The sequence below is a fragment of the Marinobacter sp. F3R08 genome, from assembly GCF_018860425.1.
GTDB lineage: Bacteria > Pseudomonadota > Gammaproteobacteria > Pseudomonadales > Oleiphilaceae > Marinobacter.
This window is the reverse complement of sequence record NZ_JAHKPI010000025.1, coordinates 625059-740401: the sequence shown is the minus strand read 5'-3', so window position 1 is coordinate 740401 and position 115343 is coordinate 625059. Positions and strand designations below refer to the sequence as shown.

At 52.3% G+C, this 115343-nt stretch carries 98 protein-coding genes, 1 tRNA gene and 1 pseudogene (2 of these 100 cut by a window edge); 51 read left to right on the top strand and 49 right to left on the bottom strand.

Translation table 11 applies throughout. The features are described from left to right. Nucleotides 1–611 carry the 3' portion of a hypothetical protein gene (locus tag KO499_RS18750; RefSeq protein ID WP_215985264.1) on the top strand. It extends 73 nt beyond the left edge of the window, so the window shows 611 of its 684 coding nt (coding positions 74–684); the start codon falls outside the window, past its left edge; its stop codon occupies nt 609–611. 72 nt (nt 612–683) lie between these two features. Then, on the top strand, nt 684–1244 hold the full coding sequence (locus KO499_RS18745; RefSeq protein WP_215985263.1) for a hypothetical protein: 561 nt from the start codon (nt 684–686) through the stop codon (nt 1242–1244). Nucleotides 1245–1571: 327 nt separating this feature from the next. On the opposite strand, the gene KO499_RS18740 is transcribed toward KO499_RS18745, so the two are convergent. Next, nucleotides 1572–2459, bottom strand: a complete 888-nt coding sequence (locus tag KO499_RS18740) for a LysR family transcriptional regulator (RefSeq protein WP_215985262.1) — start codon at nt 2457–2459, stop codon at nt 1572–1574. A gap of 140 nt (nt 2460–2599) precedes the next feature. Between KO499_RS18740 and KO499_RS18735 the strand changes: the two genes are divergently transcribed. The 4 genes from KO499_RS18735 to KO499_RS18720 all read left to right on the top strand — a co-directional run bounded on the left by KO499_RS18735 (nt 2600) and on the right by KO499_RS18720 (nt 5009). Further along, nucleotides 2600–3121, top strand: a complete 522-nt coding sequence (locus tag KO499_RS18735) for a cytochrome b (protein ID WP_215985261.1) — start codon at nt 2600–2602, stop codon at nt 3119–3121. 24 nt (nt 3122–3145) lie between these two features. Further along, the gene (locus KO499_RS18730) at nt 3146–3898 is read left to right on the top strand and encodes a siderophore-interacting protein (protein WP_215985260.1); all 753 of its coding nucleotides are present in this window, start codon (nt 3146–3148) and stop codon (nt 3896–3898) included. A 110-nt stretch (nt 3899–4008) separates the two neighbouring features. Further along, entirely contained in the window at nt 4009–4755 is a 747-nt protein-coding gene (locus KO499_RS18725) for a DODA-type extradiol aromatic ring-opening family dioxygenase (protein WP_215985259.1), read from the top strand. Nucleotides 4756–4802: 47 nt separating this feature from the next. Further along, nucleotides 4803–5009: an SDR family NAD(P)-dependent oxidoreductase gene (locus KO499_RS18720; RefSeq protein WP_266100650.1), complete on the top strand. Its 207-nt coding sequence runs from the start codon at nt 4803–4805 to the stop codon at nt 5007–5009. 283 nt (nt 5010–5292) lie between these two features. On the opposite strand, the gene KO499_RS18715 is transcribed toward KO499_RS18720, so the two are convergent. From KO499_RS18715 to KO499_RS18685, 7 genes are all read right to left on the bottom strand, one after another. Continuing rightward, nucleotides 5293–6453, bottom strand: a complete 1161-nt coding sequence (locus KO499_RS18715; protein ID WP_215985258.1) for an alpha-hydroxy acid oxidase — start codon at nt 6451–6453, stop codon at nt 5293–5295. A gap of 104 nt (nt 6454–6557) precedes the next feature. Further along, on the bottom strand, nt 6558–7808 hold the full coding sequence (locus KO499_RS18710; protein ID WP_215985257.1) for a flavin-containing monooxygenase: 1251 nt from the start codon (nt 7806–7808) through the stop codon (nt 6558–6560). 277 nt (nt 7809–8085) lie between these two features. Next, entirely contained in the window at nt 8086–9237 is a 1152-nt protein-coding gene (gene argE, locus KO499_RS18705) for an acetylornithine deacetylase (protein WP_215985256.1), read from the bottom strand. Beyond that, nucleotides 9238–9912 carry a DUF1028 domain-containing protein gene (locus tag KO499_RS18700; RefSeq protein ID WP_215985255.1) on the bottom strand — a complete coding sequence of 225 codons (675 nt, stop codon included), beginning with the start codon at nt 9910–9912 and terminating at the stop codon, nt 9238–9240. Nucleotides 9913–10010: 98 nt separating this feature from the next. Beyond that, entirely contained in the window at nt 10011–10829 is an 819-nt protein-coding gene (locus KO499_RS18695) for an ABC transporter permease (RefSeq protein WP_215985254.1), read from the bottom strand. A 1-nt stretch (nt 10830) separates the two neighbouring features. Continuing rightward, nucleotides 10831–11685 (bottom strand): ABC transporter permease, encoded by an 855-nt coding sequence (locus KO499_RS18690; RefSeq protein ID WP_215985253.1) that lies wholly within the window; start codon nt 11683–11685, stop codon nt 10831–10833. A gap of 98 nt (nt 11686–11783) precedes the next feature. Further along, entirely contained in the window at nt 11784–12809 is a 1026-nt protein-coding gene (locus KO499_RS18685; protein ID WP_215985252.1) for an ABC transporter substrate-binding protein, read from the bottom strand. Nucleotides 12810–13178: 369 nt separating this feature from the next. On the opposite strand from KO499_RS18685, the gene KO499_RS18680 reads away from it, so the two are divergent. Next, nucleotides 13179–14153, top strand: coding sequence for a LysR substrate-binding domain-containing protein (locus KO499_RS18680; protein ID WP_215985251.1), 975 nt, complete (start codon nt 13179–13181; stop codon nt 14151–14153). 5 nt (nt 14154–14158) lie between these two features. On the opposite strand, the gene KO499_RS18675 is transcribed toward KO499_RS18680, so the two are convergent. The 6 genes from KO499_RS18675 to KO499_RS18650 are packed head-to-tail and all read right to left on the bottom strand — an operon-like array spanning nt 14159 to nt 18811. After that, entirely contained in the window at nt 14159–15091 is a 933-nt protein-coding gene (locus KO499_RS18675) for a 2-hydroxyacid dehydrogenase (RefSeq protein WP_215985250.1), read from the bottom strand. Continuing rightward, entirely contained in the window at nt 15088–15537 is a 450-nt protein-coding gene (locus tag KO499_RS18670) for a type II 3-dehydroquinate dehydratase (protein WP_215985249.1), read from the bottom strand. The genes KO499_RS18675 and KO499_RS18670 overlap by 4 nt, the downstream gene beginning before the upstream one ends. A 14-nt stretch (nt 15538–15551) precedes the next feature. After that, nucleotides 15552–16166 carry a glutathione S-transferase gene (locus tag KO499_RS18665; RefSeq protein WP_215985248.1) on the bottom strand — a complete coding sequence of 205 codons (615 nt, stop codon included), beginning with the start codon at nt 16164–16166 and terminating at the stop codon, nt 15552–15554. A gap of 34 nt (nt 16167–16200) precedes the next feature. Continuing rightward, nucleotides 16201–17205, bottom strand: a complete 1005-nt coding sequence (locus KO499_RS18660; protein ID WP_215985247.1) for an NAD(P)H-quinone oxidoreductase — start codon at nt 17203–17205, stop codon at nt 16201–16203. Nucleotides 17206–17223: 18 nt separating this feature from the next. Beyond that, on the bottom strand, nt 17224–18369 hold the full coding sequence (locus KO499_RS18655) for an ABC transporter ATP-binding protein (RefSeq protein ID WP_215985246.1): 1146 nt from the start codon (nt 18367–18369) through the stop codon (nt 17224–17226). Between the two features lie 16 nt (nt 18370–18385). Beyond that, nucleotides 18386–18811 (bottom strand): RidA family protein, encoded by a 426-nt coding sequence (locus KO499_RS18650; protein WP_215985245.1) that lies wholly within the window; start codon nt 18809–18811, stop codon nt 18386–18388. Nucleotides 18812–19721: 910 nt separating this feature from the next. On the opposite strand from KO499_RS18650, the gene KO499_RS18645 reads away from it, so the two are divergent. The 3 genes from KO499_RS18645 to KO499_RS18635 are packed head-to-tail and all read left to right on the top strand — an operon-like array spanning nt 19722 to nt 23115. Next, nucleotides 19722–20120: a hypothetical protein gene (locus KO499_RS18645; RefSeq protein ID WP_215985244.1), complete on the top strand. Its 399-nt coding sequence runs from the start codon at nt 19722–19724 to the stop codon at nt 20118–20120. 45 nt (nt 20121–20165) lie between these two features. Beyond that, a complete protein-coding gene (locus KO499_RS18640; protein WP_215985243.1) occupies nt 20166–22664 on the top strand; it encodes a hypothetical protein in 2499 nt (832 codons plus the stop codon). 25 nt (nt 22665–22689) lie between these two features. Beyond that, on the top strand, nt 22690–23115 hold the full coding sequence (locus KO499_RS18635; protein ID WP_215985242.1) for a MobA/MobL family protein: 426 nt from the start codon (nt 22690–22692) through the stop codon (nt 23113–23115). Nucleotides 23116–23370: 255 nt separating this feature from the next. On the opposite strand, the gene KO499_RS19990 is transcribed toward KO499_RS18635, so the two are convergent. From KO499_RS19990 to KO499_RS18605, 6 genes are all read right to left on the bottom strand, one after another. Further along, nucleotides 23371–24717 carry a phospholipase D-like domain-containing protein gene (locus KO499_RS19990; RefSeq protein ID WP_215985241.1) on the bottom strand — a complete coding sequence of 449 codons (1347 nt, stop codon included), beginning with the start codon at nt 24715–24717 and terminating at the stop codon, nt 23371–23373. A 129-nt stretch (nt 24718–24846) separates the two neighbouring features. Next, nucleotides 24847–26703, bottom strand: a complete 1857-nt coding sequence (locus KO499_RS18625; protein ID WP_215985240.1) for an ATP-binding protein — start codon at nt 26701–26703, stop codon at nt 24847–24849. Further along, on the bottom strand, nt 26700–27878 hold the full coding sequence (locus tag KO499_RS18620; protein WP_215985239.1) for an SIR2 family protein: 1179 nt from the start codon (nt 27876–27878) through the stop codon (nt 26700–26702). Before KO499_RS18620 ends, KO499_RS18625 begins: the two co-directional genes overlap by 4 nt. Before the next feature lie 136 nt (nt 27879–28014). Continuing rightward, nucleotides 28015–30597 carry a DEAD/DEAH box helicase family protein gene (locus KO499_RS18615; RefSeq protein WP_215985238.1) on the bottom strand — a complete coding sequence of 861 codons (2583 nt, stop codon included), beginning with the start codon at nt 30595–30597 and terminating at the stop codon, nt 28015–28017. A 2-nt stretch (nt 30598–30599) separates the two neighbouring features. Beyond that, entirely contained in the window at nt 30600–32735 is a 2136-nt protein-coding gene (locus KO499_RS18610) for a site-specific DNA-methyltransferase (RefSeq protein ID WP_215985237.1), read from the bottom strand. A gap of 75 nt (nt 32736–32810) precedes the next feature. Next, complete coding sequence (locus KO499_RS18605; RefSeq protein ID WP_215985236.1) at nt 32811–32990, bottom strand: hypothetical protein; 180 nt, start codon at nt 32988–32990, stop codon at nt 32811–32813. A gap of 247 nt (nt 32991–33237) precedes the next feature. On the opposite strand from KO499_RS18605, the gene KO499_RS18600 reads away from it, so the two are divergent. The 10 genes from KO499_RS18600 to KO499_RS18555 all read left to right on the top strand — a co-directional run bounded on the left by KO499_RS18600 (nt 33238) and on the right by KO499_RS18555 (nt 45879). Continuing rightward, nucleotides 33238–34509 carry a hypothetical protein gene (locus KO499_RS18600; RefSeq protein WP_215985235.1) on the top strand — a complete coding sequence of 424 codons (1272 nt, stop codon included), beginning with the start codon at nt 33238–33240 and terminating at the stop codon, nt 34507–34509. A gap of 171 nt (nt 34510–34680) precedes the next feature. After that, nucleotides 34681–35256: a hypothetical protein gene (locus KO499_RS18595; RefSeq protein WP_215985234.1), complete on the top strand. Its 576-nt coding sequence runs from the start codon at nt 34681–34683 to the stop codon at nt 35254–35256. A 9-nt stretch (nt 35257–35265) separates the two neighbouring features. After that, nucleotides 35266–35640 carry a hypothetical protein gene (locus tag KO499_RS18590; protein ID WP_215985233.1) on the top strand — a complete coding sequence of 125 codons (375 nt, stop codon included), beginning with the start codon at nt 35266–35268 and terminating at the stop codon, nt 35638–35640. Then, entirely contained in the window at nt 35630–36301 is a 672-nt protein-coding gene (locus tag KO499_RS18585) for a hypothetical protein (protein ID WP_215985232.1), read from the top strand. Before KO499_RS18590 ends, KO499_RS18585 begins: the two co-directional genes overlap by 11 nt. A 102-nt stretch (nt 36302–36403) precedes the next feature. Then, nucleotides 36404–38041, top strand: coding sequence for an MBL fold metallo-hydrolase (locus KO499_RS18580; RefSeq protein ID WP_215985231.1), 1638 nt, complete (start codon nt 36404–36406; stop codon nt 38039–38041). Between the two features lie 109 nt (nt 38042–38150). Further along, nucleotides 38151–39683, top strand: coding sequence for a Wadjet anti-phage system protein JetA family protein (locus KO499_RS18575; protein ID WP_215985230.1), 1533 nt, complete (start codon nt 38151–38153; stop codon nt 39681–39683). Continuing rightward, nucleotides 39676–40368 (top strand): DUF4194 domain-containing protein, encoded by a 693-nt coding sequence (locus tag KO499_RS18570; RefSeq protein ID WP_215985229.1) that lies wholly within the window; start codon nt 39676–39678, stop codon nt 40366–40368. The genes KO499_RS18575 and KO499_RS18570 overlap by 8 nt, the downstream gene beginning before the upstream one ends. Next, nucleotides 40365–44024, top strand: coding sequence for an SbcC/MukB-like Walker B domain-containing protein (locus tag KO499_RS18565; protein ID WP_215985228.1), 3660 nt, complete (start codon nt 40365–40367; stop codon nt 44022–44024). Before KO499_RS18570 ends, KO499_RS18565 begins: the two co-directional genes overlap by 4 nt. Continuing rightward, nucleotides 44021–45178 carry a DUF2220 domain-containing protein gene (locus KO499_RS18560; protein WP_215985227.1) on the top strand — a complete coding sequence of 386 codons (1158 nt, stop codon included), beginning with the start codon at nt 44021–44023 and terminating at the stop codon, nt 45176–45178. The genes KO499_RS18565 and KO499_RS18560 overlap by 4 nt, the downstream gene beginning before the upstream one ends. 77 nt (nt 45179–45255) lie before the next feature. After that, nucleotides 45256–45879, top strand: a complete 624-nt coding sequence (locus tag KO499_RS18555) for a DUF6988 family protein (RefSeq protein WP_215985226.1) — start codon at nt 45256–45258, stop codon at nt 45877–45879. A 558-nt stretch (nt 45880–46437) separates the two neighbouring features. On the opposite strand, the gene KO499_RS18550 is transcribed toward KO499_RS18555, so the two are convergent. After that, a complete protein-coding gene (locus tag KO499_RS18550) occupies nt 46438–47082 on the bottom strand; it encodes a metallophosphoesterase family protein (protein WP_215985225.1) in 645 nt (214 codons plus the stop codon). 15 nt (nt 47083–47097) lie between these two features. Continuing rightward, nucleotides 47098–47436, bottom strand: a complete 339-nt coding sequence (locus KO499_RS18545; protein WP_215985224.1) for a DUF6957 family protein — start codon at nt 47434–47436, stop codon at nt 47098–47100. A 251-nt stretch (nt 47437–47687) separates the two neighbouring features. Between KO499_RS18545 and KO499_RS18540 the strand changes: the two genes are divergently transcribed. The 6 genes and pseudogenes from KO499_RS18540 (at nt 47688) to KO499_RS18520 (ending at nt 53140) form a co-directional block, all read left to right on the top strand. After that, nucleotides 47688–48311, top strand: coding sequence for a hypothetical protein (locus KO499_RS18540; protein ID WP_215985223.1), 624 nt, complete (start codon nt 47688–47690; stop codon nt 48309–48311). After that, the gene (locus tag KO499_RS18535) at nt 48304–50268 is read left to right on the top strand and encodes a DDE-type integrase/transposase/recombinase (protein ID WP_215985222.1); all 1965 of its coding nucleotides are present in this window, start codon (nt 48304–48306) and stop codon (nt 50266–50268) included. The genes KO499_RS18540 and KO499_RS18535 overlap by 8 nt, the downstream gene beginning before the upstream one ends. Further along, entirely contained in the window at nt 50268–51179 is a 912-nt protein-coding gene (locus tag KO499_RS18530) for a TniB family NTP-binding protein (protein WP_215985221.1), read from the top strand. The genes KO499_RS18535 and KO499_RS18530 overlap by 1 nt, the downstream gene beginning before the upstream one ends. Continuing rightward, nucleotides 51179–51553, top strand: a pseudogene (locus tag KO499_RS19985) (TniQ family protein); the annotation flags it as partial. The gene KO499_RS18530 and the pseudogene KO499_RS19985, both read left to right, overlap by 1 nt. A 51-nt stretch (nt 51554–51604) precedes the next feature. After that, nucleotides 51605–52804 (top strand): hypothetical protein, encoded by a 1200-nt coding sequence (locus tag KO499_RS18525; RefSeq protein ID WP_228340044.1) that lies wholly within the window; start codon nt 51605–51607, stop codon nt 52802–52804. After that, on the top strand, nt 52805–53140 hold the full coding sequence (locus KO499_RS18520; RefSeq protein WP_215985219.1) for a hypothetical protein: 336 nt from the start codon (nt 52805–52807) through the stop codon (nt 53138–53140). Between the two features lie 389 nt (nt 53141–53529). Here KO499_RS18520 and KO499_RS18515 read toward each other — a convergent pair whose 3' ends face one another. Together KO499_RS18515 and KO499_RS18510 are read right to left on the bottom strand one after the other, a co-directional pair. Beyond that, a complete protein-coding gene (locus KO499_RS18515; protein ID WP_215985218.1) occupies nt 53530–55497 on the bottom strand; it encodes a putative bifunctional diguanylate cyclase/phosphodiesterase in 1968 nt (655 codons plus the stop codon). A gap of 183 nt (nt 55498–55680) precedes the next feature. Beyond that, nucleotides 55681–57267, bottom strand: coding sequence for a methyl-accepting chemotaxis protein (locus KO499_RS18510; RefSeq protein ID WP_215985217.1), 1587 nt, complete (start codon nt 57265–57267; stop codon nt 55681–55683). Nucleotides 57268–58026: 759 nt separating this feature from the next. Between KO499_RS18510 and KO499_RS18505 the strand changes: the two genes are divergently transcribed. Beyond that, a complete protein-coding gene (locus KO499_RS18505; RefSeq protein ID WP_323133369.1) occupies nt 58027–60153 on the top strand; it encodes a TonB-dependent receptor in 2127 nt (708 codons plus the stop codon). 13 nt (nt 60154–60166) lie between these two features. Here the strand turns inward: KO499_RS18505 and KO499_RS18500 are convergent, their stop codons facing one another. From KO499_RS18500 to KO499_RS18455, 10 genes are all read right to left on the bottom strand, one after another. After that, on the bottom strand, nt 60167–60964 hold the full coding sequence (locus KO499_RS18500; RefSeq protein ID WP_215985216.1) for a citrate/2-methylcitrate synthase: 798 nt from the start codon (nt 60962–60964) through the stop codon (nt 60167–60169). Continuing rightward, nucleotides 60961–61791 carry a citryl-CoA lyase gene (locus KO499_RS18495; protein ID WP_215985215.1) on the bottom strand — a complete coding sequence of 277 codons (831 nt, stop codon included), beginning with the start codon at nt 61789–61791 and terminating at the stop codon, nt 60961–60963. Before KO499_RS18495 ends, KO499_RS18500 begins: the two co-directional genes overlap by 4 nt. Before the next feature lie 14 nt (nt 61792–61805). Then, a complete protein-coding gene (locus tag KO499_RS18490) occupies nt 61806–63542 on the bottom strand; it encodes a thiamine pyrophosphate-binding protein (protein ID WP_215985214.1) in 1737 nt (578 codons plus the stop codon). A gap of 60 nt (nt 63543–63602) precedes the next feature. Then, nucleotides 63603–65291, bottom strand: coding sequence for a GGDEF domain-containing response regulator (locus KO499_RS18485; RefSeq protein ID WP_228340043.1), 1689 nt, complete (start codon nt 65289–65291; stop codon nt 63603–63605). 16 nt (nt 65292–65307) lie between these two features. Then, nucleotides 65308–65760, bottom strand: coding sequence for a response regulator (locus KO499_RS18480; RefSeq protein WP_215985213.1), 453 nt, complete (start codon nt 65758–65760; stop codon nt 65308–65310). Between the two features lie 54 nt (nt 65761–65814). Then, nucleotides 65815–67269, bottom strand: a complete 1455-nt coding sequence (locus tag KO499_RS18475) for an ATP-binding protein (RefSeq protein WP_215985212.1) — start codon at nt 67267–67269, stop codon at nt 65815–65817. Further along, nucleotides 67266–67703, bottom strand: a complete 438-nt coding sequence (locus tag KO499_RS18470) for a YfiR family protein (RefSeq protein ID WP_215985211.1) — start codon at nt 67701–67703, stop codon at nt 67266–67268. The genes KO499_RS18475 and KO499_RS18470 overlap by 4 nt, the downstream gene beginning before the upstream one ends. 253 nt (nt 67704–67956) lie before the next feature. Further along, on the bottom strand, nt 67957–68580 hold the full coding sequence (locus KO499_RS18465; RefSeq protein ID WP_215985210.1) for an ATP-dependent zinc protease: 624 nt from the start codon (nt 68578–68580) through the stop codon (nt 67957–67959). Further along, the gene (locus tag KO499_RS18460) at nt 68577–69152 is read right to left on the bottom strand and encodes an ACP phosphodiesterase (protein ID WP_215985209.1); all 576 of its coding nucleotides are present in this window, start codon (nt 69150–69152) and stop codon (nt 68577–68579) included. The genes KO499_RS18465 and KO499_RS18460 overlap by 4 nt, the downstream gene beginning before the upstream one ends. A 24-nt stretch (nt 69153–69176) precedes the next feature. After that, nucleotides 69177–69719, bottom strand: coding sequence for an outer membrane beta-barrel protein (locus tag KO499_RS18455; protein WP_215985208.1), 543 nt, complete (start codon nt 69717–69719; stop codon nt 69177–69179). 248 nt (nt 69720–69967) lie between these two features. On the opposite strand from KO499_RS18455, the gene KO499_RS18450 reads away from it, so the two are divergent. Beyond that, a complete protein-coding gene (locus tag KO499_RS18450) occupies nt 69968–71380 on the top strand; it encodes a TrkH family potassium uptake protein (RefSeq protein WP_215985459.1) in 1413 nt (470 codons plus the stop codon). A gap of 3 nt (nt 71381–71383) precedes the next feature. On the opposite strand, the gene glgP (KO499_RS18445) is transcribed toward KO499_RS18450, so the two are convergent. From glgP (KO499_RS18445) to glgC, 5 genes are all read right to left on the bottom strand, one after another. Beyond that, nucleotides 71384–73918 carry an alpha-glucan family phosphorylase gene (gene glgP, locus KO499_RS18445; RefSeq protein WP_215985207.1) on the bottom strand — a complete coding sequence of 845 codons (2535 nt, stop codon included), beginning with the start codon at nt 73916–73918 and terminating at the stop codon, nt 71384–71386. A 36-nt stretch (nt 73919–73954) separates the two neighbouring features. Then, nucleotides 73955–74311, bottom strand: a complete 357-nt coding sequence (locus tag KO499_RS18440) for a PilZ domain-containing protein (RefSeq protein ID WP_215985206.1) — start codon at nt 74309–74311, stop codon at nt 73955–73957. A 100-nt stretch (nt 74312–74411) separates the two neighbouring features. Continuing rightward, nucleotides 74412–75905: a 4-alpha-glucanotransferase gene (gene malQ, locus KO499_RS18435; RefSeq protein ID WP_215985205.1), complete on the bottom strand. Its 1494-nt coding sequence runs from the start codon at nt 75903–75905 to the stop codon at nt 74412–74414. Further along, complete coding sequence (locus tag KO499_RS18430) at nt 75902–77629, bottom strand: glycoside hydrolase family 57 protein (RefSeq protein WP_215985204.1); 1728 nt, start codon at nt 77627–77629, stop codon at nt 75902–75904. Before KO499_RS18430 ends, malQ begins: the two co-directional genes overlap by 4 nt. Further along, nucleotides 77619–78947, bottom strand: a complete 1329-nt coding sequence (gene glgC, locus KO499_RS18425; protein ID WP_228340042.1) for a glucose-1-phosphate adenylyltransferase — start codon at nt 78945–78947, stop codon at nt 77619–77621. Before glgC ends, KO499_RS18430 begins: the two co-directional genes overlap by 11 nt. A gap of 140 nt (nt 78948–79087) precedes the next feature. Here glgC and glgB point away from each other — a divergent pair, with 140 nt between their 5' ends. From glgB to glgP (KO499_RS18410), 3 genes are read left to right on the top strand one after another with little or no spacing between them, the layout of a single operon-like run. Next, complete coding sequence (gene glgB, locus KO499_RS18420; protein ID WP_215985203.1) at nt 79088–80974, top strand: 1,4-alpha-glucan branching protein GlgB; 1887 nt, start codon at nt 79088–79090, stop codon at nt 80972–80974. Continuing rightward, a complete protein-coding gene (gene glgA / locus KO499_RS18415; protein WP_215985202.1) occupies nt 80971–82434 on the top strand; it encodes a glycogen synthase GlgA in 1464 nt (487 codons plus the stop codon). Before glgB ends, glgA begins: the two co-directional genes overlap by 4 nt. Nucleotides 82435–82466: 32 nt before the next feature. After that, nucleotides 82467–85019, top strand: a complete 2553-nt coding sequence (gene glgP / locus KO499_RS18410) for an alpha-glucan family phosphorylase (protein ID WP_215985201.1) — start codon at nt 82467–82469, stop codon at nt 85017–85019. A gap of 23 nt (nt 85020–85042) precedes the next feature. On the opposite strand, the gene KO499_RS18405 is transcribed toward glgP (KO499_RS18410), so the two are convergent. Together KO499_RS18405 and KO499_RS18400 are read right to left on the bottom strand one after the other, a co-directional pair. Next, the gene (locus KO499_RS18405) at nt 85043–85702 is read right to left on the bottom strand and encodes an alpha/beta hydrolase (RefSeq protein ID WP_215985200.1); all 660 of its coding nucleotides are present in this window, start codon (nt 85700–85702) and stop codon (nt 85043–85045) included. Between the two features lie 37 nt (nt 85703–85739). Beyond that, the gene (locus KO499_RS18400) at nt 85740–86936 is read right to left on the bottom strand and encodes a lysophospholipid acyltransferase family protein (protein WP_215985199.1); all 1197 of its coding nucleotides are present in this window, start codon (nt 86934–86936) and stop codon (nt 85740–85742) included. A 218-nt stretch (nt 86937–87154) separates the two neighbouring features. Here KO499_RS18400 and recQ point away from each other — a divergent pair, with 218 nt between their 5' ends. Beyond that, entirely contained in the window at nt 87155–89011 is a 1857-nt protein-coding gene (gene recQ, locus KO499_RS18395) for a DNA helicase RecQ (RefSeq protein ID WP_215985198.1), read from the top strand. Nucleotides 89012–89014: 3 nt separating this feature from the next. Here the strand turns inward: recQ and KO499_RS18390 are convergent, their stop codons facing one another. Next, the gene (locus KO499_RS18390; protein WP_215985197.1) at nt 89015–89569 is read right to left on the bottom strand and encodes a PaaI family thioesterase; all 555 of its coding nucleotides are present in this window, start codon (nt 89567–89569) and stop codon (nt 89015–89017) included. Between the two features lie 199 nt (nt 89570–89768). On the opposite strand from KO499_RS18390, the gene KO499_RS18385 reads away from it, so the two are divergent. Then, complete coding sequence (locus KO499_RS18385) at nt 89769–90710, top strand: hypothetical protein (RefSeq protein ID WP_228340041.1); 942 nt, start codon at nt 89769–89771, stop codon at nt 90708–90710. Nucleotides 90711–90718: 8 nt separating this feature from the next. On the opposite strand, the gene KO499_RS18380 is transcribed toward KO499_RS18385, so the two are convergent. Next, complete coding sequence (locus tag KO499_RS18380; RefSeq protein WP_215985196.1) at nt 90719–92605, bottom strand: methyl-accepting chemotaxis protein; 1887 nt, start codon at nt 92603–92605, stop codon at nt 90719–90721. Nucleotides 92606–92752: 147 nt separating this feature from the next. Here KO499_RS18380 and KO499_RS18375 point away from each other — a divergent pair, with 147 nt between their 5' ends. From KO499_RS18375 to selD, 4 genes are all read left to right on the top strand, one after another. After that, nucleotides 92753–94273: a bifunctional GNAT family N-acetyltransferase/carbon-nitrogen hydrolase family protein gene (locus tag KO499_RS18375; protein WP_215985195.1), complete on the top strand. Its 1521-nt coding sequence runs from the start codon at nt 92753–92755 to the stop codon at nt 94271–94273. A 170-nt stretch (nt 94274–94443) separates the two neighbouring features. After that, the gene (locus KO499_RS18370; RefSeq protein WP_215985194.1) at nt 94444–94839 is read left to right on the top strand and encodes a hypothetical protein; all 396 of its coding nucleotides are present in this window, start codon (nt 94444–94446) and stop codon (nt 94837–94839) included. Nucleotides 94840–94881: 42 nt separating this feature from the next. After that, a complete protein-coding gene (locus tag KO499_RS18365) occupies nt 94882–95547 on the top strand; it encodes a helix-hairpin-helix domain-containing protein (protein ID WP_215985193.1) in 666 nt (221 codons plus the stop codon). Beyond that, nucleotides 95547–97823: a selenide, water dikinase SelD gene (gene selD, locus KO499_RS18360; protein ID WP_215985192.1), complete on the top strand. Its 2277-nt coding sequence runs from the start codon at nt 95547–95549 to the stop codon at nt 97821–97823. Before KO499_RS18365 ends, selD begins: the two co-directional genes overlap by 1 nt. On the opposite strand, the gene senB is transcribed toward selD, so the two are convergent. Further along, complete coding sequence (senB, locus tag KO499_RS18355) at nt 97820–98806, bottom strand: selenoneine biosynthesis selenosugar synthase SenB (protein ID WP_215985191.1); 987 nt, start codon at nt 98804–98806, stop codon at nt 97820–97822. The two genes, selD and senB, sit on opposite strands and share 4 nt — an antisense overlap. A gap of 177 nt (nt 98807–98983) precedes the next feature. On the opposite strand from senB, the gene KO499_RS18350 reads away from it, so the two are divergent. From KO499_RS18350 to KO499_RS18335, 4 genes are all read left to right on the top strand, one after another. Next, on the top strand, nt 98984–99859 hold the full coding sequence (locus KO499_RS18350; protein WP_215985190.1) for a putative selenate ABC transporter substrate-binding protein: 876 nt from the start codon (nt 98984–98986) through the stop codon (nt 99857–99859). Further along, nucleotides 99859–100509 (top strand): phosphonate ABC transporter ATP-binding protein, encoded by a 651-nt coding sequence (locus KO499_RS18345; RefSeq protein WP_215985189.1) that lies wholly within the window; start codon nt 99859–99861, stop codon nt 100507–100509. Before KO499_RS18350 ends, KO499_RS18345 begins: the two co-directional genes overlap by 1 nt. Before the next feature lie 16 nt (nt 100510–100525). Further along, complete coding sequence (locus KO499_RS18340; protein ID WP_215985188.1) at nt 100526–101992, top strand: PhnE/PtxC family ABC transporter permease; 1467 nt, start codon at nt 100526–100528, stop codon at nt 101990–101992. A 137-nt stretch (nt 101993–102129) separates the two neighbouring features. After that, nucleotides 102130–102744 carry a hypothetical protein gene (locus KO499_RS18335; RefSeq protein WP_215985187.1) on the top strand — a complete coding sequence of 205 codons (615 nt, stop codon included), beginning with the start codon at nt 102130–102132 and terminating at the stop codon, nt 102742–102744. On the opposite strand, the gene KO499_RS18330 is transcribed toward KO499_RS18335, so the two are convergent. Next, nucleotides 102737–103048, bottom strand: a complete 312-nt coding sequence (locus tag KO499_RS18330) for a hypothetical protein (RefSeq protein ID WP_215985186.1) — start codon at nt 103046–103048, stop codon at nt 102737–102739. The two genes, KO499_RS18335 and KO499_RS18330, sit on opposite strands and share 8 nt — an antisense overlap. Before the next feature lie 95 nt (nt 103049–103143). Then, nucleotides 103144–103617 (bottom strand): hypothetical protein, encoded by a 474-nt coding sequence (locus KO499_RS18325; RefSeq protein WP_228340040.1) that lies wholly within the window; start codon nt 103615–103617, stop codon nt 103144–103146. 132 nt (nt 103618–103749) lie between these two features. On the opposite strand from KO499_RS18325, the gene KO499_RS18320 reads away from it, so the two are divergent. From KO499_RS18320 to KO499_RS18310, 3 genes are read left to right on the top strand one after another with little or no spacing between them, the layout of a single operon-like run. Further along, complete coding sequence (locus KO499_RS18320; RefSeq protein WP_215985184.1) at nt 103750–104670, top strand: ABC transporter ATP-binding protein; 921 nt, start codon at nt 103750–103752, stop codon at nt 104668–104670. Nucleotides 104671–104696: 26 nt separating this feature from the next. After that, on the top strand, nt 104697–105458 hold the full coding sequence (locus KO499_RS18315; protein ID WP_215985183.1) for an ABC transporter permease: 762 nt from the start codon (nt 104697–104699) through the stop codon (nt 105456–105458). Continuing rightward, nucleotides 105455–105973, top strand: coding sequence for a DUF192 domain-containing protein (locus KO499_RS18310; RefSeq protein WP_323133368.1), 519 nt, complete (start codon nt 105455–105457; stop codon nt 105971–105973). The genes KO499_RS18315 and KO499_RS18310 overlap by 4 nt, the downstream gene beginning before the upstream one ends. 25 nt (nt 105974–105998) lie before the next feature. Here KO499_RS18310 and KO499_RS18305 read toward each other — a convergent pair whose 3' ends face one another. After that, nucleotides 105999–106790, bottom strand: coding sequence for an enoyl-CoA hydratase (locus KO499_RS18305; protein WP_215985182.1), 792 nt, complete (start codon nt 106788–106790; stop codon nt 105999–106001). A gap of 188 nt (nt 106791–106978) precedes the next feature. Between KO499_RS18305 and KO499_RS18300 the strand changes: the two genes are divergently transcribed. Genes KO499_RS18300 through KO499_RS18290 form a run of 3 tightly spaced genes read left to right on the top strand, consistent with a single transcriptional unit; the run spans nt 106979 to nt 108885 of the window. Further along, nucleotides 106979–107122, top strand: coding sequence for a hypothetical protein (locus KO499_RS18300; protein WP_167352695.1), 144 nt, complete (start codon nt 106979–106981; stop codon nt 107120–107122). A 27-nt stretch (nt 107123–107149) separates the two neighbouring features. Further along, nucleotides 107150–108028, top strand: coding sequence for a DMT family transporter (locus tag KO499_RS18295; RefSeq protein ID WP_215985181.1), 879 nt, complete (start codon nt 107150–107152; stop codon nt 108026–108028). A 53-nt stretch (nt 108029–108081) separates the two neighbouring features. Then, nucleotides 108082–108885 carry an enoyl-CoA hydratase-related protein gene (locus tag KO499_RS18290; protein WP_215985180.1) on the top strand — a complete coding sequence of 268 codons (804 nt, stop codon included), beginning with the start codon at nt 108082–108084 and terminating at the stop codon, nt 108883–108885. Here the strand turns inward: KO499_RS18290 and KO499_RS18285 are convergent. Together KO499_RS18285 and KO499_RS18280 are read right to left on the bottom strand one after the other, a co-directional pair. Further along, nucleotides 108886–108972, bottom strand: a tRNA-Leu gene (locus tag KO499_RS18285). 83 nt (nt 108973–109055) lie between these two features. Further along, nucleotides 109056–109691 carry a class I SAM-dependent methyltransferase gene (locus KO499_RS18280; RefSeq protein ID WP_215985179.1) on the bottom strand — a complete coding sequence of 212 codons (636 nt, stop codon included), beginning with the start codon at nt 109689–109691 and terminating at the stop codon, nt 109056–109058. 183 nt (nt 109692–109874) lie between these two features. Here KO499_RS18280 and KO499_RS18275 point away from each other — a divergent pair, with 183 nt between their 5' ends. The 4 genes in view from KO499_RS18275 to cydC are tightly spaced (at most 18 nt apart) and all read left to right on the top strand, a layout consistent with a single transcriptional unit that may run on beyond the window. Further along, on the top strand, nt 109875–111305 hold the full coding sequence (locus tag KO499_RS18275; protein ID WP_215985178.1) for a cytochrome ubiquinol oxidase subunit I: 1431 nt from the start codon (nt 109875–109877) through the stop codon (nt 111303–111305). A gap of 2 nt (nt 111306–111307) precedes the next feature. Then, nucleotides 111308–112309, top strand: coding sequence for a cytochrome d ubiquinol oxidase subunit II (cydB, locus tag KO499_RS18270; protein ID WP_215985177.1), 1002 nt, complete (start codon nt 111308–111310; stop codon nt 112307–112309). Nucleotides 112310–112327: 18 nt separating this feature from the next. After that, nucleotides 112328–114022 (top strand): thiol reductant ABC exporter subunit CydD, encoded by a 1695-nt coding sequence (cydD, locus tag KO499_RS18265; RefSeq protein WP_215985456.1) that lies wholly within the window; start codon nt 112328–112330, stop codon nt 114020–114022. Then, nucleotides 114015–115343, top strand: the 5' portion of a protein-coding gene (gene cydC / locus KO499_RS18260; RefSeq protein ID WP_215985176.1) for a thiol reductant ABC exporter subunit CydC. 288 nt of this gene lie beyond the right edge of the window; the window shows 1329 of its 1617 coding nt (coding positions 1–1329); its start codon is at nt 114015–114017; the stop codon falls past the right edge of the window. The genes cydD and cydC overlap by 8 nt, the downstream gene beginning before the upstream one ends.

Below are 115343 nucleotides of genomic sequence, written 5' to 3'. Positions count from 1 at the left end.
TTGATGATGTTTCGAGAGAGACTAGCCTCGATCAATATGACTACGAATGGTATGAAGAAAACGAGAATAAGAAACACTATCAATTGTTAATTGAGCAGCTTGATAGTGTTGATCTTATTCTAGAGTTAGAGCCTCCGGAAAAGGCAAAGTTTAGCTTCTTGGTCATGGTTCATGCCCATGTGGTTTCTACAATAGAAGCTTATTTGGCGGGTGTGTTTATTCATCAGGTTTGTAACTCTGAAGTGCTCACTAGAAAGCTAGTCGAAACAGATCCTGAATTCTCTAAACGAAAATTCACGTTGCGTGAAATATATCAAGAAAAAGATGCATTAAAAGTAACTGTGGCAAGCTACCTTAAAGGTTTGATATTTCATGATATTAAGAAAATAAAGCCTATGTATGAATCTGTTTTAGGTCATAAATTTTCAGATCTATCATGGTTGTTCAAAGCGGTGGAAACTCGCCACCATTGTGTGCATCGTGCAGGCTATGATAAAGACGGGAATAAAGTAGATATTTCTGCGGAATCCATCGTAAATTTACTAGAACATGTGACTAATCTAGCCAATGAAATCGATTCAACAATTGAAACGGTTGATTCTGGCTTATAACAATCGCGTCAATCAGGACGCTCGCAAGCTCCCGCCTATTACGCGGGCGTTATGCCTTGAGAGATCTGTCCAATGTTCAATGAATACGCAGATGATGAACACCAGAAGCAAGCCGAAGAATTCATAACGGAGCTTGGGCGGTTTGTACTGACTTTCGAACGCGTCTGTGACGCTATGCGCTACATCATTATGTTCATGCTGAGAGACCAAGGGCTATCAAACCAACGAATGGAGCAGGTGTTGGTTGGAGATAAGGCAGCGGCAGAACTCCAAATACTCTTGGGTGCGCTATTTTGTGAGCTCCCAAATCAAGACGCGAATGATAAAAAGGCTGTAAAGGTGCTCCTCAGTGATATCAAGAGCATGACGGAAATAAGGAATGTCCTATTGCATTGCTCCTGGAGCCTTGGCACCTCAGCCGCTGCTGACGACAAAGAGCTTCACGCAGCAACAGTGCGCTACAGAGCCAAGCAGAATTCTGGTGCAGGTACAGAAGTGCGTGGTTACACCGCTTCGTACGTGAGAGAACAATCGAAAGAATTGACTCGAATTCAGGTTTTGCTTGGCCGCCTGCAATACTGTGTCGATCAGTCCGGCTTCAAAGTTGCGACAGAATTCGGGAAATCACTTTGACTGGGCATAACCAGTGCAGGCACGGCGACGCCCACTACATTGCGCCTATGGCTCCATTCCGTGGGCGCGCATGCTGCAAGCGTTATCCCCGATTCTGAATGTTCGCTTTGCGACCAGGCCGGGCTCCTCGAACTCCTAAACAAAAGCGGACGTTCGAGTCAGGGCTTTGCTCCGAAGCCTTCAAGCCTGAGGCGGACCCAATCCGTTGGACAATAAGTTGGTTGAGGGTCGAGGAATCCTCGGATATATCGCCTCAAATTGAATGCTTATCTGTCCACGCTGGTAACTCCTTAATCGAAGTCGCAAACGCAGCGAGACTGTCTTAGTTCATTTTCTTTGAATTTCTGCAGAAAAAACCTCCACCAAATAATCAATCATTGCCCGGACTTTAAGGGGTAACCGCCGATCTGGTGAGAACAGCACGTATAGCCCGCCGGGCTCCAGAGGTGGGTGGTCCAGGCTCAGGGATATCAGTTCGCCGTTGGCCAAGGCATCTGCCACGATGAACTCGGGTTGATAAATAATGCCCTGGCCCCGAATGGCGGCCGCCATCAAGGCATCGCCATTGTCGGCTCTGAGGTTGCCCTTTACTGGAACCTCTATTTCGCCATGGTGACCAAACGCCCAGAAACCCTTGCTCTGGAACGGAGACAGGGTATAACTCAGGCAGTTGTGGCTGGATAAATCAGACACGCGTTGAGGTGCGCCGTGCTTGGCGAGGTAAGTTGGAGAGGCACAGACTTTCATGGGAGTATCTCCTAGGCGCCGCGCCCTGAGATCGCTGTCCGCCAGATAGCCCACGCGGAAAATCAGGTCCCAGCTACCATCAAGTAGATTCTGCCGCGAATCACTCAGTCCCAGCTCAACGTCCACCATCGGGTAGCGCTCGGTAAACCCGGGGATCAGTGGAGCAATGAACCGAAGCCCGAAGGAGAGCGGAACATTAACCCGCAAACGCCCCTTTGCTTCTTGCCGCTGGGCGGAGATGTCAGATTCCACTTCGTCCAGATCCTGAAGGATACGCTGGCATCCTTCCAGATATTCTCTCCCAGGATCGGTAAGGGACAGCCCTCTGGTTGTCCGATGGAGCAGCTTGACTCCAAATCTCGCTTCAAGGGCATCGACATGTTTGGTCGCCATAGCCGGAGATATTCCTAGCGTCCGTCCCGCAGCCGACAAACTGCCGCGAGAGGCCGCCTGGACAAAAACGCGCATACTGGTATACCGGTCCAATGTTTACTTCCTACTCTCAGTTAAAGCTCTGCTGTGATTATAGCCGGTTCTGAGACATTTAGGTGGGAGCTATAATTTTGCACCTTAAACGACTTACCACTTTTCCGGGACGAAAAAGATTGATGATTAAAGACAGCAAAACTCGATATGGAACCATTAGCAGATTTCTGCACTGGTCTATGGCGTTACTCGTGGTCTGGCAAGTTCTAAAGTTCGGGGATCGCTTTTCTGATGGCGAGCACTGGATCGGGCAAACGCTGGTTCCGTGGCACATATCGATCGGAACTTTGCTACTGGTGCTCATTGTCGTGCGCCTGTTCTGGGCGATTCGTCAGAGCGCTCGGAGACCTGAACCAAGCGCATCTATGGCAAGGCTGGTCAAGGCGGGCCATGGATTGTTGTATCTGGCCCTTTTGTTGATGCCTGTTACCGGCATGTTGGTGATGCTCGGTGGGGGCTATGGGGTGACAGCCTTTGGCATCGAAGTTTTTTCCAGAGGTGATGGACTGGACTGGGCAAAAGCCCTTGGCCGGTTGCACTCTCCATTGGCCTGGCTTCTTTCAGCGCTGATTGTAGGCCACGTTGTCATGGCACTGGGTCATCACTTTTTGAAGGGCGACGATACCCTGAAGCGCATGATGTGACCTGATCAATGAGGAGATAACGGTTTGGCTAAACCCCAGGCGAGAGAGCTTCAAGTAAAAAAGCGTTCGTGGGTGACGAAAAACATGCTCCGAATCACCCTCGGCGGCGATGGGCTGGAGGATTTTCCACAGGGGCAAGAGAGTGCCTATATCAAACTGCTGTTTCCTCAAGGCGGTGACGCTCGCCCCTTGATGCGTACCTACACTATCCGCTCTCAGCGTTCCGAGGAAATCGACGTCGATTTTGTTATGCATGAAGAGCATGGTCCGGCTTCGGCCTGGGCCAGTGAAGCTGAGCCCGGGGACAGGATTCTGGTGGCAGGCCCCGGCGCGCGGAAGCTGATCAGTCAGGACGGCGACTGGCTCCTATTGGCAGCTGACATGACGGCACTTCCGGCCCTCACCGTCAATCTGGAACAACTTCCCGACGATGCTCGTGGTTACGCGGTGATCGAAGTTCGAGAGAAGGCCGACATTCAGACTCTGAAGCATCCGCCTGGACTGGAAGTTCACTGGGTCATTAATCCAAAACCATGCCTTGAGGGCCGTCCTCTGTTGGAGAAAGTGCAGTCTTTGGCTGTTATGCCGGGCACACCTTCGGTATGGGCAGCCTGCGAATTCGGCTCTATGCGTGCCTTAAGGCAGTATTTTCGCCGGGTTTTTGATGTGCCGAAAGCCCAATTCTATGTGTCCAGCTATTGGAAGATCGGCCAGACGGAAGATGGTCATAAGAAAGCAAAACAAAGTGATAGCCAAGAATCTGCAGCTTCACGTTAATCCAATGCGTTATCAAGATTCAAAGAGGATAACCCGTGTCGGGATGTAAAAGTACCAAGAGCGTTCAACCCGTATTTTTTATCCCCCATGGAGCGGGCCCTTGCTTCTTTATGGACTGGAATCCCCTCGGCACTTGGCATGGCATGGAAAGTTTTCTTCGCAGCATAGAGACTTCTCTCCCGCAGCGGCCGACAGCGATTGTCCTGATTTCGGCTCACTGGCAGGCACCGAAGTTCAGCGTAACGGCAGCGGAGCAACCGGGCTTGATCTATGACTATTACGGGTTTCCGGAGCATACCTACCAGTTGAAATACGTTGCTAAAGGCTCGTCTGCATTGGCTCAGCGTGTAAGTGATCTACTGCATGATGCCGGCCTGGAGGCTCATCAGACGGCAGAGCGAGGATTTGACCACGGCATGTTTATTCCACTGAAGCTGATGTTTCCTAAGGGAGATATTCCTGTTATACAGCTTTCACTCAGGCATGGGCTGTCTCCGGCTGCGCACTTGGAGGCCGGCAAGGCGTTGTCCCCGCTCCGCGAAGAAAATGTGTTGATCATTGGTAGCGGAATGAGCTTCCACAACATGTCCGGGTACGGCGATGAACGGTCTACCGCAGCCTCTGAGCGGTTCGATGCCTGGTTGAAGGAAACGGTCAAGTTAGAAGCGGATAAGAAATTCCAGCGCTTGCAAGACTGGACGCTTGCTCCTCATGCATTGGAGTGTCATCCCAGCGGAGAGGAAGAGCATCTGATTCCGTTAATGGTTGTTGCTGGTGCCGCTAATGAAGCCCCTGGGATCCAAGTTTACTCAGAACGAGTTATGAAAACACAGCTCTCAGCCTTTCGGTTTGGGTGAAGCGAACTGTCATCGAGGCTCTACTTAACGTCACGAGGAATTGGATAATGCAAATTGAACTTTCAGGCAAGCGGGTGTTGGTCACGGGTTCCACGACTGGCATTGGTCTGGCAATTGCCTCTGGGCTAGCTGCATCCGGTGCTACGATTACAATTGTCGGACGTGATCAGGCCAAAATTGATAAGGCACTTGCTACGGTCGCCGAATCCAGCGGTCATGTGGAGGCCGCAGACGCTACCGGCTCGGGTCGATGATCACCCTCGACCCTCGGGGTTCGATCAGGCTCCTCCAGTCGTAAACAAAAGCAAACATAAGTAATCCCCTTTTAAAAATCTACGCTTCCATCGGAACGCGGACCTTTTTACGGCCCCACGAGAGGAACTCCACAGCCGTTTTATAATCGTCCTTGGATATGGGGCATAACCCCTTGATCTAATAGCGAATATTGAGCTTCACAGCTCCCCGAGCATCAATATGCTGCGACCGGGCACCAGTAACAAAGTTGCTCCAAAAATATAACAATCCGCACTGATACGCTTAAAAAGCCGATATCCGGTTGTCCTTGAAGAGAATGTTTCGATCAACTTCCCGGATGTCTGTTTTGCCGCAAAACGCCATCGACAAGTCGAGTTCGTTGTAGATGATATCCAGAGCCCTTGCGACACCCTTTTCGCCTTGTGCGCCCAGCCCATAAAGCATGGCCCGGCCAATAAAGGTGCCTTTGGCACCCAGTGCGGTTGCCTTGAGAACATCCTGGCCGGAGCGGATACCTCCGTCCAGGTGAACTTCCACTTGTCCGCCAACCGCATCAACAATAGCGGGTAATGCGGTGATAGAGGACGGTGCACCGTCCAGTTGTCGGCCTCCATGGTTGGAAACTACGATAGCATCGGCACCGGCTTCAACTGCCCGCCGGGCATCTTCGGGGTCGAGAATGCCCTTGACGATCAGCTTGCCGCCCCAGCGTTTTTTGATCCACTCCACATCCTGCCAGGACAGGGTGGGATCAAACTGCTCTTTGGTCCAGTCCACCAGTGAGGAGATACTGTCGACGCCTTTAGCATGCCCGAGGATATTACCAAACTGACGATTTTTTGTGCCCAGCATGCCGATACACCAGCGCGATTTAGTGGCGATGTTCAGGATGTTGCCCAGTGTGGGTTTTGGTGGCACGGAGAGTCCGTTCCTGATGTCCTTGTGCCGTTGCCCGAACACTTGTAAATCCATGGTAACCATCAGCGCAGAGCAGTGGGAACGGCGGGCACGCTCAATCAGGTCGGCGGTAAAGCTGCGATCCCGGGTGACGTATACCTGAAACCAGTAGGGGTGTAATCCCGTTGCTGCAGAGACTGCTTCGATGGAGCAGATGCTCATGGTCGAGAGGGTGAAGGGGATGCCAAAGGTCTTTGCTGCCCGTGCAGCCAGCATTTCGCCATCGGCATGCTGCATTCCGGTCAGGCCGGTTGGTGCAATGGCAACGGGCATGGCTACCGGTTGGCCAAGCATAGTGGTTTCGGTCGTGCGCCGGGTGATGTCGCAAGCCACGCGTTGCCTAAACCTGATGTGTTGAAAATCCGTCTCGTTGGCACGGTAAGTGGATTCGGTCCAGGAACCACCATCGACATAGTCGTAGAACATGCGTGGCACGCGCTTTTTCGCCAGCACTCGCAGGTCTTCTATACAGGTGATCTCAGCCATAGATTGGCGCTGCCTTTTGAAGCGTGGATAAGGACAAGCCGCTAAACCATGAGGATACAGCGGCTTGTGTTTGACGGGCTGGTGCAATCGTCTTTAGTGGGAGCTCAAGGTTTCTTGTAATTCATGTAACCGTTTTGAATGACGATGTGGTCAGCGATGTATTTTGCGTCATGCCAGACGCCGTAAATAAATGAGGAGGCGCGGTTGACCAAGTTCGGCAGGCCGAGAAAGTAGATGCCACTTTCGGCGCTGATACCACGTTTGTGGAATGGCTGACCGTTTTCATCGAACGCATTCACCTGCAGCCAGCTGTAATCAAACTCGAAGCCTGTTGCCCACAAAACGGTGGTGATACCAGCTTCTTCGGCGTCCAGACTAAGGATCGGCTGTTTGAGACAGTCCGGGTCTGGCAGCAGTTCCCAGGCTTCAGGTTCGGTGGGGAAGGACAGCCCGTTCTGTTCGATGTAGGCGTCGGCCTCACGCAGAACATCAAAATAAGCCTCGTCACCGTCGGCGATATTTTTAGTCAGACCCTCTCGGAATTCGAGCACGCCCTCGTTCCAGGATTTGGTGATTCCCACAAGATTGACACCCATATGAGCCAGTCGGCGGAAGTCCACGGTACGGCCACCCTCGTAGCCACTGACTGCAAACGCCACATGCTGTTTTTTCGGTGTGATCTTGACTTCATCCCACAGGCCCAGGGCTCCGAGCCACCAGACATAGTCACGGCCGCGGTAAGAGCGGGGCGGGCGGTAATGCTCACCGACCGAGAGGTAGACTTTCTTGCCTGATTGCCGCAACTCTTCAGCGATCTGAGTACCGGAGGCGCCGGCTCCCACGACCAATACAGCACCTTCGGGCAGTTGTCCCGGGTTTTTGTAGCTGGATGAGTGCAGCTGATGGATGCCGCTGCTCTCGGGAATGATGTCCGGATATCTGGGGCGCTGGAACGGGCCAGTGGCGGCCACCACATTGTCGGCTTCGAAGATGCCTTCTGAGGTGGTTACGGTGAAGCCGGGGCGGCCCTCATTGTGGACAACCTTTGTGACATTTACGCCGGTGCGAACAGGAGCGTTCAGCATTTTCGCATAGTCTTCAAAGTAATCCGCTACACGCTCTTTCGGGGGAAATGCCTCCGGATCCACTCCTTCAAATTTCAGGCCGGGAAAACGGTCATGCCAGGCGGGGCCATTAGCTACCAGTGAATCCCAACGCTCTGAGCGCCAGCGTTCCGCGATCCGGCTGCGCTCAAGTACCACGTGGGGAACGTCCATCTGGGACAGGTGTTCGCTCATAGCAATTCCCGCTTGTCCTGCACCGATCACTAAGGTGTTAACTTTTTCCACTGACATGTGAATATCCTAAAGGTGGTTGCTCCTGACCATTTGGCTGATGTGCTCTGTATCGCCAGCCGCTCGGAAAGGACTGGACAGTCAGAGTACATCTCGCATCGACAGGTAAAGTTTGAGCAAAGCCGCCGCCGTTGAACATCATGCAATTCGAAGCCAGAGCTTAGGAAAAAACAAACCGTGTTTTTCCAGTTTCCATGGCAGTCCGAAAGGTCGACAGCCTTAATGGCGCCGTTCATTTTGTCCGTTCAGCGGAGCGTGAATATTTGATTGGGACAGATCAGGCGCGCAGCAGTTTGGTCAGGCGTGCCAGCATCGCGTCACAGGCTTCAAGTTGTTCAATGGTGATGAATTCGTCTGGCTTATGCCCTTGATCCATACTTCCCGGGCCGCAGATTACCGTGGGGATGCCGATCGCATCATAGAGTCCACCCTCGGTACCGAAGGCAACGGTCGAGAACTCCTCGGATTCACAGACTTCGGCAATCAGGCTGGCCGCATCGCTTTCGGTACTGGTGACCAGTCCTGGATAGGATGACAGTTCCGAAAACTGAATATCGGTGCTGGCATTCACTGCATGCATTTTCGGCAACACCTGCTCACGGGCGTATTGCTCCAACTTTTGCGCAACCTCTTTGGGGTTTTGCGCAGGCAGAGCGCGTATCTCGAAGTCGAAACGACAACTGTCGGGGACGATGTTCAGTGCTTTACCTCCGTTGATGACTCCGGTTTGTACTGTAGTGAATGGCGGATCAAAGCGGGAATCGCACAGCTCTGGATTACGAAGTTCAGTGCCAATGCGTTTTAGCTCGCCGATGAGGTCGGCAGCATTCTCAATAGCATTGACGCCTTCGGGTGCGTAGGCCGAATGACAGGCCACACCATGGACGTCACAACGCATTGCCAGCTTGCCCTTGTGGCCGAGTACCGGTTTTAGTTCGGTGGGTTCGCCGATAATGCACAGTTTCGGTCGATGGGTGCGCTGCTCGAGTGTCGCCAGCATACTTCGGACCCCCAGACATCCCACCTCTTCGTCGTAGGATAAAGCGATATGTACGGGCACCTTGAGAGGACCTTCATCGAGCATCCTGGGGACGGTGGCAAGCACGCATGCAATATAGCTTTTCATGTCGGCTGTTCCACGACCGTAAAGCTTGCCCTCGTGTTCTCTGAGCCTGAAGGGTTCGAAAGACCAGTTTTGTCCATCTACCGGTACCACATCGGTGTGACCGGACAGCACGATTCCCGGTCGGTCGTCCGGCCCCAGCGTCGCAAACAGGTTTGCCTTGGTGCGCTCTTCGTTGAAGATCAGCTCGGAGGATACGCCGAGCTGATCAAGGTAGGCCTGGACAAACTCGATCAGTTTCAGATTGGACTCGCGGCTGGTTGTATCGAATGCGATAAGCTTCGACAAAATATCTTTGCTGTTCATTTATACCGCTCCTGGAACACCGTAGCCGGGAGCCTCGGTAGGATCCAGGGCACGAGTGATATAGTCTTGCATCTGCGGTTTGTAGTTTTCCCAGAGCTGGGCCAGCACATCAATCGGGTTTTTGTCTGCCCAATCCACACGCAGATTGACCACCGGCCATTCGACCTCGTCCACGATCATAATTGCGGCGGAGTGCACGGGACCGGCTTCGCCCCCGGCTGAAGCCGCCGCCTGCATGGCCGCGATCAAGCGGTCGGCCAGGTCACCTTCGCTGTTCTCAAAGGTTTCTACGAGCGTAGGGATGACGTTTTCGTTGGCCAGTATGTTGCCGGCACCAACGCATTGTGTTCCTTCAACGGCGGCGTGGCATCCCAGTGTTTCGCTGCCGCTGAAGTGAGCGGTATTACCTTGATGATCAAGTACCGTCACCTGTCGGTAAGCGCTGTAAGCATCTCCGGAAATAGCCTTGCTTAGAGCCTGTTCGGGGGACAGACCCTTTTGCAGTAATTGGAGCACATCCGTACCCAGCGACGGCAGAGTGATATTCTGTGTGGAAACGGCACCGACCCCGGTGCTGAGCCAGGGACACCGAGCACCCACGGCAATGCTGGATGAGCTGATAGCAATGCCGATTTGACCTGTCTGTGCGCATCGCCCGACGATTGAGAAAGTCATACCTGTCTATCCTTTTCTATTTCGTTTGAGCGCCACTGGTATGGCTATGGCGCCGGGTGGATTAAAACAATTGACCGAAGTGCAGCTGCTCCTCTGCCTCAGCGTGATGCCTCCACATTCAGCACTCGTCCCAGGCCCAAAAAGCGATTGGCCAGGATTAGCAGGGTGGCAGTAACGGCAATGTAGATAACTGAAATCGCGGCCAGGGTCGGGTCGGCAAATTCGCGCACGTAGTTGTACATGGCTACAGGCAGGGTCTGTGTTGCCTGTGTAGTTACGAACATCGACGCGGTGAATTCGTTGAATGACAGGATTGCAGCAAAGAGCCAGCCACCGAATAGTCCGGGAATCATCAGAGGTAGGGTCACCGTCCATACCACTCGCAACGGCGATGCGCCCAGGCTGGCTGCGGCATGCTCAAGGCGCAGCTCCAGATTGTGTAGCGACACAAACAGGCTACGCAGTACGAACGGCAGTACCAGCACGATATGACAAAAGATCACTAGTGGGTATCCGCGCCCCAGATCGAGCTGAGCGACCAGCATCAGTAGTCCGAGACCAATAGTGAAATGAGGTATGAACAGCGGTGACAGCAGTACTGCTTCGAGCGTGCGCTTGAAGCGGAATTCGTATCGGGTAATGGCAATAGCCATGGTGGTGCCTATCACCACAGCAAGAGTCGATGCCCAGGCGGTGACGATCAGTCCCGCGTAAAACCCCTGTTTGAAGTCGTTGTAACTCACTGCCCGCTCAAACCAGCGCAGAGACCAGCCCTTGGGTGGGAAGAAGAGGACGGACGTGCTGCTGAACGAGGAGAGTGTTACGACCACCGTTGGAAGTAACACGAACACCAGAATCAGTGCCACGAGCAGGCGGCCAGAAATTCCCAGCCATTTTTCGTATTGTGAACCGGTCATATCATTGGGCTCCTACACGTTGCAGTGAGTGGGTCATCCATTTGAATACGGCCAGCAACAGAATCGTTAGTATCAGGCCGACGATGCTCAGGGCAGCGGCAAACGGGAAGTTCAGAGATGAAAAGCCGAGCTGATACACCAGTGTGGCAACGGTGCTGACTTTGCCGCCACCGATCAGCTGTGGTGTGGCAAAGGCGCTGAAGGTCCAGGCGAAGGCAGTGGTAAGACTGGCGACAATGCCGGGAAGTGACAGCGGCAGGGTGATGGTCAGAAAGGCGCGAACGGGGCCGGCTCCCAGACTGGTGGCAGCCCGCCGGTAGGCTGGATCTATGTGGGAAAGTCCGGTTGCCAGCATCAGCACCATTATGGGCATGGTGACGTGAACCAGAGCCAATACTACACCGGTCTGGGTGAACATAAGCTGTAGAGGCTTATCGATCAGGCCAATGGCAAGCAGGGCGCTATTGATGAATCCGCTGTTGCCCAGCACGATGATCCAGGAGTAGGTGCGTACCACCTCACCCAGAAATAGCGGGGTGATGGCGATGATCAGGATAGTGGATTTCATCCAGCCGGAGCGTGTTTGTACCAGGGCATAGGCCAGTGGGTAACTGAGCAGAAGCCCGAAAAATGCGGTTTTGATACTGAGCCATGCCGTAGTGACAAAGGCGTTGATATAGATGCTTTTGTGCAGGTCCTGAAAGTTGTCGAGGGTATAGCCACCAACGTCGAGTGAACCGGGGATATGTGCGCGTATGCTGAACTGAAACACGGTTAGCATCGCGACCATCAGGCCGAGTGCTGTCAGGACCGAAGGTAGCACGAACCAGGGGACAAAAGCGGGTCTTTGAGTCATGGGGCTTCCGTAAGAACAAAGGCCATCAGGTATGGCAGCTGGTGTATGGGGTTACTGTGGAAAGGGCGCGAGGGCAGGCCCCGCGCCGAGTCCGGTGCTTAGTTCGACATAATGTTTTCCGAAAACCACTTGCGCCATTCGGCGGTTTTTTCGGCTCGCAGTCTGGCATCGGTGTCCAGGGTGGCTGCCCACTGGTCTGGGGTTGTCAGCATGCCCGGTAGTTTGGCGATCTCGGGATCCACTTGTGCATTGTCAACAACCGGGCTGCCGCGGTTGATTCTGGCAATGTTGGCCTGAACTTCGGGGGACAGTGCGATGTTCATGAACTGATAGGCGAGGTCGGCCTGTTCGGTGCCCTTGTTGATACCCATGGCATCGACACCAAGTACCGCGCCTTCCTTGGGTATTGCCAGCTTGATGTCCACACCTTCGTCCATCATGTGGTAGGCGTTCATCGACAGCAGCAGCTGTACAGACGTTTCGCCGGTGGCGATCAGTTGTTGGCTGTTGGCATCATTGGTGTAGAAAGCTTTGATATTGGGAACCAGTGCCTTGAGCTTGTCTTGCCCCTGTTCCCAATGCTCGGCATCTGTACCTGACAGCTTGGCGGATACGGCAATGATGTGGCTTGGATCCCAGTCCGGAAAGGCGATCATACCTTCCAGTTCCGGGCTCCACAGGTCGTTCCAGCTGTCGAAGGTGATGCCTTCAGGCATCATGTCCGGGCGGTAGCCGATGGTGTAGACATAACCCCAGACACCGAGGTGGCTCGGGCTGAGCTTAGCCTGATCCACCAGGTGGCTGGCGTTGGGGATCTTGCTCATATCGAGTTCTTCAAACAGGCCGTCGGTGGCGTAGAGCCAGCCCACATGGGAGGTGGTGAATGTAACATCGCTCTCGGCTGTGCCTGCCAGCTTAGCCTTGTTCAATCGGTCGATGGTGCCACCGGTCACATATTCGACTTCAACACCGGTCTGCTTTGTGAACTCCTGACCAATGGCTTTGTCGATTAGATCCTTGAAGCTTCCTCCCCATGTGCTGACGATGAGCTTGTCGGCGGCATTGGCGTTTGTTGCAATCAGGCTGGCGCTCAACAGCGACAGTGCAATGGTTTTACGTAGCATGTTGTTACTCCTAATGGGTGGTACAACGTTTAGCGTTTAGGTCTGCTGCAAAGAGAAGACTGTCCGACTGAGCAGTTCATGCTCTCTACTGATGTTCGTCGCCCTGTTATGGGGCATGGCTCAAAGTGTCTTGATGCGGATCAATAATGTAATGGCGGAGGCGATGGGTAAAACAGGCTTTGCCGTTCTTCTGCGTCGGAATTCCTGATGTAGCCATTTACTGCTGTTTGGCGGGGTTTCTGTTAATCCTTATAGGCAACGAGCGGGTGGTGGCCGGAGGGCAGAATTGATGGCGCGATCCTTGCTCATGACTTTTGAAAATATATGCCCACGTGTATGTATTGCGTCGCCTATTTCTGGAGTGCCGTTATGCTCAGTCGAATAACTCAAAGACAGCTCGAATACTTTGTCGCTTCAGGTGAAGCGGGAAGTATTCAGGGTGCGTCGGAACGCATCCATGTTTCTTCGCCGTCTATCTCGGCGGCCATCACCCATATTGAATCAGAGCTGGGTGTGCAGCTATTCGTCCGTCACCATGCTCAAGGTATTTCACTGACGCCGATCGGACGGGAGATCGTGAAAGAAGCCAAGACGATTCTTGATCAGATGACCAGTCTCTACACCATTGCGTCGGAGTCGCTGAACACGGTACGTGGTCCGCTGCGAGTGGGCTGCATGGCATCACTGGCACCCATGCTGACGCCGGAGTTGGTAGTCGGTTTCGGGCGTGCGTTCCCTGGCGTTCGTATTAGCCAGGCCGAAGGTGATCACGAGGAGCTGTTATCAAAATTGCGTAATGGGGAGGTGGACATCGTTCTGACCTATGACCTTGTCTCCAGTGACGATACTGAATTCCATCCATTGGCCCGACTACCGGCGTATGTCATGGTCGGAGAGAATCATGCACTGGCAAACCTGTCGGCGGTGACGATAAACGATCTTGAGACGCATCCGATGGTACTGCTGGATATTCCCAGCAGCCGAGACTATTTCCTCAGTCTGTTTCGCCCGGCTGGCGTGACGCCGAATATCGTCATGAAATCGAGCAACCTGGAGGTAATTCGCGCGATGGTAGCCAACGGTGTGGGCTACAGCATTGCCAATGTTCGTCCCAAGGCGAACCTCTCCCTGGATGGCAAACGGCTGATCCGCCTGCGTCTGGCTGGTGATCATCAGTCACTGCGATTGGGCTATGTAACATTGAAAAATGTTCAGCACTCACGGGTGGTGAATGCCTTTGCGGAACGCTGCTGTATGTTTGTTTCCGACCAGTACATTCCCGGAATGGCCGCGCCCAGTTTCTTTGATCCTCACACGGTTCGATCGCTGAAGGGCGTGGCCTGATTCGTTTAATAACCGCGGGCTGGATCGACCTGGTGCAACACGGGTTCATCACGATCCAGCCGCTGAATATTGTCAGCGATCTGCTGTGCCGCTGAAGCCGGAATGGCAACGGATGCTAGGTGCGGCGTAATAAGTACATTCTCCATGGCCCAGAGCGGATCCTCCGGCGGTAGGGGCTCGCGGTCGAACACGTCCAGAGTGGCTTCACCGATCTGACCGCTGGCGAGTGCCGAGGTCAGTGCCTGCTGATCGACAAGTGCGCCGCGGGCGACGTTAACAAAACTGCAACCCCTGGGCAGGCGTGCCAGCCGGTCAGCATTCAGCAGACCTCTGGTTTGTTCCGTTAGCGGTAGCATCACCACCAGAATGTCGCTGTTGGCGAGAAATTCGTTCAGACGCTCCATTCCGTTTACGCAGGTGACATTCTCCAGGTGTTTGGGTGAGCGTGACCACCCCCGTACATCAAACCCCTGGCGAGACAATTCTTTCGCCGCGAAGGTCCCCAGCTCTCCAAGCCCCAGTACGCCAACACGCACACTTTCCGGCAGGCGCGGGTGCAGGTAGTGCCAGCGGCGTTCGCGCTGGGCGCGCTCGAAGGCAGGTATGTCGCGTGCATGGCGTAGCACGGCAAACAGCACATAGCTGGCCATCATCCGGCTCATGTCGGGGTCGGATATGCGTGTGATAGGTACTGCAGGCAGGTCGTCGCGATTGACCAGCGAGTCAACACCGGCGCCGAGGTTAACCAGCAGTTTCAGATTCGGGTACTGCACAAAGAAGCCCTGAGGCGGCTTCCACGCCAATACATAATGCACGCTGTCGGGATCTTCTACTTCCTCCGGGCGACAGATACGCAGCTCCGGCAACCGCGGTGCCAGCAGGGCTTTCCAGTCATCGAAACTATCGACCTGACTATAGAATACCAGCGTCGGGATCATGATGAAGCCTCGTCCAGCAGTTCGGCTACGGCGCTCAGAGCCATGCGGTAACCTTGTGCTCCGAGACCGGCGATCACGCCGGTGGCCGCTTTGGATATATAGGAGTGGTGGCGGAAGCTCTCGCGTTTCCAGATATTGCTCATGTGGGTCTCGATAATGGGGCCTTCAAACGCAAGCAGGGCATCCAGTATGGGAACCGAGCTGTAAGTCAGACCGGCCGCATTTATGATGATGGCATCTGCCGACTGGCGTGCTTCCTGAATCCAGTCCACCAGCACGCCCTCGTGATTGCTCTGGCGAAACTTCAGCTCCAGACCAAGGTTCTCAGCATGTTGCTGGCACCCGCTTTCGATGCTGGCGAAGCTTTCGCTGCCATAGGTGCCATTTTTGTCTAATCCATAGAGGTTGGCATTGGGGCCATTGAGAAAGAATACGGTAGGGCTCATTGCGACTCCATCAATCAGGCAAATGGACGGGTTTCGAGCATGGCAGGATGCTCATCAAATTCTGCAAACCAGTCAGCGGCTTGCGGATAGAGGGCGCGCCAGTCCATCCCGGGAAAGCGGAAGTCCAGATAGCCCAAAGCGCAGCCGAGTGTGATCAGTCCGAGATCATCGGGTGTACGGCTTAGTTGCGGCGCCTGGGTGTTGATCTCGGCCAGCGCCGCATCGATCCTGGACAGCTGAGCCTGGCGCCATACCTCCCACTGTTTTTCCTCCGGGCGCAGGGTCAGCTCATAGCGGGCCAGAAGCGCCGCATCCAGAAGGCCATCGCCCAGCGCTTGCCGGGTAAGACAACTCCAGCGCGCACTCCCATCGACCGGTATCAGTGTGTGTTCACTCTGAGCATCGAGATATTCACATATCACGCGGCTGTCGTAGAGCAGGGTGCCATCATCCGTGCACATGGCTGGGACCTTGGCGAGCGGATTGAACCGGGCGATACGGTCATCACGTTTGACCGGGTTTGCCGCAGATTCGAGCTTTTCGATCTGAACGATAAGTCCCAGGCAATGGGCAGCGGCCATCACCTTGCGAACATAGGGAGAGGTCGATGCGTAATACAATTGAAACATGAAAGCTCCATGACGGGCCGTCTGTGGGGATGAGCTAGTGAGGCGACATCGTCAGCAGCACTTTGCCGATATTGGCGTTGTCTTCGAGTATCCGGTGGGCCTCAGCGACCTGATTCAGTGGCAGTTGAGCATGGATCAGAGGGCGTACCTCGCCCGATGTCAGCCAGGGCAGAAGACGCTCGCGAATGGCGGCGGCCAGCCGGGCTTTTTCCTGATCGCTTTTGGGGCGCAAGGTTGAGGATGTGAGGGTCAGCCCCTTCTGCATCACCTGAAGCAGGTCCACCTCGACATTGGCACCCAGCAGAAATGACAGGCTGACGTGGCGACCGCCTGGTGCCATTGAGGTGAGGTTGCGAGCTACGTAGCTGCCGCCAACGTTATCCAGCACCACATCGACACCGCGGCCTTCGGTACATTCAGCCACCACTGAGACGAAGTCTTCCTGATAACGGTCGACAGTTCGCCAAACGCCCAGCTCCTGAAGCGCGGTGATCTTCTGATCACCTCCAGCGCTGGCAATCACCCTGGCGCCGGCGGCGTGCGCACACTGAATTGCGAAGCTGCCAACACCGCTCGCGGCGCCGTGGATCAGCAGTGTTTCGCCGGCTTTCAGGCGGCCAAGCTCAAACAGATTGTGCCAGACAGTGAACGCGGCTTCCGGTACGCCAGCTGCGACCTCCAGTGGCAGATTTTTCGGTACTGGCAGGCAATGTGCCGCTTTCGCGGTACAGAAGTCGGCGTAGCCGCCACCGCTGAGAAGCGCCATTACAGCATCGCCCGGCGTGAAATCAGTGACATCCGCACCGACTGCGGCGACGATACCGGCGGCTTCCAGGCCAAGAATGTCGGTGATACCGGGGGGCGGCGACATACCTGCGCGTTGCATCAGGTCTGGACGGTTGATTCCGGCACCGACGACCTGTATTAGCACCTCATCAGCCATCGGCTGTGGCAGACGGCGTTTAACTGAATGCAGAACCTCTGGCCCGCCGGGCTCGCGGGCAACGACGGCATCCATGGTTTCGGGGTGTTGGATCATGGTTGGTAAGGCTCCGTTTCAGGTTTGGTCAGCCGCGGTGAAGGCGCAGACACCTTCGTCATCAAAAGTTAGCCCGGCGACAGCGCCGACCGGCCAGCGGCTTAGGGCGTTAAGGCCTGACTGGCGTACAAATAGACGGGAGTCTCCCAGTGCGGGAACATGCAGATGGATATCCACATGGTCACCCTGAAAAGCATGGGTCACCACCGTTGCGCTTAAAAGAGAGTGAGGGCCAAGGTTACTAAGCTGGATGTTTTCCGGACGCACATGGATGTCGAGGCGATCACCCACCGTGGCCTGTACCCGTTCCTTCGGAAGACGCAGGGAGTTGCCGCTGATTTCCAGAGTGGCATGATCGTCATGGCTCATGTAACGCCCGGGCAGGATATTGATGTCGCCAACGAAGCTGGCCACGAACGGATCCTCTGGACGACGGTAAATGGTATCTGGGTCGCCGATCTGGCGAATATGGCCGGCAGACATGACCACAACCCGGTCGCTCATGCTCAGGGCTTCGCTTTGGTCGTGGGTCACGAATACGGTGGTTACGCCGAGCTTTCGCTGTATCTCCTTCAGCTCGATCTGCATAGATAAACGCAGATTTTTGTCCAGAGCCGAGAAGGGTTCGTCCAGCAGTAGCACCTTGGGCCGGATGACCAGAGCACGGGCCAGAGCGACGCGTTGCTGCTGACCGCCGGACAGCTCACTGGGCTTGCGCTCGCCGTAGCCTTCAAGTTTGACCAGCGCCAGTGCTTCGGCTGTTCGCTGGCTGATCTCCGCCTTGGGTACGCCACGCATGCGCAACCCATACCCCACGTTTTTAGTAACGCTCATATGTGGGAACAGCGCATAATTCTGAAACACTATGCCGATCTCGCGTTGATAGGGCGGCGTATCGGTGACCAGCTGGTTGTCGATGAAAATTTCGCCGGTATCAGCTTCAGCGAAGCCTGCAATCAGGTTGAGTAAAGTGGTTTTGCCGCAGCCGGACGGACCCAGCAGCGTGATGAATTCACCCTCCTTAATTTTTAGCGATACTTTTTGTAGCGCTATGGAATCGCCAAAACGTTTCAGTACGCCGTCCAGCTGAACGGCAATATGAGGGTGCGGTTCGGACGATAGCGTATCAGCAGTCGCGAAGTCGTGTGCCTGTGCAGTGACCATGGTAGCTCCGGTATTGTTAAACAGTGGATTCGTCATCGGGGATTACTGCGATCACGTCGATTTCCATCAACCAATGCGGCTGTCCCAGAGCCGATACTACGAGCCCGGTCGAGATCGGGAACACGCCCTTGAGCCATTTACCGACCTCTTTATAGACCGGCTCGCGAAAACGGGCATCGGTGAGGTAGGTGGTTGTCTTGACGATATGGGAGAGGTCGGAGCCTGCCTCTTCCAGCAATTGTTTGAGGTTCTTCATTGCCTGCTCAGCCTGCGCCCGCGGGTCGCCGAGGCCGACCAGGTTTCCTTCAAAATCGGTACCGACCTGGCCGCGAACATACACGGTGTTGCCGGCACGCACAGCCTGGCAGAGATCATTATCCAGAGACTGGTTTGGGTAGGTGTCCTTGGAATTGAACATACGGATACGTGTATGAGTAGGCATAGTCTTGTAGCTCATTGATAATAGGTAGTTGCGGATCAGCTTCACATCGTCGCGGCCGTGAAGAAACCAGTCTTTGGATAGGGTAGTGATTAGGAAAAAACGAAGCGTAAGGAAATGACTGATTTTAGGGGGTAGCTCTATGGCCTGTAATTCGCGGAGTAACAATACGATGGCTGTCGCCACAAATGTGGTGAGTGAAGTGCGTTTGACGATACCTCACTGATTTCCGCGCTTTACCTCGTTACTGCAGGCTCTTGTGAAAACAGGTTCCATACTGCTGGAAAGCTTGGAATATCGGTTCGGCCATTACAGCGGGTGCCTCATCCGCTGGAATGGCTGACAGATAATGGCAGCTGCTACATTGCCAAAGAAACGCGGGCCTTGACAATCAGTGCGACATACAAAGGGGAGTGATTATTCGTATAAGCATGCTAAAACGGGAAATACGATTGATGTTTATATGAAGAGATCACGCGATTGATTGGGAGTTTCATTGTTCGTTCGACGGTCCTATCCCGACCTGACGGATAATATGTGAGTTTAGTCAAATCACTGCAAGCCAAGCGGTCAACCGGATGCCCTAACGGCCCCACCGGACCACCTGTAACGCGGCACTCCAGGGCAGCCACTCAATATTGGTGTTATCCCACCATCCGAATGTTCGCTTTGCGACCAGGTTATGCGCACTGACCTCAGCTAAACAAAAGCGAACATCGGCAAGCCCTTTTTAAATAAGCTCGCTTCGCATTGAAGTTGGCGAACCGGCCGTGCAGTGTCTATAGTTTTCTTGTCTGCCAAGTAATTTAGTTCTCTTAAGGAAGTGAGAATCGCATTTCGACGCGCGGCCAGACATTGCCACCCCCTGACGTACGCGAGCAATTCCAACGAATCAGCACAAGGAAGCACTGTGATGGCCGCCTGGTACCACGTTTATATCAAAAATTCGACGACTTATGATTTTGTTTACATGGGAGGCCGTGTTGATGCCGCGAGTAACTTCGGCAACGGCAAATGGAACAGGCATCCCCATGACATCAAATCCCAACTGGGTGCGCCCGGCCAACATACCTATGCGTTTGACTGCGAGGGAACTGATGGCTGCCAGGGGAGTGCGAGTTTTGCCATTCTGGACCCAGAGGCGGACGAAAAAATCGGTACTTTAAGCCTGAGCTGGCTCGTTCGGGGCATCGGTTCTAGTAGCGCTTCAGCTTCGGTAGACAGTGAAGCGGTTCGTATCACGCGAGATGAGCGGGATGACAAGGGATTCGAAGAAGTCATTCACCACGTCGAGGTCAAACAGGGTATATAGGCCTCGCGACGCCCGCCTTAAAATCACTGAGAAAGGATCTCGCACGTGAATGAAACTACTAGCGTTGATTTCAGGCCCGGTCTGGACGGGCTCAATGGTAAGCCAGAATCAGCGCCGTTGGTGTCGTCCTCTTCATTCCCTGAACTGCTTTACCATGGGTTTGTCCCTGTGGCCTATGACGTTCCGCCGGCATCGATAGCGGATCCGGCCGATGAGTCAATAGATGACATCGTCCCCGCAGGCGCTCAGGTTTCAGCGAACGCTGATCTGGCCTCTGATGTTCCAGATAGACAGGCGAAAATTAAAGCGTTACTGGATGAAGTCCGCCAGTTTGAGGCTGCGATCAAATCCGGGGAAACATCCTACACCGAACATGTTCGGCATCTGGAGCGTCTCGAGAAAGAACTAAACCACCGCAAGACAGATCGCATTGCCAGCAAGCAGCCCGAGGAGTACGCGGGTTACCTGAAGAAGATTCGCGAGGATTACACTACAGAGCTGAAGCGCCTGGTCGGGGAGCAGACGCCGTCCCCGCCGGTGAAAGAACCCGGCCCCCAGCAGGGTGAGCCGACTGGCCCGACAAAGCCCAAGCCGGACCCTGTTGCAGTGCCGCCGGAAACCGCGTCACCGGCTGATTTCCTGAAGCCAGCCACATCATCGACCGCCCATGGCGGCATGTTGGGGTACGGTGTTCTGACTACCTATCGCCAGGACTGGAAAAAACTGGGCGTTTGCCTGGGCCGGCTGATCAGCACCATCTGTCTTGCGCCGGGAGAGGTGACCCGTCTGGCGATTATCGACTGGCAGCGAAGATCAGCCGGGACGAGCCACGAATCCATCGATCAAACCGACACCGCTGAGGAGTTTTCTGACCAGTCCCGGCAGATTGATGAAATCAAAGCCGGCACAGCCAGCCGAATTCAGAAAGCGAACAGCAACAATACCCAGATCGGAAGTAACACCACCGTGAGTGCTGGAGTAAGCAACCCTACCTGGAATGCCGGGGTGAAAAGCTCACTAAATGTCAGTCATGGAGTGCAGGCTTCCTACGCATCGGCAACGTCTGATCTTAACGCCAGCGGCAGCAACCGAATTGATCAGATTACCCGTGAACTGACGCAGACCCAGCGTTCAAAGCGCGCGACTATTGTTAAAGAAGTCACGCAATCCGAGGCCGAGCGGTTATCCACCCGCGTGGTGGCCAACTATAACCAGCGGCACTCGCTAAACCTGCAATACTTTGAAATTCTGCAGAAGTATCAGATTGCTACGCAAAGCGAGATAGGCCAGGGCTGCGTGTTTGTGCCCATCCAGCCACTCAACTTTAACGCAAAGGCCGTTCGAATCGCCTTCGCACCACAGCTGTTTTCGATGTTTCAGGAAGATCCGACGCTGTCCGAGCGAACCGCTGACCTGATCCAGTTTCTCTATGGCGGTGAAACAGAACAGGATGATCTGATAAAAGGCATTCAGGAAGCCATCTCCAGCGATGAAACCTTTATCACAGGGCATCAGGAAGAGCTGGATAAGCTCACCGGCATTCTGAACAAACTGGATGATCTACGCTTGAAGATCAGTACCCGCTCCTCGTTACAGGAAACGCTTGCAGCGCTTAAGTCCGTTATTGCATCGGGAGATTATCGCGAGCTGATTGCCGGCCTGGGGAGTGGTCACACCGTCGATTACTACACCTCAACGGTCCTCAAGCTTCGAGAGAAGTACGAGATTGCCAGCAAAGATATTGTCCGCGCGATCGATGACAGGCGGTTGACTGTTCAGGCTCGCAGGCGGCGACTGCGTAATCAGCAGGTATCCATCCAGACCATTTTTGTCATGAATGCCCGGTACTTCACTCAGCAGATCATCATGCGGCTGGATCCGATCGAATTGTTTCGCTTTCTGAGTGCGGTCAGCATCACCGAAGCAGGGTCGCAAAGTGCTTCCTCTCTTGCAGACCTGGGAGTTCAGCCAGTGCCCGTGGGCTATTCGGGCAATATGATCGCTTTCCTGTTCAAGTCCCCTGTAGAGAAGGCCAGTGAAACGATCAGCAAGGTAACTCAACGGTTGCTCGGCCTGCTTGGCAATCAATCTGACTCAGCGGCTGAAACCAGCGTGATCACGTTGCCCACCTCCGGTGTGTTTATGGAAGCGGTTCTTGGAGCCTCCATGGCTGCGGAGAATACGGAAACCGAGTACAAGGATTGGCGACACCACGAACACACCATTCCGATTCTGCCACCGGATATTGATAATCTGGCCTCAAGAGATCGCAGCCAGGAAACCTTCACCCTGGAAGAGGCGGGCTTTGGTGCGCAGATGCAGTCCATGCGTCAGCGTGCGTTGGACAGTATCTCGAGTCTGACGGATTTTGTCAGCCAGCTTGATGCCCGGCCTTCACTGCCAAACCAAAAAATCACCGCTGCTCCAGCAACCGAGGAGCCCGACGACGAGTCGGAAACAACGACCAAAGCGCCTGATGGCGGAGAGGGCGACGGTAAGGGCAAAAGCGACGGGGATGGCGAGGGTATTGAAACCATCGAGTGACTATTTTCATCGGAGGAATAGATATATGGCTACGCATCTGAAGTGTTACAAAGACCCAAAGGGCGTCTACCTGGATAAGTTGAAAGCCTCTGCGAAGAACAGCGTCTTTTTCGGCGGAATGAAGAACTATAAAAATATGACGGTGTTCGACAACCAATATGCCAAGGATGGAGATACAGGTGGGCAGAACCCGGACTGGGCTCTGTTTTGGTTAAAACGCTATTCCAAGAACGACGTAAATGGCAAAAAAGTGTACTTGGATGCCTATCAGAAAAACTATGAGGAATGGAAAAACGGGCGCCGGGTGGAGCAGGCACGCCAGCATCATGCACCGTATGTGCTAACCGGCGTTGTCGGCGATGGAACCGTCAATCACCCGCCAACGGTTTACCTTTATGAGGGCTATCAGGGAGCTCAGGCGAAATGCCGGCTCTGGAAATTTACTCCCTAGAATTGGTTGATTCGTGACTTGTAGGAAATGAAAAAGGGCCTGCGTTTTCACGCAGATCCTTTTCCAGGTTGGACGAACACACACAAAATCACAACCTAAACTGCGCATAATGTATATTATGTTAAATTGGATCAAGCAGAGACTAACCGAAACCTCATTTGGTAATTAAACTTGGCGGCGAAATGTTTCAATTTAGAGGAAATCCAGGCAACCCCCTGTCCGAGCTAAAGATTCGCTGTTCAGCTAAGGGTTTCTCTAGTAAATCTTGACGTCGTATCCCAAGGCACGGAGAGATTTGCTGGTTCGCCCATTCCTTGGAGGAAACCAATCGGGCTGGGCCCACCCGGCAAGTTCTGCCAGTTGATTTATTCCGATGTGAGGAATCTTGAGAGCTGGGTCATGTTGCGCTTCGAATAAACGGACTGGTAGTTCTTGCCTCGGTCCTCCATATAGTACGTGCCTGACAAGCTCCTTAAAGCTCTGTCCTCTTCCGTTGCGTTGGTCATTCAACCAACCTGCGAAACGCTCAACGCGATCAGCCATCTTGGCTACCGAACCTTTTGGCAAGTTAAGCATCGACGCAGGAAGTTTGGATACATGGTCTTTCGTTGAGTGATTTGCCCAGATAATTTCAATGAGATCCTCTTCGTTAAGGCTCTCTATTCTTTCAGGATCCAGCAGTGATCTGATAACCGGTGCTCGGTCATAGAGGTTAATATCCTCCTCTGATGGAGCTTTCTCTTGGGACTGCCACCAATTAAGTGCCCGTTCCAGCGCTGCTCTCGGATTGGCTCGGTGGTCCACATAATATTTTTCATATGGGTGCCCGCCACTTCCAGTCACCTCGTTGTAGTAATAGGCATGAAGAAATTGATCCGCCTGCCAAGACGCGGGTGTGTTGGGACGCAGCCAATCTGGTTTATGGTCCTCTACTACCGATGCAATTTCGCGTAGAACCGTCAGCCCGTTCTCCCATTCTTTAAGGAAATTTTGTTTTCTTTTTTCGACCGTTTTCTTTCTATCTACAAAGGCAGGTCCTTCCCAAATCGGCTTCCGTCTCTTTCGCTTTGCCTCGTCTTCGAGACGCTTCAGAGCCTTGCGGCGCTCTTGGTACAGCTCTGTCTGCTCATCGATAATTTCCCGAGTCAATGGAAATGCTGCCTCCAACGATTCAAGGTAGTCGAAGAAATCAGAGACTTGCTGTAAACCACCAGCGTTTTCTAGCTCTTCCTCAGTGAAAAAAATTCCGGCTTCGAGGTTCGTCACCCAAGCCCTATCTGTAAGGTTTGCAGACCCAATATAGATACCATAACCTTTCCACCAGATGGTTTTTGCGTGGTGAACGTCAGGGATCAGGTAGCAGAATATATTCTGACTGGTGGCTTTCAACAGATTTTCGAGTAGGTCCGGGGATACGGGTACCGTATGATCGTATCGCATCCAAATATCTAACCTACGTTTATGTTGAAGGCAATTTTCAATCAGGGTGTCTGAGTCACTTCCATAAGCAATAGCGGCTTTAACCCAGTCAACTTCATGGTTTGGTCCTGGTAGCTCACTTCTTAGAAAGTTGCTATTCGCATGGTTTGCGATGAGCTTCATGTTTCTCCCGCCATGGCCTGAAATCGAATGGGATCGTGGGTATCCGCCGACACCTCACAGCTAGTGCATTGCCCTAGTTCGGGAATCTGTGATTTGTGTCAGGACAATAGTCTTCGCAAACCGATTGATTCAGCTGGCCATCCGCGCTGCAACTACACCGATCTCATCTTCTGAAAGTCGATTTAGAACCCAACCTTCGGCAAACTTCGCAGTTTCCGATTTAGGTAGCTTGTTCTTTGGTAGATCTCTAATGCGCACACGGGCTGGCATCGAAGCACCTTCGCCTACGAAAATCGCTTCTTGTTGTGCAAGGTTCGGCAAAGCTTTGGTCATTCCCGATAATCCATCCGGGAGAAAACGTGAGACGTGTTGTTGATCGGCGGAATTCGTAAGCCTAAGTACTAGCCATGTTCCACATTGGGAAATTACAGTGCTTTCGATATCCGCAGGTCTCTGGCTGACGAGCATAAGACCGATACCATACTTCCTGCCTTCCCGCGCAATCCTTCTTATTGCGGTTTGAGCGGCAGCGTATTCGGCATCCCCCCGGTCAGGAACGTACCTGTGAGCTTCTTCGCAAACCAGAACCACCGGATCTCGTTTTCTCTCATCAGAGCTTTGATAAACCTTATACTGAAATAGAAGACGAGCAAGCATAGCGGTGAGAGGCCCTGCGACTTCATTTGGGAGGCCCGAGACATCCAGAATTCGAAGGTCCTGATCGATCCCGTCCGCGTCTTTTTGTTGGCCAACCAACTGCGCGATCACCTTCTGGAGAGAAGGATTATTGTCATCCCGTTCTTCCATCATGAAGCGAATACGAGGGTCTCTTCTGAGAACGGTAAGCTTATCCAGTATCGATCGAAAGCCCTCTTTTGAAAGATCAGTTGCTGATTTAGCCCTTGTTTTTCGGGCAGCTATTAAGTTAACCCCTTGCGCGTATTTGATATGATTCACCAGTTCTTCAAGCGAAAAAGGCCGAGGTTTGTCCGTATCAAATTCAGCTATCTGAGCTTGACTCACGCCCTCCCTTGGGCGAGGCGCATCTGCATCAAGACCGTCATCGGGAATAACTACATCATACTCTTTGGGAGCTTCCTCCACTAAGCCAGCTCCTACCATCCGGGCATGAGTTAGTGCCTTGTAAATTATGTTGTTCTGAGAGGTTGCCTCATGTTCGGTTTTTCCAATGGCGAGGAGTCGGAATTCATCGGAACTCATTAACCAATATGGTAAGCGTATTGGGCACCCTGCCCCATCTTCGTTCCCGAGGGGATCGTAAGCCCGATAAACTATCGAATTATTATCGAATGCACTGCCGTATTCTCCATGTGGGTCAATAATGAGAATTCGCGGGTGGCTCACTTTTCCTGGTTCAGGAGCGTGCTCAAGTAGACTATGAAGGAAGGCGGCGACGGCTCCAGACTTCCCAGCTCCCGTGGACCCCAGAATCGCACAATGCATTCCCAGCATCTTGTCGATATTTGCACTACAGACTGCATTGTCCGAACCGACATAGTGGGCGAATGGAACAAGTGGGCTGTATTCGCCCTCCTTTTGTTGACCTTCTGCTGCTGAATAAATAATGGACGTTTCTTCTCGGGTAAGAAGGTGAACGCTCTGCCTTGGTAGCGGATACGTGGTAACACCGCGGATGAAGGTCAGCGTTTCTTTCGCCACATTCCAGACACCCTCAGCGAAGAGTTCAACTTCCATAATTCGTTGATCTGCATCGGGTGGAACGGGCTTTCCACTCTCCTCTAGTTCCTCGGAGCGCATTCGCAATAACGTCACGAATCCAAATATCAGACGCCTGCCGAAATGAACCTTAACCATGCTGCCAATCTGCCCAATAGGGTACACTCGACCTTCATGAGTCCTGGTAAGTTCCGTGACATCTCCTGACAACTCGACCCGAATGGAAGTACCGGATACTTCGACTATATGCCCTATCTTTAGGTCTGGGATGAAATCAAAGTCGTTCATTGAGCACTGGCCTCCGCTCCACTGTCGAGTATCCGTGTCGCTCCTGCAAACGTCCACCAGTCGCGCTTTTGGTCGTTATCAGGTGGTGCATACGGTCCGTTAGCTCCAACGTACAGACCATCTTCAGTAAGAATGTAAAGTCGATTGCCCCATGGTCTCTGTCTCCATTCGTCAAGAGTAGGATTGAGGGTTTTAGCGAAGGCAATTATCGTAGTTTTGTTTTCGGGGCGATCTAATGATAGTTCGATTTCTTGGTTAATATGCTCATCACCGAAACTGTATCCGCAAGTTACAAACACATTTTCATCACGGTCACCAAGCGCACGGCGAAAAAGATCAAATTGTGCTGCAAAAGGATCTCTCTGGGTGGCTAAGTATTTAGTAGACTGTGGGTAGATCAATACTCTGGAAGCTTTTTTGGGATAAATGTCACCATCCCTTACTCGCCAGATGCGCCCATCCTCCCCCACATGCCAATCTATTGATCCGTGTAGTTTGATAACGTGAGCCCTTTCCCTCGAGACTGGCTCATCATCGCCATATCGATGCGTGCGGTAAGCCACGGCTCCGCCGGAGAAGCCGTCCCAATAAGAAAAGCCACCTAGCGCAAGTGCATCTTCAATTAGCGTGTCATAGTTTGTTGTAAACAAACGTACAGCCCGACGGCGCTCTGCGACTCCAGCTTGGTTTCTATTGAACAAAGCAGAGACAAATACCTCATGGTGGTCGACAGTGACAATACGATTTTCGAGAGTTCCAGCTTCTTCCGGTGTGCCATCGGATTGGGCTGGCCTATAACCCCACCGAATTGTCTCGGCGATCCAAGTAAGGATCCGTTGGTGGAGTTGATCCAACTCCTCAATTGATAACGTCACATCGTCGAACGCTATGTTTTGATCTTTAGATCTTTCTGCAATCGCACGATAATCTCCCAATTGACTCAAAATATGCTCTATATGAGAGTCGTCTGCGAGCTGGCTGCTGACGTGCTCGAGGACGCTAAGGTCATTGGGTTGTCCCTCGTCGCGTGCTTTTGAGAATACCCTGGCGGTTAATGGCCACATCAGTGGAATTCCTGCATCAAGGCTTATGCCCGCTCCAAACAGCCACGACTGATTGGTTGTGGCCAAGAGGTTATCAAGCTGATTCAGAGCATCTCTAGTTGTCGGATCCATCCTCTACTATCTCCTATTTTTGTGGGGCGCGTGGCCACCGTATTGCATCCCGATGACATCACTTACTGCAGATAGCTCTAGTCCGTTCATGGATGGCTGTGAAAATGCCTAGAAAGTGGGCATGATGGGCAACAGCTCATAAGTAATTTGACGCAATGTCACTGCTATACAGCTCATTTATAGAAGTTGCAGAATCAACTGCCTGACGTACTTTGGTTTCCTTTAGGTCAAGCACTCTGTAGACATCCCCGACCTTGGCTACAGCTTCAACGCGGCGATAGTGTTCGCCTGATGTCTCCGCATATCGTGCCAAACCTCTTAATTTCGGAATTGAGTCACTAAACTGCGTTCCGTGGGGATCAACAATGTCAGCGGCAGTGGTTCCGTCCGCAAGCTGAGCAAAGAAAATAAAGTCTGGCCGCATCATTTTGATAACACCTGCATCCTCATAGGTAACACCTAGAGAATCCTGACTTGCGCGTGCAGGGTTGCGATACCATGCAACCGAATCGTTTCGATTCAATTCAGCATTGAGGACGTCAATTTCCCAAGAATTGAAGTCTTCGGGAAATAAACCATCTGCATCTGAAAGCATGTGCTTCTCGTACTTTGGCAACGCTGTTTCTGTTCCGTCCGCCTCTCGGATTGTGGTTGGCTGCATCCAAGAAGTGGGGTTCGCCAAGTCAACATCCATCGGTTCAGTGCTCATCTCGCGGATTTCTCGGTATACGTCTTGGCGTTCGTCGGACAAGGCTTTAATGTCAACTCTATGCTGAGTCAGCCATTGTTTAGCGAGTTTGTCTGCTTCGGCTTCCAAATATTCTTTTATTTCAGGCACCAAACCCAGCGCAGCGACTGTTGCATGGGCATCCAAGAGAGCCTCCTCGTAATCTTCAAGTTCACCCTCACTATTTGCCAGGAACTCGCTATAGGTAGTTGCAAGATCTGGACTTATGGCGCGGCTCGCTCGACGATAGGCGTCTTCGATTACGGCGTAGTCCGCCGCCTCAAGGAAATCATCAAAAGTCATTTTTTTGTCTGCTAGGCTCGCATTAAGCGTTTTACCTTCGACCGTAAGAACGGCCTGCCTAGCTTCTGAAATCTGGTCCTCGTAACGCTGGCGCGCTGCATTCAATGCTTTATGCATCTCAAAGTGAGCCGACGCCCCTGCTCCCGGTAATATTTCATCGAAGGCAAGCTCATGAGCTAAAGAGGTCAATCTTTTGATTGGTTTAGATTGTCTTTTTGGCAATGTCTGCGATGGTAACGAAAGCAACTTTTCGCGAGCTGCTTCAGGAACATACGGATTGGCCAGAACCTCCTCAGGATTGATCAGTACTCTTCGGCCTTTGAGGCTATCTCCACCATCACTGCCCGTCATAAGAGAGTTGGCGACTTCCTTGACGGAATTTGCATCAAAAAAAGGTAGTAAACAATCCACTGAGTTTAGCCGGTCGTTACCTGGAATACGCCGTGCCAACGGCGTTCTTACCATGCGCCCGAGTAACTGAGTAATGTGTGTTTTGTCCTTTGCAGGACGGAATGACACCATTACTTCTGCTCTTGGGCAATCCCAGCCTGTGCTAATGGCGTCCTTGGCAATAAGTACACGAACCCAATCTGACTCCTGTACTCTCTCAGGCGAAATGTAGGGAACGCTGTATCGTCCAAACGTTTGCGTAGTGTGCTGGCCAAATACGTGGGCTACAGCATCATCCGGAAGGTCTGGCCAACGTTGGTAAATCGTGTCGAGTAACTGGCCAATCTCGCTCTCATCCGGCGTGTTAGGTACTTGAAGCACCATGAGCGGAATCACTTGCTCCACATCACCTTGTTTTTCTTGATACGCTTCCCAAGCAGAGGTGATTTCTTTTAGTTTATCCGCACCTCTGCGTACCAGAACGGTATCAAACTGACCTGATTCACTTGGCACATCAAGAATAATGGTATCTTTGAGCAACCCTGATGCTTGAACCTTTGAAGAGTCAACGACCACGTTTGGCAAGGTCGCTCGTCCCTGCATACCAGTAATCGCACTATCAAATCTTTCTACCGTTGCTGAAATCCCCCACACAACTGGTATACCAGGCACAGAGCCACTCCCATTAATCAATCGTTTAACAATAGTGGTTTTCTCTCGCTGCCTAGACCCTGCGCCCATCCCTCGGTGAGCCTCGTCCAACACCAAAATGAGAGTTAAAGCAGGGTCGTTGATAGTGTTTTGGATAGTGTCCCAGATGGTAAAGGCCCTGAGGTCAGGCATCACTTTTTGACCAGACTTGGTGTAACCTTCATCATCCTCATCTGAACCACGAACCAATAAGCTGTTTTTGCTTAGCTTCTGAGTGTTAAGGAAGTAAACCTTCCCCGGTTCAAAAACCTCTCGATTAAAAGTATTCTCGACGACGACAAGGTCGCTGGGCAACACTCTATCTGAGGTCTCGAGCAACCGGAATTTTGATTGTTCATTTAGCGAAGGATCATCACTGAACCAAATAACCACTGCGCCAGGATCTGGCTCAAAATCGAAATTATCATCACCGTGGAATAGTGCCTCAAAAACGGCAGCTGCCATAACGGTCTTTCCGGCACCAGTGGTTGCTGTCAGAGAAAAAGCGTGTTTATCGCCGTCTTCTGTCCAGCGTCTCGAAGCTTTTCTCAAATTGATAAGTACGTCCCTGACAGCATCTTCTTGATAGTCTTTAAGAGTAAACTTCATATTTAGCGGCCCATCGAAAAGCGAAAATTAGACAGGTAGGACTCATATAAACGCACCGACTCTACCGAGGCTGGTAAATGGCGTGTTACTGCCTGGAAACGGCGATCGTCATCTGTGACGATAAAGGCTACTCGGATCTCTGGGTTTAATTGCACAGCCTCGCAGAAAAGATTTGCTTGATCGAGACTCACCAATACGCCATACGTTTCTACTACATCCCAGCCTTGAGCGGGGATTTTCTCTATCCGACTGCCTTGTGAACCGGCTCGCATCCAAAGGAGCGGCGCAATGCGTTCGAATGAAACGTTGTGTCGAACCGAAACAGGGGTTTCGTAGGTTAGGGTGAAGAATTCAGCATTCTCCTGAAAGCCGTCCGCCATAGGGAAACAGTCTGAAAACTTATAGTCACCTTCAATATCTCCGCCGTCCGGAGTCTTTCCAGTTATTACAGCTTTTATACGCGGCTTCGTGATGTAGTCGCAGATCCCCCACTTCTCCCACTCGGGATCCCCAGGCCGAAGCTTCGCCTTTCTTAGGTTAGACTGTTCATCCGCTGCTACTTCATTATTGGTAACAGATATGGATATTCTTCTCCCTCCATCTTGTTTATTTAATCGCATAACTGCATGCGCTGTTGTCCCAGAGCCCGAGAAAAAATCAAGTACGATGGCCTGAGGATTTTTACCAATAAAAAAACGCAGGGCGTCTTCTACAGCGTAAATAGATTTCGGAAACGGAAATCTACGATTCGGAATTATTTTCGAAAGTAAGACTGAGCCACCGGATTCTGCATTATGGGATGGCATATTCCATACACGTTTAGGAATAACCCCTTTGGCTTCTTTGTGGACAGCCTGTACTGCGCCGTCTGGGTCATGGCCCACTACCTCTATTCGGCCCTCAAAGATTGCTTTCACTGTTCCACTAGGCAGATAGTTAATCGAGGAGGTTCCCTTTTCTGGCTTATGGTTCCGAGAGCGAATAAAACCTTGTTCATGATATTTTCGAGACGTCTCAGGAGTGATTCCCCACAACCCTTCGTCACCATTTGGCCGCAGCGGCCATACTGCAAAACAGCCCTCAGGGACTTTAACTTCATTGCGATCTATATCATCAGATATTGGGTCCCCTATAGAGTGAATGTAACCCGTTTCAATATTTACAAATATTGGATAAAACTGGTTTGGTCTTGCGCCACGCTTAGCAGTAGGCTCCCTTCTTCTTAACCCCAGCCAATTTACATTCTTTCCAATTTCAGAGCTTGCACTACGGGAATCGTCGAGCATGTTTTGCTCGCCAAGTTCGACGAACGAATCACCCACTTTTACGAAAAAAATGAATTCCTCAACCCGAGAAAACTGACCAGCACGTGCTACTCCCTTGGCGCTGATCACTGATGTGACCATTTCGATCGCTGCCTCCGGAAAAACCTGCTCTAACAGTAGGCCTAAACGTAAATATTCCTTTTCATCAATCGTGATGATCAGAACAGAACGGGAAGGATTCAACAGTTCTTTGGCAATCCTCAACCTTCTCTCTATAAATGCCAACCACTTGGAATGTCGATATAAATCTTCTGATTCAACATAGTCGTTGTTGTATTTCCAATCTTTTGCCCCAGTGTTGTAAGGAGGGTCGATGTAGATCGCATCAACCTTTCCCCGGTGTGTATAAGTCAAAGCTTCCAAGACATGAAAATTCTCTCCATTTATCACTGAGTGATAAGGTCTATCTCCACCTTCCTCGACCTTTCCCGTGCTCTTTAGCCCCGGATAGATATAGTCTCTAAATTCGGCAACAACTACCAAGTCAGCGACTGCTACTTCTTTGATCGTCGGCTCTTCAACGTTAAGCTCTGCTACCTCAGCAAATTTTACATCGTCAACTTTGCTGATAGTAAGAACCTTCCATAACGTTGGATCCCCTTTCTGTAGGGTTCCTCGTTTCGGAAGAACCCGTACCTTGTCTCCTTTTCGTACAGGTCGTCCTGGTAGCTCAACAGTTTCCGGTTTGTGACGCTCAAAATTCAATCCGAAGGATTTGCGTGCCGAAAGTGCTTTAAACTCTCTCTCCAGCTCATCTCCTAGAGCCGCGTCTTTAGCTCTAGCTCGGGCAATTAAATCGGTCAGTCTTGACACGGATAATCCTTAGCTCGTGGTACTGTTAAGCGGCAATTTGTCTCTGGAAGCAAAACCAAAACTGCCAAACGAAGCCTACTGTCTTGGCATATCTCTTTCTATTGGCAGCAGGCCATGCTGCTTTGCATAATCTAAAATCAAGACTTCAAGCATAGATGCTTGTGAGCGATGTTCTTGGTGGGCCGCAGCCTTCAATAACATCTTGATTTCTTTCGATGTCCGGAAGGACAAAGTTTCATTTTTCAACCTTGCCATTGTCAGCCCCAGTGGAATTGTTTATCGACAATGTACTGCCTTCTACTTACAAGATCTAGACCGCCAACCATAGCTAAAGGTTTAAGAAAGCGGAGGTGCGGATTCACGCTCGGAATTGGCGCACGTCTCTGTATAGATTTTGAACGAATCATCACGGTATCTAGTGGCTTTTCAGCCGTTTGATCAAAGTTGGTGCGCTGTCTAAGAAAGCAAGCTATCAACTGTAAAGCGAAAAGAGACGTAGAAAATGGAACAGTCAGACGTGAGTCGTAAAGAGCTTTATTACCAAGTGTGGAAATCTCCAATGATAGAGGTTGCCGCAAAGTATGGCGTATCCTCGAGCTATCTTGCCCGAGTTTGCAATCAGCTCAATGTCCCGCGTCCGGAGCGTGGGCATTGGGCCAAACTCGCTGCCGGTCACACAGTTAAAGTGCCTCCTCTTCCCCCAGCTAAGCCCAGCCATGATCTCGTTTGGTGCCGATCAGGCATCCTGGACCCGACTAGAAACGTCATCCCCCCCAAACCTCTCTCTCCAAGAAGGCGTTCCTCACATCGAAAAAAATCAGTACCCAAAGACGAAATTCATCCACTCATTCGGGGAGCGCGCGAGCTGTTTCTAAAAGGGAGGGAAACCGAAAATGGTTACCTTAAGCCCTACAAGTGGAACTTAGTCGATATCATCACATCTCGGGAGAAGCTAGATACCGCGCTGAATATCGCGAATTGCCTATTTTTGGAATTTGAAAACCGTTCCTGGGACGTAAGGCTAGAAGCATTCAATAAACAGTTCCGAAGACCAGAGGCGGACGATAGGCCCAGAGGCGGAAACATCCGATACGGGGTCAGGCACTGGTCGCCGGGGCGATCAACACTCGTTTTGCTTGGAACCGTAGCAATTGGTTTGACGCTTATCGAGGACAGTGAAGAAATTGAAGTTGTGTATGTCGATGGGAAATACGTTCCGACAAGTCGGCTCAAGAAAACTCAAAGCCTGTCTAGGTGGCCAACCAAACGTGATCTCCCATCAGGCCGTTTTCGACTCCGCGCCTACAGCCCTTATATAAGGACTCAGTGGCAGAGAGAATGGTCAATTCGTGAAGGGCAGGATTTAACGAACTTCGCTCAAAAGGTTGCAAGGGAATTGAGAAAGGCGACTTCTGACATCACTGAGGAATTTGCTGTTGCTACGGAGCAAATCCGCAAGGAGAAACAGGAATGGGCTGAGCAGCGTGAAAAATGGCGGATTGAGGAAGACAACAAGCTTAGACGGGAGGCAATGACGAAAAGCACGGAATCACTGGATGGAATAATTTCCGACTGGGGGCGTGCCAAGACAATCCATCAATTCTTTGACGAGTTGGAGACCGCGATCGGTCTCTCCTTGGATGACGACGAGGCTCTACTGCATGACCGATTACGTGCAGCAAGAGATTTGATGCGAATTCCTGACGCCTTGGAGGCCTTGAAAGCCTGGAAGAGTCCTGAAGAAATCTACGATGAGAAGAGGAAGCCCAGTTGACCGAACAATAGTGAATTCGGGGCCATGACTATGAATCGGTCGTCTAGTGAATAATTCTATTGTTGTTAGTGACTTGGAAAGGTTTCTTCCAGTACCCTTGTCAGCACGCCTTCTAGTTTGCTAACCATCTTGGCCGGGCGATCAATTTTTAACAACTCACAAAATCTACTGATGCTCACATTTCTCAATAACTTAAGCCTCGCCATTGGCCATATGACACGTGTCCTTTTTTTCGGCATATTTTCGATCGCTACTGCCGTAATCGCTGTATTCAGCTATGTGCTTCTGGTTTCAGCGACGTTTGAATACAGTTATGGGCAAGACGATCTTGCTCTGGCTGATTTGATCGCTCTAGCGCTGCTTGCAATGGCCACGTGGCGTTACTTCCATCGCGGGAGACAAAGCCAGACCGCACTTTGGCCCCTTCTGAAAAGATTCGCCTTCACGCTTACCTTTATTACATTGGTCCTGCTTTCGATAGTGGGAATTTTCGCCTCTATTACACTCGTAGAACCCGAATTGGCAAATGAGCATTTAACCGGGGGAGCGGATGATCTGCTGCTTTATGGAATTTTCGGCACCTTCATTGTCGCGATTTACGGTGCTACGCCCTTACCTCCGCTGTCTTTTCAAACTCCTGTGCCAAGCAAACAGTTCTCTGGGCGACAAGACGATAGGCACGCAGGCAACAGCTGCTCAGAACCAGAGCCCCCAACTCTTGACCCGTCAGCCGAAAAACAAGTGTAAGGACGCAATGTGAATTTAAGATCCATAATTCTGGGGTTATCCATCCTGGCCGCTTCCCAATCCCTTTTCGCCAAGGAAGGGCCATTCGAATACAAGGATGCCAGTCTGCTGGTCCAATCATGCCAGGAAGCGGTGGACGTATTTTCATCGCATGAGAAAACAGGCTATTTGGCGGCTTACAGGACATCGCTCTCCGAGGCGCTCAGAGCTGGCTATTGCATCGGTGTTCTTGAGCAATTCGCAGATGCGTACGATCAATATTGCGTGGGAAGCGCAGACTGGTTCGAAAATGCAAAGCGCATTGCATCGTTGAATTTGACTGCGCGTGAAGCCGTTACAACATCGACAATGGACATTCTTGAAGAGTACGCCTGTGGATACTGAGGGGCTTACTGTCCCGGAGGCGATTCGCAAACTCTTTGGCGTTGATGTGGCGAAAGAAAGCCACTTACTTAAAGACAAGGCCACGTCTTTCGTCCGCAATGGACTGATCGCCGTACGAAAAGAGCAAAAGGTCCAACGGCCTGCTGTCTATTTGGAGAGTGGCCAGGGCGTCACCCTTCACAATGCTCTGGTTTTGAATGCGGTGTTTTCAAATCCCAAAGACGTCAAACGAATCTTTGAGGATGACCAATACCGCAATGAGTGCGCCAATGTTGTTAAGAGTTTGCTGACCAATCGGGAATCGGTCGTGGGCCAAGCCCTTCAATCCGGGGCCTCAGAGCAGATGGTCGCGTTCCTTGCGGATACCGAACGAAACTTGCGAGAAGAACCCATCCCTAACCCATTTCAGGTCCTGCCCCAGGTCGCTCTTGGGGAAAACACCACCCTTCTCCACGCCCTCCTCGTTCAGGCTGCCTCGTTGGAACCTACAGATTCGTTTCTGCTCGCCTATCTAAACGGAGACTGGGACGCCGCCCAAGAGCTGTCCTCTCAGCTATCTTCCGGCAGCGCCGAGTTGCTCGCCCTCAAAACCGAAGTAGATCGGAAGCTGGCAGAAGCCCATGAGTTCAGTGAGTTACTAAGTTTTTTCCGAAAAAGATAGAAATTTTCCTGATAGCGGTTGGTAGTGCATTGCACTGATTGATTCTGATCACCGGGCCTTAAAGCCCGCTTTGATCAAACCAATCGTGTTGAGGAAAATACTATGAAGGTCAAATTTGTTGGTGCTATTGATGGTGTAACGGGTTCTTGTTCCTGGCTCAAGCATGAAGCCACGAATACCCAGTTATTGGTGGACTGTGGCATGCATCAAGGCACCCACGATACCCAATTCAAAAACCATGAAAAGTTTCCGTTCCGTCCTGCCGAAATTAAATACGTCCTGCTGACTCACGCCCATATCGATCATTGCGGCCTCTTACCTCGATTGGTCAAAGAAGGGTTCCGTGGCCACGTGTATTGCACGGCAGCAACGCGAGATATCGCAAAGCTCCTTCTTGCCGATTCCGCCCGACAGCAGAACGACTATAAGCAGCATCACGTGGATCAGATTAAGTGGCATGCCATCGACCAAAACGACTTTTCGTGGAGAAAGATGCTGCGATTAGCTGATGGACTCAGCGTCAATTTCATGCGCAGCAGTCACGTACTGGGTGCTGCCATGGTTTCGATCGCTTGGCAGACCAGCGAAATCGATGAAAGCGGTAAACCACTCCTGAAGAGCATTTGTTTCAGCGGCGATATTGGTTGCCAGGATAAAACTAATTGCTACCTTCCCCTGATGAAGGACGGTTTTGAGCCCTTCCCTAATGCGGACTACTTGGTTGTCGAGTCCACATATGGCGCTACAGTGCGAATTCCAGAGTTCAAGGTCGCTCAGAACAGACAGGCTGCTCTTTCAGATGCTGTTGAACGCACCGTTTTTTCTAAAGGCGGAAAACTCTTTATCCCAAGTTTTTCGTTTCACCGGGCTCAGGAAGTTATCGCGGACTTCATCTGGCTGGCTGAGCAAGAGGCTTCCGAAGATGAGCCAATGTTTGACCAGGGTCGCCCACTGAGGGTGGCACTGCACAGTTCCCTGGCAACAAAGCTCTGCAAGGTCTTTGGTCAGTATTTGGGCGCTCGAGTGTCCTCAGGAAAGTACCAATATCTGAACAATGAGCTTCCAGAGCGGATTGGCATGAGTGGCGAGCAGCTTTCCAAAGTTTTCAGAGAGTTGGGATCGGGACGAACAGTCAGCCTTCCGGGCCTCGAAATAGAGCCGGTATCAGGAGGTCGACAAGATGCCGATCGGGCTCGGGATTGGGCCGATGTCATCATTGCCAGCGCCGGTATGTGCGATCACGGACCAGCCAAGCAACATTTGGACGAACTCGGGCACGACCCGAAAAATACATTGCTCACCACTGGATTCATGTCGGCAAGCTCAGCGGGTAAAAGATTTGTTTCCCACGCACGGGATCCTGATAGTGATTGGAAAGGGGCGGAGGTTGTTGAGATGTCCCATTACTACTCAGCACACGGGGATCAAACAAAGCTTCTTGACCACATTTTCAACTTGGAAGGCTACACCTCATTCATGAGAGAGACGGTTGTTTTCATTAACCATGGTGAAAGCAATGGTAAATCAGTCTTCAGGGAAGCCATTGAAAAACGTGCCAGCGAACGGAAACCAAGTGACCGACGGGTTTCCGATATCCAAATAGCCAACGGACAATGGTTTAACCTGGATACCGGGTGTTACGAGGATGGCCCAAGGCCCGAAGACGAGCTGAAGAAAGCGATGTTCGAGAAGGGGCTGAGCGCCGAGGATGTAAAAAAATTGATCGAGCAGCTTTCATAGTCGACAAGTATGAAGCAGACTTGCGTTAAGCTCGCATTTTAATTGGTGTTTTAAGTGAGTGGCTAAGCATTTGGCCACTCACCTCTCTGCCGAAAACAAGGACGGAATCATGAAGGCTGCACCAGAGCCACCCAACCTCGATAACAGGGTCGAGTCTTTTTTTGTCGACGAAAATGCCAACTTCTTCCGCCCATTGGTGGGGCGCTATCGCGAAGTCGTGGTTTCGTGCCTTCGTGAATTGTATTCCCGGCTATACAGCTGGGATGCTGACTACAACGTGCACCTGAACCGAGAAGACGTCCTGACCATTTTTCAAGGTGCCATAAGCCGTACGGCGATACTTGAGAGCGATCCGGATATGGATGCTTCTGATGAGACAGATGACAACCTTTCTGTTCAGGATCGGGCCGCAAAAGTATTAAGAAGACTGATGGAGTGCGGATGGATCACCGACTATATGGATTCGGTGACTATGCGGAAGTCCTATCAGCTATCCCCCACAGGTAGGCGCTTTTGTGCTCCCTTTGTACGAGATTTTGAGGAGTTACTGCCGCAAACCAAGAACACCCGAACCACCCTTTCTCTACTCAATAACTTCTATAATTCCGTCCTGACGGACAAACCAAATCCTCAGGATCTGTTGTTCGCTGTCCATAGCTCAAGCAAGGTAGTCATTGACCTCAATAGCCTGATTGAAGAGTTGGACGAGAAAAAGCGCTACCTCATTAAAGTCGTCAATAAAGACCTCGAAGAAGCGAAGCAAGCCGGAGACGACATCATGGGCTATGTCCGTAACCGTCTCGTCCCTGAGCTGAGAACCCGAATTAAAACCGACTCGATCGAGCGGTATAAGAGTGAGATCCTCGGCATCATCGACAGGCTCCATGCCCTACCAAACGATAAGAAGGCGCTCATCGAACGAGCCCTTCGCAATGAGACATACAGAGAGCGCCTCCCTGGGAACCCAGCATCAATCCTTTTATGGGCTTTGGACACGATTGACACCTGCCTCAATAAAGCCTGCGAACTTAAGGTTCCTGAGCTTCGACACCAAGCTGACTCTTTCATGCGCCGAATGCAGTTGCTCATAGACCACTTGACCACCATTTCCTACGGAGAGCACGAACACGAGTCGATCTTCAAAGTAGTCAGCGAACTCAAGACTATGGCCGAAGAAGACTTCAACAGCGTCCTCGATGGCAGCCTTAATGATCTTGGGCATGTACGAATGGGGCTTATTAACCCAAGTAAGGTCAGGCTTCCAATTCAACGCGAAAAGCAGGTGATTGACGATACAGTCACGGAGCCCGTCGAGGAAACCGCTGAACAGAAGCGACAGCGATACATCCTGAACGCGCTCGAGAGACTATTCGCTGTGAATACCACCAGGATTCGGGAAAGCGCGATCAAAGAGTTAGCGAATGGGCGAAAACTCCAGGCCAGCGATGTGTTAATTGGCGATGTGGACTCGTTGCTTTTTGTGCTAAACGGTCCGGTAGTAGGCAGCATTGCCAATGAGAAGAACGACTTTATGGTGCACCCAGTTGGTCAGACTTACGAAAATCCCTACCTGATTGCCGACGATTACGAGATTGAATACGTTGGACCCGAGCTAAAGGAATTTGAGGCGCGGCATGATTGACTACATAGATAAGGAATTGAAGCAGGCCAATGCCGATTTGTCCGACTTCCGGCGCATCGTCAATCGGCTTTTGAACCACCAAGCGATCTACAGACGCCAAAGTCAAGTCGAGGGTGAGGACTACGATTTATACCTCCGGCTCGAAGCACTCGTTCGAGACTACCTTGGGGTTTTAGGTTTCACCCTCGTTCATCATTCGAGCCAACGCTATGTGGTCTGCTACCCACCAGGAGCTGAAATTCCCGGCGTCTATAACGACGATACCGAGCAGCATCATTACCAGCAAACGCTTAGACGTAATGAGAAAATAATGCTCATTACGGCGCGCTACCTTTTCGAGGAGCTTCTGAGGGAAGGGAAAGTGAGCGATGAGGGCGTGGCGTTTATTGACGTGGAAAAGTTAAGCCACACCTTTGCAATGATCGCCAAGCAGCCACTGGACAAGGAAAGTGAACGCGAGGAATTACTGAGGTTTCTGAAGCGTTTGCGTATTGCTGAATACAAAGACGCTTCTGAACCTGATGCCTATATCGGTATTAGAAGCACCATTCTTTGCTACACGCTCAATTCGGTGCTAGATGAAGTCAATCGACTGCTAGGTGTCACTGTGGATCAAGAGGAAGTCTATAGCGTTCCGGATGATTTCTCTCTTGAGATGACCGACGACGAGGATGTCGAAGGATGAAACTGCATAAAATTGGACTTATAAACTGGGCTAATCTGCCAATCGGAGAATACGAGTTCGACCCCCGACTCAACCTGATTACGGGGCACTCTGCGGCTGGAAAGACCACCATTGTAGACGCTGTTCAAACGGTGATGACAGCTGCGAAACGCGGTCTGTTCCAGTACAACCCCGGTCAGGACGAGACGAAGCAGCACAGCCAGAAAAAAGAGACGCGATCGCTCGCTTCTTACGTTCTCGGTTGTGACGACGGTCGATACGCGAGACCTGATGGAGCTTTCTGTCATTTGATTGCAGTTTTTCGCCCGGATGTCCCCGGAGAAAGAACGGAGGTTCTCACAGCGATTGTCAGTGTCAGCGCCCGGTTGGAGAAGTCAGGGGCCAAGATGGCTGCCAAGGAGGATGTCCAGAGTTTTGCGTTGGTGAAGGGTGAAGCCCTTTCTTGCGACCACTTCATGGTTTCAGAAGGCAGCCGAAAAACCGTAGTTGCCCCCGAGCGGGTTAAGGAACACTTCAAGAAATATTACCCAGATATCGGCGTCCAAGTTTGTTCAGGCAAAGAAGACTATCTGGTGCATTTGTATGGGGCGCTTCAGGGCAAGGAAGTCTGCAACCGAACAGAAGCTAAGGCTTCCGCGAAGCAGATTTCTAAGTTCATGGCCTACAAGCCGATGGACACGGGCCTCGATGAGTTTGTTCGTGAGGAGGTTCTTGAAGAAAGCGATATGAGCAAGGATGTTCAGAGAGTCGCCAGTATGATGAAGTCGATTTATGAGATGGAGCAGGAAGCTCATTTGATCAATGAAGCAGTAGCCGATTTGGAATCCATGCATTCCGCCTCCAGCTCACTGATAAAGCATCGAATCAAGGAAAGCTTGCACCGCTACGAAAGCAAAAAACGTGAAGAAGCCCGTTTGCAGCGTGAGTATATTGGGCACACGACGACGCGGAAAGAAAAGCTTCAACAGCAAGAAGAAGCTCGACAGAACGCTAGTGAGTTGCGGTTAGAGTCTGAGCAACTGACTGAAAAGCTCATTACCCTGAGGGCCCAAGCGAGAGGTATAGATGTTCTTCGCGAGAAGGAACGCCTTGAACAATTACTCGATGACTTGCAGTCACGTCTAACAACGCTCACCAGCGCTGTCATACAGGCCGATCAACTTCGACATCAGCAACGAAAAATTGCCGACGCAGGGTTGCAGGCGTTGAGTCTGCCAGGTGCCAAACCACCTTCCGGCGACCCTCAGCGATGGCAGGCCGTATTTTCCAGTGCCATCGAAAAGGACAGCTGGGATCAAACTACGGTTCAACAGTGGCTTCAAGAAAGCAGTCTAGATGACATAACAAAAGCGAAGACTGCCGGTCGGCAAACCGATGCTGCATACTCTGAAATGGCGACGCTCCTTCAGTCCGCCAAGGACGACATTGACCAAACGTTCTACGACGTCCGCACTCGAAAACAGGCTCTTGATGAGGAGATAAAGACCCTCACCACTGAAATCGACAGACTGGAAACCGCTGGGCAAATCACCCTTCCCCGTCATGTCGACACCATGGTTAAACTCATACAGCAGGAGCTGCCCCAAGCCAACGCCAGTGTGCTCTGTGATCATATTGAAGTCCGGGACCCAGAATGGCAGCTAGCGATCGAAGGTTTTATGGGCAACAACCGCTTCGTCATACTGGTCGACGAGGAGTATGAGCGCGAAGCCCTATCGCTCGTAAAGCGTGAAGCCGATGCTTTGTCGAGACGAAATTTTCAGTCATCGAACGCCATCATCCAAGGCAAAAAGGCCCGGCGTGACAGTGAAGGGCGCAATCCTCCGTCTGACTCTATTTTTCACCTTCTTGAGTTCTCCCATCCCACAGCTGAAGCCTACGTCAAAGGCAGCGTTGGCAATGTTGTCACGGTAACCGATGACAACATTTTGACCCAGACGCCTCGTGGCTTGACCCGGGACGGTAAAGCTTCTGGGGCCTACAAAATGTTCACCGTAAGGATGAACGATGAAGAGTTGGTATTTGGGCAGAACGCAAAACAATTAGCCCTCCAGGCGAAAAAGAAACGGCTTGAGGCTATGAAAGAAGAACAGACGGACGTCGATCGCCTGAATCGTAATGCCTCATTTTGGCGCAGTTCCCTAGAAGACTGCCGCTCACCGCAGATCGAGTCCTCTTTGCAGAACTTGGAGAATGCTCTAAAGGAACAGCTTCGTGTTAAAGGCGAACTCGACGCTTTGGATCTGTCCGACGCACAAGAGCTGGAAAACGAGATTCAGCAGACCAGCAATGAGAGCAACAGGGTTAATCGAAAACTCGAAGAAGAATCTAATCGGGACGCTGTTTTAAACAGCGATTGCGAAAAGCTTCTTAGTGTTATCGATTACGTAAGTGATCAAAAAGAGCAAGCCAGTTCAGCGGTTGAGAGCGAAGAGGAATCAATAAGGCGAATGGTGAAACACTGGCCCGCCATCGATGTGGATGAGGAATTGGAGGCTATCGATGAGGCCGCCACGGACGATGCGGACTTGCTGTTTCACTTCGAGACGTCTTACTTCAAGCGGATTGGTCAGGCTACACGGGTCCTTCAGGATGCTTCGCGTGAGTTCAACCTGAAAAAGGTCCGGCAACGAGTTGTGGATGTCTCGGGATATTTTTCAGCGAGCACAGATGAAGATGAAGTGGAAAGCGTTATTCATGAGTTCGTCCTGCTGACTGATCTGTATCGACAGGTGGACTCTTTGCTCTCCCAATTCCGTAACGACATCCTGGCAAAACACAAACACGATCTTGCCAACATGTCCAAAGAGTTTCAGGACATCTTTGTCAACGAAATATGCTACAAGATGGTCAATGCCATTCGGGACGGAAAGAGTCGCCTCGATATGCTGAACAGGAGGCTCCAGCACATTAAGTTCGGTGACGACCGCTACAAATTCACTTCCGAAATGGTCCCTCAGTACGACGATTATTTGCGTTTTTTCAAAGAAGTTACTGAGTCTGACTTCAATGATGTATTGCTCATGGAAAGTGATCTTACAGACGAGAGCAAACAGATTTTTGAGCGGATTCGAAACTTACTGATCAGTGACGAGCTAGACCGATCCCTGGTAGAGCTGAACCGAATTACCGACTACAGAAATTATCGGTCATACGACATTCTGAAGATTATCGACGACACGGAAATCTCCCTGAAAAGCTATGGGACAGGATCCGGTGCACAGATGGAGACGCCCAGCTACGTCATCAAAGCGGCTGCGCTCAGTTCGGCGTTGAAGTTCGACCAGCAGGCGCAGAGCTTACGCATGGTTTTGATTGATGAGTCATTCGCCAAACTGGACGACTCCCGATCGAAAAAGGTACTGGATTACCTGTGCACGAGCCTCGGACTGCAAGTCATTTTCGTCGCTCCGAACAAGAGTGCGTCGATCTACTACGACCAGGTCAACTTGAAGTATGACGTCTCCAAATCTTACGTACCTGAAAAAGTTGGCGAACTAAGCACGCGAGTCTACGTGCACACCGCCTGGCTTAAGAAAGAAGCTATTAACGATTTGTACGATAGAGAAAAGCAGTTCGTCAGCAATCGTGCGGAAAACGGTGAACTTGATTTTTTGGACGAGCTTGAAGAACAAGCTTCGGGTGGCCGTGAATGACTGATCGCCCACCGTGTCTCAAAAACACCTGTGTTCGACGCACGCTCAATCGTTATCTCGATATGTTGGACAAACAGCCTTTCGAAGGACGATCTAAGCGACTTACGGATCGCATTCTGCCGAAGCACTTTCCTGAACTGTTCTCACCACGAGAGCCCGGCGAAGATGACGTCACATGGCATCACCTTACCCAATTAGAAGCACTTGGCATTGTCACGTTTGAGCGAACCCGCTCACGCGGTATCGGAAGCGATGCCCCCTGGGAGCACACTCGAATCGTTATCGCCCCTGAGGGCGAACCGTTAATGCGTGATTGGCTTGACCGGCCCGTGGTAGACGAGGAATCGCTCCGATGGCAGGAGGCGTTAGTCCCATTAAGGCATGCGTTCAAAGCGCCAGAGCTTATTAAACCAGCAAACCTTGGTAGGCTCACTCAATACAAACCTGCGGCTGTAGTAGAGCGCCTAGCAAGGATTCCAGAAACGCTGGCCGCTAGTCCCCTAACCCTTTATCAGCTGAGTGCTCAATTATTCTGGGGAGACTCAAAAGCGCTTAAGGGAAAAGAAAGGCTTCTTGACCAGTTGTTCTCGATCCAGGTTACGCAAATGCTCTCACGCCCTGTACTCATCGAGGGCACCTATCGTCCAGGCGCTGAAGGTATCCTGCTTGTGGAGAACATGGATACTTTTCTGGCAGCTTCCAACGGACAAATTAAAAGTGCCGAAAATCTGACGATTCTCTTTGCCCAAGGGTTCAAAGGCACCACCTCGCGAATACGGACAAAAGGGATGGCCCGGTTTTATTGGTCCGATTCCCCGTTCCCCGAATCTGATTGGCTTAACCACTTCCACGAATCCTGGTTCGGTACTTCTAAATTTCTCGGCCCCATCTACTATTTCGGTGACCTCGACCCGGCAGGCCTATCCATATATCGCCAGATGCGCACGACGTTCCCGGAACTCGAACCATGGAAGACCGGGTATAAGGCTTTGGTAAAGGCTCTTGAACGCGGTCACGGCCATCCCTTGGCTTTGGCGGATAAGACCAACCAAGGCTCGCTTCCAGACACAGGCTGCGCTTGGATGGAGGCACACGTGATTCCCGTCATGAGAGAAACGGGATTGTGCATTGATCAGGAATTCTTTCTCAATTAACGAGTTGCTCGGCCTTGTCGGGAACAAAAGGCATTCAATTGAATTCCACCATGGACACATGTGGTAGGAACCACCGAATGAGCGGAACTGGAATTTTTGAGGCTTCTGATAAGCTTGCTTCTGAACTGCAACAGATAATTGATCTGCCGCTCTATGATGATTCATCCAGGGTAAGGGTAAGTGACGTCGCGTGCTCTCTCTCATTGGAACATTGGCATGCCGCACGCTCGCTTCTCCGCGCGGGACGGCTACCGTCGGCGGTAGTTATTCATCGCGCGCAGTTTGAAGCGTTGACGCGTTCAGCCTGGGTCTTATTCGGGGCATCGAACGAGCAAGTTTCAAAACTTACAGCGGATCTCTCCATCGAATCAGAGCAAGCAGCAAAGAATATGCCCCAGATTGCCCAGATGATTAAATCTCTCGAGAGCAACGGGCCCATTCAACTTCACACGGCGCTTGTCCGCTTCAAAGAGAACTCCTGGAAAGCTTTGAATTCTTATGCACATGCTGGAATTCACCCTATCCGGAGACATCACGATGGCTACCCCTTAAAACTGCTTGAAGATGTGCAACGCAATGCGAATGGTCTAGCAGTGATTTCGTGCATGCAGGCTGTGGTGCTTGGTGGTAAAGAGCAGTTACAACGTGATGTTCTCAGCCTGGCGACCAAGTATCCGACGTGTATGCCGCCTGAGCTTTAAACTTTTGATTCGGGCCATCAAGCTCAAGAATGGCTGAAGGATTTCATTGTTTAGTCTCCATCGTGGTTCTGCCAATGCGGAATTGTGCAAGAGGCGTAAGACACTGAAACTAATAAACTCTTGGTCCGACCATCTCTTCACCTGCCTGTTTTCGACGTTTTCGTGACGCTCTGTCACTGTACCTTCTCGGAACATACCAGCTTGACGAAAAACTGTCACCAATAAGAATTACACACTTCGATGGGCCTACCGCTCTGCTTCCCAGTACTTCTTGATCCAAACAGCTATCATTTGGTCAAGCATTTCCCTTGGGATGCCTGCCAGAAAGCCTCTTGACTCAGACTGTAGAAAGAAGTTTTCACTAACGACGAAATCGTCTGAATTGAGCACTATGAGCGTCCCGTCATTGACAGCCTTTGCAAGCAACTGATTGAGGAATCGTTGGTGGGTATTACTCCACGTGATGGACATTCCTGCGTTCACATTATGTTTAGATTCCATAGCCTTACCCCGTGGCGTTCGTAGCTGACGCCAAAAAAAGCTGGCCGCTCGCCTTCTTCAAGGCTCAACGTCTATAACGATCGGTGGATTCACCGCCCGGTAAGCTTTCGAGCAACTACACGCGTTCACAAAAACCGCCCCATCCTTGGCCCGAGTGCCCGAGCCGTAGCTCTCGTGAATGTGACCAAATATGTGTGCCTTGAGGCTTAGTTGGTCGATACGCTCTTTAAGATCCTCACACCCTACCTCAAGCTCTATATCGTTCTGCACGACTATATCCAGAATCCCATGAGGTGGCCCATGGGTGATCAAAACGTCTGTATCGCCTGGAATGAGTGCCCAATGCTTTGCGATTTCCGAGCCGCGATCGCGATTAAATGCCCAATTCAGAAATGTAGGTGTGACAGGACTTCCCCAGAACTTAAGTCCGCCTATCGTTACTCCCGAATCCTCAAGATAGATTGCGTTCGTGACCATGCCCCGAGCTTCCTCGGGACGTGTTTGGAAGCACCAATCATGGTTGCCAGCGATAAGAATTTTGTGAGGATGAGGCTGTTCCCCTAACCAAACATTAAAATCTTCAAGCTCAAAAATGGACCCGCGTCCGAGGCAGTCCCCGGCGTGAACGAGAATTTCTCCGTCCGGAATCTCTGTGATGTTGTCGTGCATGCTGTGGGTATCTGAGATGCATACAATTCGCATAGTGTGATCCTCTCTTCATTTCCAATCAGGAAACTGGCGATTGAGGTCCACTAAGACCTCCCAATCATCTGGGGAATGGCCTGCCCTGATGGCGTTAACTGCTTCCACAGGCAAAACAATCCGTTTCCCATCGCCCTCGGCCTGATAAATGCTGTTTTTGGTATGGAACACCTGCCCCTCGTACTCGTGGAGGACCAGGCTCGTGCAGCAATAGTCCCCCTCGATCCAGCGATTTTTGTAGTCTATTACGACGATTCCCCAAAGCACCCTCTTATCCATTGGCTCCTCGTTATGCGTAAAGTCGATCAAAAACCAATTTTTTATGACGGTGTCGACGCCAATTTCAGATTTCATGATCAAAACTCCCCATCTGATTCCAGAATATTTTGACTTATCGATAGCTTGCGCTTAGAACCAAAGGTGATATGCATTAATTTATATATAAATAATGTTTTCTAAGAAAATCATGCTTCTCTAATTAAATAATCAGATTTCTTTAATATAAAAAAATTAAATATCTGTTTTTTAACGTTTTTTCTTGAAAAAAGAGTATGGACGACCATGTTCTTCGGCGCTAGTCTTTTTCTCAAATTGAGGATAAAGAAATGCCAACCAAAAACAGAGACAAGTATTCCCGTATCAAACCTGCCATCGAGTTCTACTCGAAGAAGAATCGAGCACAGATGTTCTGTGAGAGCAGGACTGAAGTGGGTGCGTTATACGAATTAGAGTTTGATCCAACGGTCCGTCGCTACCTAACCCAACCAGACACGTTCACCTACCGAAGAAATGGAGCTAAGCGACGGTATACGCCGGATGTTCTTTGCGAAGGAATTGATGGCAGGTTTTGGTTTGAAGAAATCAAGAGCTGGAGGGGAGCAAATCGACCAAACTTCCAGGCCAAGCATCTTTTTCTGACAGAACTCTTCGGTGATGTACTTGGCGTTCCGCTGAAACTTCGAATCTCAACAGCGCCCTACAACTGCAACTGGCGAGGAAATCTTGCGTTCCTCTACAGATACCTTGGCCATGCGTTTAACGACGCAGCCCACTCCGCTTTTGGACGTGTTCTAACACCCACTCCGATTGAAAGCGTTATCGCCCAATCGAAAGAAGCCAAACTAAATGTGAACACCGTCTACGCTGGCCTTGCCCAAGGATTACTTGCTTTCGACGACCGCCAAAAAATAGGCCCTTGGACAGCAGTATGGGGGACAAACAATGACTAAACCTTTGTTTGGCCCTGGTAGCCGTATTGTTTTGGACGGCAAAAATGCACTCATTGCCCATGAGAACGGCGATTCTTTCGTCCTTTTCACTGAAGATGCGGTACAGCGGGAGGTTTCGAAAAAAGTTCTTCAGATTGCTTACCAAGAAGGGCGCATGCGATTTAACGTCGACAGCCCTGATTCAGAGGTCATTCGGAAACCGTTTTTGACAAGCACAGAAGCAAAAAAAGCCGAGTATCTGTTGGCTTATCTAGAGCCCATGACCCATTACGAAAACACAGGCAGTAAGAGGACTGCTGCCAAGGTCATAAAAGACGTGGTAAGGAAGCACGGGGACGCCGTAATGCCAGCGCCAAAACCCGACACTCTGTACAAATGGTTCAGGAAGTGGACGGAAGCTGGCAAAAATATCTTGGTCTTTTTCCCTGCTGGCCGCACATCGAGAAGAAAATCATCAATCGCTCCCGAGTATTTGGAGCTGATGACCAACACAATTGATGAGCTTGTGCTCACGCGTAATCACTGCACCATTGCGAGAGCCTACCGAGAATTTCGGTCTCAGGCAGAAGCACTTGAATCCAAGAATCGGATACCCAGCAAACAAGCTTTTTACGATCACTACAATCGCATCGACCCGAGAATCAAACTCAAAACGCGGCAGGGTAACTCCGCCCTTGTTCAAGCAACTCGTATTGCTCTTCGTACCTATGAAGTACGTCATCCCCTTGAGCGCGTCGAGATCGACGCAGCCCATTTGACGATGTACTTGGTAGATGAGTATCTGAACTTGATTGCCAACAAAGTGATCGTCTACCTCGCCATAGACGTCTATTCGAAAGCAATCGTCGGCTTTGCAATGGATTACGGTATCAACATTGCCGAAAAAAGTGAGGGTGTGACCGAATGCTTGAAGTCAGTACTTCGGGATAAACATCATGATCTCTCCTACCTGACGAACCCTTGGCCAGGCGGTAAGCCGACAACGATTGTCGGCGACCCAGGTACGGCCATCATTTCTGAAGCTTTTACTACCCTGGCAGGTCAACTTCAGATTCACCGGGAGGTAACGGAAGCCCGTCAAGGCTGGAAAAAACCACACATCGAAAGCTATTTCAAAGTCCTGAGGGCAGATTTTCTGAAACGACTCAGAGGATATGTTCCGAAGCGATCTCCCCTGCTGAAGTTCGACCATAGCCTGAAAGACCTGCGGTGCTTTATGGCCGCCGAGTTCGAAAAAATGATGATTACCTACCTCGTCAATGGCTATAACCATGCCGCTCAACCAAAACTCAACGGTATGTCGCCGCATGAAAAATGGCTGGAAGGGATTGAGAAATATGGCGAACCGGAGATGGTAAATGATCTCAGCTTTGCCAACTCATTTGGCGGAAACTTAACTAAACGGGTGCTGAATCCGACCAAAGGCATTCACTTAAATGATCTCAAGTATAACTCTGTCGCGCTTCAGGACCTTTATTTCCGCTTGGTCAAGAACTACGGAGACAGACTTAAAGTCGAAGTCCGTTGGTCTTCGCAGGTTTTGACGAAAGTGATGGTCCTTGATCCAGAAACGAGGACGTACCTGACAGTTCCATGTACCAAAGATCTGCCAGAGGGGATGACGCTGTCGAAATTGAAGGCCCAGAAAAAACTCATAGGAAACCTGCGACACTCCGACACACTCAAAGATTCCGAAGAATTTCAGAATGTTCAAACGAGGGCTCGGGACGTCGGGCGCTCCAAGCGAACTCGAAAGCAACCACCGGCTACCGACGCGCAGCCAATGTCGAATGATCAGTTGGAAGCGTACTTCAGACAGTCCGACATGGACTCGAATTCTGATCCTGCATTGTCACCCGCTGCAAACGTTTCTGACGTGATGGGCAGTGATAATGAACCGTCCAGTTCTCCTAAGCCACGCCGTGCCCGTGAATTCAAAATCAGGGAGCGTGGATAATGGAAATCTCCGGTAAAGAAAGAGAGGCATTTCTGGACACCATCGTGGAGCATCCTGCGTTTGGCGAGGCTCTAGACGCCGTAAGACGAGCGCACTCCACACGCGGCTCACGAGTTAGGGGAACCATTGTTTACGGTGATTCGGGTGTTGGAAAAACCACCCTTATTGATGAGTACCTTTTAGAGCACCCTCGGGTCGACGAGAGCGATCGGACACGTATCCCCGTCATCACGATCGAAACCCACAGTGGTCAAACCAACAAAATGTTAGCTCAAGAGATACTGCATGCTCTTGACTGGCATTATCCCGCCACAGCAACGCTTCCCAGGCTGATAAATTTGATTAAGAAAGCCTTCGTAGAGCTGGGAGTCGAGTTGATTTTTTTCGATGAGTTCCAGGAGGTCCTTCCTCAGAAAACGAAGGAGTTCCCAGAGATCGTGCGATTCATTAAGCGGGTGATGAACATAACCGGTGTGCCGTGGGTTTTGGTTGGTACCGATCCAGTCAAATCCACATTCACGCTGGGCGGGAACCACATACGCAGGAGATTCAAGGGAGCATACCAGCTTAAGCCGTTTTCCATCAGAACCCCTGAAGATCTCTCTGATTTTCGGAGTTACATTGAAATCTTGCAGCAGGCCTTGCCGTTTCACTGTAAGCATCTGACAGAAGAGAATAATCTCCTTCGAATTTATTGCGCGACACTTGGCGTACCAGGATTCATCGCAAACCTGTTCGGAGAATTGATCGACCTCCACGAAGAGGACGAAATTGTTACCCTGGACGTTCTTGCCCAAGCACACCAACGCGCGTTCATTGGTTCTGGAGAGACCACAGAGGGCGCGTTGATATCGGACAACCCTTTTCTTCTGCCTCTTTCGAAAATCAAAAAAATAGTGGGGGATCTCTAATGCTTCTACCTTACCGCCCTCTCCCCCATCCGAATGAGAGTTTGCCGGGATACAGCGTCAGGTTGACGTCAAGCTATGGCTTTAGAAGCCCAGACTCGTTCGCTCGACAGGTTTTTGGCTATACGCTCCCCTCATCGCTATCAGACAAATTGATATCCATGGACAGGTGGCTGGACTCGTTGGAGGTGTCACTTGGCTCCTCTCCAGGCAAGCTCGGCAATCACTTTGCTCAGTTGCGAGAGCAACGCCGGTGCGAGGATCCGCGCCGAATCATCAGAGATATTGTCGTCAGTTCCCCCAGAGTTTGCGAATACTGCATTTCTGAGAAGCGTTACCATTGCTTTGAGTGGCAAGTTGCTCACCATATCGTATGCGACTCACACCATAGCCCCATTTTGGATTGTTGCCCTGAATGCGACAGCACCTTGAAGTGGGATGAAAATCTTCTTCATGGTTGCGGGACCTGCGGTTACAAATGGGGGGCTCGGTCGAAAGCGCTTGGCGATGAAGATTTCACTAATTATTCATTGGCCCAGCAAATTACTCCAGATTTGGACGGGCTCTACCAAGCGTATCTGCACTCAACATTTATGGAGGGTCACTCCATCTGGCCGAGGGCGAAGGTACCGTATCATCCGCATAAGCACTTTCTAATGATGCAGAGCGCATACCGGCTGGTCTGCGACAAGTGGTGGAATCGACATGTATCCGAGCGATTTACCCCGACCGATCTCACAAATCCATTTCGACGGTCCTTGGCAGGCGTACGTTCCGAGAGACTCGAAAAACTGTTAAATCCAGTAGCCTCTTCCCAGTTGTCATTCGAGGAGATTGAGTTAACTGTCGTCAGCGATCCAAGCTTGGTAATCCCAAAAAAGCATCAAAAGCACCTAGACACCGTGGTTGCCGAGGATATCTCCGAGGCTGATACGGTCGCCGAAGTGCTCGGCATTTCAATCCATCAGGTAAACCAATTAGTTTTCAGGGGCATCCTGCACTGCCAGTCCAAAACTCAAATCCTCCGAGATCGGGCATTCGATCTTAGTCGAGTGGCTCAGGACATCTCTGATTTGCTGTCGAAGGCTCATACAACCTCGATCGATGATGTCACCGATCTTGATCTTGAAGACGCGGAGGGAGTGGCCAAGAGATTCGGATTTGACCTGGTTGATTGCATTGATTGGCTGCATTCAGAGAGTTTGCGGTTCGCCCTGGTTGAGAACTCCGCCTGTTTGGCAGGAATCAGGGTTAGGAGGAAAGACTTGATCGATTGCTGCGAATCTGAACTCTCCAAGCGGGCAGACGATGAACAGTTGGATCGCTTAACTGTTATGAAAATGCTTGGCGTTCCTGAAGGGGTACTGGATTTCCTTGGAAAGGAGGGGGTGCTTCCCAGTGAGCGGTGGTATGGGCCCGGTATTCGGTACGAACTCAAAACGGTAAAGGAATTGTTGAATCGCTACCGCATCGCAAGGAGAGAATCTGCCATCTGGGGAATACCAGTATCGGATGTCTGGAAACAACTGAACCGTTCCGGAACAAATGTTCTTTTGGAGGAACTTCCAGGAGGGCATTTTGTTGGAATTGTCGAATGCGACAAGTTCGCATTGAACGAGGCTGCTTAAATGACCGACGACAAATCTAAGAATCCCGTGACCTCAATGTCGTCTTATAAAACTCGACGTGGGTTTCGTTGTCTGATTGAAGCATATTCCGCCTCACTACCTCCACCCTCACTCCGATTCCAGAACCTTATTTTTCTGTATCCCGAAGAATTGGCTGTGGGGTCTCACAATCTCCTTTTCGAACAGCTCAACCGCCGTGCGTTTAAATTCAACCAAACGCTGGTCATTACAGACGTTGGGTTCGATCGCGGTGGGCTGTATGTGAATTTTGATGAGATCGGTTCCTGCGACGAGGATCCAAATTATGATGACCTGATAGACAACTGGAACCATTGAATTTGAGTTACGTCCGCGACCACGAACCGAATACGTTAGTCCCTCCTTCGCAAGCAACCCTCCAGAATTGACACATCCCTGATCTCAACAGCCTGACCCTTCTAGACTGTTTTCCATTCCACATAGCCATGCTATATTCAGTAACACTGGATCGTGTATATCTCTGTTTTTAAATAGATTTGTGGTTGAAAATTTACGTTTTAGCTTTATTTTTGAAAGGAATTTACGACTTAGCTTTACGCAAAAATTTACGCTATCTGTACTTTTGTTTTAAGTCGCTGATTTCACGAAAGTCAGAAGTTACGACCCGGCTTTAATCACCACATTCAATACCAGTCTTACCCACAGGATCCATCGTCCAGCATAAGATCATCCATGATGCAGGCACGCTATGGCGGATTCCCGGAAAACACCGATTCACTTACCTGATTCGTTTCTTTGCATACATTGTTATCCAGCCAGGTAAAAAATTCGTCGAGTGCTAAAGGCTTTGAGATGAAGTAGCCCTGAACGGTATCGCACAGATTCTGGGACAGCCATTCATACTGTTCCGCTGTTTCAACTCCCTCGGCCACCAGCGGCATGTCTAAGCTGTGTGCCATTGCGATAACTGTTGAGACAAATGACGAATGCCGACCGTTTTGTGGAATCGGATCGATAAACGACTTATCGAGCTTCAACGTGTCTGCGTTGATCGAAGCCAGGTAGCTCAAAGACGAATAACCAGTGCCAAAATCATCTAATGCGATCCCCACGCCTAATGCTGAGATTCTCTCGAGCGCCTGGTTTACCTCTATTTCATCCGTAATCATCATAGTTTCGGTAATTTCTAGCTCCAGAGAGCGGCCAGTACCATGAAGTTGGCCGGTAATCTCCTGAACAAGCGGGACAAATTGAGGATCAGTCAGTTGCTTGACTGACACATTGACTGCAAGCGAAAACTTCTCGGGCAACGTCGATGAACCTATCAAGATACGAGCGGTTTCTTCGAGCACCCATTTTCCTAACGGGATGATATCGCTGGTTGATTCAGCTATGGGTATGAATTCTGCCGGACTAACCATCCCCATTGACGGGCTATACCAACGAACCAGCACCTCCCCACTCTCAACAATATTCTTTTGAACATTGATTTTTGGCTGAATATGTACAGAAAACTCCTTCCGTTTGATTGCAACGGATAGCTGTGATCGGATAAACGCGCGCCGATTCATTTTCATGGCCATGTCTTCCGTGTAGCGCTCCAACCGATTGCCTGAGTGCTTATCCGCCTCTTTGAGAGCAGCCAACGCAAAATTAACCACTTCTTTTTTGTCACTGGAATCGTCGGGAAACGCTGAGCAGCCAATCAAGAGATTGAAGTTCATAGGTCCCAGGAAGGTTGTTACTGGTTCCTCGAACAGGCCAAATAAATCCCCTCCCAGTGAATGCGACATGTTCCCTTCTACTCCGGGAACCAGGATCAAAAACTCCCCAAGGCCGAGGTGGGCTATTATCTTATGGTCAAAGCCGCTGGCCTGTAGGCGTGAAGCAAGGTCGCGAATAATCTCGTCGATGGAGGACTTACTATGGCTTGAATACAGCGCATCGACATCCCGCACCTTTAAAGAAAAAATAATAAACGATGATAGCGAAGCATCAGTACGGTTCAGGTATGTAGATATTCCCTCACGATTCAGTAAATCGGTCACCGAATCGTGATATTTATCATGCCTTAGTCTTTTAATTGTTATCCCGCTTGTCTTTAATAGATCTTTATCATCAACAGATTTTAGGATTTTTTTAGAAACTCTTCTCTGCTCTAACAAATACATTATGCAGGCAAAAAGAAGAACAACCATAAAAGCTAAATGCTTATCAAAACCATCATGATAGATTAAAAATGATGAACCACCAGATATAACAATTATGGCTGAATAGGTAAAAACCAGAGGTGAACAGTGTGAAAGTGCAGGAACAGGTACAGAAATTATAGCAAATAACATCATAATAAGCGCAACCTGGTCCGAATGCCCCAGGCTGGGGAAAACAATAAATGGGAATATCCCCCACATTGCGGCGGCAATGCAGCAAGCCAGAATAAAGCTCCAAGTCCAATAAATGTAACTTTCTTCTTTAGGCTCTGCACCTCCATCAAAAAAAAGAACATACATCAAAGCATAGATTATAGAAAAAACCACAGCCCAAGTAGTGATAGAGGTAGAGATTTCAGATGAATAAAAGTAGATTGAAAATAAAACTACGGCAATAAACCCGAGAGGAGGAATAAACTTTGAGCGCCAATATAGCTCACGAGAGAGCTCCAATCGGAAAAACCTTTTTTGAACTTTATTTTTATATTGCCTTAAGAGTTTCATTAAAACCTGCTAATTCTGATCGTTTATCGAATTAAATATTTCCTGATCCCTGATGAATGTCAGATGGTCCCTTGGCCCAAAAACACCTGCTGCCTCGAAGAGAGTATGATTGTCCTTAGACAACCATACTCTCGATAAACCCGACCTTCCAGCATACAAGTCTGTTAATCCTTGGTTTCGTCACTACAAACGAAAGCGATTGACTTGAGTGCTCAGACCGTCGGCCAATGACGCGAGCTCACCACTGGATACAGAGACCTGCTCTGTGGCCGCGGCGGATTGAGTGGATATGTCTCGTATCAGAGTGATGTTCTTGTTGATGTCTTCCGCGACACTGGTTTGCTGTTCGGCAGCTGTTGCGATCTGACTATTGTACTGGCGAATATCTTCCACTGCTTCAACCATTTGTTTGATCGTTTCGCCCGTTTTCTGCGCGCTTAGCAACGTTTCCCGGGCAAGCTCTGTGCCCTCTTCCATCTTGTTTACCGAGCTTTCAGCACTGCCAACCAAATTGTGAATCAGTGTTTCTATTTCGGTAGCCGAGGCCTGTGTTCGTTGTGCCAGGGAACGAACTTCATCTGCAACCACTGCAAAGCCACGTCCATGCTCTCCCGCTCGGGCTGCTTCTATTGCCGCATTCAACGCCAGCAGGTTGGTTTGTTCCGCAACCGTTTTAATAACTTCGAGTACAGATCCAATATTTGCAGTATCCCCTTGAAGGTCTCGAAGCTGCTTCATTACGTCGTTACTTTGCTTATCCAGGTCTGTTACGAGAGCTGTGGTTGCCTCAACTGCCTCTGAACCTTCAGCTGCTTTCTCGTCTGCTCGTTGAGCGCCAGCAAACGCCGACTCGGCACTCTTGGCGACTTCACCAACGGTGGCCACCATTTCGTTCATCGCCGTTGCAACCTGATCAGTATTATCGCTTTGCTCCGAAACGCCTTGGCTGGTTTGCGCGGTGACTGCTGCCAGTTCTTCCGACGACGATGCGATGTTCGTTGCCCCCTGATCAATCTGGCTGATTAAATCCCGAAGGCTGGTGACCATCGTGTCAAAAGCGGCAAACAGGTGACCGAATTCATCTTCCCGGTCACTTTTGATGGTGGTTGATAGATCACCAGATGCAACGCGATTTGCAATAGCAACCGTCTCACGGATGGGGCGGGTAACCGAACGAACCAGAAACCAAGCAACAAGACCCGAAACAAGGAGCGCAACCAGGCCAATAGTCAAAAAACTCGCTATGGCAGTTTTGTATTGTTGCGCCATTCGGTTTAGCTGAATTTCCTGAAGCTCAACTGCAATTTCAATATTCGCGCGAGCTGTTTTAACCAATGCTGCCTCAATGTCCTGCAGATTTCGGCTGCCACCTCGCATGCTTTGCTGGACGCTCTCTTCCAGGTCATCGAGCAGGGCTTTGTATTTACGGACACCGTCTACAACGTGATTAACACGCTCGTCGTCTTCCTTCAAAACCAGAATGTCTTTCAATGGAAGAAGGACGCTAACAGCCCGCTCAGCTCTCTCCTTCGCGGTTTCAATATAGTGGTTATCACCGCGAATCTGAAAATTCTTCTCGCGAATCCTGGCATCCAGCAAATACGATTCTGCGGAGCTCGCTTCACCAACGATAAAAGAACGTTGCTTGTAGGCACTCATGGTGTTCCATCCGTATGCGATAATGGCTACGGAGAATAAAAGCGTAATGGTAAAACCAATACCCAGCTTCTTTCCGACAGATATGTTGCTGAGCGCTGAATCCACTGACATTTAAAGACCTTTCATTTTAATAATAGACAAGTAACTAATTATACGTACATCGTTTCTTTTGAATTCGCTGATCAAAGCATAACTGTTAAACCACGAACTCCTAGGAACCTATTAGTTTAAAGTGTTTTTGTTAGGAAAAGTGATCTTTAATGTAAAATTAAGTCATATGTCGATTATATCTATATATCGCTGAGCGCCTGGTCATATCTAGCGTTAAAAATTAACGAGCATTATATAAATCAACCAATATAGAGCAGAAATGTGTAAACAATTGTGTCTGGTTGCAGATGACAATCATTGCTTCAATGAACACAATTGTATTGCCCTCACCACACAAACCGACGCTTGCCGGACCTACGCAAGAACCCAAGGGTTATATTCGAACTGGAATAAATGTGATCATTAGTTCGGGCTTTTCACCGACCGGTAAGCCTTACCCTACCCCTGGAATCGCTAAACACTGGATGATATTTGACCTACTTGGATTTTTTCGGTGAAAGTGATGACGGAAGGGTGCTCTAAATTGCATGAGTCCTGAGCAGATTCAGTACTTTGCGTGGCCTCCCCTGCCTCAAAGACTTGCTTCTCAAAGTAATGAAGCTAAACTCCTATTCAGTCAGCATTTTTCGTTTTTGCGTGATGAAAACACGTAAATTTTTGCCGTTTGTGCAGGTGCATGTTTGTCTTGAGCTACTCCTCAAGCGCAAACGACCCATTAATTCCATCTTATCCAAAGATATGGAGCCCAGAAAATCTGTTATGCACCACTTACTGTTGCCCTTGAGACGAGTTACACCAAGGCCCTTGTCCCTACAGATGGGGCTCGGTGCCGTTTTTTTCGTGGTGTCGGGTGCAGTAACGGCAGAAGACTCACTCTGGGATATCCCTCTTGAAGAGCTCGGCCAGATACGAGTAGTTTCTATCGCATCTGGAACAGAAACGCCCCTTGATAAGGCTGCTGCTGTCACTTCGGTAATAAGTGCCGATGACATTGCAGCCATGGGTGCGACAGACCTCGACCAGGTACTTGAAACGGTGCCAGGCCTTCATGTGAACCATTCAGACCAGGGTTTCTCACCCAAATACGTTTTCCGAGGCATTAGCACAAGCAATAACGCCCAGGCACTGCTGCTTATCAACGGTATTCCAACCACCACGATGATGTATGGAAATCGTGGCAACGCCTGGGGCGGCATGCCTATCAAGGCAATCGATAGAATTGAGGTTATCCGGGGACCTGGGTCGGCTCTCTACGGAGCAGACGCTTATTCGGGAGTGATAAACATCCTGACCAAAGGGCCTGAATCGATAGACGGTCAGACCGTTGGCGGCCGCCTGGCCAGCAATAACACCCGTGGGGGTTGGCTCGAATCCGGTCATGAGATTGGCGGGTTGGCACTGGGTGTGGTGCTTGAATACCAAACCACGGATGGTTGGGACGATATTATTGAACGCGATGCCCAGACAGGTCTTGATGAGGCATTCGGAACCTCAGCATCCCTGGCTCCCGGCTCTGTGAATACCGGTGTAGACCAGCTGGATGCCCGATTTGAAATCGAGGATGACCGCTGGACGTTACGTGCAGGTGTGCAGGACCGGAGTAATCTGGAAACAGGACCGGGGCTTGCGCAGGCACTGGATCCGGAGGGCCAGTACTCTTCGCGGAGGTTGAATCTGGATTACAGTTACAGGTGGACCGATATGGTTGAAGGCCTGGACGCAGAAGCTCGCGTTTCCTACTTCAATATCACTCAGGAACCTGAGAATGACATCCTTCTGTATCCGGCAGGTGCGTTTGGTGGTGATTTTCCAGATGGCCTGATTGGCAGTCCCGGCTACAAGGAGAATCAGGTACGGTTAGATTTGAGTGCGGTTTACCGGGGCTTCCGCGATCATCAGATTCATACCGGGATCGGTACACTCTGGGCTGATCTTTATGAGGTAACTGAGCACAAAAACTTCAACCCTGATTTCAGTCCCAAGGGCCGTGTCGTTGATGTTTCTGAAAACCCAGATGAAGTTTGGATGCCTGAAGAGGATCGGACCAATTATTACCTGTTTGTTCAGGACGAGTGGAAACTCGCACAGAACTGGCAGCTAGTCAGTGGACTACGCTTTGATGACTATTCCGATTTTGGCAGCACCATTAACCCCCGGGCGGCTCTGATCTGGGCAACCACCGATACGATTACAACCAAGCTTTTATACGGACGAGCATTTCGCGCCCCGTCTCTGAACGAGCTTTACGTTGCGACTAACCCCGTGTATTCCGGAAACGAAGAACTGGATGCCGAAACAGTCGATACTTATGAAATCGGACTGTCTCACCAGGTAACCCCTCGCCTGTTCTACGCCTTGAACCTGTTCTATTACGAAATCGACGATCTCATCAGCGCCGTTTCTATCTCCGAAGTGATCGCTCCGGAATATCAGAACGCAGGCAAAAGGACCGGCCGTGGCGGTGAGTTTGAGGTGTCCTTCGACGCATTGGATAATCTCGCTTTGAAGGCGAATTACGCTTATCAGAGGGCAAAAGATGAACGTACCGGGCAGTTAGTCGGCGATGCACCGAATCACCAGGTTTATGCACGCGCTGACTGGTCCGTATCGTCGGATTGGCTTCTGAGTTCACAGGTTAACTGGGTGGGAGAACAAAAAAGGACGGCAGCCGATCAGAGAGATCCGGTGGCAGACTACACCACCGTCGACATAACTCTCCGGACCGAAGATCTCCTGCCTGGACTTGGTATTTCGTTATCAGTAACGAATCTGTTCAATGAGGATGTGAGAGATCCTAGCCCCTACGCACAACCAAGCGCCCCTATTCCAAACGATTTCCCGATGCCGGGACGTCGTTTGGTAGGGGAGCTCTCCTACACGTTTTAACGGTAGCGCAGGTTCATTCGTCCCAGTCTCGCTTACCGCGCCCATGATAAACAATGCTCTCACAACGAATCGGGAAGAAGCTTCCCTCGGGGCGTTCTTTTGCATCCTTGAAGCAAGGAGCCATGCCAGTTGAGAAACCGGGCGACAGCAACAGCTGGTATTCCACGCAGGTGAACCCCATATCTGCAGCCAGAGCGGCATGGACAGCAGCAACGTTCATAGCGTATCCATGCTTCTCATTCAGATGCTCGTATACCTCGAACGCCATCTTCAGATGACGACCGTCAGAGAAACCATACTCCTTAGCCTTATCCAACGTGAACGCTACCCGTTCATCCGTTTTCGCCAGTGGACGGCCATAGCCATAGAGAATCCTGCCCTGGGCTTTTTCCTGGTCGACAAAGTCCACCAGTTTACCGCCCTCATCGCACCACTTACCTGCCCTGTAGAAGAAGTCCAGGGCACGTACTTCCGGGCGGCGGCCGTATATGGATGCCTCCGAAATACTTAAGCCGGCCATCATTCCGAGTGATGGAGTCGTTCGAACCGACCCAGCCAGAGCAGCAACATGATTTGGCCAGATTGAGGGATCAGGATAGCTGCTGCCTACCCAGTAACAATTCAGCATATTTGCGACATTCTTACCGGGATCCCTTCCGAGAATGGCATAAAGATAAAGGTGCAACCATTCCATATGATCCAGTTCATGGTGCAGGTCCTTGCCATGCATCACGACCCGTTCGGTGAGAAAGGCCTTTCCGATTCGAGTTACCAGCCGTGCCTCGGTTTCATAAAGTCGTTCATGATTCATGACTGGTCCTCCACGCCTTTTTTCTGAACGGGGCCGGGATCATCTTCCAGCTCAATAGCAGGGCTGTAAAAGGGAAACTTTTTCCAGCCCATCTTTCTCTGTTCCAGCGCATGGACTGCAGCTCCGGGTAATCGAAGTATGAGATAGAGCATGCTGCCCTGATCCTGATCCAGACCTAGATCGACAAAGGCAGCAGCGGTTATGGCGGTTATTGAAATTGGACAACTGAAAAATTCCTCGAGGTCACAACGATGCTTTTTCAGCCAGCTCAGAGCGCCATCGTCGGGAGCAAATTTCACCAGGAATTCCAGCGCCTGAAGCACAGTTGTTGGTATCAGATCTCCGTTAGGGTCGAAGCCAGGTGGATGCTCCATGGCAGGCCATATATCTACCCTTTCGTCCTGCTCAGGCGCCTGCAGGCGAGCTTTCCATCGTTCAAGATCCTGGCCACATTCCCGCCATAACCGCATACAGATCTCAAGTTCCTGAGAGCCCCCGTATTGCCCTGAACCCACCGCAAGTGCTGCCATAAGCGCCGAGCTGTGGTTCGTACCGGCGACGCCACCGTTCATGGCGGCACGAATACTTGCTTCTTTGGGACCCAGGTTTGCAAGAACCAGGGCAATTTTTTCCAGGAATACTGTTTCCCGTGGCTGTGGCCTGTCGCCCTTAAACATCAACAGAAGATATTCAAACCAACTGGCTTTCTCGATTATCTGACCATACACATCATAGCCGTGGCAGTAGCAGGCTTTGGCAGCGAATGGATTGGCTTCTTCCGGTTCTTCGAGCCAGAAATCTGAGTGGTAAACATAGTCTGATGACACCGTCGTTTCCTACCCTATTGATCAGTTTGTTTTGAACTGGTTAGTACTTTCATTCGCGAACCCAGAGGAGGAACCTGGCATTCGTCCACGACAACGTCGATAAGGCATGGGCCGGGGCGAGACATTATTTCACTGATGTCCAGATCTTCCAGCTGTCCCATTGATTCAACCCGATAGGATTCAACACCTAATGCTCGTGCGAGCATCGAAAAATCGACAGCAGGCAACTGGGTTGCGACTTCCTCGCCTCCGCACAGCTTTTGCCCGTGCCTTACCATCCCGAGGGACGAATCATTGAGTACCATCATAAGTATGTTCAGGTTTTCCTGACGCGCTGTGGTCAACTCCTGCCCCGACATGAGACAACTACCGTCGCCGGTAAAACACAGCACCGGGCGATTGCGGTTAGCGCTTGCCATACCTACAGAGGTGCCGATTGCCCAACCCATGGCGGCAAACCCAAGCCCGATATGGAAGAGGTTAGCCTCGGCTTGCACCTGGGTGGGACGGCGCACGTTCCAGTAGTGAATCCCCCATAAAAAGCTATTTCCAGTATCCATCAGTACCGGAGTATCCTGCGGGCAAATTCTGCTCATATAGGTCATCAGAGTCTGGCCTTTGATGGGGCCGGATCTGTCGAAACACTGATCAGGATTGTCGAAACTGATATTGGAAGGGAGACCGCTGTCATGGACGTTCGACGGCATTATCTGAGAAGACGGTTCAATGCACAGTTCTCTGGCCAGTGATTCGAAGAGCAGTCTGGGTGATCCCAACACCACCAACCGGGCCATGATGGAACGACTCAGGTGTTCGGGGTTGCTGGAAACATGTATCAGTCGGTTGGAAAGGATGGTCGTTGGATCCCATCCGCAGGTAGAAACCTCATCCAGTGCGGTACCGACAGCGATAACCAGATCTGCATTGCTTTCTTTCAATGCGTTACTCGCGCTTTCGTGGCCTGCAAACCCGAATACACCTCGATAAAGAGGATGGAAGCTATCCACCAAGCCTTTCCCACACGGCGTTGTGACCATTAACCAGTTCTGCGATTCAGCCGTCTTTACCAATAATTCACTGGCCTCTCCCGCCCCCTTCCCCAGAACCAGAGTTACCTTCGGTGCCGCCTTCAGATAACCCAGAACAGACTGTACAGAATGGGCGCTAGGAGCCACTTCCTGGTTCAGAAAAGCTTTGAAGGCACTGTCCACTGCATTGTCGGGCACCCTGTGACGCATTACATCTAGAGGAATGGCGAGATGCACTGGCCCAGGCTGGTTGCTCATCGCGTGGCTTGCGGCCTGAAGTAGTTTGGTGGGGAGCTGCGCTGGATGTGACACCAGAGTGTTGTACCTTGTACATTGGGCAAACATCTCCAGGGTGTGTATGCCCGTGCAGGATGTTTCCTGAAGCGAGCCCTGCCCGAACCTGTCCAGTGCAGTCTGCGCGGATATGACCAGGATAGGTATACCGTCAGCATAGGCAGATGCGACGCCCGTCAGCAAATTGGTTGCGCCCGGGCCGGCCGTTGAGCAACATACGCCCAATTTTCCAGTCGCTCTTGCGTAACCTTCCGCCATAAAGGCCGCACCAGTCTCATGGCGCGCGGTTATAGCCCTGATCCCCCCGCGACGTTCGCTTCTGGCGAGCGCGTCGTAAAAAGGCTCGATACTTCCGCCCGGGACGCCAAACACATATTCGACGCCAAGTTGCTCCAGGTAACGAATTATCAAGTCACCGTTTTCGAGCATAATGATTCCTTACAAGGGGTTGTTGCAGAGAATAGCGATCAGGGAAAAATTCAGGTTGTCTTAATCCAAAGGACACGGTTTCGAAATGCCATACCCCTGGGCATAATCAAGGCCAAGCTCCATGAGCCGATTCTTGACGTCATCATTTTCAACGAACTCTGCCACTGTTTTAAGACCAGCAGCGTGACCTATGCGATTACAGGCATCTACGATACCCAGGTCAATAGGGTCCGTCAGGAGGTTGCGCACGAATCCTCCATCTACCTTCAGATAATTCACCGGCAATGCCTTTAGGTAGGAGAATGAGCTCATACCTGCCCCAAAATCATCCAGGGCAAATTGAAAACCTCTTTCCCTGGCATTGATGATGAACTGCTGAGTAACGTTAAGATTGGCGATCGCTGAGGTTTCGGTGATTTCGAAGCATACCCTTTCAGGGTTCAGTTGATGCTCGCTCGCCTGCTCGCAGATATAAGGAAAGAGTTCCGGATCATTGAAGGAACTACCCGACAGATTAATGAAAAACGTGCCAGACCGCTCTCTTCCCAAACCTGTTTGATCGAGATAACGAAAGGCAAGCTCGATGACTTTCCGATCAACCTTGTTCATCAGGTCAAAACGTTCCGCAGCCGGGATGAAAGCTCCAGGCAGGATAACGTCATCGCCTTCCTGCAACCGAACCAGAAACTCTGTACGGTAGCCATCGGCCGAGCCCGGCTGCAAAGCCACCATATCCTGTTTCCAGAGCCGAAAACTGTTGTTGCGCAAAGCATCCTGGATACGACTGGTCCAGTGCATATCAGTTTGTCGCTGCTGCATGTCCCTATCATTCGACTGATAGAGCTGAACGTTGTTTCGGCCCCGGTCTTTGGCGGCGTAGCACGCCAGATCGGCATGCGAAAGCAACTCGCTCGCCTTGTCGTAATGATTGCTGATCACCACCATGCCAATGCTCAGCGTTACAGAGAAGGTTTTGTTCTGCCAAACAAATCGAAATTCACTGACTTCCTGACACAGTTTTTCGGCTATCCGTTGCGCGTAGAATGCATCGCAGCCGTGCAACAGGATGCCGAATTCGTCGCCACCCAGTCGCGCCAGAGTATCATCAGACCTCACGTGATCAGACAGCAGGATGGCCAACTGCTTGAGCAAATGATCGCCTGCAATGTGGCCGCAGGTGTCGTTGATGATCTTGAACTGATCCAGATCCAGATAGAGCAACACATGCTGCTGCCCCTGATCATGAGTATCCTCAAGCGCCTGAGCCAACCGACGTTCGAATTCCCGACGATTTACGAGGTCCGTCAAACTGTCGTGGTATGCGAGGTACTCAAGGGTCGTCTCCGCCAGGCGTTTAGCTTCCCTGACCGAGCCCTCGCGAACCTCACGCTCAATGGCTGGAATAAGGCGGGACAGATTGTCCTTCATGATGTAGTCCTGCGCGCCAGCCTTCATGGCACTCACGGCAACACCCTCACCTATGGTTCCGGAAACGATGATAACCGGCAGATCAGAACAGTATTCGCGGGCCATCTCCAAAACCCGGAACGACGAGAAACCCGGCATATTGTGATCAGTAATCAATATTTCCCAGTTACCCTCGCACAATGCCCGGCGTAACCCCTCCTCATCTTCGACCAACTCATGATAGGGATTGACGCCACCTTTACGCAGCTCTCTCAAAAGGAGAAAAGCATCGTCTTCCGAATCCTCGACGATCAGCATGCGAAGTGGATTTGTTGGGCTCATCTCAGTCCCCACCTGTTCAAAATGATCGAACCGAGCCGCAATCGGGCACTTTGTTAACCTGCAACCAATAGCGGGCAAGAACCGTCATCTGATCAACAAATTCCCGGTAGTTGATAGGCTTGGTTATAAAGCTGTTGGCGCCGAGTCTGTAGGCATCCATAAGGTCTGCTGGTTCGTCGGAAGATGTCACCATTATCACAGGTAGCCACTGGGTGGCCGGAGATGAGCGAAGATGCCGTAACACTTCAAGGCCGCTTACTTTAGGTAGTTTCACGTCCAGTAACACCACACCCAGCGATTCGACGTTTTTTGTGGCTTTCCCGTCCTTATCAAACAGGAATTTGAGTGTTTCTTCCCCGTCCTCCAGAACGACTACCGGAGTCGTTGAACTGGCGCTGTTCAGGGCACGGACCATGAGGACCTGATCGTCTGGATTGTCTTCAACCACAAGGATTGAACGGCTGTCCATTTTTTTGTTTGCTCTTCAATAAGTTGGAAGATGTGCTCTGCTTCGACGGTCAGTTTAGCGTTGTTTTCCCGAAACAGGCAACGTGACCACAAAATGGGCACCTTTTCCAACTTCCGATGTCGCCGAGATCTGTCCACGATGGCGACGGACGACGCGGTATACAGTGGCCAGACCGATTCCCGTGCCACTAAACTCTGAAGGGGTATGAAGGCGATTGAAGGCCACGAACAATTTATCGATGTAGCGCATGTCAAACCCGACGCCATTGTCTTTGACTGCAATCTCTATCGAACCGTTTCTGGTAACTGCAGAGACATCAATCTTTCGCTTCTCGCCTTTCGCGCTGTACTTCCAGGCATTCTCGAGAAGGTTTTGAAATGCCACTCTCAGCATCCGGCTATCGCCTATAACCTGCATTGCCGGCTGTATATTGATCTCTGTTGGCAATGTATCGCCAATCTCAAGAAGTTCGTCCGCGATTTCCTGCAAAAGGGCCGTCAGATCTACCGGTTCTTTCTCCATGGATTGCCGGCTGACCCTCGACAGTATGAGCAGTCCATCAATGAGATTGGCCATACGAACGCTGGCGTTGCGAATTCTTCGCAGATAGTCTTTGCCGGCATCATCAAGCTGCTCTCCACAGTCTTCTTCGAGCGCTTGCCCAAAGCCTTCGATAGCCCTCAGTGGCTGTCTTAAATCGTGGGAGACTGAATAGCTGAAAGCCTCAAGTTCGCGATTTGCCATGCTCAACTCCGATGTGCGCGCATCGACCTCTCGCTCAAGACTGTCCCGACTTTCAAGAATCCGGCGGTTTTGCTCCTCGATCGTCCCGATCATTTCGTTGAAGGTGTTGCCCAGTCTGCCAAGCTCATCGGGACCCGAAACAGGCGCACGAACCGTGTAATCGTGGTCCCGGGCAATGCGTTCAGCGGTGTCCGAGAGGGTCACGATGGGGCCAGAGACAATCTTCTGAAGCTTTATGGCAAGAATGAACAAGACAAGAAGAATGCCGATCCCAACAAATGCCGTAATCAATACGAACGTCCGGATGTGTTTCCTCAGTACCTCAAGATGAGAGGTAAGAAACAACTGACCAACAGTCTCCTGGTCCAGTGTTATGGGCATCATCATCCGGTAGGCATTTTTTGCAAACCCTGTCTCTGGCGCTGGTTCAAGCTCCGGACACGTGCGGACATCTTCACTTTCCAGGGCAGCCATGATGCTCCCTTGCGAATTGTAGATGCAGACCTGACGGATATTATCGATTCGTCTGAGACTTGAAATAATGCTGCTGAGTTGTTCTTTGTCGTCAAAAATCAACGCTGCGGCTGATTGTTCGGCAAGTATGCCGCCAATCACGTGAAGCTCTGATTCGAGCTGTTTGCGGTAGTTCTGATTCTCAACGAAGATCAGACTGATGCATACGAGCGATATGCCCAGGGCGCTGGTGAACAAGGTAAGAAACAGAAGCTTGGTTTTGAGTCGCCAATAACGCCATTGTCCGATCATCGCATCACCTCCACTGCAAGTTCCAGAAGTCGGGAATTGATGATCAGACCCGCCTCATCGGCGGCCTTCAGGTTTATCTCAAAACGAATAACATTGCCCTGCTTTACGTAGCCAATCATACCCCCTTTTCGGGCAAAATCCGGAAGATCGCTGACCGTCAGAATGTTGCGCTCATTGGCCAGATCGAGAAGGCTCTGGAGGCCACGGGTGAGGGATTGGTCGATATAGAGAACATCACAGCCGGATAAATCTGACGTCACGTCTGAGTACCGAAGTGTCAGATTTCGGCCCTGAGACTGTCGACCGCGAATAGGATCGAGCAAACCACCGAACGGATCTGCTCCATACACGCAGATCTCAAGTGGCGACGCCGTTTTACCAAGATTGGGCCACGTAACAAGACGGGTAAAATTATAGAGGAAGGCGGCCTTCACCTCATGTTCGGAGCGAATAGATCCCGAGACAGGCAAAATCAGACAGAGATTAATAACCAGGAAAAAAAAGAATTTCAGGTGATCCCTCACAAGTCGTCCGGAATGCAGGAGGTTGGAATAAGGAACAGTAACCCAGGGGCCCAACACCCTCGCAAGGTTAGCACTCAGTCAACTTTCGTCAACTGTTACCTGCACTTTCAATCTATTTGTCACCTCGGGGAGCCATACAGATAAAGGCTCCCCGAGACGTCCGTCAGGAGGGATCTTCCAGCTCTATCATACGATCCTTATGGGCGTCTGCCAGCTCCTCCAGCGTCAGATGTTCACATTGTCTTTCTGCAAGGAAGCCTTCGGATGAGTCCACAAGTATATTGTCGTCCCGCATGAATCTTCGCCCGAGCAACGCTGGATAGGAGAACCTGCCGCGGTCTGTCAGTGAAAACTGGGTGGTATGCGGCATTCCTGCGATGCAAAAGTCCATCATCACCACATATCGCTTTTGGGATGGAGCTCCTTTTCGTTTGATCAAAACGGTCCGTTCTACTGGACGTTCCAGTTCAAGGATGACGTCCTCGTGCTGCAGTTCACCGTCTGCTGGCTGGTCCTGATGATCTCCTAGCGGAATCTGAAAATTGACCCATGGCACTCCGTCTTTCTCGAAGGGTTCGATGTTGACCGCGTGAAGAGACGAGGTTTTTGCACCGGTATCCAGCCGTGCCTTGAGGCGGAGGCTGGTATCCTGCATAACGACCCACTCAACGTAGCCAAGCACTTCGGATGGATGCTTGTCGCTGGTGCCATCCGTCTCCGCTGAAACCGTCATAGCCGATGAAAAAAACAAAGCGGAAATCCACAGCGCTCTGTTAACAAACCTCATTCAATTCCTCCTGCAAATTTTTGTAACTCAGGGAAAAAGTCTAGAAACCTCTGCTCAAGATCCTGCTGGTGCTCCTGGATCTCGGTGATGATGCCGCCAAAGTCATTTGTGAATCGTATGCGTCGGGCAACCCGGTCCAGTGCATAACCAATGTTTTCAATATCCTGATAGGCTCCGAACCAGTCGTTCAAAACCATCAGTCGAGTCACCCGTGCCATCTGCTCGGGCATCAGATGCTCTTTCTCCTGCAATTCGTTGTATACGTTATGAATGAACGTTTCGCGCTCAACGTTACTGAAGCGATCCCAGTGTTTTAATAAAAAGTGATCGTACAGAACATCGAGTGCAACGCCGGCAAATCGCCGTCTTTGGCGGGAAAATACCTGCTTGCTGGCAAGGACCTCAGGATGCTTGTCGGTAAAACTATCGACCGCTCGGTGATGGCGAACTCCCTGATTCACCTGGTCCGGGAGTGCCGAAAGATCGACGCCCCGGGTAAAGTCTCCAAGGATGCTACCTACCCGTGCTTCGGACGAGTCAGGTGCGAGAAATACGTGAGCCAGGTGATTCAAGTCGTCTCCCCGGGTGAGCTGGTGTCAGAAGTTGAACTGGAGGCCGACACCCAATCCGTCGACAGTTGCATCACGGTCCTCATAGTACCGCATGTACTCGAGGTTGCCGGACAGGTTCGGCGCGAACTCCATAGTCATACCAATACCATAGGACACATCAGTTTCATCTTCCGTCACAGTGCCCAGATGAGATGCCGCTTCAAGTTCGACGCGAGTAAAACCGAGGATGGCGTAAGGCGTAATTGGGGATTGGTTGGCAAGATTGAATGTGGCGTAACCTCCAAAATAGTTATCCAATGAATAGTCGACTCCACGAATGCGATCATCGTCGACACCGAATCCGCCTCGGGCTTCTATGCCCAGAAACGGAGTCGCCATCACACCCACCTTGGCAGACAGCGTGCCGGCATTGGCATTTGCGTCGCCGCTCTCTATATCCATGAAGGTATAGTTCAGACCGGTATAGAGTCCGCCTGCGCCTGACTTGTACATATCCTGAGCCGAAGCGGAACCTGCAGCGGCCAGACCGGTAGCAAAAACAACGACAATTGAACGTACGTGATTCATCTTGGTATCTCCTCAGCCGAAACATTCGGTGTCCTGTGAACTTGCATCAGCTTCACGAGTTTTACCATCAGAAAGATCCGCATTTACGCGTTATTTACACCGAATTAATCAGCCGGTAATTTCAGCATCCGCTGGCTGTTACCTTGCGGATGACCTTACCCACAGGTATTCTGACGCCGTCTCCCGGTATCAGCTGGCTCGAGCTTCCATTGAGAAATCTCTACCCTGTCATTTTCATTGTCAGCGTCATGTTCATGCTTCTGAGCATTTTCATGACATTGCCCGTTATTCTTCTTTTGGGTTCCGAAACGCCAAATGCGATGGCGTTTGCGGAATCGGCAGCAATTGTATGCGGTCTCGGAATCCTGGGGATGGCTGCCACCTATCGCAAACCGCGAGACCTGAAACCTCGCTTTATGTTTGTGCTGACGGTCTCGTCCTGGTTCATCATTGCGCTCTTGTCATCCCTCCCGTTCTATCTGAGCGATCTCGATATCTCCGCTGCAGATGCGTTCTTTGAAGGTACGTCAGGCATCACCACCACAGGCGCCACAGTCCTTAGCGGTCTCGATGACATGGATCCTGATCTGTTGATCTGGCGTTCCATACTGCAATGGATTGGCGGTATCGGGATCATCGGTATGTTCGTTGCCGTGCTTCCGTTTCTGCGCGTAGGAGGTATGCGTCTGTTCGCCACAGAGTCCTCCGAGTGGACCGACAAGGCATTGCCAAGGATGAAAACTCTCAGCCGTGGTCTTCTCGTGGTTTATTTGGGGTTTTCGGTCATAGCCGTAGTGACCTACTACTTCTCCGGCATGACGCTTTTCGACGCCTTCAACCATGGCATCACCAGCATATCCACCGGGGGCTTTTCAACCTCTGATCTGTCCATGGGTAAGTTTAATGACCTGATTCTCATGGAAGCGACACTATTCATGATCATCGGCAGCCTGCCTTTTTTCCTTTTTGTACGAGAAATGCATGGCCAGCATGGTGTTCTGTTTCGGGACCAGCAGGTACGCCTGTTCCTTGCGATCCTGTTTTTCGTGCCGCTGTTACTGACCCTCTACCGCTGGCTCGTCTCTCCGGTACCGTTTGACCCTATTCATAACTACGCGGCAACCTTGTTTAATGTAACGTCTGTCGTAACCACGACCGGCTATGCTTCCGAAGACTATTCGGCCTGGGGACCTCTGGCGTTTGTCCTCTTCTTCTTTCTGATGTTTGTGGGTGGCTGCTCGGGCTCCACTGCCGGCGGAATGAAGATCTTCCGGTTTCAGCTTTCCCTGATCATTCTGCGCGAACAACTGATGAGGTTACTGCATCCACGAGCAGTGCTTACCAGAAACTACAACGGCCGTGCCGTAAGCGATGAAATTATCTCGTCAATGATTGCTTACACCTTCATTTTTCTCCTATGCCTCCTGCTGATCACGGTTGCCCTGGCCGCCATGCAACTGGATTTTGTGACTGCATTGTCAGGGGCCCTCACCGCACTCACCAACGTGGGCCCGGGGCTTGGCGATATAATTGGTCCTGCCGGGAACTTCGGAGCCCTGCCCGATGCTGCCAAATGGGTATTGTCAGTGGGTATGCTCATGGGGCGTCTGGAGATTCTGAGCGTTGTGATTGTCCTGTCTCCGGCATTCTGGCGAAGCTGAGTATTACTTGAGCCAGAGTATGGCGGGGTTTTCAAGGGGAAGATTCAGGCGATCATCACGCACTCGAAGGCGGGGGGTATAGTGTCCTCCTGGCCGAGCAGGGACAGTACATTCGTATAGAAAAGTATGGGCGGAGCCACTAAGCGGGTGCTTCATAGCCATGGCCGAGACAGTTCTGGGCCCATACCCGGAATGTTCTGCCACAAGCTCGACAGCGATTCCTTCCTGGTCTATCCCGTCCAGATAAACCTCCACCGTCACGATCTGCCCTTCTGCCGTTTCACAGACATTAAAGCTGTTAAATCTCAGTCGCGGCCAGTGCTGCCTGATCATCCTGCAATCGTTTAGCAATTGCTCCGCAGTGTCTCTGTTTCGCAGGCGACCTTTTTCGATCATGGGCAGATAGAAGTGCTCAACGTACTCACGAACCATGCGATTGGCGGAATACGTTGCGGTTAACTGGTCCATGCTGGATCGTATGCGTTTCAGCCACTTCCGGGGAATGCCTTCGCTATCAACATCATAGAAGCCCGGGATCACCTCACTTTCCAGCAAGTCAAACAGCTCTTCCATGTCCGACCTGTCCTGGTCGTCATTGTTCGAAGCATTCAGTTCATCAAAGGTGGCTCCGGGGCGAATGGCCCAACCCACTTCCTTGTTCCAGGCCTCCGCCCACCAGCCATCGTACTGGGACACGTTCAGACCGCCATTTACCAACACTTTCATTCCACTGGTACCACAGGCTTCCCAGGGATGCCTCGGGCAGTTAAGCCAGACATCGACACCCTGGATCAATTGGTTGGCCACCCCCAGATCATAGTCCTCGATGAACACGACCTTGCCCTCCACTTCCGGGCGCCGGGAAAACGCTTTCCATTGACGAATGATTTCCTTTCCGGGGCGGTCGTAGGGATGAGCCTTACCCGCAAGAACAATTTGCAGGGGGCGATCCCGATTTGTCAGTAATTGGAGTAGTCGATCCTGATTCCTCAGCAGCAGGTCAGGACGTTTGTATTCGGTGAAACGCCGGGCAAAACCCAGAGTCAGGGTTTCATTATCCAGCAAAAGCCCACAGGCAGCCGAGTGATCAAATCCTGGGTTCTGTTCACAATGTTGGCTTGCGAGCCGTCGCCGCAGGTAGTTAACCAGCCGCATCCGCTGAAGACGCCTCATCTCCCATAAATCGTCGTCGGTGATGTCGGTCATTGGGCAGATTTTCTGAAGCGGACGTAACCAGCGATCTTTGCCACAGGCTCTTGTCCAGATGGCGTCAGATTCCGGTGAGTCCCAACTGGGCGTATGGATGCCATTGGTAATGTAGTCCGCAGGAATATCCTCTGCCGGCCAGCGCGGGAAAAACGGCTGAAAAATAGTCTGGGTGACCTTTTGATGGATACGGCTGACGCCATTGAACTGACCGCTCATATTGAGTGCCAGCAACGCCATGTTGAGCGTCGGATTGGCATGTTGATCAATTGCCGAGGTGCTCTCATTCCCCAACGCAAGCAATTGATCGACATCCAGTTCGCGGCTTTCCAGCCATGGAGTAACATAGAGGCGAAGTAGGGAACGGGGAAAATGGTCGAAGCCGGAAGCCACCGAAGTATGGGTGGTAAACAGATTGGTCGCCCTTGTTGCGATACGGGCCACCTCAAAGTCGCTGTTGTGTTGATCCTGCCAGCTGAACGCCCGCTCTATCAGTGCCAGGGCGCAATGCCCTTCATTGAGGTGGCAGACTGCCGGCTTTCGTCCCAACTGTTCCAACAGGCGCCATCCGCCAATCCCGAGTACCATTTCCTGTTGCAGGCGCTTTTCCGGGTCACCGGTGTAGAGCTCACTGGTAATGCCACGGTCGCCGGGTTCATTGAGGGGTTCATTGCTATCGAGCAGCAGCAATTCGCAGCGCCCAACCTGTGCTTTCCAGACACGCAAACGTAGGTTTCGTCCGGGAAAAGGAACAACCACCCTCACCCATTGGCCATTTTCGTCTCTGAGAGGAGAAACAGGCAGCATTGTCGGATCGTTGTAGGGGTAAAATTCAAGCTGTTCGCCATCGCTGCTGATGGCCTGGCGGAAATATCCCTGCTGGTACAGGAGCCCTACGGCCATAACAGGCACACCGAGATCGCTCGCAGACTTGAGATAATCCCCGGCGAGTACGCCAAGCCCCCCGCTATACAATGGCAGCGATTCGCTCAGCCCATATTCCATACAGAAATACGCAATGCCCTCGCCAAGATCCCCCGGGCAATCGGATGAGTACCAGGTGCTGGCCCTGATGAATTGCTGTTGGGCCAAAACCTGTTCCCGGTAACGTTCCAGAAAGCCGGGGTCGGCGGCAAGCTCTTTCAACCTCTCGCCAGACACACTGTTAAGCACCAGCCAGGCGTTTCGGGTCGTGTCCCAGATTTCGGCATCAAGGGCACGCCAGAGTTCGTCGGTGCCATGGTGCCAGGTCCAGCGCAGATCCAGGGACAGCTGGAACAAACCGGTCAGGGATTCCGGTAAAGACCTGGGGCTGTAGGCTGCCAGGGTCAATTTTGAGCTCCGCTCAGGGTAGTCAGGACAATGCCCCTATGCCTGACGACCGACAGGAAAGCAGGTTACCGGGAAATGACGTTTTTTCAGCCACAGAATGAGCGTAGAGATGGTGAAGCTATCGTTCACTACACCTTCAAAATCCACTCCGAGACCCTTGTCTGATTTCCTGACAACGTGGGCTTTCAGTTTCCTGAACCGTTTTTCCCGTGCGTCAGGGAATCGAAATTCCAGTTCTACGGTCTGATTCAGCTGAACGTCCGTGTAGTCTGTAGCAATGAACAGCCCACGCTTGGAGGCATCCCGAATTTGTCCCGTAGCCACCGGCATTCCACGTTTATATACCAACAGGCCAAGCTTTCCTTGTACGCGTTTACTGAGTCGGTGTTCCATGCTTCCCCCTCGTGACTCATCAAGACCGTCATTTGTTGATACTGCCCATGTGTTATATCGGAGGTTGGGCGGACCTCTCTTGACGCTGATCAAAAATTACTCAGTTGGTCGGCAGACGGCTATGTCGCTTTACAGCTTCGACAATCCGTTTTGACAACTCCTCCTCCGGAAAATTCCAGTCCAGATGCCAGGTCCAGTTATTGATCCTTGTACCCGGGGTATTGAATCGGGCTTCTGTTCCCAACCCCAGAAAGTCCTGCATGGGCACAATAGCCAGAGCACAGACCGACTGAAACGCAGCCTCGATAACCGGCCATGGCATACCTTCGCCAGTGACACCAAGGTAGTCATTGACGTAGTGCCTGGTATGGTCATCCAGGCTTAGATACCAACCGAGTGTGGTGTCGTTGTCATGGGTGCCTGTATAGACCAGATCCCGGACATGATGATTGTGTGGCAGATGAGGATTTTCGGGGCTGCCATCGAAGCCGAACTGAATGACGGTCATACCCGGTAAGTGAAACCGTTTTCGCAGTTCCTCAACATCGTTTCCAATAATGCCCAGATTTTCGGCAACCAGGGGAAGATCCGGAAACCGGTTGAAACAGGCCTGGAGAAAGTCATCAGAGGGACCCGGAACCCAGTAACCATATTTTGGCTCCGGTGTTTCTGCGGGAATTTCCCAGTATGCCTGCAGCCCACGGAAATGATCTATACGGATCAGGTCAAAGAGTCGTTGTTGGCTCTCCAGCCGCTCCAGCCACCACTGATAACCGTCCTTAGCCATCATCGACCAGTCATACAAAGGATTCCCCCAGTGCTGTCCGTTCTCTGAAAAATAATCCGGAGGTACACCGGCAACGACCGTAGGTTCACCTTGTTCATCCAGTTTGAAAAGATGACGATTGGCCCACACGTCGGCGCTCTCGTGTGCGACGAAGATAGGAATATCACCAAACAGCAAGACGCCCTTTTCTCTGGCATAGTCTCGCAGTTTCTGCCACTGGTAATGGAACAAGTACTGTTCGAACCTTATACGAGCCAGGCGCGGCTGATTGTTTTCTGCGAACGACTGAAGTGCAACCGCATCGCGATCTCGCAAGGGCTGAGGCCATTGCGGCCAACATTGCCCCTCCTGAACCTCTCTTACTGCACTGAACAGGCAAAAATCGTCCAACCAGGCGCCATTTCGGGCCTGAAAGCTGTTGAAACCGGCCAGGTCAAAATCGTTCTGGATCAGACCACGCCCTTCGAAAAACCGTTCAGCTGCAAGGCTCAGTAGTTGCTGACGGGACCGCGCTATAGACGGTCTCAGTTCGTTTTCTGCCAGCAAACCAACCTGAAGCAATTCCGACAGGTCGATAAACTCCTGATTGCCTGCATGAGCACTCAAAGACTGATAGGGAGAAAGGTCAGTATGTGTCGGACCAATCGGCAGAGTCTGCCAGACAGTGATGCCGCTGGCGGCAAGAAAATCGACAAACCGATTTGTATTGGCCCCCAATATGCCAAGAGAACGAGCCAGACAGGTTGGGTGCAGCAATACGCCCGCCCTGCGCGCACTGAAAAGATCTCTGGCGTTGGCTAATGTCATGCCTGAGGGTCCGTCTCATGGCCCGGTCGCATAGTTCCGCTGCGGGTCGGCTCACCGCTTCCCTGGCTGAGCTTCTGGAACACGGAAGGCGGCGGCTGATATTGAATCAATTCATAAAGATTGACCAGATGGCGGCGGAACAGATGCTCGAAGTCGCTGACGATCTGGGCCGGGTTATAGTCGCCAAACCACCAAAACCAGTCCGACCCTTCGCAGATCGCCAGTTGCCTCAGGGCGGCTTGTTTTTGCTCTGTGTTCAGGCTGCCATTGTCCATCACCCGATCGAAGTGTAGTTTCGCTTCACAAAGCAGATCCCAGGCCCGGTTCTTGTCCGGGTCGCCGATCCAGGTGGAAAAGGTCCCATAGATCCAGCTACCAGCGACCAGGTGTGGAAGATGAGTTGCAGCGGTTTCCGGCTGGGCAGCCAGAGCTTCGTAGGTGGCCAGTCTCAATCTTGGGTGGTGGGCCAAGACCCGGTACAGCTCATTCAGGAAATGAAAACCGTTTTCCGGGTAGTACTCCCAGGCGTTTTCGCCATCCATGATCACCGAAATCACCTGCCCGGGTTTGCCATCACCCTGACCGGCAATATTCTCCATGTGATGTACCAGGTCACCAACAGCGTCCCTGGCGTGCCAATCTGCGTAGGTAAATCCGATAAGGTCAGACAGACCATCATCCCTGAAGAATACAGCTGTGGAAGCATCGCCAAAGGTAAAAGGCTGGTGTATGCCTGCATCGACCCCATTCGGGTTATCTTTTCTGGCGAGGTTAAGACTGTTGTGAACCACGGAGTCTCCGCTGGCGGTCCAGCGGAAGTGTTCTGCATCCAGCAGTTTCAGCGTTGCCTGACTAAGACCGCCTTCGGAGGCCCAACAGCCGGCGGGATCTACCCCAAAGAACCGATGGAACACCGTCTTCGCCTGCTGCAACTGCCAGCGCGCACGCGCCTCTCCTTGCGGATAACTGGCGTGTTCCGGAAGGTCAATATCGGGCATGGCCTCACGGGCAGACCCGAGATCAATAAGTAACGGCAGCATGGCATGTGTGTATGGACTGACCGAGAGCTCAACCTGGCCCTTCTCGGCAAGATGACGATATCTGGGCCCGATGCCCGAGAGCACCTCAAAAATCACATTCAGCAGCGCCAGTCGATCATCCATCGAAAAGTGATGACCTTTTTCCTGAAGGCTTTGTATGCAGTGACTCTCCCTGCGGATGGATTCTCCCATCCAGCCGAGGTGGTACCAGACCAGAAGATCAGACAAAAAACGCCTGGAGATATACCTCTGAAGCTCTGGTTTCTGGCGGTAAACCTCCGCCAGCTCTGCCAGTTGCGCGTATGCAGGAAACCGGCTGATAATTCTTTCCTGATTGGCCCGGAGAGATTTCTCCATCAGCCCCAGAAAACCGGGGGTACCAGGGTCAGGTAGATCCCCGGCTACTAGCGCAGAAAGCAAGGGGTCACCAATTGCTCCGGCGCCGTGGCGCCATCGCTCAATCTGGATCAGGTAGGTTTCAATCTGCTCAAGCAGTATCGGAGCAAAGTTAACCACAGCCCGCGCATCGGGGTTTGCTTCGAGGTGCGCTGCCATGTCGCTGTAGTCCTTAATGGTATGTAAATATACCCAGGGAAACAGGAATTTATCCGTACGCATGTCCTGATAGGACGGCTGGTGCATGTGCCAGCAAAGTACAACCGGCGTTTTTTTGTCAGAGGCCATGGGGATAGTCCTGCCCGAGCATCTCAGGTGTGATCAGGACTGTGCCTTTGGGAGAAACATAAAACCGCTTGCGGTCCTCTTCATCGTCGAATCCAATCTGTGTGCCTTCCGGTATTCGGCAGCCGCGGTCGATCAGGGCGTTACGGATGCGACAATGCCGTCCTATATCAACATCCGGATAGATTACAGAATCTGATATTTCACTATAGGAATGCACTGTAACCTGCGAAAATAAAAGAGAATGCCTAACAAGCGCACCCGAAACGATACACCCACCGGCAACCATGGAATCTACCGCCATCCCGCGTCGGCTATCGTCGTCAAACACAAACTTTGCTGGTGGTAACTGTTCCTGATAGGTCCATATCGGCCAATGTGAATCGTAAATATTCAGCTCCGGACTGATACCGATCAGTTCAAGGTTCGCTTGCCACAGTGCATCAACAGTGCCCACATCCCTCCAATAGGCCTGCTTGTTCTCAATAGGGTTATGGAACGGAAACGCTGCCACGCGCAGACGTTTGATCGCAGAAGGAATAATGTCCTTGCCGAAATCGTGGGAAGATGCCCTGTCCATCTGTTGATCCCGCATCAGTTCATCGAACAGCACCTGGGTACTGAACACGTAGATACCCATGGAAGCCAGGGCTTTGCCAGGTTGGCCCGGCATTGGTTTGGGCTGCTCCGGTTTTTCCACGAACTCCCGAACTCGGAGTTCATCATCCACGGACATGACCCCGAATGCAGAGGCTTCATCAATCGGTACTTCAATGCATCCAACGGTAATATCAGCATCATTTTCCACGTGATGGGCCAGCATGGTGCCGTAGTCCATCTTGTAAACATGGTCGCCCGCCAGAATCAGCACGTACTCCGGTTGATGGCTTCGTATGATGTCAAGGTTCTGAAGCACTGCATCGGCCGTTCCTTCATACCAGGAAGTTTCAATACGCTGTTGCGCAGGCAGCAACTCAACAAATTCATCAAGCTCCCCGCGCAGAAACCCCCAGCCTCGCTGGATGTGCCGGATCAGAGAGTGAGATTTGTATTGCGTTATCACACCAACCTGACCAATGCCCGAGTTGATACAGTTGGAAAGCGGGAAATCGATAATCCGGAACTTGCCGCCAAAGGGCACCGCTGGTTTCGCGCGCCACTTGGTAAGATCGTGGAGGCGGGAGCCTCGGCCACCGGCAAGAACCAGTGCGAGTGTTTGACGAGTGAGACGACTGACAAAACGTTGGGCGGTTTGCATATCTGCTTCCCTGAAGAAAACGTTCCCTTTGACCGGTCGTTCATCGGCAAGGGCCTGCCACATTTTTGACGCCTTAAGCTATATTAGAACATTAGCACGGATTTATGACGTAAAATTGTTTTGGGTCATTTTTTAAACAGTCCCGTTCACGTCCAATAAACGGACGCCCAATACGCTCCATCTGGTCAGGAATAACCCAGCCTATGGACAGTCCAACACTCAGTGAATTCGACCTCCATCTTTTTGCCGAAGGCAGGCACTGGCACATCTACAACGTGCTGGGAGCCCACGTGTGCAGTAACCGGGGGGTTGAGGGCGTTCGGTTTGCTGTCTGGGCGCCTCACGCCAAAGCCGTCAGCGTCACCGGAGACTTTAATCAATGGGGTTCCACATCCCACCCTCTGGAGCTTCACGACGGAACCGGTGTCTGGTCCGGCTTTATTCCTGGCATTGGCACTGGAGCTCTCTATAAATTTGCCATTACCACGGAGGCTGGTGACCAGCTTCTGAAAACCGATCCGTACGGCCAAGCCTTCGAACTACGCCCCTCGACGGCGGCGATAGTGACCGAGCGGGGCCCTTTTGGCTGGGGCGATGGCGAATGGCTCGCTCGGCGGAGTCGCTGGAATTGGCAGGAATCCGCCATTTCGATTTATGAGGTTCATGCGGCTTCCTGGCGTCATCACGGATCCGGGCGATGGCTGACCTATCGAGAACTCGCCGACCAGCTGATTCCCTATGTTCTGGAGATGGGGTTCACCCACATTGAGCTTCTGCCGATAACCGAGCACCCTCTGGACGAGTCCTGGGGCTATCAGACCACAGGCTATTTTGCTCCAACCAGTCGTTTTGGCAGCCCGGACGATCTTCGTTACCTGGTCGATCAGTGCCATCGGCAAAACATCGGTGTCATTCTCGACTGGGTCCCTGGACATTTCCCAACCGATGAACACGCCCTTGCCCGCTTTGATGGCAGTGCGCTTTACGAGCATGAAGACCCCCGAAAGGGGCGCCATCAGGACTGGGGCACTCTCATTTACAACTATGGACGGCATGAGGTACGCAACTTCCTGATTGGCAGCGCGCTTTTCTGGCTGGATGCGTTCCATATCGACGGACTGCGGGTGGATGCCGTGGCGTCCATGCTGTATCTCAACTATTCGCGCAAGGACGGTGAGTGGTTACCCAATGAGCATGGAGGGCACGAAAACCTGGAGGCCATCGATTGTCTCCAGGAACTGAACCGGGTTTGTCAGAGCCGGTTCCCGGGCACCCTGATCTGTGCGGAAGAATCAACCTCCTGGCCACGGGTGACCCGCCCCTCGGAGATCGGCGGCCTGGGCTTTAACCTGAAATGGAATATGGGCTGGATGCACGACACCCTGGATTACATGGCACAAGACCCTGTGTACCGCCAATATCACCATGACAAACTGACGTTCGGGTTGCTGTATGCTTTTTCGGAGAATTTCCTGCTACCTCTGTCCCACGATGAAGTGGTGCACGGCAAAGGCAGTCTGATCAATAAAATGTCCGGGGATGATTGGCAGCAGCGGGCGACATTGCGTTTGCTTTTCACTTACATGTTCAGCTATCCAGGCGCCAAACTGCTGTTTATGGGCGGTGAGTTCGGTCAACGCCGGGAGTGGAGCGAGTCAAGAGAACTGGACTGGTTTCTGCTAGACCGCCCGGAGCATCGTGGCATCAGAAAGCTGGTCCAGGATCTGAACGGGATATATCGGCGGGAGGTCTCGCTGCACGGTGCAGGCTTCACCCGGGAAGGTTTTGCATGGATCGACTGCCACGACTCCCCCCAGTCAGTAATCAGTTTTCTGCGCACAGCCAAGGGAGAGACATCCGTCATCCTGGTCAATTTCACGCCCATGCCCAGACACCACTATCGGATCGGTCTGCCACAAGGGGGTATCTGGCGGGAAATTTTCAATTCAGATTCGGAGTACTACGGCGGCAGTAATCTTGGTAACCCCTACCCTATGACAGCTGATCCACAACCATGGATGGACCATGCCTGGTCGCTGGAATTGACCCTGCCTCCTCTGGGCGCGATCATCCTGAGGCCAGCGTTATGATCCGGGTTCTTTACGTCACGAGTGAGGTTTTTCCACTGATTAAAACCGGCGGTCTTGCTGACGTGTCTGCCAGTTTGCCGGAAGCACTGTGCCGACTGGAGTACGATGTTCAGATTCTTCTTCCGGGTTATCCGGATGCCCTCAAAGCCGCAAGAAAGACAGGTTCCAGCCAAAGAGTAAGCTTTCAGGTAGGCCAGTACACTGTCAGTCTGTGGCAGACCAGACTACCCGGCACTGCAGTCACACTCTGGCTGGTAGACTGCCCGCCTCTGTTCGACCGTCCCGGCAATCCCTACAAGAATGAAGAGGGGAAAGACTGGTGGGACAACGCCCATCGGTTTGACCTGTTTGGGCAAGTAGGCGCCATGATTGCCATGGGTGAAGCGGGTTTGGACTGGAAGCCCGATCTGGTGCACTGCAATGACTGGCAAACCGGACTGATACCTGTATTCCTGGAAACCTATCAGGACAGGCCCGGCACCGTATTTACCATTCACAACCTTGCCTATCAGGGGCTGTTTCCCCACGACACCTTCCATGCCCTGAAGCTCCCGGATTCACTTTGGCGTTTGGAGCAACTGGAATTCTTCGACCAACTTTCATTTATCAAGGGCGGACTGGTATTCAGTGACCGGATTACAACCGTCAGTCCCGGATATGCACGGGAGATTCAGACACCGGAATTCGGTCATGGTCTTGATGGCCTGCTCCGACATCGGCAGCAAGCGCTGACAGGTATTCTCAACGGAATCGATACAAGGGTCTGGAATCCGGAACAGGATCCGGCACTGGCTTTTCACTATGGCCAGGATCACCTGAAAAACAAGGCTCACTGCCAGGCCAGCCTGCAGCTAGAGCTTGGTCTTGAGCTAAAAGGAGGCCCAGTACTGGGGTTTATCGGTCGACTGGTAGAACAGAAAGGTGTGGACTGGTTGATTGCTGCGATGCCGGAACTACTGGAGCAAGGTTGCCAGTTCGTCATTCTCGGATCAGGGGAAGCTTGCTACGAGGAACCTCTTAAGGAGCTGGCACGGCAATGGCCAGGGAAGATGTCTCTGACATTGGGATATAACGAGGCTCTCGCACATCGCCTCACGGCTGGCTGTGACCTGTTCCTGATGCCTTCTCGGTTCGAGCCTTGCGGTCTGAACCAGATGTACAGCCTGAGGTACGGCACTGTCCCCGTGGTTCACCGAGTTGGCGGGCTGGCCGATACCGTACAGGACCCACAGGACGTTGGTATCGACAAGGCTAATGGATTCAGTTTTACCGGCGCCAGCGCGGAGTCACTGTTAGACGCGTCAAAGCGGGCATTGCAGCTTTTTCAAAACACCAAGCATTGGCGACAGTTGCAGAAAAATGGCATGGCAATTGACTATTCCTGGAAACAGAGAGCTCGCACCTATGCCAGCTTATACCAGCGCATTCTTAAAGAACGTGATCAACCACAGCTGGATTAGTGCGAGCGCTTGCCCAATTGGAGGCATCCAATATGCATAAGGCGACGGAATTCAGACTTGAGGCACATCCCATCATTCCAGAACCCCTGGAGCGACTGGAAGACCTTGCAAACGATCTCTTCTACAGCTGGGATCATGGGGTACGCAGCCTGTTTGCCCGAATTGACCTCCGGCTCTGGCAAAAGGTAGAGCACAACCCGAAACTCTTCCTCCGGAGAGTGGCCCAGAACAGGCTTGATGAAGCCTCCGGAGATCGGGCATTCCTGGCTGAATACCGCCGGGTACTGAGTAGCTACGATGCCTATCTGGAGGTTGGGCCCGGTCCGGAAGTCACGGAAAAGCTCGACCCTGAACAGACTCTGGTGGCCTACTTTTGCGCAGAGTTTGGCTTCCACGAAAGTTTCCCGATCTATTCCGGAGGCCTGGGCATTCTGGCCGGAGATCATTGCAAGGCTGCAAGCGACCTCGCTCTGCCGTTTGTGGCGGTCGGCCTGCTTTACCAGCAAGGCTATTTTATCCAGAGTATTGATGCCCACGGCCAGCAGATTGCCCGTTACCAGTCCCATTCGAGCGATGAACTGCCAATCTCGCCCGTAACAATTGATGGCCAGCCACTCAAGATTACAGTCCCCTTTCCCGGCCGCGATGTTGTTGCCCGGGTATGGCAGGCCCGTGTCGGCCACATACGCCTGTATCTGCTGGACAGTAACACCGGGGAGAACAGCCCTGAAGATCAGAACCTGACCTTGCAACTCTATGGTGGCGATGAATCTACCCGTATCAGCCAGGAAATGCTCCTCGGTATCGGTGGCACCCGGGTACTGGAAGCATTGAAGCTGACACCGACGGTCTGGCACATCAACGAGGGGCATGCCGCGTTCCAGATTCTCGAGCGTTGCCAACACACAATGTCGTCGGGCCTGAGTTTCGAAGCGGCCCTGGAAGTCGTGGCTGGTGCGACCCTGTTTACCACCCATACCCCTGTACCCGCAGGGCACGATATTTTCCCAAAGGCTTTGGTTCAGCACGCCCTTGGCCGCTATCTGGAAGAGGCGGCGCTTGATTTCGAGCAAGTGTTTGCCCTGGGAACAAAAGATGGCGGTGACAGCTTTAACATGACCTGTCTTGGCTTACGAGGATCGCGATTCCACAACGGCGTCAGCCGGATACATGGCGGGGTTGCGTCGCGCATGGAGGGTGATATCTGGCCGCAGGTTCCTCCGGAGGAAAACCCTATTGGCTTCATCACCAATGGCGTGCATGTGCCCACGTTCCTTGCACCTGAATGGTCCAGTCTGTTCGATATCCAGGCCCCCACCTGGAAAAGCGAGCTTAGAAATCCGGAGTTCTGGGAATTTATCGACCGGATACCGGATTATCACTATTGGAGTGTCCACAAAGCACTCAAGCAGCAAATGGGCGAATACATTGTCCGGCGCCTGAAACGCCAGCATCAACGAAATGGCATCGGGCACTCAGTGACAGAGCGGATGACCCAACAGCTCATATCTACAGACAAAGACACACTGATCGTCGGTTTTGCCAGACGATTCGCCACCTACAAGCGCGCAACACTCATTTTTTCCGATCTGGACCGGCTTGAAAACATATTGACCGCCCCGGACCGTCCCGTGGTGCTGGTTTTTGCGGGCAAGGCACACCCGAGAGACAAACCAGGACAGCAGCTGATCAAAGTCATCCACGACCTGTCGATGCATCCGTCCCTGATGGGGCACCTGATATTGCTTGAAGACTATGACCAGGCCATGGCGCGCCGACTATTGAGTGGCGTGGATGTCTGGCTGAATACACCGGAATATCCAAAGGAAGCCAGTGGCACTTCCGGCGAGAAAGCTGCCCTGAACGGTGCCCTGAATCTCAGCGTCCTCGACGGTTGGTGGGGAGAAGGATACAACGGCAGGAATGGCTGGGGGATACCGCCCAGGGATACCGACTTGGACCAGGAGTTCCGGAACGAAGAAGAAGCCCGGGATCTGATGGATCTGATCGAGTACAAGGTTGTGCCTTTGTATTACGATCGGGCTTCACAAGGCTTTTCGAAGGGCTGGGTTAACCGCTCGAAAGCCTCAATGAAATCGATTACACCGCGGTTTAACGCCCGGAGAATGGTGATGGACTACGTAAACACCTATTACCAGCCAGCGTCTGACCAGGGCGCATTGCTTAAGGGCGATGGCGGAAAGGTTGCCACCGAACTGGCAGATTGGAAAGCGAAAGTTCGACAGTGTTGGAGTGGCGTCAGCCTCCGGGTGGTTGACTGCATTGAATGCCGTTGCCCCCATGATGGAACAGTGAACGTCCGCGTAGAGACCTCTCTCAATGGCCTCCATGCAGATGATGTGCGTGTGGAGTGCCTTGTGAGCCCAGAGTGCACCGGTACCCACAAGCAAACCGGGCCCGGCAGCTTTTTTCTGGAGAAAGAAAGTGAAACAGATGGGCATACCGTGTTTGCAGCCCGCCTGCAGCCACCCTACCCGGGCCTGCAGACACTGAGGCTGCGCATGTACCCCTATCATGAGTCATTGACTCATTCGTTCGAAATGGGCGCCATGCTCTGGGTCTGAGACCTGGCAGGGTCGCCGGCACTTCAGAGCAGGTGCCGGCGAATAAACTGACCGATATCCTGTATTTGCTCAAGACACACACTGTGTTCCATGGGAAATGTCAGGTACGTCGGGTTGTAGCCCATGTCTTTCAGAGTCTCGACACTGCGCACGCCCAAAGATTCGGGCACTACAGGGTCGAAGGTTCCGTGGTACACGCTGATCGGCACATTCGCATTCGCCTCGGAGCGTTGAACAGTGTCAGCCGTGGCGAAGTAGGTTGAGAGCGCCAGAATGCCGCCAAGCCGTTCCGGATAACTAAGCCCCATCTCGTAAGCGACTGCTCCGCCCTGGGAAAACCCGGCGATGACAATCCGATCGGCAGGAATACCCTTTTCTTTCTCGCGTTCCACCAGTTTTGCCACGGCATCAGCAGATGCCCGCAATTGTTCGGTATCTACCACGCGATCAATGTCCATAGCCTTGATGTCGTACCAGGCCGGCATGGACATCCCGCCATTAATTGTAACTGGCAAGTCGGGTGCATGGGGGAAAATGAAGCGCACCGCGGCATCGTCCGGCAGGCCCAGCTCCGGCACCACCGGCTCGAAGTCGTGGCCGCTGGCACCCAGGCCATGAAGCCAGATAACGGCTGCGATCGGATTTTCTCCGGTTTCAATCGTGATGTACTGAAGGTCCTGCACGGTCTACCTCTTGTCGGAAATTAGTTAGGGTGCCGGCTTACCCGGAATGGTCGATATTCTCGGCATTGGCTTCAAGCGACGTAACCACGGGATTGGCATACATATCGAGAAGATAAGGACGGATAGCCGTATCGCAGGCTTCCAGCCGCCGATCCATCTCGGCCTCAGCGGCTGCCAGCTCGGCCGGCGACCAGGTTTCAGCGGTGACCACCTCATCGCTTACTGTCTCCGGCGTTACGTGTGAATCCGGATGCAGACCGCGTTGCTGATAGGCCACAAGATTCGAGGCATGCAGGTGATAGTTCGCATGCATTTCTCTGTCTATGCGGGCTGCCAGGTCTTTCGGGTTTTCGGGTGAATCATGAATTGGCGCACCGAAATGAACATGCACGTGCCCTTTGAATCCAGTCAGGCCCCTCATGATCTGCTCGGTGTCTTCGCCTTCCCGTTTGATGTACTGACCGGTTCTTGCCCGGGTTTCCAGTTCCTGAGCCTTGTCGGCATCACAGGGATCGTATTCATAGGCGATAGAGACCGGCACAATATGCAGGCGGTTCATGGCCTCAGCAAAACTGAGCCCGCTTTTTTTACGGCTCATGTAAAACATCTTGATGATTGCCGGGTCAGTGAAATCAAGGCCGTCTTTAGCGCGCCCCTCCCTCTGGGCAATCCAGATGCTGTGATTGGTATCAATGCTGTGGTTGATGAAGCCCGAAAGCGTGACATAGGCATCACGCATTTCGCGCGGACTTGTCATACTTCTGCGAACCACAAAACTTTTGTTCAGTCGCATCATTTCGGCAAACACCCGATTCGCCAGCAGGTTGTCACCGATGGCAATCCGGGTGGTGTGGAAGCCATTCTGAAAAAGCAGGTAGTTCACTACCATGGGATCAAACACAATGTCCCGATGGTTTGAAATGAACAGATAGGCGTTCTGTTTGTCCAGGTTTTCCAGGCCACTGCTGGTGACACGTGTGGTGGTGGTGTCAACCAGTTCTCCCACGTACCCGGAAAGTCCCGCCTGAAGATCGTCAACACGGGTGTAATGGCCGAAACGGTTGCTCAGCCAGCGACGGGTAAACACCCGCAACATGGCCGGAGCCCAGCGTGCGAGTGTCGGTGACTTGAAGCGACCGACCATGTCCAGAAATTCCTGATCATTGACCAGGCGGTGAATAGCAGTGCCTGTTTCGTCGTCCGAATAAGGACGGATGGCATCAAATTCCTGCATGAAAGCCCTGTTATTATCAGTGTCTGTCAGAAGATGACGTGAAACGGTGGTCCAAAAACGCGGTATTGTAGCGTTTCTCTCTCCTTTTTGCCTCCACCCGGCACACGGGTTTGTTGGCCAATCCCCGGAGCTATTCTGGTATCATTGGCAACCTCGCAAAACCCGGCAGTCTACCTGCCATAAACACAGCGGCTTCCAGCCGATGAACCGGTTATTCTATGTATCTTGATCAGGACTTCGACCAGCTTTCCACGGAGCGCCCCGCCACTTCGGGCCGAGATCCGGAACAGGTGCTGCACGAAGTCTTCGGTTACGAATCGTTTCGGCCCCTGCAAGGCGAGATTATACGGGAAGTATCTGATGGCCGGGATGCACTCGTACTCATGCCTACGGGTGGAGGCAAGTCTCTTTGTTATCAGGTCCCGGCACTGGTTCGATCAGGTACAGCGATCGTCATTTCGCCTCTGATAGCCTTGATGCAGGATCAGGTTGCAGCACTGAAGGAGCTTGGCGTAAGGGCTGCATTCCTTAATTCCACTATGGATTTTGAGACCGCCCGGGCCACCGAATACGCCTTGATGACCGGCGAACTCGATTTGCTGTACTGCGCGCCAGAACGGCTTATTCAGCCGCGTACAATTGAATTGCTTCATGATGCCTCTATCTCGCTGTTCGCTATTGATGAAGCTCATTGTGTGTCGCAGTGGGGACACGATTTCCGATCCGATTACCTCCAGCTCAGCATGCTCGCCGAACACTTCCCCGGTGTTCCACGCATTGCATTAACGGCAACCGCCGATGAGCGTACCCGGAAGGAAATTGCAGAACGTTTGTCGTTGACCCACGCACGGCACTTCGTCAGTGGCTTTGACCGCCCAAACATCCAGTACAGAATTGCACCAAAGATTAATGCAAACAAACAGTTACTGGACTTTATTAAAAGCGAACATGAACATGACTGCGGCATCGTTTACTGCCTTTCCCGGAACAAAGTCGACGCGACTGCCAAAACCCTTGCCCAGAAAGGGTATACCGCTCTGCCCTACCATGCCGGTCTACCTCCGGAACAACGAGCTCACCACCAGGAGCGATTCCTCCGCGAAGACGGCGTGATTATTGTCGCCACCATCGCGTTCGGTATGGGCATCGATAAACCCGACGTGCGCTTTGTAGCTCATCTTGATTTGCCCAAGAGCCTCGAAGCCTATTACCAGGAAACCGGACGGGCCGGACGGGATGGCAAGCCATCCACAGCATGGATGGTCTATGGTCTGCAGGATGTAATCAAACTTCGCCAGATGCTGGAAAGCTCCCAGGGCAATGATCATTTCAAGCGGGTGGAACGCCAGAAGCTCGATGCCATGCTTGGACTTTGCGAGGTCACCAGTTGCCGACGTCAGGTATTACTGCGTTACTTCGGAGATCAGCTTGAGAAACCCTGCGGTAATTGCGATACCTGCCTGAACCCGCCTGAGACCTGGGACGGGACCGTCGCGGTTCAGAAAGCCCTGTCCTGTGTTTTCCGAACGGGTCAACGTTTCGGTGTGACCTACCTGATTGATGTGCTCCGAGGCTCGGCAAACGAACGCATTCTGCAATCCGGTCATCAGCAGGTCTCAACCTTCGGCATCGGTACCGAACTCAGTGCCAGCGAATGGAAATCTGTATTTCGGCAACTTGTGGCCAACGGCTACCTTCGCGCCGATCCCGAGGGTTATGGTGCCCTTCAGTTAACGGAAAAATGCAGGCCCTTGCTCAAGGGCCAGGACACCATCGAACTGCGTAAAGATCCGGTGGTGAAAAAAGCGGCAGGCCGGGCTTCTGGCGCCTCGGTCAAAGACCAGATTACCGACCAGACAGGCTGGGAAGCCCTTAGAGCGTGTCGCAAAGAGCTGGCAGACAAACAGGGAGTGCCTCCCTATGTCATCTTCCATGACACCACCCTGTTGGGAATGCTTGAGCGCAAACCGGCCACCCTGCAGGAACTGGGTGAAGTCAGCGGCGTTGGGGCCGCCAAGCTCGAAAAATACGGCGAAATCTTTCTGGCGACTATTGCCAACCTTGATCAAGCGTGATCATTACGCCTCAGCCTTGAACCCCTTCTTTCGAACCCGATAATGGGCGATCGAGGACGCCACGTGGTTGCCTTCCCTGTCTACCATTTTCCCCTCCAGAGTAAATTTGGCCCGCCCGGTTTCATCGGCATCCGCAAGAATGCCTGCCAGAGTTTCCGGCGGCAGAGTGAACTCTACAGTGACATCGCTGTTGGCTGGCTGTAGAAACTCAAGTGTCATTTCTTTGAGGATCGGTGTGTATGCAGGCCCCAGATCGAAAAGGGTCAGCACACCACCCGGTATCTCGGCCACCAGAAAATAGGCTCCCGCATAGAGGCTGCCAAAGTGGTTCTTATTACCTTTCAGGAGAATTTTGGCCCGGACATAGCCAGGACTAACCTCTTCAACTCTGAAGTTATTCCGGGGCGCAAAAGGAATGGACATTCCGATAATTTTATTAACTGCGGCGTATCCTCCGGTTTTCTTGAGCCAGGCGACGGGGCTCGCCAACGTGGCCCTGGGGTCTGCACTGGCCACCCATTGACCGGTGGCACCGATGAGGTTGTCGATAATCGCCATAACCATACTCCGTTGTTGGTTCGGAGCCGATAATTACAAGGGACTCCGCCAGCCGCAAGAATCTTTTGCAAAGTTTTTCGCCAGCGCTCGATTTATTTTTGAATTTGTGTTCTAGAATGGAGAAAGCCTGTCCGAATCACGTCAGTCAGTCGGGTCATTTTCCAGGATGAAGAAAAGGATTTCTGATTTGGAACGTTATATGACCGCCTTCAAGGCCTGCACAGGCCATTGGAAACCAATTTTTCGCATCGCTGTTCTGTGTTTCTGTGTCATTGCATCCCCTCTCTCAGCGGGCACGCCAACCGTAACCAAGCTGCAATCCACCAGCCGGGATTACGTGCTCTGGTACAGGAATTTCGACAGTCCTGCGATCCGCGCGCTGGTCGAACTCGCCTTGCAAAAAACTTCCGAGTACGGGGACTTTCAGGTTATCCGGAGTGAGGCGCTAAGCCAGGGACGGGCACTCAGAGAACTCACCATTGGCCAATCCCATCTCGTCGATATTGCCAACGTCGCCACGTCAGCAGAGCGTGAGAGCGTTATGATTGCAATTCCATTCCCGGTGGATGGCGGCCTTTTGGGGTTTCGGGTTTGCGTGGTTTTGCCGGAGTCTTTGCCGAAGTTCGCCAACATCGAGAATCTTGAGGATTTTCGCGCAAGCCAGGTTCGAATTGGCCAGGGCGCACACTGGCCAGATGCGGATGTACTCGGGGCCAACGGGATTCCGGTCGTCTCCCATTCCCGATACGAAATCCTTTTCAGGATGCTCCAGAAGGAGCGCTTCGAGTGCTTTGCGCGAGGCGTTAGCGAAGTACTTTATGACCTTGAAATGGAACAGAATCCTGATCTTGTGATTGAACCCAATCTGTTAATCGCTTACCCCATGCCTTCTTATCTTTTTGTTGCTCCCGATGATCAGGAGACCGCCCACCGCCTGCAACTGGGGATCGAACGGGCCATATACGACGGTAGTTTCAGCGACTTTCTTGAAAGCTATTACGCCCGTGCAGTAAAAGATCTCAATCTCGAACAACGGGTCGTGATCGCCCTCGAAAACCCTCTCCTGAGTGAAGAGTCCCGGAATGTTGGGCACCGGACGCTAGAAAACCTGCGCCGGCGACTCAACATTCTCAGCCGATAACCCTCCCCCTATACCCGGAAGCGCGATACATTCTCGTTCAATACCGTGCCGATGCTTTCAATCTGACCACTGTATACGTCATTTTCGGTGGCTGCTGCAGCCGCCTCCTGTCCCTGATCGGCAATTCGCGTGATCGACGAATTCAACTCTTCGGTTACCGATGTCTGTTCTTCCGAAGCGGTGGCAATCTGCGAGGTCATTTCACTGATTGAGGTAATGGCTTCGGCGATCCGGTTGAGTGCTTCCATGGCGTCCTCAGCTTTTTCCATACTGACATTGGACACCGACGTCGACGCTTTCATCACATCAACCGCATCGCTGGCACCTTTCTGCAAACGCTCGATCATGTTGTTGATTTCCTCGGTACTGGACTGGGTGCGCTGGGCAAGATTGCGCACCTCATCAGCCACAACCGCAAAACCTCTACCCGCCTCGCCGGCCCGTGCAGCTTCGATGGCAGCGTTCAACGCCAGGAGATTGGTTTGTTCTGCTATTCCCTGTATGACCTCAAGCACGCTGGTAATAGAAGCAACGTCTCTGCCCAGGGTGTCGATGACTTCAGCAGCGGCATTCACCTCTTTTGACAGCTTCTGAACCGCCTCCCTTGAAGCCGCAACCGTCTCCAGAGAGGCCCTGCTGTCGCCATCGGCAGTAGTGGCAGCATCCGCAGTTTGTTGTGCATTCTGGGCAATTTCTCCCGCTGCGGCCGACATCTCGTTAATTGCTGTAGCCACCATGTCGATTTCGGCTTGTTGACTTTCAACACTTGATCGACTGGTACTCGCGGTGTCTCTGAGAGAACCGACATTCCGTCCCAGTTCTGTGCTGCCCTGCTGTACGTCTCTGACGACGTTCTGGATATTCTCGACAAACCGGTTGAAGCTTCCGGCCAATTCACCGAATTCATCTTTCGCTTTGTCATCAAGGCGTTGAGTCAGGTCTGCGTCACCGCTACTGATATCAGCCATGGCTTTGTTCAGGCGACGCACAGGTATCATCAGAAACTTGATACCAAGGTGCAGAATCACCAACGAAATGATCAGACCGGTAACCGCCATGATCAGCCCTGTCATTCGGGCACTCTGTACCGGAGCATTTATCTTGTCAGTGTTGATGAACGTACCGAGATACCATTCTACGCCCCGGGCCTCACTGATCGGGTGGAAACTCGCTTCCCAGTTGCCTTCATCATTACTGTATTTGTGGGCGCCGCCGTCAAAATTCGCCGTGGCTCCGATGAGGGTGCTGATGTTCTTGCCGATAAGACTCTGTGTCGGATGAAAAAGTACAGTGCCGGCCCTGTTCACGAGGGCGGCGTAACCGGTGTCTGCCAGAGTTACGGTCGACAGGGTTTTCGAAATGGTCCCCAGACCGATATCTGCACCGGCGACACCTTCATACTCCCCGCGTTTCACCGGAGTAAGTGTCGATATGATCATGTCATTGGTACTGGCATCCTTGTACGGCTCTGTAAAGGACGCTCGCCCCAAACTCATCGCTTTCTTGTACCAGGGCCGTTGTCGCGGGTCATAGTCGGACGGCAGAGTAGCGTTGGCCTCCGGGGATTTCATCAACATGTAACCATCGGTTCGACCAACATAGACATCCCTGAATCCGCCCCCGGTGGTTATAGCCTGCAGAACCACCTGCGCTTCTTCGTCACTTTCGGCATGTTCCAGAGCTTTCGCCGTTGCTTCGGTCATCACCAGGCGGGTGTTGAGCCATTCGGCAATGCTCGACGTACTTTGCTGAACTGCGTCGTCGATCAACGCGTCTACGTATGTCTCTGTGGTATTTTGCAGCCTTAAATCGCCTGAGAGCGTGAAAGCTCCCATGACCAAAAGCAACAGAATACCGAAAGCCGTCAGGAGCTTTTGCCCGAATGTCAGTTGCACGGTCGAATATCCTCTGAAAAATTGATGCAGATTACCCTATCTTTCGGCTCGCGATGCGAAGTCTTTAGTACCTTCTGGTAAACTTTTGCAGTAATGACACATACGTTGAGCTTGTCCTCACTCCAAACCGAACGGGAGCCGATCTGAATGGCCCACGAAGAACTGCATCTCAACCTCCGGAATCTGAATCTTGAAGACTATGACCAACTCCAGAAACTTATGGATAGAGTCTACGACGATATTGGAGGCGCCTGGCCCAAGGACACTATCAAGGCGCTTGTGGAGCAGTTCCCTGACGGTCAGATCTGTATCGAAGAAAGTGGGCGATTAGTAGCGGTTGCGCTTACCGTATGCGTGAAATACGAGCGCTTCAGCAACCCGCACACCTACGACGATCTGATCCTCCGGAACGAAAAAATCTGGCACAACGCCAACGGTGACTCGTTATACGGACTGGATGTATTCATTCACCCAGATTACCGGGGATACCGGCTTGGACGGCGGCTTTACGAAGCCCGGAAAGAGCTCTGCCGTTCCATGAACCTGCGAGCGATTCTCGCCGGGGGACGTATACCGAACTATTTCAAGTATGCCGAGCAATACTCACCTGAAGAGTACATCCAACGGGTGGATCGCAAAGAGGTCTATGATCCGATCCTGAGTTTCCAGTTGTCCAACGATTTTCAGGTAACCCGGTTGTTGCACAAGTACCTGCCCGAAGACGAAAAGTCCCAAGGCTATGCCACGTTACTGGAATGGCGGAACATTCTCTACACGCCACCGTCCCCGGTTCTGAGTGTCAAGAAAACCCAGGTAAGGCTTGGTGCTGTACAGTGGCAGATGCGGGAGTTCACGTCCGTTGAGGCGGTATTGGAGCAGGTGGAATACTTTGTTGACGCATTGTCTGACTACAAGAGTGACTTCGCTATCTTCCCGGAGTTTTTCAACGCGCCGTTGATGGGACTGACCGACCAGATGGACCAGACTCGCGCCATTCGTTTCCTGGCGGGCTTTACCCAACAGTTCCGCGAAGAAATGTCCGAGATGGCAGTGAGTTACAACATAAATATAATTACCGGCTCCATGCCATTGATTGAGAACGACCGGGTGTATAATGTCTCGTACCTTTGCCACCGGGATGGCCGTGTGGACGAACAGCGCAAGATTCACATTACGCCCCACGAACGCCGCGACTGGGTCATTGAAGGCGGCAACAGTTTCGAGGTCTTCGATACCGACGCGGGTCGGATCGCCATCATGATCTGCTACGATATCGAGTTCCCTGAACTTGGGCGCATCGCTGCGAGTAAAGAGGTGGATGTCATCATGGTGCCCTTCTGGACTGACACCAAAAACGGCTACCTCCGGGTACGGCAGTGCGCTCAGGCTCGAGCCATCGAAAACGAATGCTATGTGGTCATCACCGGCAGCGTTGGTAACTTGCCGAAAGTTGAGAATCTGGACGTACAGTATGCCCAGTCGTCTGTATTCTCACCGTCAGATTTCGCCTTTCCGCACGATGCGGTAATGGCCGAAACCACACCCAACACGGAGATGATCATGTTCTCCGACATGGATCTTGAAAAACTGAAGCTGGTTCGCAACGAGGGATCTGTCACCAACCTGAAAGATAGACGCGTTGATATGTACGAACTGAAGACCAAATAGCATCGACGGCCACCCTGCGTTGATTGTTAAAAATTGTCTTAGGGTTTAATCGTATGGCACTGACGGCGTTGCAAAACTTAAGCTCAGTGTCTATTGTTTAACCAAGACTCAGCGGGTCGCTCAGAGAGACCCGCTGTTGTCGATACGGAAATCACCAGAGAACCTGATACATGAACGAAGCATTGCCGGACCTTGTCGCAAGATTCCGAATCAGACATGGACTTTTTCGAAAGGAAAATGTCGAGGCAGCCCTCTATGAGCTGGACGGTTACGGGTGCGTGATGAAAACCGATAAAGTATTCAATCCCGGCGATACCGTAGTGTTAGAGCTGGTGATGGATATGCCGTTCGACAAAATCCGGGCAGAAGGCATTTCCGGCCTGGTGACCGAACGAAGAAAACACTGCAGTAATTTCTTCTATTCTATCGATTTTGTAGAGCTTGACTCTAACGGTAGCTCCTCCTCAGAAAAGCTCCGCAGAATCCGTGAAGTACTATCTAAAAAGCAGTCACTCAAATCACGTCGTTCCCCAGGCCCCATATCCGGTTTCCGGCAAATGGCATGATTCTGATTCTTTTGTTGAAATCTGTCCGTAAGGAGACATTCCATGGCGAAGAAAGCCAAACAGAACGTTGATAAGATCGTCAAAAAGGTCAACAAAGAGTTCGAAAAAACATCCTCTCAGATCGAAGGCCTGGTGAACGATGCGTTGAAGCAGTTCGACAACCTTCAGAATCAGGTTCAGGAACCGGTGCGCAAACTGCTCAAGGAAATTGATGAAGTGCGCGATCGTGAAATGAAGCGCTTTCAGGAAGAGTTTGAACGCCGCCTCGAGGAATTCCACGAACTGCAAAGCAACATTCTTGATCGACTTGGTGTAGCCGCCAAAGAGTCCGGCGCCGATGTCAAGAAACTCACAGACGAAGTCAACAAAGAAGCAAAAGCTGCAGCCAAGAAATCCGCGCCAAAGAAAACCGCGAAAGCAGCCCCCAAAGGAAAAGCAGCCAGCAAGCCGGCCGCCAAGAAACCTGCGGCCAAGAAGCCTGCTGCCCGCAAGGCGCCGGCTGCCAAAGTGGCCAAGCCGGTAGACAAGAGCGACCTTACCCTGGTCAAAGGCATCGGCCCTGCCACCGCCAAGAAAATGAAGGACGCAGGCATCACATCCATCGATCAGATTGCCAACCCATCGGCAGCCGATCTGGAAAAACTGAAAGCCTTCTCAAGCGTCAAGGGATACAGCCAGTTTTCTGCTGAAGCCAAGAAAATCAGCTGATGCAAACGCCTGACCAGCCTGTATTACGGGACATTGTCCTGATTGGCGGCGGGCACAGTCACGTCGGGGTACTGAAGCGGTTCGCCATGAACCCGGTCCCCGGCGTGCGCCTGACCTTGATTTGCCGCGACACCCACACCCCTTACTCCGGTATGCTTCCCGGCTATGTGGCTGGCCACTACAGCTACGATGATGTTCATATCGATCTGAGCCGCCTGGCAGAATACGCCGGTGCACGCTTCTACCGCTCTGAAGCCACAGGCATCGATCGTCAAAAAAAACAGGTTATATGCCGCGACCGCCCCGACGTACCTTACGACGTACTTTCCATTAATATTGGTTCGTCCCCTCAGGTCAATGAGGTTGAGGGCGCCTCAGACCACGCTGTCCCGGTAAAGCCTATCACTGGCTTCAACAATCGCTGGCTTGCCCTGCTCTCTCGCATTGAAAACCATGAGGGGCCGCTTACCGTGGCCGTCGTTGGCGCCGGAGCCGGTGGCGTCGAACTCACCCTGGCTATGCAGTTTCGCCTGCAGTCCGAGCTCAAACAACGCGGCAAAGACCCCGGGCAACTCCATTTCCACCTCTTTGACGCAGCCAACGACATACTGCCTACACACAACCCCGAGGTTCGCGAGATATTTCGCAGGACCTTATCCGAGCGCAATGTCACCGTTCATCTTGGATCGCCCATAAACAAGGTGGAAAAAGGACTATTGACGTCAGATTCCGGTGAAGTCCTGCAAACCGACGAAGTCCTCTGGGTTACCCGGGCCGGCGGCCCCGAGTGGCTCAAGGAAACAGGACTCGCGCTGGATGAAGGTCTGTTCCTGAGAGTTCGCGACACCTTACAGGTCGAGAACGATGACAGCATTTTCGCAGCCGGTGACATCGCCAATGTCGTGAATCATCCGCGGGAAAAGGCCGGTGTTTTCGCAGTCAGACAAGGTCCGCCACTGGCCGGCAATCTGAAACGTATGGCCATCGGCAAGAGTCCGAAGAATTTCAAACCCCAGAAGAAGTGGCTGGCATTGATCAGCACTGGTGATAAAAACGCTGTCGCCTCCCGCGGAGAGAAGCAGTTCAGTGGCGCACTGGTCTGGCGCTGGAAGGACTGGATTGATCGGCGGTTCATGAAAAAATTCACAGACCTTCCGCCTATGGAGGAAGTATCCAGATTACCGGATACCGCTGCAGCACAAAACGCCGAGGAAGCGTCTCAGGCCATATCGGCTGTGGCCATGCGCTGTGGTGGTTGCGGAGCCAAGGTAGGCAGCAATGTTCTTTCGCGGGCATTGGGGCAACTCCGTCCCATTGAGCGGGATGACATTCTCATTGGCCTTCACGCTCCGGATGATGCGGCCGTTCTGAAAGTACCGCCAGGCAAAGCCGTGGTGCATACCGTGGACTTCTTCCGCGCTTTCATCGACGACCCCTATATCTTCGGTAAGGTCGCAGCCAATCACAGTCTGGGAGACGTCTTTGCCATGGGTGCCGAAGCACAGAGTGCTACCGCCGTGGCAACGGTGCCCTATGGCATAGAATCCAAGGTTGAGGATGTTGTTTATCAGATGATGTCCGGTGCTGTTGAAGTACTTAATGAAGCAGGCTGCGCACTGGTTGGCGGACACACCGGCGAAGGCAAGGAACTTGCTTTGGGCTTTGCCGTCAACGGGCTGATTGAACCAGAACAGGTCATGAGCAAAGGCGGACTCAAAGCCGGAGACCTGTTGATCATCACCAAACCGATTGGCACAGGTACGCTCTTTGCCGCTCATGCCAGACTGGCCGCCAAGGGCCGCTGGATTGACTCTGCCCTTGCCTCGATGGTCCAGTCCAACAAGTCTGCGGCGGATTGTCTCCGTAAGTTCGGTTCAAAAGCCTGTACGGATGTAACCGGTTTCGGACTGCTTGGTCACCTGGTTGAAATGACAAAACCCTCTGGTGTCGATGCCGAACTGTCTCTCTCTGCCATCCCGATCCTTCCGGGGGCAGAAGATACCGCAGCAGCGGGCATTCTAAGCTCACTGCAACCGGCAAACATTCGGCTTCGCCGGGGCATCCGGGATCAGCAAGCCTGGGTCAACCACCCACGATACCCATTGATCTTCGACCCCCAAACCGCAGGTGGTTTACTTGCCAGCGTTGGCGCAGACAAAGCCGAAGACTGTGTTCGGGAGCTACGAACTCTGGGTTACCCTCATGCTGCCATTATTGGCCGAATCACTCCCCAGGACGAATCAGGTCCTATCGAGCCCATTACTCTGCGGGACTAAAGACGCTCTGAGCATCCCTGCATTGCAAGGCGTAATGCCTGCTCCAGGGATGCCAGTTCCTTTTCAGGTACAAAACGTTCGGCCAGCTTTCTCGTCTGATTCTTCAGAGTAGCGAGGAACCCGGGATCGATCTCGGCACGATAAAGTAGTTCACACAATGCCCCTTCGTCGCCCACCGGGAAATACCCGGCATAGTCCCGCCCCAATAGCCCTATATTTCCGGGGATATCCGATGCTATTACTGGCAAACCAGCCCGGCAGGCTTCCGATATCACATTCGCCCCACCTTCCATCACAGAACTGATCACCATTACCTGACTTTGAACCATCAACTGCCGGATGTCTGCCTTCTCAATTTGTCCGAGCCATTGAAAGCGCGGATTTTCGCTCATTTCAAATTCGGCTTTCTGTTGCCAGTCTTCATTGTGGGCTTTACCGGCACAGACTACCCGTATCGCCGATGTCTCCGGTAACAACCGGGCTGCATAGGCAGCGCGTAACGAATCCTTTTCATCTCTGAGATGGCCAATCACGCATACAGTGAATGCGCCAGCATTCCTGGCAATATCCTGCACCGGAAGAAACTGGAACTCATCGGTCGACTGGTACAGACAAATCAATTTCTCTGCAAACTGATCGGGAATGTCATTGGCGACCAGATCATGCAGACCAATCAGCGCATCTGCCTCGGTCATGGAAAACCGGGTGTCATCCGGATATTCGTATTGGTGGCGGTAGATATCCGTTCCAGTGAGGGCAACAATCAGGGGCTTTCTGGGCCAGGTGTCACGGAACCTGCGAATGGCATCTATGCTTCGCCAGGCATGCAGCGCCAGTAGCATATCGCAGGTTTCGCCGTGATATTGAGTAACGACCTCAACCGTGTGACCAGCCTTTTCGAGAAGCATTTTCCAACGCTCTGCGGTTGCCCGGTTTCCCGCTTTCGAATCAGGCTGTGACGGTGTGTTTATGATGAGTTTCATAGCCTTCGCTCAGAGCCATGTTGCTGAAAATTTGAGTGTCGGCGTACAGACTAATCGGTACCGCAAACCGCAAAGCTGTTCAGAGTTAACGTAAATCGATGTATCCTTCAGGGCACCGGGAAGCACTGACTCCCCTCAAAGCACAACCCTAACAGTCCGGCAATCTAAGGAACTCCTATGGCTCATAATCTTATACGGAAGTTGTTGATTACCAGTTTTTTCTGTTTCACGGCCGCATCGGCATCTGCAGAAACGTTTGTGTTCACTGCGATCCCCGATGAAGATGAAACTAAATTGGTGGAGCGGTTCCAGGGTGTTGCCGATTACCTCTCCGAAGAGCTTGACGTGGACGTCCGTTACATACCGGTGAAATCCTATGCTGCGGCGGTTTCCGCATTCCGCAACAATCAGGTCCAACTCGCCTGGTTTGGCGGACTTTCCGGCGTTCAGGCACGACGTCTGGTACCGGGATCCGAGGCAATTGCCCAGGGTGTTGAAGATGAAGCATTCCAGACCTACTTTATCGCCAATACCAACACCGGTATCAAGCCAGCCGATGAGCTTTCAGAACTCAAAGAGGACCTGCAGGAAAAAACCTTCACGTTTGGCTCAAAAGGATCCACGTCAGGCCGCCTGATGCCCGAGTTCTACATTCGAGACGTGTTTGGTGCTCAGCCTGAAGACTTTTTCAACAGAGTTGGTTTCAGTGGCAACCACACCCGTACTCTGCGCCTGGTTGAAGCCGGCACCTATCAGGTTGGCGCCCTGAACTTTCAGGTTTGGGAAAAAGAACTGGCCGACGGAAATATTGATACCGACGCCGTCCAGGTAGTCTGGGCTACCCCTCCTTACCCCGATTACCAGTGGACCATCCGGGGTGACGTCAACGAGCGTTTTGGTGATGGCTTTAAAAAACGGGTAACTGAAGCGCTGCTGAATCTGGACGATCAGAAGCTGCTTGAGAGTTTCCCCCGTTCCGGCTTCATCCCCGCGTCTAACGATGACTACGAGCCCATTCGCACAACAGCGGAAGAGATCGGAATTCTGGACTGATGTCGGGCTTCGATCTTTCAGGCCTGACGGCCTCTTTCGGCGGCAAGCGGGTCATTGGCCCGCTGTCGCTGAGCGTGAAACAGGGGGAACAGGTCGCCCTGGTTGGCAAAAGTGGTGCTGGCAAATCGACACTGATCCGACTGATTCATGAACGGGTAAACCGGGAGTCTTCTCTGGTGCCCCAGGACCTCGGCCTGGTAAATGCTCTGCCTGTGTTTCATAACGTCTTCATGGGCCAACTTGATAAGCACTCCACCTGGTACAACATCCTGACCCTGATCCGTCCACGTTCCGGAGACCGTGACAACGTACGTGAACTGATGAAGGCTCTGGGAATGGCAGAGAAATTATGGCTGCCAACAGCCTCACTCTCCGGGGGGCAGCGCCAGCGTGTGGCTATAGCACGCGCCTTGTATCGAAACGCCCCGGTACTTCTCGCCGATGAACCCATTTCAGCCCTCGATGGTCCCATGGCCCATCAGGTAATGGGGTTGTTAAAGGAACGCTTTCAGACAAGTGTTATCGCCCTTCACGATATCGAGATTGCTCTTGAATACTGCAACCGGATTGTCGGGGTTCAGGATGGTCAGATCGTCCTGGATGAATCCAGCGAGCGCCTGTCGGCGACCGACATTACGTCACTGTACTAGGTAGGCGGCCACTCTGATGTTGTCATCGCAAACGGTTCGAATCAGCCTTGTTTTTGTAGCCGTCGCTCTCGTCAGCCTGCTGTTTGCGGATATTGCCATCACCGCATCAAACCCCTGGCGAGACCTTGGCAATTTTTTCCTGGGCGTTGTCACGCCCAACTTCTTTAGCAGCGAGGGCCTGATGACCGCCCTGCTGAGAACCGTTGCGTTTGCGTTTGTTGGTGTGGCATTGGGAAGCGTCTGTGGCTTTATACTGTCCCTGGTCTATCGCTTCCTGCCGGTACGAATATTCTGCGCCTTTGTGAGAGCGATTCATGAACTCTTCTGGGCCTTGATCTTTCTTCAGTTTTTCGGTTTTCATCCATTAACTGGCGTGTTGGCGATCGCCATTCCTTATTCCGGGATTTTTGCAAAGGTGTATTCCGAAATACTGGATGAGACCGACCCGGAACCGGGACGCCTACTGCCTCCGGGCACCGGAGTTATTGCTGCGTTTCTCTACACGCGGATTCCCGACTGCTGGGTGCAGCTTCGCACCTACACAGCCTATCGCCTCGAGTGCGGTCTTCGCTCCAGCGCCATTCTCGGGTTTGTAGGGCTGCCGACCCTCGGCTTCTATCTGGAAAGCTCGTTTTCCCAGGGCCTGTATTCGGATGCCGGCGCTATGCTGATCCTGTTTTATGTATTGATCGCCACCATGCCTCTCTGGGTCCGCCCCAAACTTCTACCAGTCTATATTCTGGGTGCGCCCTTCTTTCTGGGCGAGGGGCTACCCATTGTCTGGGGCAATGTGGAGCGCTTTTTCACGGAAGACATCGTTCCCAGCCCCCTTCGGGACGGTGAAGGCCTTTCAGGCATGATCCCATGGTTATCCGATCTCATGGTCAATGAGGCCATGCCTGGCATCTGGAATACAGTCATACTGACCCAGATTGCGCTTGTGGTCACCGGCATACTTACCCTGCTCGCCTTCCCTTTGATCTCCAACCATTTTGGAGGTCCGGTGCGGCGCACAACCGGCCATGTCTTTCTGGTGATCGTACGATCAACACCGGAATATATCCTGGCGTACATTCTGCTTCAGCTCTGGGGCCCTTCAATGCTTCCGGCAGTGGTTGCGCTTGCGTTACATAACGGCGGGATCATTGGGCACCTGATCGGCCGCCAAACCAACAGCATTCATCTGCGACCAGACGCACCGACCGGTTTCAACCGTTACAGCTGGGAACTGGTACCCAGAGTTTACCGATCGTTTCTGGCATTTTTGTTTTACCGCTGGGAAATTATCATGCGAGAGACCGCGATACTCGGCATTCTCGGAATCTATACCCTCGGCTTTTTTGTCGACAGCGCCATCCAGAACATCCGCTTTGACCGAGCCATGGTCTTGATACTGATTACCGCCCTGCTGAATATTGGCGTCGATGCTCTCGGTAGATATATTCGACGCAGACTTGCCCTGCAGACCATGCCCACCTGCTAGCCAGCATCAGTGCGATCTCCGTCACAGTTTCATCATTTCAGTGAAATCGGTAGTCGTTTATGGCGACCTTTTGGCGGGATTGACCGGACACATTCCGTTACACTTTGATCACCTTCTGAAACATTTAGAGCTTCTAGATGATTGTTGACGGATTGATTGTTTGTATTCAGGCGGGGCTTTTGTTGCTGCTGGCGTTGCTGGCAATGCGGATGATGGCCCTGGTGCGTTCAGAGCCCCTGGTAACTGGCCCTCAAAGAACCTGTTCAAACACGGGCAATTCCATCGCGGTTCATCGCTCCGACAGGGCTTACCGCATCGCTAAAGAGCCTACGGCGGATAAAAAGCCGGTTGTCGATACCGCCCCAGACCGCGCTGAGCTTCTTACACGGCTCCATATCCTGGCCGGTCTTCAACACAGGGACTGCCGGGCGAACTGCCTGGATCTTTCAAACGCGCCGGAGGCGGTTAAGGTTTATGGTACTGCCTGGCTGTACGGTGCCGCCTCTGTGCTCTGCGCCAGAAGCACGCCCCACTCCGAAATGCTGGTTAACATTGTTGCCCAAATCGCCAGTCGCAAACTCGGTATTCGGCAATCGGAGGCTATCGAGGCCATGGACACATTGACGGCGAGTGCTGTTCATTTGGCTTGTTTCAGGGCGGGAGTCGAGGGTGCCGAATTCTGGTTGCAGAACAAGTACGTCCCGACGTCGGCAAGCCTCTACGAAGTCATCACGGCGAACGCGTTTATTTAGCGGCCTGCCTGGGTGCGGCTTCCAACTCCCAATCGGTACCCAGCGCCACAGGCTCGAACTGATCCTGATCATCCTCACGAGTTCCGGTGATCTCGGGCCGGGTAAACCCTCCGTCGTCGGTATTGGCCATGCTTTCTACATCTACAGAACGGACCACATAGGTCACGCCTCCAGCCAGTACTCTGGACCGGTGTGTCAGTCCAAAGACAAATCGGCAATAATCGAGCTTCAACTGCATCAGATCCTGCTCTGCCTTGCGGATCTTTCTCAACAGTACCTTCTGAACGCTATCTCCGTAATCCATCACGTTATCCCTGATTGTAGCGGTATAGTGTTTTTATATTCGGTAATAGTCCTGGGTGATTTTACACGTTCCCCGCTGATTGTCAGCCGACAGATTCAGTGCGGCTCAGCCTGAAAAACCAATCCTACCGGGATGTTACTGATGGGCTCTTGCCCCTCTTGCAGATCAATTCGCCATGTCATGGTGGCATCTACGGTACAAAATGGTGCCGTGAAGCGCGCCGAGTATTGATTGCCCGAAACCTTGCCTAACGGAACTGGATACTCGCCCATATACATGGATTCTCCCCGTAGAACGGCGAGAAACCGTTCGGGTCGTTCCGGAGTTTCAATCGTGAGACGGTACTCCGTGCCCTGGACACCCTCCCCCAGATTGCTGAGAGTAACTTTCCAATCTCCTGACCCGGTGGACCAAACACAAGGCCCCTCTTCCAGAAGATCACACGGAACAACGGCGTTCTCGTTCCCGCTCTTCCGGTCGCCATCGTTGTCATGGAGCATACGCGAACCGAAAACGCCGGCAGTAACGAGCACGGCAATCAATCCTGTAACTACTATTGCGCGTAACATAGCGGCACCCCGAACAAACCTGCCGGGCATTATGGAGATTTCTCCCGCCAAGGCAAAGGTTTCTAAATGAGTGTCAGTCATGAGAAAATACTGCGCCTTCAATTCGACCCATTCTGACCACAGGACACGCCCGTGCAGCCGGATATTTCCGTTAAGCACCTGAGCAAAGTATATGGCGACGGTTTTCAGGCCCTGAAGGACATCAACCTGGAAATCCGCCGTGGCGAAATCTTCGCCTTGCTTGGCCCTAATGGTGCAGGCAAGACTACGCTTATCAGTATTATCTGCGGCATCGTGAACCCTTCCTCCGGTGAGGTGAAAGCCGCTGGCCACGACATCATCAAAGACTACCGCATGGCCCGAAGAACCATAGGGCTGGTGCCTCAGGAACTGAATACCGATTCCTTCGAAACCGTCTGGAATGCGGTCTCATTCAGCCGTGGTCTGTTCGGCAAGCCGCCCAAGCCAGCACATATCGAAAAGGTGCTGAAAGACCTCTCTCTCTGGGGCAAACGTAATAACCGGATCATGTCTCTGTCCGGCGGCATGAAGCGTCGCCTGATGATTGCGAAGGCACTCTCCCATGAACCGCAGATACTGTTCCTTGATGAGCCCACGGCAGGGGTCGACGTTGAGCTACGCCGGGATATGTGGGAAATGGTGCGTAAACTTCGCGAGCATGGAGTAACCATCATACTCACGACTCATTACATCGAAGAAGCCGAGGAAATGGCAGATCGAATCGGTGTTATCCGTAACGGCGAAATCATTCTGGTGGAAGACAAGGCCCGGTTGATGACCAAGCTGGGCAAGAAAGAGCTGCGACTTCAGCTGCAGCAAAAGCTGGACAAGATACCGGGTGAGCTGACTCTGGAGCCTGTCGAGTTATCCGACGATGGTTACGAACTGATATACACCTTCGATTCCCAACAGGAGCAGGCTGGGGTTGCCCGGTTGCTCCGGACACTTGGCGACCTCGGTATCGACTACCGCGACCTGCAAACCCGGGAAAGCTCCCTTGAAGAGATTTTTGTCGGCCTGGTGCACGAGTAAAGCAGCCGGCTATTTTGGAGAAAAGCATGAACCTGTACGGTATTCGCGCAATCTACAATTTTGAAATGGCCCGCATGAAACGGACAGTCATGCAGAGCGTGCTCTCGCCGGTGATCTCAACCTGTCTGTATTTCGTGGTTTTTGGCTCCGCGATCGGCTCCCGGATGGGTGATATCGACAATATCGCCTACGGAGCGTACATAATCCCCGGGCTGGTGATGCTGTCACTGTTAATGCAGAGTATTTCCAACGCCTCCTTCGGAATCTACATGCCCAAATTTTCGGGCACTATCTATGAGGTGCTCTCCGCGCCTGTTTCCTACGTCGAGGTAGTGCTTGGCTATGTAGGTGCGGCCGCAACAAAATCCATTATTCTGGGCCTGATCATTCTGGGCACAGCCAGATTCTTTGTGGACTATGACGTACTGCATCCCTTCTGGATGCTTTCATTCCTCGTGCTCACCTCCATTACCTTCAGCCTGTTCGGTTTCATTATCGGCATCTGGGCCGACGGCTTCGAAAAGCTCCAGATCGTGCCGATGATGATCGTCACCCCACTGGTCTTCCTCGGCGGCACCTTTTATTCCATAGACATGCTACCGGAGGTCTGGCAAACAGTGAGCCTGTTCAACCCGGTGGTCTATCTGATCAGCGGCTTCCGGTGGGCATTTTACGGCGTGTCTGACGTTCATATTGCCATCAGCGTGGGGATGACACTGGTATTCCTGACAGCCTGCATGGTCGGAATCTGGTGGATTTTCAAAACCGGCTACCGGTTGCGCTCGTGAACGTAAAAGTGAGGCATCGCCCTGGCAAGCAGTTCTGGGCCCTGTTGGTAGCCAGTGCACTGATCCACGGTTGCTCCTCAGTTGTCGCGGCATCCGAGAGCGGCTTACCGGTCATTGAAGCCTGCTTCGTGTCTTCAGCAGGGCCGATTGCGGTAAAACTCGAGGTGGCCAGCACCTCCGCGCAGCGCCAGAAAGGACTGATGGGTCGTAACACGCTGGGACAGAATGCCGGGATGCTGTTTGAGTACCGCGAGCCAAGGCAAGCGACCCACGGCTTCTGGATGCACAAGACCCTGATCCCGCTGGACATTGCCTATCTGAACCGCGATGGAGTGATCGGCAACATTCGCCAGATGGTGCCCTGCACATCGGCCAGCGGATCTGGCTGCCCGACCTACCCCGCCGGTGTGCCTTTTATCAAGGCTGTGGAGATGAACGCTGGCTTTTTCCGGGAACATGACCTCAGATCTGGAGACCGACTGTACCTCGGAGCGGCTGACTGCCCGGCGCAATAGGCCGGGCTGAACCGCGCAAGTGCATCTAGCTGTCTTTCCACTCCGGCTTGCGCTTCTCCAGAAATGCACAGATACCTTCCTGGGCATCGTTCGCCATCATGTTTTCTGCCATCACCCCGGAGGTGTATTCATAAGCCTCCGGAAGCGGCATATCCAATTGCCGATAGAACGCTTCCTTTCCGACTTTCAGGGTGTGTCCAGATTTCTCGGCAATGGTACGGGCCAGTTTGTAGACCATCTCATCCAGGTGCTGCTCATCGATAACCTGATTGACCAACCCGATGCGTTCGGCCTTCGCGGCGCCAATCATCTCACCAGTAAGCAGCATTTCCATGGCGTGCTTGCGAGATACGTTCCGCGACAGGGCAACCATGGGCGTGGAACAGAACAGCCCGATATTAACCCCGGGTGTGGCGAATCTTGCGGTATCCGCAGCCACTGCCAGATCGCAACTGGCAACCAGCTGACAGCCTGCAGCCGTTGCAACACCGGCAACTCGCGCAATCACCGGCCGGGGCAGGTTTACAATCTGCTGCATCACTTTGCTGCACTGATTAAACAGTGCCAGCTGGAATTCATGATTATCAAACTCTTCCCGAACTTCCCGAAGATCATGGCCAGCGCAGAATACGTTGCCATGGGCTGCCAGAACCACAACACGGGTTTCAGTATCACAGGCAATACGATCCAATTCCTCAGACAAGGCCTTCAGCATGGCCATCGACAGGCTGTTTTTCTTCTCCGGCTGGTTCAGCGTGAGCGTGGTAATGCCACTTTCGCTGTACTTATGGACCAGATTTTGTATTTGTTCTGTCATAACAACACTCCAAAGTGAACTTTGCTGCACCAGGCAACCCGCAAACTAAACCAGAGTATTGCTGACTGGGTCCAGACTGTCGAAGCGACTTTTGTAGGATGCTCAATTTTAAGGGCTTTAAGGTTGTTATAGCCTTCTGCTGCCCATAGGCTGTTGGTAGAAGCCACCAAACGCAGAGAGGAAGAACCATGTCGAAATCGATCATCCTCAAAGCAATCTTCGCCATCGCCGTCATTGGCGGAGCTATCTTCATCATCATCGAAGACGAACCTGCAACACCAACCGGCGATATCAACAGCATCCAGCCACTGCCGGAGCAGGACAACCCATAAGCTGGAACCAGAACAGGCGACTCCGCAGTGCAAACAACTCGACTGAAAGGCCTTACTATCGCAGCCCTGGGCGTACTTTTTATTGTTCCGGATGCACTGCTGGTAAAAATCACCTCCGTGGAGCCTGTGGTGTTCCTGTTCTGGCGGGGCCTGTTGCTGGCTATCAGCTTTCTCGTGATCAGCTTAGCCCGCTACCGGACCCGGCTGGTGCCGGAAATCCTAAAGTGCGGTCTCAAGGGCTTGTTCTGCGCCACCGCCTTTGCCATCAGTACGCTGGGATTTGTGGTGGGTATGAAGAACACCGCAGCCGGCAATGTACTGGTGATTCTGAATACCGCACCCGTGATTGCAGCGGTTATCGCCTGGGCCTTCTGGAAAGAGACCCTTCCACTGCGAACCTGGGTGGTAATCCTTGTATGCGTCTCCGGCGCCACCATGATGGCTATCGGAGAATTGGGCAAGGGCGATCCCCTGGGCCTGCTGATGGCTGTGGTTGCTGCCACAGCTCTGGCTTCGAATCTCAACGTGGCCCGCTCGAAACCGGACAGTGATATGAGCGTAGTGCTCATGTTCGGCGCCCTGGCGCTTGCCGGCGTCGCTGCCCTGGCTGGTGGAGCGCAATTGCCATCAGGCAGAGACTTCTTTTTTATCGCCCTGCTCTGCCTGGTGTTCCTGCCAACCGCCTGCGTCCTGATCCAGATCGGACCACAGTATATTCCGGCGGCCGAAGTCAGCCTGATGCTCCTGTTGGAGACCGTACTGGGCTCTTTTCTGGTGTGGTTGTTTCTCGGAGAGGTTCCGCCAAAACTCAGCCTGATGGGAGGGCTTATCGTGTTCTCCGCCCTGGCCGCCCACGGCTGGGCTGAGGTAAGCCGTTACCGAAAGGCGCGACTGGCAGTTGATTAACCCGGTTCCGGCGCGCGAAGATACGCGCTGATCAAAAACAAGGAACCGCAATCATGACCACCGTACCCACACTTACCGACGCACTGCTCACCCTGGAAAACCGGGTGGCTACCCTGACATTGAATCGTCATGACCTGCGCAACGCGCTTACCGGCTCGAATCTGATTGACGATATCGTGACGACAGCAGAGTGGGTAAACCAGTGCGACGACGTCTCGGTATTGGTGATCACCGGAGCTGGCTCTGCCTTCAGCGCCGGCGGTAACATCCGGGACATGGCCAACCGGGGTGGTGATTTCGCCGGCGACGTGGCCGAGTGTGCCGATCGCTACCGAAAAGGCATTCAGCGCATTCCCCTGGCCCTCCAGAACATCGAAGTGCCCATCATCGCGGCCGTAAACGGCCCCGCGATCGGCGCAGGCTTCGACCTCGCCAATATGGCGGACATTCGAATTGCCTCAGAAAACGCAAAATTCGGCGAAACCTTCCTCAATCTCGGCATCATCCCGGGTGACGGTGGAGCCTGGTTCATGCAACGCCTGATTGGCTATCAGCGCGCCTTTGAGCTGACCCTCACTGGGCGAGTGATAGACGCCTCCGAAGCCAGGGAGCTGGGCATCGTTCTTGAGGTGGTACCTGCAGATGAACTACTGACCGCAGCGAATGCCATGGCAAACCGCATCGCCAGCCAGCCACCAAAAGCCACGCGCCTGACCAAACGACTGATGAAAATGGCACCCAGGATGGAGCTGAAGGACTTTCTCGATGTTTGTGCAAACTTTCAGGGCATGTGCCACAACGAGCCTGAGCATCTGGAGGCCGTGAATAAAATGCTGGAAGCTATGGCGAAGAAGTAATGGTGCTCCGGGCCGGAATCGAACCGGCACGACCTAACGGTCGAGAGATTTTAAGTCTCTTGTGTCTACCAATTTCACCACCGGAGCATTCGGGGGCAGGTTTAGAGGGGCAGAATTGTATAAGGCTGCGTAGGGTAACGCAATTCGGATTCTGTCTTTGGTCATCAGGCTTAGGAATCGGACTTGGCCGGCTTTGTTGCCCTTCCCTTGTATATGTATCCGGCGATCTTCGGTGCCTTGGGGATATAGAGGTTTTCCAGTTCCTGGATTTCGAAGCCGGCATGACGAATCAGGTCTGCGATGTGACGGTTCAGATGGCAGCCCCCAGCGAGTTTCTTCCAGCCCGGAGTCATTCTATGTTGCCATTTTCGGGTACTGTCGTTGGGTGATTCGCCGTGTTCCAGGAACAGCAGTTCGCCGCCCGGCTTCAGCACCCTCCACATCTGTCGGAGGGCGGTGTTCCAGTCGGGAATGGTGCACAGGGTAAAGGTGAGCAGCACGGTGTCGACCGAGTGATCTTCCAGGGGGATTTTCTCGCCGGGCAGATCCAGCCACTCGACCTTGATTGGCGATTTTGCGAGATTGGACTGAGCCTTTCGACGCATGCCCTCCGAGGGCTCCAGACCGAAAACCATATCAACACGGTCAGGATTGTAAAATGCCATATTGATGGCAGACCCCATTCCCACTTCCAGAACAACACCTTTTGCTCGAGGCACCACTTGGCTGCGCAACTTCATTACCTGGCCCAGGGAACAGGCACGGTCTATGATGTGTGGCAGGATTCGGTCTTCGTAAAAACTCATTAGCCTCACCCGAATTGTTTTAGATCAAATACTGCGACAATGTGACCTATCAGCCGCGTCGGCAACTTTAGTATCATTAGCAGCATCTGCCGGTAATACCAATATAACAAACAGAGCTTAGGCAGCGGCTGAACGGGTTTCCGCAATCCGTTTGTTATGATGTAACGTTACCGGAGGGTTCCTATGGAACTAGATCCTCTCATTCTGTCGCGAATCCAGTTCGCGTTCGTGGTGTCATTCCACGCCATTTTTCCGGTCTTTACTATCGGTCTTGCTTCTTTCATTGCCGTCCTTGAAGCCCTGGCCTTCAAAACAGAAAATCCGGCATGGGTTAAGCTCTCTTCTTTCTGGACCAAAGTGTTCGCTGTAGTGTTCGGCATGGGCGTGGTCTCGGGAATCGTGATGTCATTCCAGTTCGGAACCAACTGGAGTAACTTCGCACAGGCCACGGCCAACTTTCTGGGACCAATTCTCAGTTATGAAGTAATCACGGCTTTCTTCCTTGAGGCGGCTTTCCTTGGCGTCTTGTTGTTCGGCCGCAGCAAGGTCCCGCCGGGCGTGCACCTGTTCGCAGCCGTTATGGTAGCCACCGGCACGTTCATTTCATCATTCTGGATTCTCGCCGCCAACAGCTGGATGCAAACCCCCGCTGGCTTTGAACTGCGTGAGGGAGTTTTCTATGTAACCTCATGGAGCGACGCAATTTTCAATCCTTCCTTCCCGTATCGCTTCATGCACATGGGCCTGGCCTCATTCCTGACCGGCAGCTTTGTGGTAGCAGGCGTCAGTGCCTGGTACCTTCTTCGTGGCCGCGAAGTAGAAGCGAACCGAAAGGCCTTGTCCATGTGTCTCTGGCTGATCCTGTTTATTGCCCCCGCTCAACTCGTGGTGGGGGACTTTCACGGCCTGAGCACTCTGGAGCACCAGCCCACCAAGGTTGCTGCAATGGAGGGAAACTGGGAAACCTCCTCCCATGTGCCTTTACTGTTGTTCGCCATTCCTGATCAGGACGCCCAGACCAACCATTTCGAGATCGGCATTCCAAGCCTGGCCAGCATGATCCTGACTCACGAGTGGGACGGTGTGGTACCCGGCCTGAAAGACTACCCGCGTGAGGAGCAGCCACCGGTGGCCATTGTGTTCTGGTCCTTCCGGACGATGGTAGGCATTGGCACCCTGATGATTCTGGTTGGCCTGACGGGGCTCGCATTACGCCGTGGGGGCCGCTATTTCCAGACCACCTGGTTCCTGCAACTGCTGCGAGTGATGAGTATTGCGCCATTTATTGCGGTACTGACCGGCTGGTTTGTGACTGAGGTTGGCCGTGCGCCCTGGCTTGTATACGGCATCATGGACCAGGCCTCGGCGGTGACGCCATCTCTTACAGGCGGCATGGCCCTGTTTACCCTCATTGGCTATATCGTGGTCTATGCGTCCGTCTTCTCAGCGGGTGTCTATTACCTGATGCGCGTGCTGTACGTGGGGCTTGAGGACCGTCATGACGACGAAGAGCATGAGGCAGAACGCCCGGCAAGGCCGTTCTCAGCTGCTCACGTGCCTTTCGAATACGGCGAAGACAAACACACCAACCCGACCAGCCAGGGAGGTCACTGATTATGGAACTGTTTGATCTGCCTCTTATCTGGGCATTCATCATCGGATTCGGCGTCATCATGTACGTACTGATGGACGGCTTCGACCTGGGTGTCGGTATACTCTTCCCCTTCGCGCCAAGTGAGGAGGATCGGGATACCATGATGAACTCGGTAGCCCCGGTATGGGACGGCAACGAAACCTGGCTGGTGCTGGGCGGAGCTGGACTTCTGGCGGCCTTCCCGATGGTGTATTCCATATTCCTGCCAGCCCTGTACATTGGTGTGTTCCTGCTGCTGGCCGGATTGATCTTCCGGGGCGTGGCCTTCGAGTTCCGTTTCAAAGCCCGGACCTCCCGCTATCTCTGGAACTGGGCCTTCGCTGGTGGTTCCACCATCGCTTCCTTTGCTCAGGGTGCTGTTGTCGGGGCCTACATACAGGGCTTCGAAACCGCTAACGGGGTCTACGTGGGCGGAGCGCTGGACTGGTTAACGCCATTTACGGTGCTCACCGGTCTTGGCATGCTTGCGGGTTATGCCCTTCTGGGTTCTACCTGGCTGATCATGAAAACGGAGGGTCATCTGCAAGCGTGGGCATACAAGATCACCCTGCCACTGCTGACAGCCGTATTGGTCATTTTCGGGATCATCAGTGTCTGGACCCCGTTTGTAGACGACCTGGTGCGCGAACGTTGGTTCTCCAATCTTAGCGTTATCTGGATACTGCCAGTGCTTACCTTGCTATGCGCGTTCCAGATTTTCCGGTCGGTGCGCAATCGCTTCGAGGGCATGCCGTTCGTAGCCACCATGGGCCTTTTCATAACCACCTACCTGGGTCTGGTGGTAAGTCGTTGGCCGTATGTGGTTCCCCCTGAATACACCCTCTGGGATGCAGCATCCGCCTACGAATCCCAGCTTTTCCTGCTGTTAGGTTTGCTCTTTGTGATTCCGATTGTCCTGGTTTATACCGCCTGGACCTACTGGGTATTCAGGGGCAAGGTTCGCGCTGGCGAGGGATACCACTAAGTGGTTGAGCCACGAACGATGGGCGGCGGAGACGATAGTCCTGCCACCAATCAAAAGGCTGTCAGGGGTTGGCTTTCTCAGCTCGCCCGTGGCAGCCGCTTCTGGATCCGAAGTACGATTATTGCCGGCACGGTTGCCGGAGTTGCCACCATCATTCAGATGATTCTTTTTGCCCGGATTGTTCATCTGGGCGTCATTGATAATGTTCCGATTGCCGAACTCACTCCCCTTTTTATCAGTTTGATCCTGGCCCTGACTGTACGGGCCCTTGGCCAGGGATTTCAGGCCCGATTCGCAGCGCGTTGCAGCGAACAGGTACGCCGGGATGCCCGGCGCCAACTGCACAAACAGTGGCAGACCCTGGGTCCGGTTGAACTGGGGCAGTCGTCAGCAGGCGCCTTGGCCCGGGAATGGATAGACCACGTCGATGCACTGCACGGCTATTTCGCCCGATTTCTTCCGCAAATGGGCCTGTCTTTAATCGTCCCGTTTTTAATTCTAGCGCTGGTGTTCTGGCTGGACTGGCTGGCCGGCATCTTCCTGTTGTTATCAGCGCCCCTGATTCCTCTGTTTATGGCGCTTGTTGGTATGGGCGCAGAAAAACTTAACCAACAACATTTTGAAACCATCAGCCGGCTTTCCGGGCAGTTTCTGGACAAGGTTCGCGGACTGACAACCCTCCAGTTGTTCGGCCAGACTGAGGGCGCCGCCGAACTTATTCGGATGCGCTCGGACTATTATCGCCGTATCACCATGAAAACCCTGCGAATCGCCTTTCTGTCTTCCGCCGTTCTTGAGTTTTTTGCCTCCGTTGCCATTGCGGTAATCGCCATCTACATCGGGTTTGGCCTTCTCGGATACATCACCTACGGCCCATCCGAAGACCTCACCCTGTTTTCCGGCCTCCTGATCCTGTTGTTGGCGCCGGAGTTTTTTCAGCCACTTCGGACCCTTTCCCAGCATTACCATGACCGGGCGGCGGCCATGGGTGCAGGTACAGAACTCCTGGAGCGCCTGAATTCACCTGCAAACCCTATCGACGTCGCCCCGACAGGTTCAGCCACAGGTGAGACAGACGTTATCGAGCTTGATTCCGTTGTGAAGCACTTTCGGTCTGATCAACCGGTCCTGTACGACGTTTCCCTGACCATTCATAAAGGCCAGGTAATTGCCCTCACCGGTCCTTCCGGCGGAGGAAAATCGACTCTACTCCACCTGTTAGCCGGGTTTCTGGCTCCTGACGAAGGATCAATGCATCTATTTGGCAACACACCAGGCAGCTTTCAGTTCGGGTGGCTGGGCCAGAAAGGCTTCCTGGTTCAGGGCACCTGGGCCGACAACCTGAGGCTGACCACTCCGGATGCCTCTGATATAGCAATCGAAACGGCCCTGCGAAATGTTGGTCTTGGCTCCCTTCTCAATAACCGCACCCAGGGGATCTACAGCCCGGTTTCTGAAGACGGTCAGGGTCTTTCCGGCGGACAGGCCCGTCGGCTAAGTCTCGCCCGCATTTTTTTAGCCGATTACGACCTGATCCTGCTGGATGAGCCAACTGCCGGCCTGGACAGCGACAGCGAGGTGTATGTGCTTGAGGCGCTGCACAAACTGGCAGTAGCCGGTAAAACCCTGATTTTTTCCTCTCATCACCAGGCCCTGTTGACGCTGGCTGACAGGGTATTACTGGTGTCCGGCGGGGAGGTTCGCGATGCGTAATCTGAAACCCTGGCTGGACCTGATCTTCAAGCGCCCCGGTCGACTGGTCATCGGTGGCCTTCTGATTTTGGCCACCCTGCTTTCCGGAATCGCCCTGCTCGCGGTTTCCGGCTGGTTCATCACGGAAACGGCACTGGTCGGGCTGCTGCTTGCGGCAGGTGTTGCAGCGACGATCAACCTGTACGTACCAGGTGGTGCTATCCGGTTTTTCGCGGTGTCCCGAACCGTGTTCCGTTATCTGGAGCGTGTCTACAATCACGATACCGTCCTGCGCCTGCTCACGGATATCCGTGTCGCCCTGTTCCGGCGCCTGTCTTCGGCGAGTCGCGCCCGTCGTGGAAAGTTGAGTGGTGCTCAGTGGCTATCCAGGCTTACCAACGATGTCGACGCCCTGGACACACTGTATCTTCGTTTGATCGCGCCCACGGCCCTGGCTGCCCTGGTCACTGTCTTGGTCGCCCTGGTGGCTTCTGTCCTGTTTGATCTCCGCACAGCACTACTGACCGGTGGGGTTCTGGTCGTTGCCCTGCTTGTCGCGACAGTGGGTGTGTACCTGAGAACCTGGCGCCTGGCCGCCCGGCAAAGCGACCGGCAAGAAGAACTGCGCACGGCTGTTATTGAACACATTGAGGGCTTTCCGGAGCTCACAGCGGCCGGACGCACGGGAAAGCACGCTGCGTGGCTCATTCGGCAAGCGCATCAGGTTACCGCTGCGCAAACCAGGACTGATTCCAGAATAGGCTGGCACCTTGCTGGTTCGCATTTGCTGGTGAATCTGTCCGCTGTTCTCTCCCTCTGGTTGGGCTTTGTTCTGTTTCAGGCCGGCATTGTATCCGGGCCCGTGCTGGTATTGCTGCCTATCGCCCTGCTCGGTCTGGCGGAAGTATACGCCATGCTCCCGGACGCATTTGGTAAACTCGGTGCAACCATCGCATCTTCAGGCCGGCTGAATCGCGACTGCCGGGAGGATGCCCCCCATCCCCAAGCAGCGGCTAATGAACTGCCCGCACAGACGGCCCTCATTGCGGACAATATCACCGTAAAACACCCCGATTGTCCGCCACTATTCAGTCGGTTTAACCTTACGGTCCGTTCTGGCGAACGTATTGGCATCCTGGGGCAATCCGGTTCCGGCAAATCCTCTCTTGCAGATGCTCTTGTCGGTCTTCTGCCACTGTGTCAGGGCCAGCGAACACGGCAGAACTGCGTCTACCTCACCCAGAAAACCGTGCTGTTCGAAGATACCCTGAGGGCAAACCTTTTATTGGGCTCGCCAGAAGCGTCAGATACCGAGCTCTGGAGCATGTTGGAACAGATGGAA

Bases quoted from the DNA above. Each gene is read 5' to 3' on its own strand.
- KO499_RS18745 (WP_215985263.1), top strand. From the start codon at position 684: ATGTTCAATGAATACGCAGATGATGAACACCAGAAGCAAGCCGAAGAA.
- KO499_RS18740 (WP_215985262.1), bottom strand. From the start codon at position 2,459: ATGCGCGTTTTTGTCCAGGCGGCCTCTCGCGGCAGTTTGTCGGCTGCG.
- KO499_RS18735 (WP_215985261.1), top strand. From the start codon at position 2,600: ATGATTAAAGACAGCAAAACTCGATATGGAACCATTAGCAGATTTCTG.
- KO499_RS18725 (WP_215985259.1), top strand. From the start codon at position 4,009: ATGGACTGGAATCCCCTCGGCACTTGGCATGGCATGGAAAGTTTTCTT.
- KO499_RS18720 (WP_266100650.1), top strand. From the start codon at position 4,803: ATGCAAATTGAACTTTCAGGCAAGCGGGTGTTGGTCACGGGTTCCACG.
- KO499_RS18715 (WP_215985258.1), bottom strand. From the start codon at position 6,453: ATGGCTGAGATCACCTGTATAGAAGACCTGCGAGTGCTGGCGAAAAAG.
- KO499_RS18710 (WP_215985257.1), bottom strand. From the start codon at position 7,808: ATGTCAGTGGAAAAAGTTAACACCTTAGTGATCGGTGCAGGACAAGCG.
- argE (WP_215985256.1), bottom strand. From the start codon at position 9,237: ATGAACAGCAAAGATATTTTGTCGAAGCTTATCGCATTCGATACAACC.
- KO499_RS18700 (WP_215985255.1), bottom strand. From the start codon at position 9,912: ATGACTTTCTCAATCGTCGGGCGATGCGCACAGACAGGTCAAATCGGC.
- KO499_RS18695 (WP_215985254.1), bottom strand. From the start codon at position 10,829: ATGACCGGTTCACAATACGAAAAATGGCTGGGAATTTCTGGCCGCCTG.
- KO499_RS18690 (WP_215985253.1), bottom strand. From the start codon at position 11,685: ATGACTCAAAGACCCGCTTTTGTCCCCTGGTTCGTGCTACCTTCGGTC.
- KO499_RS18685 (WP_215985252.1), bottom strand. From the start codon at position 12,809: ATGCTACGTAAAACCATTGCACTGTCGCTGTTGAGCGCCAGCCTGATT.
- KO499_RS18680 (WP_215985251.1), top strand. From the start codon at position 13,179: ATGCTCAGTCGAATAACTCAAAGACAGCTCGAATACTTTGTCGCTTCA.
- KO499_RS18675 (WP_215985250.1), bottom strand. From the start codon at position 15,091: ATGATCCCGACGCTGGTATTCTATAGTCAGGTCGATAGTTTCGATGAC.
- KO499_RS18670 (WP_215985249.1), bottom strand. From the start codon at position 15,537: ATGAGCCCTACCGTATTCTTTCTCAATGGCCCCAATGCCAACCTCTAT.
- KO499_RS18665 (WP_215985248.1), bottom strand. From the start codon at position 16,166: ATGTTTCAATTGTATTACGCATCGACCTCTCCCTATGTTCGCAAGGTG.
- KO499_RS18660 (WP_215985247.1), bottom strand. From the start codon at position 17,205: ATGATCCAACACCCCGAAACCATGGATGCCGTCGTTGCCCGCGAGCCC.
- KO499_RS18655 (WP_215985246.1), bottom strand. From the start codon at position 18,369: ATGGTCACTGCACAGGCACACGACTTCGCGACTGCTGATACGCTATCG.
- KO499_RS18650 (WP_215985245.1), bottom strand. From the start codon at position 18,811: ATGCCTACTCATACACGTATCCGTATGTTCAATTCCAAGGACACCTAC.
- KO499_RS18645 (WP_215985244.1), top strand. From the start codon at position 19,722: ATGGCCGCCTGGTACCACGTTTATATCAAAAATTCGACGACTTATGAT.
- KO499_RS18635 (WP_215985242.1), top strand. From the start codon at position 22,690: ATGGCTACGCATCTGAAGTGTTACAAAGACCCAAAGGGCGTCTACCTG.
- KO499_RS19990 (WP_215985241.1), bottom strand. From the start codon at position 24,717: ATGAAGCTCATCGCAAACCATGCGAATAGCAACTTTCTAAGAAGTGAG.
- KO499_RS18625 (WP_215985240.1), bottom strand. From the start codon at position 26,703: ATGAACGACTTTGATTTCATCCCAGACCTAAAGATAGGGCATATAGTC.
- KO499_RS18620 (WP_215985239.1), bottom strand. From the start codon at position 27,878: ATGGATCCGACAACTAGAGATGCTCTGAATCAGCTTGATAACCTCTTG.
- KO499_RS18615 (WP_215985238.1), bottom strand. From the start codon at position 30,597: ATGAAGTTTACTCTTAAAGACTATCAAGAAGATGCTGTCAGGGACGTA.
- KO499_RS18605 (WP_215985236.1), bottom strand. From the start codon at position 32,990: ATGGCAAGGTTGAAAAATGAAACTTTGTCCTTCCGGACATCGAAAGAA.
- KO499_RS18600 (WP_215985235.1), top strand. From the start codon at position 33,238: ATGGAACAGTCAGACGTGAGTCGTAAAGAGCTTTATTACCAAGTGTGG.
- KO499_RS18595 (WP_215985234.1), top strand. From the start codon at position 34,681: ATGCTCACATTTCTCAATAACTTAAGCCTCGCCATTGGCCATATGACA.
- KO499_RS18580 (WP_215985231.1), top strand. From the start codon at position 36,404: ATGAAGGTCAAATTTGTTGGTGCTATTGATGGTGTAACGGGTTCTTGT.
- KO499_RS18575 (WP_215985230.1), top strand. From the start codon at position 38,151: ATGAAGGCTGCACCAGAGCCACCCAACCTCGATAACAGGGTCGAGTCT.
- KO499_RS18570 (WP_215985229.1), top strand. From the start codon at position 39,676: ATGATTGACTACATAGATAAGGAATTGAAGCAGGCCAATGCCGATTTG.
- KO499_RS18565 (WP_215985228.1), top strand. From the start codon at position 40,365: ATGAAACTGCATAAAATTGGACTTATAAACTGGGCTAATCTGCCAATC.
- KO499_RS18560 (WP_215985227.1), top strand. From the start codon at position 44,021: ATGACTGATCGCCCACCGTGTCTCAAAAACACCTGTGTTCGACGCACG.
- KO499_RS18555 (WP_215985226.1), top strand. From the start codon at position 45,256: ATGAGCGGAACTGGAATTTTTGAGGCTTCTGATAAGCTTGCTTCTGAA.
- KO499_RS18550 (WP_215985225.1), bottom strand. From the start codon at position 47,082: ATGCGAATTGTATGCATCTCAGATACCCACAGCATGCACGACAACATC.
- KO499_RS18545 (WP_215985224.1), bottom strand. From the start codon at position 47,436: ATGAAATCTGAAATTGGCGTCGACACCGTCATAAAAAATTGGTTTTTG.
- KO499_RS18540 (WP_215985223.1), top strand. From the start codon at position 47,688: ATGCCAACCAAAAACAGAGACAAGTATTCCCGTATCAAACCTGCCATC.
- KO499_RS18535 (WP_215985222.1), top strand. From the start codon at position 48,304: ATGACTAAACCTTTGTTTGGCCCTGGTAGCCGTATTGTTTTGGACGGC.
- KO499_RS18530 (WP_215985221.1), top strand. From the start codon at position 50,268: ATGGAAATCTCCGGTAAAGAAAGAGAGGCATTTCTGGACACCATCGTG.
- KO499_RS18520 (WP_215985219.1), top strand. From the start codon at position 52,805: ATGACCGACGACAAATCTAAGAATCCCGTGACCTCAATGTCGTCTTAT.
- KO499_RS18515 (WP_215985218.1), bottom strand. From the start codon at position 55,497: ATGAAACTCTTAAGGCAATATAAAAATAAAGTTCAAAAAAGGTTTTTC.
- KO499_RS18510 (WP_215985217.1), bottom strand. From the start codon at position 57,267: ATGTCAGTGGATTCAGCGCTCAGCAACATATCTGTCGGAAAGAAGCTG.
- KO499_RS18505 (WP_323133369.1), top strand. From the start codon at position 58,027: ATGCACCACTTACTGTTGCCCTTGAGACGAGTTACACCAAGGCCCTTG.
- KO499_RS18500 (WP_215985216.1), bottom strand. From the start codon at position 60,964: ATGAATCATGAACGACTTTATGAAACCGAGGCACGGCTGGTAACTCGA.
- KO499_RS18490 (WP_215985214.1), bottom strand. From the start codon at position 63,542: ATGCTCGAAAACGGTGACTTGATAATTCGTTACCTGGAGCAACTTGGC.
- KO499_RS18485 (WP_228340043.1), bottom strand. From the start codon at position 65,291: ATGAGCCCAACAAATCCACTTCGCATGCTGATCGTCGAGGATTCGGAA.
- KO499_RS18480 (WP_215985213.1), bottom strand. From the start codon at position 65,760: ATGGACAGCCGTTCAATCCTTGTGGTTGAAGACAATCCAGACGATCAG.
- KO499_RS18475 (WP_215985212.1), bottom strand. From the start codon at position 67,269: ATGATCGGACAATGGCGTTATTGGCGACTCAAAACCAAGCTTCTGTTT.
- KO499_RS18465 (WP_215985210.1), bottom strand. From the start codon at position 68,580: ATGAGGTTTGTTAACAGAGCGCTGTGGATTTCCGCTTTGTTTTTTTCA.
- KO499_RS18455 (WP_215985208.1), bottom strand. From the start codon at position 69,719: ATGAATCACGTACGTTCAATTGTCGTTGTTTTTGCTACCGGTCTGGCC.
- KO499_RS18450 (WP_215985459.1), top strand. From the start codon at position 69,968: ATGTTCATGCTTCTGAGCATTTTCATGACATTGCCCGTTATTCTTCTT.
- KO499_RS18440 (WP_215985206.1), bottom strand. From the start codon at position 74,311: ATGGAACACCGACTCAGTAAACGCGTACAAGGAAAGCTTGGCCTGTTG.
- malQ (WP_215985205.1), bottom strand. From the start codon at position 75,905: ATGACATTAGCCAACGCCAGAGATCTTTTCAGTGCGCGCAGGGCGGGC.
- KO499_RS18430 (WP_215985204.1), bottom strand. From the start codon at position 77,629: ATGGCCTCTGACAAAAAAACGCCGGTTGTACTTTGCTGGCACATGCAC.
- glgC (WP_228340042.1), bottom strand. From the start codon at position 78,947: ATGTGGCAGGCCCTTGCCGATGAACGACCGGTCAAAGGGAACGTTTTC.
- glgB (WP_215985203.1), top strand. From the start codon at position 79,088: ATGGACAGTCCAACACTCAGTGAATTCGACCTCCATCTTTTTGCCGAA.
- glgA (WP_215985202.1), top strand. From the start codon at position 80,971: ATGATCCGGGTTCTTTACGTCACGAGTGAGGTTTTTCCACTGATTAAA.
- glgP (WP_215985201.1), top strand. From the start codon at position 82,467: ATGCATAAGGCGACGGAATTCAGACTTGAGGCACATCCCATCATTCCA.
- KO499_RS18400 (WP_215985199.1), bottom strand. From the start codon at position 86,936: ATGCAGGAATTTGATGCCATCCGTCCTTATTCGGACGACGAAACAGGC.
- recQ (WP_215985198.1), top strand. From the start codon at position 87,155: ATGTATCTTGATCAGGACTTCGACCAGCTTTCCACGGAGCGCCCCGCC.
- KO499_RS18390 (WP_215985197.1), bottom strand. From the start codon at position 89,569: ATGGCGATTATCGACAACCTCATCGGTGCCACCGGTCAATGGGTGGCC.
- KO499_RS18385 (WP_228340041.1), top strand. From the start codon at position 89,769: ATGACCGCCTTCAAGGCCTGCACAGGCCATTGGAAACCAATTTTTCGC.
- KO499_RS18375 (WP_215985195.1), top strand. From the start codon at position 92,753: ATGGCCCACGAAGAACTGCATCTCAACCTCCGGAATCTGAATCTTGAA.
- KO499_RS18370 (WP_215985194.1), top strand. From the start codon at position 94,444: ATGAACGAAGCATTGCCGGACCTTGTCGCAAGATTCCGAATCAGACAT.
- KO499_RS18365 (WP_215985193.1), top strand. From the start codon at position 94,882: ATGGCGAAGAAAGCCAAACAGAACGTTGATAAGATCGTCAAAAAGGTC.
- selD (WP_215985192.1), top strand. From the start codon at position 95,547: ATGCAAACGCCTGACCAGCCTGTATTACGGGACATTGTCCTGATTGGC.
- senB (WP_215985191.1), bottom strand. From the start codon at position 98,806: ATGAAACTCATCATAAACACACCGTCACAGCCTGATTCGAAAGCGGGA.
- KO499_RS18350 (WP_215985190.1), top strand. From the start codon at position 98,984: ATGGCTCATAATCTTATACGGAAGTTGTTGATTACCAGTTTTTTCTGT.
- KO499_RS18345 (WP_215985189.1), top strand. From the start codon at position 99,859: ATGTCGGGCTTCGATCTTTCAGGCCTGACGGCCTCTTTCGGCGGCAAG.
- KO499_RS18340 (WP_215985188.1), top strand. From the start codon at position 100,526: ATGTTGTCATCGCAAACGGTTCGAATCAGCCTTGTTTTTGTAGCCGTC.
- KO499_RS18335 (WP_215985187.1), top strand. From the start codon at position 102,130: ATGATTGTTGACGGATTGATTGTTTGTATTCAGGCGGGGCTTTTGTTG.
- KO499_RS18330 (WP_215985186.1), bottom strand. From the start codon at position 103,048: ATGGATTACGGAGATAGCGTTCAGAAGGTACTGTTGAGAAAGATCCGC.
- KO499_RS18325 (WP_228340040.1), bottom strand. From the start codon at position 103,617: ATGTTACGCGCAATAGTAGTTACAGGATTGATTGCCGTGCTCGTTACT.
- KO499_RS18315 (WP_215985183.1), top strand. From the start codon at position 104,697: ATGAACCTGTACGGTATTCGCGCAATCTACAATTTTGAAATGGCCCGC.
- KO499_RS18305 (WP_215985182.1), bottom strand. From the start codon at position 106,790: ATGACAGAACAAATACAAAATCTGGTCCATAAGTACAGCGAAAGTGGC.
- KO499_RS18300 (WP_167352695.1), top strand. From the start codon at position 106,979: ATGTCGAAATCGATCATCCTCAAAGCAATCTTCGCCATCGCCGTCATT.
- KO499_RS18290 (WP_215985180.1), top strand. From the start codon at position 108,082: ATGACCACCGTACCCACACTTACCGACGCACTGCTCACCCTGGAAAAC.
- KO499_RS18280 (WP_215985179.1), bottom strand. From the start codon at position 109,691: ATGAGTTTTTACGAAGACCGAATCCTGCCACACATCATAGACCGTGCC.
- KO499_RS18275 (WP_215985178.1), top strand. From the start codon at position 109,875: ATGGAACTAGATCCTCTCATTCTGTCGCGAATCCAGTTCGCGTTCGTG.
- cydB (WP_215985177.1), top strand. From the start codon at position 111,308: ATGGAACTGTTTGATCTGCCTCTTATCTGGGCATTCATCATCGGATTC.
- cydD (WP_215985456.1), top strand. From the start codon at position 112,328: ATGGGCGGCGGAGACGATAGTCCTGCCACCAATCAAAAGGCTGTCAGG.